Raw genomic sequence first — 115,343 nt, 5'->3', positions numbered from 1 at the left:
CTTGATAGACGAATTGAAAGCAAAGGAGCGTACATAGATGAAAAAGAAAATCATGGCAAGTTTATTGATTGGTAGCGCCGTAGTAGGCGCTAGTTTGGCTCCCCTTTCAGCGCAGGCTGTAACGACAGGGAATACGCCTGTGCAGGTGGAATTTGAGGGAGGTGTATTACCAGGTCATAGTAGTAATAATGGCGGGAATGTAGACCCCGACCCGACAAAACCGAATACAGATTTTGACTTATTAGCTATTCCCAAAAGTTTTGACTTTCCATTTGCAAAAATTGATGAAGATTTATCTGCTCTAAAGGCATCGTTATTACTATATAGAGCTGTTATGGTAGGGGATATACGAGGTACGAAAGAGGGCTGGCATGTAACTGGCGAAATTGCGGAAATGAGTAATGGTACAGACAATCTTGATGGTGAGATTAGTTTTTACTTAATACCGTATTATGCAGTATATAATAGCGGGGTAAAATATTATGAATCACTGTCTAACTCAAACGGAAAGAACATTGCTAGTGACCCAACAGCACCGAGCTTTTCTGGCACTGGCATGAAGATTGGTGGTGGTGCTAGCACGTTAATGACCGCATCTGTTGGTGAGGGACAAGGAACTTGGTCAGGTGTATTCAGAGATGTTTCATTAAACGTTACTACACCAATGCAACAACTTAAAAAGGGCGCCTACACAGGTAACATCACTTGGAACCTCGTCGCAGGACCATCTATCTAAGCAAAGCACAAACAAAAAAGTCATCCCCTCAGGATGACTTTTTGCTTATTTCTCTGTGAAGGTGCTGTCTGTTTTGACAGTTTCAGCAGGCGGTGTTTGCGCCGCTAATAAGTCGCGAATTTCTTTTAAGTAATCTTCGCTCGTTGGTACCACTTCTTCTTCTGCCGCTTCTTCTTTTTTGCCGCGGTTTTTCATTTTGTTGGCCGCTTTGACAATCAAGAAGAGGACGAAGGCCGTAATTAAAAATGTAATAAGTGCACTAATCACGCTACCAATATTGAATTCAACGCCTTCGACTTTATAAACAAGGGCACCCAATGCATCGTCGGCGCTCTTTTTCCCAGTCGTCAAGACAAAAATCAGACTAATTAACGGGGTAATCAAGCCTTCCACCACTTGTGTCACAATCGCTGTAAACGCACTACCAATGACAACACCAACGGCTAGGTCTAAGACACTCCCGCGCATGATAAACTCTTTAAATTCTTTAATCATTCTTTTTTCCCTCCTCACTTTAAAAACAGTATACCGAATCTTCTTGAAAATTTGAACTGAAAAACTCTTATCATTCAGAAAGCACCTGAAGCTGTGTTATAATGGAGCTATTGGAAAAAACATTAAAAAATGCTTTAGAATTTACGCGATACATATATTTCACAGCATTCTTTAGGTAAGATGAAGCAAATGAAGGAGCGATGCGGCAATGTCTGTTCAATTAGTTAAAGGCGTGAATTTACACGTCATTCCTACAGAAAAATATAAAACGGTGCGTCTTTTAGTCCGCTTTAATACACGATTAAATCATGAAACCATTACAAAAAGAACGCTGTTGTCCAGTTTGATGGAAACCAACAGCTTGAATTACCCGAATCAAGTCAAGTTAAGTGAGCGTTTGGCGGAACTTTACGGCGCCAGCTTCGGGATTGGCGTTTCCAAAAAAGGCAATCAACATTGGTTTAATATTTCTATGAACATTGTCAATGATCATTATTTACAGGATAGTCAGGTTCTCGCCGAAGCGGTGGACTTTTTGAAGGAAATTATTTTTGCCCCCAATATTCAAGCGGGCCAATTCGAGGCGGAAACCTTCCAACGGGAGAAAGAGAACTTGAAAGCGTACTTGGAAAGTATTGTGGAGGATAAGCAAACCTATGCTTCTTTGGCGCTTCAAAGTGTCTATTTCAATCAATCGGAGGATCAAAAAATCCCTAGTTTCGGGACCGTTGCGGCGTTAGCTGAGGAAACTGCGGCATCATTAGCGGCATATTATCAAAAAATGCTGGCGGAAGATCAAGTGGATATTTTTGTTTTAGGTGATGTTAATGAGGCGGAGCTAGTGCCATTATTCAAGCAATTACCGTTTACGCCTCGTGAAGAAGGCAAAGCCACGATTTTCTACAATCAACCAATTCGCAATGTGATTGAAGAGCGGACCGAGCGTGAGGTGTTAGCCCAATCAAAATTAAACTTGGCTTACAACACGGATATTTATTATGGCGATAGCTATTATTTTGCGTTGCAAGTGTTTAATGGGATTTTTGGCGGTTTCCCGCATTCTAAATTATTTATGAATGTCCGTGAAAAAGAGCATTTAGCGTATTATGCTTCTAGTAGTATCGACACCTTCCGTGGCTTCATGACGGTTCAAACAGGAATCGATGGCAAAAATCGGAATCAGGTCTTGCGTTTGATTTCGACAGAATTGGAAAATATTCGCTTAGGTAAGATTAGCGAATTAGAAATTGAACAAACGAAAGCAATGTTAAAAAATCAGTATATCTTAGCGTTAGATAATGCAGGCGCGTGGCTGGAAAAAGAATACTTGAACCAATTAATGCCGCAGACGATGCTGACGGCGGAGGAATGGATTGCGCGGATCAATGCCGTGACTATTCCAGAAATCCAAGAAGTAGCCAAACGCTTGGAACTTCAAGCGATCTTCTTTTTGGAAGGAGAAACGGAAAATGATTAAAAAAGACTATGCACAAATTAAAGAAACATTGTATACAGAAACACTGGCGAATGGTTTAAAAGTTTACCTATTACCGAAAAATGATTTCCAAAAAACGTATGGCTTGTTTACGACCGATTATGGTTCCATCGACAATACGTTCGTGCCAATTGGTCAAGAGGAAATGATTGAAGTACCTGACGGAATCGCCCACTTTTTAGAACATAAAATGTTTGAAAAAGAAGATGGCGATGTCTTCCAAAAATTTGGGCAACAAGGGGCTTCAGCGAATGCCTTTACCAGTTTTACGAAAACGAGTTATTTGTTTTCAACGACGGATCAAGTGACACAAAATCTAGAAACGTTGCTTGATTTTGTGCAATCGCCGTATTTTACGAAGGAAACGGTTGAAAAAGAAAAAGGCATCATTGGACAAGAAATTCAAATGTATTTAGATGATCCTAACTGGCGCTTGTTCTTTGGCATTTTAGGCAACCTTTATCCGAAACATCCATTGCATATTGATATTGCCGGCACAGTGGCAAGTATTGCGGAGATTACCGCAGAAGATTTGTATACATGCTACAATACGTTTTATCATCCAAGTAATATGACCTTATTCGTGGTAGGGAAAATGGACCCCGAAGCGTTAATGGCCTTCATTCGTGAAAACCAAGCGGCGAAAGAGTTTCCTGCCGCCCAACCTATTCGTCGGCATTTTCCTGAAGAAACAGCTGCTGACATTGTCAAAGAGAGCGCCATTGAAATGGCAGTCACACGGGCAAAAGTGCTTGTTGGCTTGAAAGGCTTAGATGAAGTGCCAACAACGGGTCGTGACTTAATGAAATATCAAGTCACCGTGAATTTGTTGTTACAATTATTGTTTGGTAATACCTCTCAAAACTATTTGGCTCTTTATGATGAAGGCTTGTTAGATGATAGTTTTAGTTATGACTTTAATTTAGATCGCAGTTTCCATTTTGCGGATATTGGCGGCGATAGTGAGCAACCAGAAGTCTTAGCAGAACGAATTGAAGCTATTTTATTATCTGCCACAACAAGTCCAGAATTAACGGAAGAAAATTTGTCCTTATTGAAGAAAAAAATGATTGGTAAATATTTCCAATCCTTAAACTCTTTAGAGTATATCGCCAACCAATTTTCACAATCATTGTTTGGGGAAACCACGCTGTTTGATAAGATTGAAGTCATTGAAAGCATTCAATTAGCCGACGTCCGCCAAGTAGCAGAGACCTTGATTCGTGAAGAAGGATTGAGCCGTTTCTACATGTATCCTAAAGGAGAAACCGAGCAATAAACCAACTGTTTAAGAAAAAGAAAAATCTTTGAAATCTTTCAATTTTGTTATCCTCAGTTGGCTTCTTTTGTGGTATTCTTAAAGGACGGGAATGTTTTCCTTGGCAATTGAAAAAGACTGATGAGACAATCGATAAATTAACAAAATAGACTGGAGAAGATGGACGAGTGGCCAGCGTAAATATTGGAGAAACACTAAAAGAAGCAAGATTGCAGAAGAACATCTCAATTGATGAACTGCAACAAATGACAAAAATTCAAAAAAGATATTTAGAAATTATTGAACAAAACGATTTTGAGTCCTTACCAGGCACCTTTTATGTGCGGGCGTTTATCCGCCAATATGCAAGTGCGGTCGGCTTAGATGGCAATCAATTGGTAGATATCTATGATGGCAAAGAACCAGCAATTGTCGAAGAACCCAAGCCAGTGTATGAAGAGCTTGAAGGATCACGTAAGCAATTGCATGACGAAGAAAAGCAATCCAGTTGGTTACTGCGGAACTTACCAGCCATTGCCTTTTCGTTAATTGGTTTAGCCATTGCGGTCGTGGTGCTGTATATTATGTGGCAAGATCAAAAAGCCGAACCGATTATTCAAACACCGGCAACTAGTGCCAGTGTGGAAAAACCCAAAGAATCAAGTCAAGCCCCAGAAAGTAGCACACAAAGTAGTACACCGCCGTCTTCTTCAAGCGAACCAGAGAAGAAAACAGCTGTGGCTGTGGTGAGTGATGCTAACAATCAAGTGACTGCAACGGTTAAAGATGCGAATAGTCCAATCAACATTACCTTTAAAGGGACTGAAGGCTCTTGCTGGATTGGCGTGATGGTCGATGGCAACTATACGTACCAACACACCCTGCAAGCAGGAGAGACCCAAACAACAGCTTTACCTGCGAACGCCGCCAACGCGACACTGATTCTAGGCGCCTCAAATAACGTCGCCATTCAAGTCGATGGCGCCGATTTAACACTGGAAAAAACGCCAGTTTTAATTCGTAAGGATGTTACATTAGGGATTACGTATCGTTAGAAATGGTGTAAGAAGAATCTGGATAAACTGTCAAACGGCAATTATTCCAGATTCTTTTCTTTTATAATTAACAGCGAATGGTTAAAAAGACGACAATAATAATTCAAGAGAGAAGGGGTTATCAATGCTTAAAATAGTTAATAAAAAATTTAATCTTATCACCATATTTTCAATCGCTCTGTTGGTCATGGGCTTCTTGATTGTTGGCTTACAACTGTATTTCTACTTTATCTATGGTTCTAAATTTTTAGACAGTATCACATTGATTGGAATGATTAATTTAGGTTTAGGCTATTACCAGCTCTTTCTAAAAAAAGGCAAGAATATTTCTGAATAAACGGTCAAACGGCAATTATTCCAGATTCTTTTCTTTTTTTCGTGACACTGCCAGCAAGATAACGTAAAATAGAACAGGAGAAGGAAGGGGCAATTGAAGTGAATTTACCAAATAAATTAACAGTTTTAAGAATATTTATGATTCCGATTTTTATTATTATTGTGTCGGTGCCAATGGACTGGAGAACGATTAGTTTTGGCGACACAACGTTAGCCGTTACCCAATTAGTGGGCGCGATTATTTTTGCAGTTGCTAGTTTTACAGACTGGTTGGATGGCAAAATTGCCCGTGCACAAGGCTTGGTGACGAACTTCGGAAAATTTGCGGACCCATTAGCGGACAAAATGCTAGTGATGACCGCCTTTATCGTCTTAGTTGGTCAAGGCAAAGTACCCGCTTGGATTGTAGCAATTATTGTTTGTCGTGAATTGGCAGTAACTGGTTTACGGTTGTTATTAGTCGAACATGGCGAAGTAATGGCAGCAGCTTGGCCAGGAAAAGTAAAAACAGCTACCCAAATGGTTGCAATTATTTTACTATTCATTAACAACATTCCATTTTCAGCACTTCATCTACCACTAGATCAAATCATGCTATATGCCTGCTTGATTTTCACCATTTACTCTGGTGTTGATTATTTTGCTAAGAATAAAGATGTTTTTAAAGGTTCGATGTAAAGAGAGAATCAAAACGCTTGGCTTGTGCCAAGCGTTTTTTAGTATTCATGATTGAATTGGCAAATAGATTTTTAAGTAGAGGAACAGATGAATCGATAAAACAAATCGGCAGTTTCTGTATGCTATTTTTCATTTTGGTTATATCTACATACAAATAATTAGTTTGTTGTTGACAAAGTAAACTAAATAGATTACTATTTAGTTCGTTAGATTATATATAAACTAAATAAATTTTTTGGAGGAAATTATGAAAAAAACAGATATTTTAAATAAACTATTAAAAATTGCTCAACAACCTTACTTAATCTTTGCTTCTAGCATAGAGGAGAAACCAGATAACACTTTTGAAACGTTAAAATTGCTTGCTTCTGAAGAAAATGTAACAGCTGGAAGAATCGCTGAATATTTAGATATAAAACCTTCTAGTGTGACACAAATCATAAAAAAATTAGAGTCTGTTAAAGCAGTTAAACGAGTCAAAAATGAATCAGATGCTCGGGTCACATTCGTTGTATTGACCGATAAGGGACGAGAAAGTTTAAGTACTCAAGGAAATATTTCCAATGGATTTAATGAAGAAATGTTTAAGGGCTTTTCAGAGGAGGAACTAGAGTCTTTAAATAATTATTTAGAACGTATAGAAAAGAATATTTCTAGTGAAGAATTTTTAGATAAAATTGAAACAATTTTTGGCGACGATAAAAATTGGGAACATTTCAGAAAAATATCAGCTAGATATGGTAGAGCTAGAGAACAGATGATGGGACATGATGGCTTTGGTAGATTTGGTGAATTCAATGGTGAATACGGTGGCTTTGAAGGATGGAAGAGAGGTCGGAGAAGATAATGGCAGTAGGTGGAGGCGGCAAAAATAGTCATGATTCTATCCGAGCAGATAAAACAAAATTTTCGTTTAAAGAATTTTTAGGCTTAATCAAGATGACAGAGCCTAACTATTTACTGCTTGGCATTGGGATGATATTTCTTGTGATTTCTTCTAGTATCCAAGTGTACGTTCCAAAACTTGCTTCAAGTTTAGTCAATAATTTTCAAAAGGGAGTAGATTATAGTTTATTAGGTAAAGTTGTTGGATTATTTATATTTTCAGCACTCGTTTCTGCATTAGGAGGGACAATTTTAGGTATTTTTGGTGAAAATGTCATCCAAAATATGCGTAAACGCTTATGGAATAAATTAACTATTCTAAAAGTTTCTTATTTTGACTCTGTTAAAGCGGGTGAAATATCCAGCCGGGTCGTAAATGATACTAATCAAGTTAAGCAATTGTTAGCCGTTACTTTTCCTCAAACAGTTGCCAGTGTGATTACAGTTATTGGTACGGTATATATGATGATTAAAATGGATTGGCATATGTCGCTTGCTATGGTAATTGCTGTTCCTGTTGTAATCCTTTGTATGATTCCAGTAATGGCATTTGGTTCAAAAGTTAGTCACATTCGCCAAGATGCTATGAGTCAATTTAACGGACTTGCTACTGAAACGTTGAGTGAAATTCGTTTAGTCAAAACTTCTAATGCTGAATCTCAGGCGCAGGTTCGTGCTGCAAATGAAGTGGATCGGTTATTTAATGTAGGGAAAAAAGAAGCAATATTTGATGCATCTATGCAACCAATTATGATGATGGTCTTTATGAGCATGGTATTTGGGCTATTAGCATATGGGATGCATCGAATTGCCATTGGTGTGATGACAATCGGAACATTGATGAGTTTCTTAATGTATCTATTTAATCTTATTGGCGCCATGCCAATCATTGCGACGTTATTTTCTGAAGTAGCTAAAGCAGCAGGATCAACGCGACGAGTGCAAGAATTGTTATCTAGAGAACCTGAAGACTTTGAAAGTGGACAAGATATTGATTTATCGGAAAAGACTTTATCAGTTAAAAATGTAAAATTTTCTTATGAAGATGCACCAGAGGAACCTATCTTAACAGACATTTCTTTTACTGCTCAGCCAAACCAAGTAATTGCTTTTGCTGGCCCATCAGGTGGCGGAAAATCGACGATTTTTAGTTTAATTGAAAGGTTTTATGAACCTACAGAAGGACAAATTAAATTTGGAGATATTGACATAAAAGATATCAAATTATCAGATTATCGTCGTCAAATCGGCTTTGTATCACAGGATTCTGCGATTATGGCAGGGACAATCAGAGATAATCTAACGTATGGCTTAGCAGAAAACTTCTCAGATGAACAACTATGGGATGTCTTGGAACTAGCATATGCGCGAAAATTTGTAGAAGAAATGCCAGATAAATTGAATACGGAAGTCGGTGAACGTGGCGTTAAAATTTCTGGAGGGCAAAGACAGCGTATTGCAATTGCTCGTGCATTCTTGCGGAATCCCAAGATTCTAATGTTAGATGAAGCTACTGCTAGCCTAGATTCAGAATCTGAGATGAAGGTTCAAGAGGCATTGTCCAATTTAATGAAGGGCCGAACAACATTGGTTATTGCCCATAGATTGTCGACAATTGTTGATGCGGATAGCATTTACTTTGTTGAAAAAGGGAAAGTAACTGGTTCAGGAAAACATGATGAGCTAGTAAGTAAACATAAAACTTACGCTAAATATGTGTCCGAACAATTTAAAGTAACGGAATGAACGAAATAAGCAAATTTAAAATGAAGCTAAGACAACACGTGCATTAACTAATTGTCTTAAGATTTAGAAAGAACTTGGACATAACCCCCAAGTTCTTTTTTCTAACTTATTTTTACCCACAAGATAAAAAGCGTGGGACAAAAATCACTTTGGATTTTTGCTCTACGCTCAAAAACTAATAAACGGCGGGAACAGAAGCAACTCCTTCGGAAATAAGCCGAAATTCTCCAAAAATTAAAGAACAATTTTCGGAAATTCCTTCTTATTTCTCGGAGGTAAACACTTCTGTCCCGACCTCTTAAATACCTCCATGGTAGTTCACTTACTTCATAAAATGTAGAGTCACGGTATAAAGCCAATTCGCGAGGACCGATATTACAAAAATAAGCACCATTCAGATCTTTACGACAAATAATGCGGATCTGTCTTAGTCGTGCTAATGTTATCACGGATTTTTTTCAAGGAATCGGCATTTTGATCAAAATTGTGATACATCGTATTTGTATATAAAATATCCATTACCGTTAAGTAACTAATCCGTGAAGCCAAGGATTCCGCACGAAACAAGCCTTCTTCGGTGACGACAATAATTGCTTCGTCGGACAAGCCTGCCAACTCTGAACCGCTGTTACCGGTTAACGTAATCATTTTTGCGTTGGTTTTTTTAACTTGTCGTGCTAGGTTGATTGATTCTTTGGTTTTGCCTGAATGGGAAAAAATAAACACGCAATCTTCACTGGTTAATTTTGTGACAAAACTTAACTGCATGTGGTAATCAAAAATGTAGTTGCACCGATAGTTGGTCCGAATGAATTTATGGAAACTATCAAAAGCCACAATCGAGGAGCCGCCTTGCCCAAAAAAGTGAAGCGTTTTGGCAGAGTACATCAAAGCCAACACGTTATCTAACAGCTCCTTTGTTAAGAACTGTGTGGTGTTACTGAGGGAATAAATATTGGCTTGTAAGACTTTTTTAGCAATCGTAATACTATCATCATCTGGTGAAATATCATCGGCGCCATTCACGCTATTGACGTTTTGAAAAGTCGGCTGATAATTAGAATTTCTGGCGATATCAATTTTAAATTCTTGGAACCCAGAATAGCCAATCTTTTTTACAAATTGATACACGGAAGATTGGGAGACGCCAATTTCGTTGGCCAGACTTTCTAACGTCATTTGTGTCAATAATGATTCAGAATGAACAAAGTAATCGGAAATTTTCTTTTCTGTGAGGCTCAAATTCGGTTTTTTGATCCGAATCCGTTGATCCAAATAGTGGTTTTTCATTAACACGTTCCTCCAATCTTATTTTTTAAAATAGAATGAATGCCTTTTCATTGTTGGTATAGACTGATTATAGTGGAAAAAGAGGACAAATACAATTTCTCTTTTTCTCCACAAAAAAGAAATTCTTTAAAAAAAGCCAAAAAAAAATAAATAATCTTTTTTCTGAAAAATGAAGGGGTCTTGAAAAGACTTCTCTCAACTAAAGAAAGTAGCCAGTAAAAAGAACGTGATACCAAGAGATTTACTTGTGTTTTTTGTATGAAAGCTCCTTAAAAATAAAAACGTTTTACCTTTTGAGTAGGCAAGATTTTTGCTAAAAAATAAAAAATATTTTTTAATTAGTGTAATCGTTTACATTATTTTTTTTATCCTTTATGATTGAAGTATCAAAAGAGGCAGGTGAAAGAAAAATGGACATTGGCTTTATTGGACTTGGGAAAATGGGTTTGAACATGGCGTTAAATGTTCACGAACAAGGCTGGCCCATTATTGGCTTTGATGTGACAAAAGAAGCAAGAGCGACTGCTAGAGAGCAGGGGCTTTCCGTTGTAGATTCGTTGCCGGAACTATTGAAAGCGCTTAACAAAAGGAAGGTGATTTTTTTAAGTACCCCCGCTGGTCAGATTACCAATCAATTAGTGGCAGAATTGGTAGAGCAATTAGCACCAGAGGATATCATTGTGGATAGTGGCAATTCAAATTTTCATGATAGTGTTGCGAATGCTCAGCTTGCTAAGGAAAAAGGAATTTATTTTATTGATTGTGGTACTTCTGGTGGCATCAAAGGAGCGCGGGAAGGAGCGTGTTTAATGGTTGGCGGTGCGCCTGAAGCTGTCAAAGTGTTAACCCCATTTTTTGAAGATTTAGCTTGTGAACAAGGGTATCTTTATGCTGGGAAATCAGGAGCTGGTCACTATTTGAAAATGGTGCATAACGGGATTGAGTACGTCATGATGCAAGCCATGGGCGAAGGATTCAATTTATTAGAAGCTGCCGAATATGATTTTGCGTTGGAGAAAGTAGCCGATGTGTGGAATCACGGCTCGATTATTGAAGCTCGCTTGATGGGCTTAGCGAAAGAGGTTTTTGCGGAAAATCCTACGTTAGCCAATTTAGAAGGGAAAGTTGCAGCAAATGGCGAAGCCAAATGGATGATTGAAGAAGCATTGCGTTTGGAGATGCCCGTCCCAACTACGGCGTTGTCCTTATTTACTCGAAATGAAAGTATGCTAGCAAATCATTTTTCAAACAAAGTGGTCGCTTCTTTGCGACAAGGATTTGGCGGGCATGAAGTCGTAAAAAGTCAGTAAAGGAGTTTAGTCATGTTAAAAAAACAAAAAATTGCCATAGTGAATTCCAGTAGTTTTGGTCAAATTTTTCCTGAACACTTGACGCGCTTAGAAAAAATAGGCACCGTGAAGCATTTTACAGTCGACAGTGAAATTGGTGGCAAAGAGTTAGCGGAACGTTTACAAGGATATACGATTATTATTGCTAGCGTGACGCCATTTTTCACGAAAGAATTTTTTGAACATAAAGATGAATTGTTGCTGATTTCTCGCCACGGCATTGGGTATAACAACATCGATTTAGACGCTGCAAAACAGCATGACACAATTGTTTCCATCATCCCAGCTTTAGTAGAACGAGATGCCGTGGCGGAAAACAATGTCACAAATTTACTAGCTGTTTTACGGCAAACCGTGGCTGCAGATGCCAGCGTTAAAGCAGATCAATGGGAAAAACGAGCGAATTTTGTCGGTCGGACGTTATTTAACAAAATTGTGGGTGTCATTGGTGTTGGGAACACAGGAAGTTGTGTCGTTGAGACGTTACGAAACGGATTTCGCTGTGACGTGTTAGCGTATGATCCCTATAAATCCGCCACTTATCTGCAAAGTTATGGAGCCAAAAAAGTAGACTTAGATACGTTGCTAGCTTCAGCAGACATCATTTGTTTATGTGCCAATTTAACTGAAGAAAGTTATCACATGATTGGCTCGGCGGAAATTGCCAAGATGAAAGACGGCGTCTATCTTTCCAATAGCGCACGAGGCGCCTTGATTGATGAAGAAGCCATGATTGCCGGCTTAGAATCGGGCAAAATTGCTGGGCTTGGGACAGATGTTTTAGAAGAGGAACCAGGTCGGAAAAATCATCCTTATCTTGCGTTTGAAAATGTAGTAATGACGCCGCACACCTCCGCTTATACCATGGAATGCCTGCAAGCGATGGGAGAAAAATGCGTGCAAGATGTGGAAGACGTGGTGCAAGGTATTTTACCTCAACGGGCAGTGCAAGAAGTCAGTCGTTACGTTAGTTAAGAAGGAGGAGGAGCATGTTAACTGATTTAAAAGTGAAAGTTGGACCGCAATTTTATCGTTACCACGAAGGCGCCTTAGCTTCGGTGCCGTCACTTTTCAAGGAATATCACGCCCAACGAATTTTGGTGGTGCATGGCACCGTATCCTTTGAAAAAGCTCAGCCATTTTTGTCCTTCTTGGCAGATTCAGAGTATCAATTCTTCTATCACACTTACACAGGAGAATGTAGTTATTTTGGCGCCGAACAAATTTCACAGCAAATAAAGGAACACCAGATTGACTTTCTTCTGGGAGTCGGCGGCGGTAAGTTAGCCGATTTAGTGGGCTACAGCGCCCATTTAAACAATCTGAATTTTGGCTTGGTCCCTACTTTGGCTAGTAACTGTGCGCCGTGGACACCGTTAGCTGTGATGTATCAAGAAAATGGCGCGGCCGAAGGCAAAACGGAACATTTCTTTCGCCAAGCTGCGTTTTTAATCACTGATCCTAAGTTGCTTCTTGATGCGCCCCGTGATTATTTTGTCGCTGGTTTAGCTGATACGTTAGCGAAATGGTATGAATCAGAGACCATTTTACGCCAAGCCCATTTGCAAGGGGAACCCTTTTTACAATTAGCGGGAGCGACCGCCAAGCTTTCGCAAGAAGCGATTATGCGGGACTCAAAAGCAGCCTTAGCAGCGATGGATGAGGGCAAACTCACGCCTGAATTTGTCCATCTTTCAGAAATTGTTTTCGCTGTTTCTGGATTAGTCGGCGGCTTCGGCGACAAATACGCCCGCAATGCAGCAGCACACGCCATGCATGATGCTATGAGTAAATTTTTACCAAAAAGTCATGACTATTTACATGGCGAAAAAGTAGCTTACGGCATCTTCTATCAATTAGCATTGGAAAAAAGGTGGGCCATCATAGACGCATTAATCACCTTTTATCAAGAGCTAAACTTGCCCATGTCGTTACGACAAATGGGCCTTTACCCAGAAGAAGAAGCAGTACTCGATGCAATGGTTCAATTTATTGATTCAAAAGAAAAGGTTCATTTAATTCCTATTGAGATTTCGGAAGAACGTTTACGTCAAGGGATTGAAGAGCTAGAAAAGTATATCCAAAACCAAGGATAAGAAGGAGGAACTATGGAAACGTTAAGTGTTTTACAAAGTTTGATAATGGCGCTTTGGGTGGCAGCAATTATGTCCAGATGGCTTGGAGGAGGAGCAACGTTAACGTTGCGTTTCTCGCCCTTAATGACAGGGTTAGTAGCAGGTTTAGTGATGGGCGATGTCCCGAAAGCGATGATTGTCACCGCAGCATTACAAATGATTTACATGGGTGTTTTTTCACCAGGTGGCTCTATGCCAGCAGAACCATCAATTGCGGCAGCGATTGCTGTGCCAGTTGCGTTGCTAGGGAATTTGAAGCCGGAAGCGGCTATCGCCGTAGCGGTTCCTGTCGGTCTTTTAGGGAGTTATTTATATCAATTCCGTTTCTTTATTAACACGTTTTTAGGGAAGTATACCGATCGTGCGGTGGCTGAACTAAATTCTAAAAAAATTGCCCGCTCAATTATCTGGTATCCAACGATTGCCTCATTTATTTTATTCGTTCCATTAGTCTTTTTTGCTCTTTATTTAGGGGCACCAGTCATTGCCGATATTATTAAAGCATTAGAAGGAACCGTTGTGATTCACGTGTTAGAAGTAGTCGGTGGTGGTTTAGCCGCAATTGGGATTGCGACAACGGTCTATGTCATTGGTCGAAAAGATTTCTTGGTTTTCTTTTTCCTTGCATACTTCATGAGTATCGTCTTTAAGTCATTGGAAATTACCATGGTAACGTATGCCATCTTTGGCGTAATTATTGCGTTAATTTTTGTGCAAGTCCAAAAAGGCAAACCTGTAGCAGAAAGTGCTGGTTCCGCCAGTGCCACCACTGATTTTGATGATGATGACGATTACGATGACGGGTTTTAAAAGAAAAAGGAGGAACTGAAATGACGGAAACAACAGAAAAAGTCGTGCCGAAAACAACGAATTTAGCACCAGAAGAAATTACCAATAAAGATGTTACAAAAGCCTATCTCCGTTGGCATTTTGCCAATGAAATTCCCCATTCCTTTGAACGTTACTTGGCGCCTTCGTTATTGTACGCAATGATGCCACTTTTAAAGAAATTATATAAAGACGATGAACAATTAAAAGCCGCTTATATGCGTCAACTGCTGTTTTTCAATACGCAATTAAGCTGGGGCGGCGGTGTCATTACTGGGTTGATGGCTTCCATGGAACAAGAGCGGGCCAAAGAAGAACATGAAGGCCGCGAAATCATGATGCAAGATGATTTAATGTATAACACCAAAGCTGGATTGATGGGCGCGTTAGCGGGGATTGGTGATGCGATTGACTCAGGTACGGTTCAATATATTTTTATTGCGATTGCGGTGCCGTGGGCGCAACAAGGTAGCGCATTAGGTGCGATTTTCCCCTTTGTCGCGTTTGCCCTTTATCAAGTACTGTTAGGTGTGTTCTTTGCGAGACAATCCTTTAAAATGGGGCGGAATGCCACAGGCTTAATGCAAAGTGCTGGGATTCAAAAAGCTATTGAAATGTTATCTGTTTTAGGGTTGTTCATGATGGGGATTTTAGCTGGTAATTATGTCAAAGTTTCTTCAACTCTTCAATTTAAACTTTCTGGCCGTGAGTTTGTGGTTCAAGATATCCTTGATCAGATTGTCCCAGGACTCTTACCGCTAGCTGTTGTAATGGGCGTGTATTGGTTCTATACGAAAAAAGGCTTGAAAGTTACGCAAGCATTATTGTGGTTAACAGGTATTTTAATTGTCTTAGCAACAGTCGGTATTTTATAAAAAGAAAAGGACGTGAATCAGATGGGCGTAGTAAATTTAGCAAGAGTAGATGAACGATTAATTCATGGACAAGTGATGGTGACCTTGTCCCAAAAAAATGGCGTTAATTCCATTTTCGTTGTTGATGAAGTGGTGGCAAAGGATAAATTTATGCGTGATTTATACAAAAGTGCAGGCAGTCGGACAGGACAAAAAACCATTGTCATTACGCCGGAAAAAGCTAAATTTTATTGGGATGAATACCAATTCAAAGAGTACAACTGTATTTTAATCGCTAAAACCGTCTCTGTAATTTATGACTTAGTAAAACACGGAGTCCCTATGAAGGAGTTAAACATCGGCGGTATTGCACAGAAGAATCCAGAAAAAGATTTATTAGTAACCAAATCAGTTTATTTAAACAAAGAAGATGCCGAAAAATTAAAAGAACTACATGAGGTGTATGGCGTAGAAGATATTTATTTCCAAGCAACGCCTTCTGCACCAAAAACTAGTTTAAAAGAGGTTTTAGGCAAATTTAATTTATAGAAAAGGACAGTCGCTTGAGTCATTGCATGACTGTTTGAAGTAATGACTCAAGCCACTGAACTGAAGGAGGAACTTTTATGTTAGGGATTGTGATTGCTACACACGGTGCACTAAGTGACGGTGCGAAAGACGCAGCTACCGTGATTATGGGCGCAACCGAAAATATCGAAACCGTTAATCTAAATAGTGGAGACGATGTCCAAGCACTAGGCGGACAAATTAAAACAGCGATTGAGAACGTCCAACAAGGGGATGGCGTGTTGGTCATGGTTGACTTATTAAGTGCGAGTCCTTACAATCAGGCAGTTTTGGTGATTAACGAACTCGAACCAGCTCTACAAAAGAAAATCTTTGTGGTGAGTGGTACCAACCTACCAATGGTCTTAGAAGCGATAAACCATCAATTATTGGGCACACCGATTGCTGAAGCGGCGCAAGCGATTGTTGCGCAAGGCAAAGAAAGTGTGCAAGCATGGGATATTTCTATGACTTCCTTTGAGGACGAAGAGGATGAGGACGATGATTTTTAAGAATGTAGTAAAGGGTGAAAGCAATGAAATGGGGATTTAGATGGTACGGAGCGGCAGGCGATGCCATTCCGTTAAAACATATTCGACAGATTCCAGGAATTACTGGTGTTGTCGGTACCTTGTTAAATAAACTACCAGGTGATGTTTGGACTGTAGCCGAAATTCAGGCACTTAAACAATCGGTAGAACAAGAAGGATTAGCACTTTTAGGAATTGAAAGTGTCGCTATTCATGATGCCATTAAAGCGGGAACGGATCAACGAGACCACTATATTGATAATTATCGCCAAACGTTACGTAACTTGGGGAAATGTGGAATTTCCTTAGTGTGCTACAGTTTCAAACCTATTTTTGGTTGGGCTAAAACGGACTTGGCGTATGAGAATGAAGATGGCAGCTTATCGTTGTTATTTGATCAAGCTGTGGTAGAGAACATGCAGCCAGAAGACATGTATCAATTGATTCACAGTCAATCAAAAGGATTCCGGTTACCAGGTTGGGAAGAGGAGCGTTTGCAACAATTTCAAGAATTGAAAGCCATGTATGCCGGCGTAACAGAAGAAGATTTGGTCGAAAATTTGCGCTACTTTTTAGAACGTGTGATTCCTGTCTGTGAAGAAGAAAATATCAAAATGGGGATTCACCCCGATGATCCACCTTGGGAAATTTTTGGTTTGCCAAGAATCACTAAAAATTTAGCGGATTTAAAACGGATCCTTTCCTTGGTGGACTCACCAGCAAATGGGATTACATTTTGTACAGGTTCCCTCGGTGCGGACCCGACGAATGATTTGCCTACTATGATTCGTGAAATAGGTCACAGAATTAATTTTGTTCATTTCCGCAATGTGAAGTATTTAGGTGAGCATCGTTTTGAAGAAACGGCGCATCCGAGTGTCGCTGGTTCGTTAGATATGGCGGAATTAATGCAAGCACTGGTAGATGTAGGGTATGAAGGTGTTATTCGTCCTGATCATGGGCGGGCAATTTGGGATGAAAAAGCGATGCCTGGTTATGGTTTATATGATCGAGCAATGGGGTTGACCTATATTCAAGGACTGTACGAAGCAACCAAAGCCAAACAAAATAGGAAGTGACAGAATGGAAACAAAAGTTGAAAAAAATCAACTGTATCAACAATTAGCGACATGTAAACTTTTACCACTATATACTGCAACAGATTTACGCTATTTGCCACAAGTAGAATCAGTCTTAGTAGAAAACGAATTACCGTTTATTGAGGTCACTTTTCGGAGTCAGCTGGCCTTGCCTGCCATCAAACAACTTGCTGCTTCAGGGAATTTAATTGTGGGCGCAGGAACTGTTAGAACCTTGAAAGAAGCCCAAGAGGCAGTAGCGAACGGTGCACAGTTCATTGTTTCCCCAGCGATTGTTCCAGAAGTCATTGATTTTTGTCTGGCAAACGAGGTGCCTATTTTTCCAGGAACAGCTACGCCTGGGGAGATTCAGCGAGCGCTGGCGTATGGCTTACGAGTGGTTAAATTTTTCCCAGCCGATATTTACGGCGGGTTAAAAGCCATTAAAAGTTTAAGCGGTCCGTTTTATGATGTTCAATTTTTACCAACTGGTGGGATTGATGAAACAAACTTTATAGAGTATGTGGAAGCAGAAGAAGTATTAGCAGTGGGCGGCTCCTTTATTTTATCGGAAAAGATGCTTCAAGAAGATGAAGCTTCGGCACGCCAGCATGTTCAATCTTTACTCACGAAAATCAAAGAACGACAAGCAAAATAAAAAGATGAGGTCGGGACAGAAGCGTTTAACTCCGAGAAATAAGAAGGAATTTCCGAAAATTGTTCTGTAATTTTTGGAGAATTTCGGCTTATTTCCGAAGGAGTTGCTTCTGTTCCCGCCGTTTATAAGTTTTTGAGCGTGGAGCAAAAATCCAAAGTGATTTTTGTCCCACGCTCTCTTTTTTTTTCTGTCCAAATGTTACTGACATTATTTTAGTTTTCATTTTGTAAAAATAGTATAGGAGAAAAGCAATCAGTTATGTATAATTAGTGAAAGAAGGTTGCGTGAAGTAAAAATAAAAAGGAGAGCAAAGGATGTTAAAAAATGTAGAAGTGTTCTGGCAAAACTTTTTAGATAAACATGAATTAGATATGTTGATGCCCGATGTGTGGATGTTTGGTGATGGCTCTTCTGAGATGGGTAATCGTTTGGGTCAATTGGTTGTTTCTGGTCGTAAGACAGCGACATGTTCTTCTTTAGATATTTATAAGATGGAAGAAGAACAACTCCCTAAAGCTGGTCAATACGACATAATTTTAGATGGTCAGTCTCAACCGCTGGCTATTATTCGAACAACCAAAGTTGAAATTATGCCCATGAACAAGGTCTCAGAATCTTTTGCGCAAGCGGAAGGTGAAGGAGATTTGACGTTGGATTATTGGTATGAAGAGCATGCGCGGTTCTTTAAAGAAGAACTGGCCCCCTATCAGCTACAATTTTATCCCGACATGTTGTTAGTTTGCCAAAGTTTTGAAGTGGTGGATCTTTATACAGAAAAAGAATAAACAGAGAAGCGGTGACTGACACGATTGAAACGAGCAGTTGTCGCTTTTTTTACTGATTTTTTGAAAAAGTTGCGTATGTTTATATAGACAGGGTGATAGAAAAGAGATGTGTATTTTAAGTGTCGAGGAAAAGATGGTACAATAACCTAAGGAGAATACTAACAAGGAGTGAATGTTATGAAAGAAGAATTTTCATATGAAATTTTAGAAGAAGTCGCTGTGTTATCTGAGAATGCTCGTGGCTGGCGTAAAGAATTGAATTTAATTAGTTGGAATGGTCGTCCACCAAAATTTGATTTGCGTGAGTGGGCCCCTGATCACGAAAAAATGGGTAAAGGCATCACCTTAACTAACGAAGAATTTGCTGAATTAAGCAAAACAATTAAATCCATGTAAAAGGAGCACCCTGTCAATGAAAAGTATGACTGGATTTGGAAAAAAGACCATTCAAAATGAAAATTATCAATTGGATATCGAAGTCAAAAGTGTCAACCAGCGGTTTTTAGATATTCAATTGCGTATGCCCAAGGAACTGAATGCCTATGAACTGGTGATTCGGCAAGTAATCAAACGCACGTTAAAACGTGGGCGTGTGGAAGTCTATGTAAATCTCCAAAAAATCGGCAACAATCAAAAAGAAGTGCGCGTGCAGTGGGACTTAATTGATCAATTATTAACTTCGGTAGATCAACATTTAAAGGAAAAATATCCGGAAGCAACGTTTGATGCAGGGGACACGGTCAACCATTTATTAAAGCAAAATGATTTTGTCGAAATAGTGGAAGCAGAAATTGTTGATCAGACATTTGAACCATTTCTTGTTCAAGCATTTGAAGCAGCCATCGCTAGTCTTGACCAAAGCCGTGTGCAAGAAGGAACGCAAATTAAACAAGTCCTGCTTGACTATGTAGCAGTGTTGACCCAATCAATTCAAGAACTGCAAGCGTTTGTGGGCGTTTTTGAACAAGAATACCGTCAACGTTTTGAAGCGAAATTAAACGAATGGTTAGGTAGCCAAGTGGATGAAACACGCTTATTAACAGAAATGGCCATTTTATTGGAAAAAGGCGATATTCATGAAGAATTGGATCGTTTGGATATCCATATTGATAAGTTGCATCAGTTGCTTGACGAAACAGAACCAGTGGGCCGAGAACTAGATTTCTTAATTCAAGAAATGAACCGTGAAGTCAATACGATTGGTTCGAAATCAAGTCCAATTGAAATAAAAAATAGTGTCGTTCAAATGAAAACAACCTTAGAAAAGATTCGTGAACAAATTCAAAATGTCGAATAGAGAAAATGGTTTCGTGTTTTTCCAGAAAACGCTATAATATAGAAGTAACGAATAAATGACAGAGGTGAAAGCAATGACTAAATTTTATGATGTAACCTTTCAAGAATTAAGTGGTCGTTCTGTGGTAAAAACAGAAGTCGCTTCAGACAGAGAACCATTTGACGTCTGGCAAGATGCTTGTGCAAGCTATTCTGAAACAGAATTAAATATCCAAATTAACGAAGACACGTTTGTTACTTTGAATCGTCACTTTGTTGTTCGCATTGACGTGAAAGAAGTTGACGGTCCTGTCGACAAACAAGTTCGTCGTCGCGATGAATTGATGAACGTGGTCAATACGCTTTCTAATATGGGCTTATAAAAAATACCACCAAGCATTTCACGCTTGGTGGTATTTTTTTTAATTAGAATAAAAGAAACAAGCCAACGGCGCATAGGAAAGAAAGAACTGCGGCACTTAAAAAGATTGTCCGCATGGATGCAGTTTTACTGCTTTCTTTGCCGTGTTTTTTCTGACGTTCTAAACGTTTTTGAAGCTGACGGGTAATTACTGAGAAAATCAGCCCGAAAAGGACTAAAACACTTGTGGCAATCGATTTGGGAATAAAATGATTCGGTTCTGCAACGGTGGTATCCCCAGAATGTTCGTTTGATTCTTCCGCAGCTTCAGCTGTTGTTTGTTTTGGCTTAACTTCTTGGTAAGCCACTTTCGGCGCTTGAACAGTACTATTTAACAATGTCAAAGGCGTGTCGACTTGCACCTGCCCTGCTACTAATTTAAAAGTAGGCTGACTGCCTTTGGGAACGACACCGTATAAATCGTTAGCCAAAGTGACTTTTTTGTGATCAATGGTTTGTGGTCCTTTGTCTAAAAGTTTTTTGCGTTCGTATGTCGTATAGGCATAGTCCAGCAAAGCATTCCCAGCCACATGCCGTTCGTATTCACCATCTTGGTTTTGCCAATTACCAACGCCTAAAATGACTTCAATTAAACGGAAATCTCCTTGTTTGACAGTCGCAATATAGTTAAAACCGCCTGTTGGACTAGAGCCTGTTTTTAAACCATCCACGCCTTGATAACCATACTTAGCGCCTGGTAAAGAATAATTGTACGCTTCAAACGTTTCCTCGTAAGGCGTGCCGACCATTGTTTTCACCACTGGTTTATTGGTGATTTCTAAAATTTCTGGATAATTTTTCAGAAAGTGATAGGTTAGTGAAGCTAAATCTCTAGCTGTAGAGACGTTATCGCCATTTGGGTCAATTCCTTGCATTTGATACAGGCCGTTAAAGGCACTTGCTTGCGCTCCACTGCAGTTGTAATAGGTAGTATTTGTCATCCCTAATTCAGCCGCTTTTTGATTCATTAAATGAACAAAGTCAGTAGGCTGGTTCCCTGAAATTAAGTTTGCCAACATGAGAGTCGCCACATTAGAAGAGGGGACAGCAATCATTTTTAACAGTTCACGGACTGGATAAGCAACACCTAACGTAATTTTGTTATTACTAATGGCATATATTTTAGAAATATCGACATCTTTTTGCGTAGCAGTCACAGTCGTATCCATTGTAAATTTTCCTTGCTCCATTGCTTCAAAGGCCAAGTACATGGTCATCACTTTGGCAATACTGGCAGGATTCCACGCTAAATCTGGTTGCTGCGACCAGAGAATTTCTCCAGAATCAGCATCAACAACGATGGCTGCTTTGGGAATGCCATCCGCTTTCAGGGTTGTCCCCATTTTTTTAGCAATTGCGGTAATATCTTCTTCTGCGTGAGTCACAGTAGGTTGGGCAAAAAAGGCCCCACAACTGACAACTAAGCCTAGCAGAAACAATGTAAATGGTTTAATTCGTGCGATGTTTCTCAGTCCTTTCTTATTCACGTTTTTTCATCCTAAAGGAGTCATCACTTCATTTTACTTAAAAAATGGCTGCCTGTATAGGAATTCTAGGTAATTTGTTTAAAAAAAGAACAAGTTATGAAAGCCAAATTAAAGAAGAAATGTTATTTTTTCAGTGAATCTCCAAGAAAGTCTTGAAAATTGCAGAAAAAAAGTGCAAAATAGAACTAATACTGTGAAATTATGTTTTGAAAGGAAGTCGTTATGTCAGAGCGCGGGTTATTAATCGTATTGTCAGGTCCTTCAGGAGTGGGGAAAGGGACTGTAAGAAAGGCTATTTTCGACAGTGAAGAAAATGATTTTCAATATTCAATCTCAATGACCACTCGGAAACAGCGAGAAGGCGAAGTGGATGGAGTAGATTACTATTTCCGTTCAAGAGAAGAATTTGAAGCGATGATTGAAGCTGGAGAAATGTTGGAATATGCGGAATATGTTGGTAACTATTATGGGACACCATTAACGTATGTTAACCAGACGCTAGATGAAGGCAAAGACGTCTTTTTAGAAATCGAAGTCCAAGGGGCTAAACAAGTCAAAGACAAAGTGCCTGATGGCGTATTTATCTTTTTGACACCCCCCGATTTAGCGGAATTAAAATCAAGAATTATTGGCCGCGGAACAGACGAAATGTCTGTGATTGAAGAACGAATGGCTGTGGCCAGAGAAGAAATCGAAATGATGGCGCTGTATGATTATGCGGTAGTGAATGATGAAGTTCCTTTAGCCGTGCAACGAATTAAAGACATTATCGCGAGTGAGCACTTCCGTGTTGACCGTGTAATTGGAAAATATATTAAAATGTTAGAGGAGATGTAGCCTTATGATGTTAAAACCGTCAATTGACTCATTATTAAAAGAAGTCCCTTCAAAATATTCTTTGGTTATTTTAGCAAGCAAACGTGCGCATGAATTAGATGAAGGCGTTCAACCAACCGTTGAATCCTTTGATTCTGTAAAAAGTGTGGGTCGTGCGTTAGAAGAAATCGAAGCAGGAACAGTGATCAGTGATCCAAATCCTGAAGAAAAACGTGAACGTCTACGCATTGAACGTGAAGAACGCAAACGCCAACGTGAACAAGAACAAAAAGAATTAGAAAACCGTTTACGTGACGAAAAAAATTAATTGAATGAAAAACAAGTCTATGATTGAAGCTTTCTTCAAGTAAAGGCTTGTTTTTTTGTGATTGCAAATGTTGTGGGATGACTTTTGTGGTATACTGTTTTTGTAGATAAGTTATGACGGTGGCTACTTCTGGAAGGTGGTGGTGCTTATGAGCATAAGTACTAAAATCTATGAAAGGGGAAAGCCGTATTTGTCCGCATTAGATGTAATCGGACTAATTTTCGACTTTGGTTTATATACCATTGCGTTGATTAGTTTGGTTGTCACTTTGCTAAAAAAGACAAAAAGAAATAACCAGTCATAAACTTTGAACGGTTAACTGGTTATTTCTTTTTAATTAAGTAAAAACTAAGTTACTGTCATGATTCTACAGTTAGAGAGATGGACCAACATCTCTCTTTCAAAATGATTATACCATAAAAAAATGTAGAGTGCTAACACTAGTTAGCAGTGTAAGTTTCAAAGTATTTTAAGAGGATTACTAAAAGCTACTTTCTTAGATCATGTAGTGAGACCCGAAAGTTAGACCGAATACCGACTGGAGAAATCTGGTCGGTATTTTTATGCGACGAACCGTTTACGGAATTGAACGGGACTGCACCCTAGTTTTGTCTTTATTCGTTGATGATTATAATAATCAATCCATTCCTCAATTGCTTGTTCTAGTTCTTCGAAACTAGAATAAATAATGCCATGGTAGGTTTCTTGTTTTAGTAAACCAAAGAAATTCTCCATAGGAGAATTATCAAAACAATTGCCTTTTCGAGACATACTTTGAAAGATCTGGTGACTGGTTAATTGCTTTTTGTACTGCTTCATTTGGTACCCCCAACCTTGGTCAGAATGAAAAGTGCGCCGATATGGACAATCTTGCGTTTTATCAATGGCTTCTTTTTGTGCCTCAAGAATTGCTTTGGCATTCGGCTGTTTAGAAATACGGTAAGACAAGATTTCACCATTAAATAAATCAAGAAAAGGATCTAAATAGAGTTTTTTTATTTGAATCTTTCCACTTTGATCACGTTCATAATACTTAAATTCAGAGGTATCTGTTGTTAGCTTTTGATGGGGTACTGAAGTGTAGAAACGACGATGTAGACGGTTTTTTTCGCCATAGCCAACGGTTCCTTTGTAGGAATTATATTTTCTTGATTTACGAATAAATTTTGTCCCTTTTAGGCCAAGTTTACGCATAAGACGACGAATTTTTTTCTGGTTTACGTTCAATCCTTGTTCTTTTAAAGCTAATTGAATACGGCGATAGCCATAGTTTCCTTTGTTTTCGTCAAAAATTTTCTTAATCAGGGCTTCTAATTTTTGATTGGGATTTTTTCGCTCAAATCGCTTTTGCCAATACATATACGTCGCTTTAGGAAATTTGGTTGCTTCCAGTAAGATTGTTAATCGGAATTTTTTTCGGAGTTCGTGGATGATTCGGGCATCTCGTTCTTGAGTCGTTCCGGGATATTCATTCCTAAAGCGCGGAGCTTTTTTATGAAGGCTAGTTCCGCTCGCAATAGTTCATTTTCATGTTCTAATTCTTGTTCACGTGTTCGTGTTTTTTTCACCTGAACGGGTTTCTTTTTCTTTGACATAGAAGGTCTTCCTTTCTGTTTTGGTGAAAGCCCTTCTATGCCTGTTTCTAGAAATTTCTGGTGCCAAGCCAAGACTAAGGTATCGTTTGGCAGACCATATTTCAATGCGACAGTCAGATAAGAGTCACCACTCGTTAAATAATAGTGTATGACATCCCGCTTGAATTTGGAAGAGTAATGTTGGTAATTTACTCTTCGATGAAGTGCGTTAAATCCAAATTTCTCGACTGTTTTAACCCATTTACGAACAGTCGAAAGTGAAGCAATATCAAATTGATTCGCTAGTATTCGATAACCTCCTGCGCCATTTTGGTAAGCTTCTACTACTTTTTTCTTGAATGCATAATCGTATTTTGCCAATTTAAATACGCCTCCAAAGTTAGATTTTTTGGTCTAACTTTGGGGGCGCACTACATCATTTGTTTAGGAAAGCTAGCTTTTTATATTTTAAGGAGAAATTAACTAAGCTTAACAACAACGAGACACACAAGACAAATCAGTCAATCTTTAGTACAATAGGCAAAGAGAATTTACATAAAAAGGAGGACGCACCATGCAAAAAGTAGCCAAAGTTATTGTGGATGTACCAACGATGCAAACCGATCAACCATTCACTTATTTAGTTCCTGAAAATTTAAATGAGCAATTGGCTGTCGGCATGCGTGTAGAAGTGCCTTTTGGTAACGGTAATCGGCATGTTCAAGGGTTTGTTCTAGCCATTGAACCAGTGGCTGCAACGGTTCTTGACGAAACCAATGTTCAGTTGAAAGAACTAGTGGCGGTGTTGGATTTAAAACCTGTCTTAAATACAGAAATGTTGGCTTTAGCTGATTATATGAAGGAAAAAACGTTTGCCTTTAAAATCACTTGTTTGCAAACCATGTTGCCTAGCGTAATGCGTGCCGATTACCAAAAATATATTTATTTAACGGATGAGCTTTCTGAAGAATTACAAGATCAGTTATTTTATGGTTTAGAGGAAATTTCGTGGGACCAAGCGCAAGAACGTGGGCTTTTGCCTCAACTAATGGCGTTGCGTAAACAGCAAAAAGTCGATATTCGCTACGAAGTTACGACGAGAAATAAAGTCAAAATGGTCCGCTTCATTCAAGCCGCTAAGGAATTTGAACAATTAGAGGAAATTCGTTTGGGTTTACGCAAGGGAGCTAAGAAGAAAGAGCAACTTCTTTACTATTTACAACGCTTAGGCACTGAAAAAGTCACCGCTGTGAAGGAAATGAAAGAATTAGGTTTCAGTACCGCGCTTTTAAATGAAGCGGCCAAAAACGGCTGGTTAACGTTCATTGAAAAAGAAGCGTATCGTGATCCGTTTGCTAATCAGACGTTTGAAAAAACGACTGCGTTATCTTTGAATGCAGAACAACAGGTGGCTGTGGAAACAATCTTACAATCGGTCCAAGAACAGCAAAGCCAAACCTACTTATTGGAAGGTATTACAGGAAGTGGGAAAACAGAAGTTTATCTACAGGTCATTGCAGAAGTTCTTAACCAAGGCAAAACAGCCATTATGCTTGTCCCTGAAATTTCTTTAACTCCGCAAATGGTGCAACGCTTTAAAAGTCGCTTTGGCGAACATGTTGCTGTAATGCACAGTGGCTTATCGCAAGGTGAAAAATACGATGAGTGGCGGAAGATTGAACGAGGAGAAGCGGAAGTGGTGGTTGGCGCGCGTTCAGCCATTTTTGCGCCAATCGAAAACATCGGCGTGATCATTGTTGATGAAGAACACGAGGCAAGTTATAAACAAGAAGAAACCCCCCGCTACCACGCGAGAGATTTAGCGATTTGGCGTTCGGAGTACCATCATTGCCCTGTTGTTTTAGGTAGTGCCACGCCGTCCTTGGAATCACGCGCTCGCGCACAAAAAAATGTTTATCAGCGGTTACGATTAACACAGCGTGCCAATCAAGCGGCAACCTTGCCTACGATTGATGTAGTGGATATGCGGCAAGAAGTAGAAAATGGCAATGTCTCTTCTTTTTCCATGTCGTTGCAAGAAAAACTCCAAGAACGCTTAGAGAAAAACGAACAAAGTGTTCTCCTACTTAATCGCCGTGGCTATTCGTCATTTGTGATGTGTCGCGATTGTGGCTATGTGTTGCCGTGTCCGAATTGTGATATTTCCTTGACTTTGCATATGGATAGTAAAACAATGAAATGTCATTATTGTGGGCATGAAGAACAGATTCCTTATCGCTGTCCTAACTGTGGCCAAGATAAAATTCGCTACTACGGAACAGGCACACAAAAAGTAGAAGAAGAATTACAAACGTTATTACCAGACAGTCGTATTCTCCGAATGGATGTTGATACGACCCGTCGCAAAGGTGCGCATGAAAAAATTTTGCGAACATTTGGTGAAGGACAAGCGGATATCTTATTAGGCACACAAATGATTGCCAAAGGACTGGACTTTCCAAATGTGACGTTAGTCGGTGTCTTAAATGCTGATACCGCCTTGAATTTACCCGATTTTCGTTCCAGTGAACGGACCTTCCAGTTATTGACACAGGTCAGTGGCCGAGCTGGTCGTGCTGAAAAACCGGGAGAAGTCATCATTCAATCTTTTAACCCCGAGCATTATGCGATACAATTGGCAAAAGCCCAAGATTATGAAGATTTTTATACAAAAGAAATGTATATCCGTCATCGTGGGGATTATCCGCCGTACTATTTTACGGTCCAAATTACGGCTAGCCATCCTGAAGAAAATGAAGCAGCGAAACAAATGTTTCAAATTGCGACGAAATTAAAACAAGGCTTATCGCCGCAAGCTATTTTGTTGGGACCAACGCCTAACGCAATTATGCGTGTCAATAATCGATACTTTTATCAAGTGATTATCAAGTATAAACAAGAACCAATGCTTCAACCATTATTGAAAGAAATTTTAACCGATACACAACGAGCAACGGCTCGTGGTTTAAAGCTTTCCATTGATGCAGAACCCATGAATTTTATTTAAAAAATACAGCTTTGAAAGGAGCACTTATGCGCTATCCAGTTGTGATTCACCCGAACGAACACTTAAAAATGAAGGCTCAACCTGTGACGATTATTACCGATGAAATTGTGCAGTTACTAGAGGATATGTATGAAACAATGCTGGCCCATGATGGGATTGGCTTAGCAGCCCCGCAAATTGGTAAAAATTTGCAAATGGCAGTGATTGAAATCGATGAAGAATCTGGTCATTTTGAACTAATTAATCCAGTGATTATTGAAAAAAAGGGAACCAGTATTGATGTGGAAGGCTGTTTAAGTATTCCAGAAACATATGGAACCGTTGAACGAGCAGATGAAGTGACTGTCCGTTATTTTGACCGTGAAGGTGAAGAAATGGAAGTTACGGCTTACGGCTATTTAGCTCGAGCTTTTCAACACGAAATTGATCATTTGAATGGCGAGTTATTTATCGACAAAATGATTGAGAAAATTGCACCAGAAGATTTAGAAGCGTATATGGAGGAACATTTTGATGACTAAAATTGTATTTATGGGCACACCAGCCTTTTCTGTTCCGATTTTAGAAAGTTTAATCGAGGCAGGCTATGACGTTCAAGCGGTTGTCACGCAACCAGATCGACCAGTTGGCCGAAAAAAAGTGATTACCCCAACGCCTGTCAAAGAAGCAGCTTTAAAACATAACTTATTAGTCTTACAACCAGAGAAAATTTCAGGTTCTCCTGAAATGGAAAAAGTGATTGACTTAGCACCAGATTTAATTGTGACAGCAGCCTTTGGACAATTTTTACCAGAGAAAATTTTAAAAGCGCCTAAACTAGGTGCGATTAATGTCCATGCCTCACTTTTACCAAAATATCGTGGCGGCGCACCTGTACATTACTCGATTATTGAAGGAGAAAAAGAAACAGGCGTCACGATTATGGAAATGGTGAAAAAAATGGATGCTGGCGCGATTTTATCGCAACGTGCAATTCCGATTACGAAACAAGACGATGTAGGCACCATGTTTGAAAAATTAAGCATTCTAGGAAAAGAACTTTTATTAGAGACGTTACCTAAGCTAATTGCTGGCGAAATCACGCCTATTCCACAAGTGGAAGAAGAGGCTACTTTTTCACCAAATATTACTCGAGAACAAGAACGAATTGACTGGCAAAAAACCGCTGAGGCAATTGATAACCAAGTGCGTGGTATGCGTCCTTGGCCAACAGCGTTCACAACCTACCAAGGGACCAACTGGAAAATTTGGGCAGTGACACCACTGACTGAAACAACAACCAGCGCCCCAGGAACGATTATCCAACGTAGTAAAAAAGCGCTGTGGATTGCTTGTGGTGAAGGGACAGTCCTTCAAATTGATCGCCTGCAACCAGCAGGTAAAGGTCAATTAACGATTCAAGAATTTTTAAATGGCGTTGGTCAAAATGTCGCAGAAAAAGATAAGGTGGACTAACAAAAATGGCTGAAAAAATCCCCAAGAAATTAAAACGTTCTGTTCGATACGTTGCTTTAGAAACCATCGAACGTGTGGATAAAGGTGGGGCGTACTCCAATCTTTTACTTAATGAAATGATGACAAAATCAGAACTAAGCGAGAAAGATGGCCGCTTGTTTACAGAACTTGTCTACGGCACAATTAGTCGCAAATTATTGTTGGAATACTACTTAACACCATTTGTTAAGAAACCGCAAAAAGTCGATAATTGGGTGAAAAATTTATTGATTTTATCGTTATATCAATTACTTTATTTAGATAAAGTGCCTGATCATGCAGTCATTAATGAAGCGGTTGAAATTGGCAAACGTCGTGGCAATCCTGGGATTGGTAAATTCGTGAATGGCGTGCTGCGGGCGTTCCAACGAAATGGAGCACCTAGTTTGGCCGCAATTAGCGATCCAGTTGATCGTTTAGCAACGGAAATTAGCATGCCACGTTGGTTAACAGAAAAATTACTTGCCCAATTAGGCGAAGAAGAAACACGGCAGTTAGGTTTGTCATTATTTGAAAAAAGCCATGCGAGTGGCCGAGTAAACACACGGTTTATTTCACGAGAAGAAGCGCTGGAAGAATTACAAGAAACAGGGATTGCCGCGAAGGAAAGTCAACTTTCCCCTTATGGTGTTGTCGCTGAAAAAGGCTACTTAGCTGGTAGTGAACTGTTTATTAACGGTTGTTTAACCATTCAAGATGAAAGCTCTATGCTCGTGGCTCCAGCGATGCAAATTGAACCGCATCATCGTGTCTTGGATGCTTGTGCGGCTCCTGGTGGCAAAACGACTCATATCGCAACTTTTTTAGAGGCTGAAGCAGGTGGTCGTGTGACTTCTTTAGATATTCATGCGCACAAAATTAAGCTAATTAATGAAAATGCGCAACGCCTCCATGTGGCGGATGTCGTCCAAGCAGAAAAGCTTGATGCGCGACAAGTGGCCGAAGAATTTCCCGCAGAAACCTTTGATCGGATTTTAGTTGATGCACCATGTTCAGGCTTAGGGCTAATGCGCCGTAAACCAGACATTAAATACCATAAAACGGCCAATGATTTTCAAAATTTACCTAAAATTCAGTTAGAAATCTTAGAAAGTGTTGCCCCAACACTAAAACAATGGGGTATAATGGTCTATAGCACTTGTACTATTACGCCAGAAGAAAATCAGGAAGTAGTGGCAGCCTTTTTAGCCAAACACCCTGAATTTGAAAAAATTGAAATTGTTGCAAATGAAAATGTCCAAGCAGTAGTAAAAGAGCAAGAACTGGTTCTGTATCCCCATCAATACATGACAGATGGCTTCTTTATTTGCTGTATGCGGAAAGTTAGTTCAAATGAGGTGAAATAATTTGGAAATCAACGTTCAATCAGATGTCGGTCGCAAAAGAAATACGAACCAAGATTATGCCAACGTTTTTGAGAACCAACAACACATAACCTTTGCTGTTTTAGCAGATGGCATGGGTGGTCACCAAGCAGGTGATGTCGCTAGCCAAATGGCAGTCAATAATTTAGGTGAGAGTTGGTCCAATGCGTCTGTCGACTCAGCTGAAAAATCTGCACAGTGGTTAATTCAAGCAATTCAAAAGGAAAATGAAAAAATTTATGAACGCGGACAATCGAAACCAGAGTATTTAGGAATGGGGACAACCGTGGTTGGTGCCATCCTTTTACCGGATTCATTTGTCTTAGCAAATGTGGGGGACAGTCGTGCTTATTTAGTTCGTGACCAACACATGTTACAATTAACAGAAGATCATTCTTTAGTGAATGAACTAGTAAAATCAGGGGAGATTACTCGTGAGATGGCTGCAAATCATCCACGAAAAAATGTCCTAACACGTTCTTTGGGAATGCCTGGCACTGTCGAAGTCGATGTAGCCAATCATGAATGGCTGCCTAATGACTATTTACTGTTATGTTCGGACGGTTTAACCAATATGGTTCCTGAGACAAAAATTTTAGAAATTTTAGAGACGTCAGATCCCTTAGAATCCAAATTAAGCCAACTCGTTGCCCAAGCAAATGAAGCGGGTGGTTTAGATAACATTACCGTGTTAGTGATACACTTTGACGAACAGAAGGAGGAAAACCAATGATAGAAATCGGCAAGAAGCTGAATGGTCGATATCACATTATTGGCAGCATCGGAAGCGGCGGCATGGCCAACGTCTATTTAGCACACGATTTAATTTTAGACCGAGACGTTGCAGTAAAAGTCTTGCGCTTTGACTTCCAAAACGATCAAGCCGCCATCCGACGTTTTCAGCGTGAAGCACTAGCCGCAACTGAGCTGGTTCACCCGAATATCGTCAGTGTGTACGATGTAGGCGAAGAAGATGGACTACAATATTTAGTCATGGAATATGTGAAAGGAATGGACTTAAAACGTTACATCCAAACGCATTTCCCAATCCCTTATTCCACAGTTGTGGACATTACGCAACAAATTTTATCTGCTGTCGCAATGGCACATGAACATAGAATTATTCACCGGGATTTAAAACCGCAAAACATTCTGATTGACGAACACGGCACAGTCAAAATTACTGACTTTGGGATTGCGATTGCCTTGTCAGAAACGTCAATTACGCAAACGAACACAATGTTAGGTTCGGTGCATTACTTATCGCCAGAACAAGCGCGCGGAAGCATGGCGACCAACCAATCAGATATTTACGCTGTGGGAATTATTCTCTATGAAATGCTAACAGGGAATGTACCTTTTGATGGTGAATCAGCCGTAACGATTGCCTTAAAACATTTTCAAGAAGAAATTCCCTCTGTTAAAATGTTTGATCCAGGGATTCCTCAATCATTGGAAAATGTGGTTCGTCATGCAACCGCAAAAGACCCAAGCGATCGCTACAAAACAGCGAATGAGATGGCAGAAGACTTATACACGTCCTTGTCAGCCAGTCGTTTAAACGAACCTGCGTGGGAACCAACGGCTTTATTAGGAGAAACGAAAGTATTAACTCCGATTCCCGAAGACATCGCTGAACCGGAAGAGACAACGCCTGTCGAAGTTCCAGAAGATATCGCAGATGACATTTTAGCTGAACAACCACCGAAGAAAAACCGTAAAAAATTGTGGATTGGCTTAGCAATTGCGGCATTAATTGCTTTAGCAATAGGTGGCTTAGCCTTTGCAATGTCGGGTGGTAAAGACGTTGAAGTTCCTGATGTTACAAATGAAACGAAAGCGGCCGCTTCACAAGCGCTACAAAGTGCCGGGCTGAAAGTCGATAGTGAAACCAAAAAAATTCCCGACGATAAGATTGAAGAAGGCAAGGTGGTCAAAACAGACCCCGAAGCAAAATCATCTGTGAAAAAAGGCCGATCTGTTACTTTGTACATCAGCTCTGGAACAGAAAAAATTGAGATGGCCGATTATACAAACGAATCGTATGAATCTGCTGTCGAAGCCTTGAAAAAACTAGGGTTTTCAGAAGACCAAATTACAACGAAAAAAGAATACAGTGATTCTGTGTCTACAGATAACATTATTAAACAAAAACCAGCTGCAGGTAAAAAAGTTGATCCGAAAAAAGACAAAGTCACTTTAACGGTCAGTGAAGGACCAGAAGCGGTTACTTTGCCTAGTTACGCCGGTTATTCTTACACAAATGCAGTAAATGCATTGGCACAATTAGGCATTTCTGAATCTCAAATTACGCGTGTCGACCAAGCAAGCGATACGGTAGAACCAGGTTTAGTCATTACGCAAGACCCCGCACCAGGTGGCACCGTGACACCTAAAAATGGCCAAGTGACGTTATATGTAAGTAAAGGTAGCGACAAAGTGACACTTTCTGATTATAGCGGAATTTCTTACGATAATGCGGTAAGTCGCTTAATTGCTTTAGGTATCCCAGAATCTCAAATTAAACGAGTGGACGAAGAAAGCGACAAAGTTGAAAAAGATACCGTGATTAGTCAAGAACCAGCTTCTGGTACCGCTGTTGATCCGAAAAATGACACGATTACTTTACATGTCAGCAAAGGCAGTGACTCAGTAACTGTTCCTGATATTTCAGGTTATTCGCCAAAAGCTGCAGAAGACAGCATCAATAACGCTGGCCTTAAAATCAATGAACAAGGATTATCTGGCTCTGGCGATGGCCAAGTCGTTGAACGAACTAGCCCATCCGCTGGCAGCAAAGTTAAAAAAGGCGACTCTGTTACGGTTTATTATTCAAAAGCAAATGATTCAAAAAGCACCACTAGTGAAAGTAGTACGAGTAATTAAGACAAGAGGTTGGGACAGGAGTGTTTAGCTTCAAGAACCAAGTAGGTACTGTTTAACATCTATTTGCTTTTCAAATAGTGTTTCTCAGCAATAAGAAGAAGCTGCTCCTGTCCCGCCGTTTATCTTAAGATTTAAGTCTAGGAAGGTAAGTCATTTCGACTTATGTCCTAGGCTCTTTTTAATTAATAGAATCGAGAGGCTCCCTTGATTTCTCTGCCACTATCCTGTATATTCGAAAGTAGTTAGGAGTGGTTTATCTGAAAGGTCAAATCAGAAAAGCGTTAAGCGGTTTTTATTATGTATACGCAGATGGAGAAACATATCAAACAAGAGCGCGAGGGAATTTTCGTAATCGAAAAATTACGCCACTCGTGGGAGATGAAGTACTTTTTGAAAGCGATAATTTAACAGATGGTTATGTGTTGGAAATTTTACCAAGACGAAATGAATTAGTGCGCCCGCCTGTTGCAAATGTGGATCTAGGTGTGGTTGTCATGAGTATGGTTTCGCCAAATTTTTCGTTTAATTTGTTGGATCGTTTCTTAGTCAGCTTAGAGTATAAGGATATAGAACCAGTTATTTATTTAACGAAAGTTGATCTATTAGATGAGCCGCAACGTCAACAAGTCACTGAAATTAAACAGATTTATGAAGCGTTAGGTTATGCGGTGATCGCTTCGGAAGACGTAGAAGCCACCAAAGAATTAGAACGCTTTTTCCCAGAACGGTTGACTGTTTTTATGGGACAATCAGGCGCTGGAAAATCAACATTGTTGAATCAAATTTCACCAGAATTACAACTAGCAACTGCGGAAATTTCCCAATCTTTAGGACGGGGCAAACATACGACCCGTCACGTGGAATTGATTCCGTTATACGACGGTTTGGTCGCTGATACACCAGGATTTAGTGCCATCGATTTCTTGGAGATGGAAGCAGTGGAATTACCAAAGCAATTTCCTGAATTTGTTGCCGCGGCCTCTCACTGTAAGTTTCGTGAATGTATGCACCACAAAGAACCTGGTTGTGAAGTGAAACGTCAAGTGGAAGCGGGAACCATTGCGACGAGTCGTTACGAAAATTATTTACAGTTTTTAATGGAAATCGAGAATCGACGACCTGTTTATAAGAAAAAATCATAGCAAATATAAAGGGAGCGAGCCAAATGAAACTAGCACCATCCATTTTAAGTGCCGATTTTGCCAATTTAGAAAGAGATATCCGTTTAGTAGAAGAATTAGGAGCAGATTATATTCATGTTGATGTTATGGACGGTCAATTTGTGCCCAACATTACCTTAGGACCGAATATCGTTTCAGCGATTCGTCCAGTGACAAAACTACCATTGGATGTTCATTTGATGATTGTACAACCTGAAAACTATATCAATGCCTTTGCGGAAGCCGGTGCGGATATTATTACCGTCCATCAAGAAGCAACACCCCATATTCATCGTGCCTTACAAATGATTAAAAATGCGGGTGTGAAAGCTGGCGTAACCATCAATCCTGGGACACCACTTTCGATGATTGAAAATGTATTAGACTTAGCAGACCAAGTCTTGGTAATGACTGTCAATCCAGGTTTTGGCGGACAATCATTTATTGAAAACTCACTAGAAAAAATTGCTCAATTAAAAGAATGGAAAGAAACAAAAGGATACACCTATGAAATTGAAGTCGATGGCGGGATTGTTCCTGAAACTGCCGCACGTTGTAAAGAAGCCGGTGCGGAAGTGTTTGTTGCAGGCTCCTACATTTATAATGCTGAAAATCCTCAAGAACGAATCGATGCACTGAGAGCAGTGCTAGACAAATGAGTCGTGTCTTACTGGTAGCTGGCGGTAATCCAAGTGATTGGCCAACCTTTGAACCAGCTACGTATGATTATTTCGTAGGTATTGATCGCGGCTGTCTCCATTTATTAGAGGCCGATTTACCGTTACAATTAGCGGTAGGCGATTTTGATTCATTATCACGAGAAGAATACCATTTTGTCCAAGAAACTGCCGAAACACTCATTCAAGCACCTGCTGAAAAAGATGATACAGATACACAATTAGCGCTTCAAGAAGCTTTACAACGATTTCCACAAGCAGAGATGACGATTATCGGTGCGACAGGGGGCAGAATTGACCACCTGTTAGCCAATCTTTGGTTACCCTTTGAACCACGATTTCAAGGCGTACTTCGCCAAATCCGTCTATGCGATCGTCAAAATAGCATCCAGTATTACGCCCCTGGTTCGTATATCGTACCAAAAGAGCCAGATAAAGAATATCTGGCCTACTGCTGTTTGACGCCTGTAGAAAACTTGACGCTACGACGCAGTAAATATTTATTAACCAATCAAGATGTTCCTTACCCAACATCGTATGCAAGTAATGAATTTATCGAAGAAGCCGCTGCTTTTTCCTTCGATGCAGGGATGATTGCGGTTATTCAAAGTAAAGACAAGTAAAAAGAGGTTGGACCTTCATCAATGCGATGAAGGTCCAACCTCTTTTTTTATATGATAAAAAAAGCCGAACAACGAACGTCCAGCTTTGCTTATTTAAGTTTATTAAACACGTTCGATTTTACCAGATTTCAAAGCACGAGTTGACACCCAAACTTTTTTAGGTTTACCATCGATTAATACGCGAACTTTTTGTAAGTTAGGTTTCACAGTGCGTTTTGTTGAGTTCATCGCATGTGAACGGTTATTACCACTTGAAGTCTTACGACCAGTGAAGTAACATACTTTTGCCATTTTAAGTTTCCTCCTTTGCCTTGATCTTGGAGCGATAATATTCAGCTCATACTAACTTAATTTATCATATTAGGCACTGATTTGCAAGAAGATTTTTTTCTATGATTTGACTTTAGCAATCAAAAAGAGTAAATTGAAATCTTGCTAGAATGTTCACTTAGAAGTGGAAGAATGAAAATATCTGACGAACTTCCTTTTAATTAAAGGCTGGATATGATAAAATGTTATGGAAGAAAATAGGGCGAATGTGCTCTTATAAGGAGGCTTTCATCAATGGCTGTAAAAATTCAAACACCCGCAGGTACCATTGAGATTACCAATGATGTGATCGCTACAGTAGTTGGCGGAGCTGCGACAGATATTTACGGAATTGTCGGAATGGCAAGCAAAAATCAAATTAAAGATAACTTAAACGATATTTTACGTCGTGAGAATTACTCACGTGGTGTCGTTGTTCGTCAAGAAGACAACGGAATCGCAGTGGATGTCTACACGATTGTTAGTTATGGTACAAAAATTTCTGAAGTTTCTCGTAACGTCCAAGAAAAAGTAAAATATAATCTTGAAACATTATTAGGTGTCACTGCGAATTCAGTTAACGTTTTTGTTCAAGGAGTTCGTGTATTACCGGATTAGAGGTAGTGTACTGTCAACGATGCAATTGCACAAGGAAGTCGTGTGTTGCCGTTAGCGGTAAATCTGAAGGAGGATTTTTTAGGTGAATGTAACAGAAATCAGCGCAGGTCAGTTCCAGGAAATGGTCCAGGCAGGTGCGACTCGTCTGCACACAAATGCAGAATATGTCAACTCATTAAACGTTTTCCCTGTACCCGATGGTGATACAGGAACAAATATGAACTTATCAATGACCAGTGGTGCAAAGGCTGTGGCCGATTCTCGCTCTGAAAAAGTAGGAGAATTAGCAGGTGCGTTATCCAAAGGGTTATTAATGGGTGCTCGTGGAAACTCTGGGGTTATTTTATCTCAATTATTCCGCGGCTTCTCAAAACAAATTCCTGAGGTTACAACATTAAATGCCAAAGACTTGGCCGCTGCCTTTACACATGGTGTAGAAACAGCGTATAAAGCAGTGATGAAACCCGTTGAAGGAACAATCTTAACTGTTTCTCGTGAAGCGGCGCGTTCTGGTGAACGTAAAGCGAAAGAAACAGATGACTGTATCGAAGTTATGACAGCTGTTGTAGCAGGTGCTAAACGTGCCTTAGCGAAAACACCTGATTTATTACCTGTCCTAAAAGAAGTCGGCGTTGTAGATAGCGGGGGTCAAGGACTACTATTTATCTATGAAGGATTTTTAGAAGCGCTTAGTGGTGAATTTTTACCAACTGAAACGTATGAACCAAGTCCTGCCGAAATGGACGAAATGGTTAATGCTGAACATCACCGTGGTGTTAGTGGCCACGTTGCGACAGAAGACATTAAATTTGGCTATTGTACAGAAATTATGGTTCGTATCGGCGAAGGCCCAACCGTGGACAGCGCTTTTGATTATGAAACATTCAGAAACTACTTAAATGAACTAGGCGATTCTCTATTAGTCGTTAACGATGACGAAATTATCAAAGTTCACGTACACACTGAGCATCCAGGTGAAGTGATGAACTACGGCCAAAAATTTGGTTCGTTAGTAAAAATAAAAGTAGACAATATGCGTTTACAACATGAAACGTTAGTTGAACGCGATGCTCAGCAAGAAGCGTTGACTGAAAAAGTTCGCGTACCGTTTGCTGTGATTGCTATTGCAGCCGGTGAAGGCGTTCAAAAATTATTCCGAAGTTTAGGTGCAAGCTACATTATTAGTGGTGGCCAAACAATGAACCCAAGTACGGAAGATATTTTAAAAGCAGTCAAAGAAGTGAATGCAGAGCAAGTCATTATTTTACCAAACAACAAAAACATCTTTATGGCGGCTGATCAAGCAGCAGAAGTTGCCGATGTACCAGTAGCGGTTGTTCCATCTAAAACCATTTCTCAAGGAATGACAGCAATGTTAGCTTTCAATGATCAACAATCATTAGAAGAAAACAAAGCAAGTATGACGGAAATGTTAGACAGCGTTGTGAGTGGTCAAGTAACCACAGCTGTTCGTGACACAACCATTGATGACGTTGAAATTAAAAAAGATGACTTCTTAGGAATGATTGATGGTAAAATCGTCGTTTCTGAAGCAGATCGTTTTAATGCATCATTAGACACGTTGAACCGCATGATTGATGAAGACACTGAAATCGTGACAATTATTGTCGGCGAAGATGGTTCGGTTGAAGAAGCTGAAAAGCTAATCGCTATTTTAGTTTCTGAAAACGATGAACTAGAAACAGAACTTCATGAAGGTGGACAACCTGTGTATCCATACTTATTCTCAGCAGAATAGGTTTTCGTGATGAAAAAATAAAAACGAATAGGCTGGTTCATTAGTTAGGGCTAATGAACCAGCCTATTTAATGAATGATCCATTTTTTTGCGTATATTAATGAGGAGGGGATTTTATGGACATCACAGATTTAGTCAGCGTATTGCCCGGTGTTGGCCCAAAACGTGCTGAAAATTTACAAGAACTGGGGATTGCTACAATTGAAGACTTATTGACGTATTATCCCTTCCGCTACGATGATATCCAAGAAAAGGATTTAAGCGAGATTCAGGATCAGGAAAAAGTTACGCTAAAAGGGCTAGTGGTTTCGGAAGCAGTCGTTAGTCGGTACGGTTATAAGAAGAGCCGGTTAACGTTTCGAATAATGCAAGAACATGCGGTTATTAATGTTTCCTTCTTCAATCAACCTTTTTTAAAAGACAAAGTAGTTCTTTCCGAAGAAATTGCTGTTTATGGCAAATGGGATGCCAAGAGAAAATCATTAAATGGCATGAAAATCTTAGCTTCTAAAGGAGACAATGAAGATTTCGCCCCCATTTATCATGTGAATAAAAAAGTCCGCCAAAGCACGTTGGTTCAGTTAATCCGCACTGCTTTTGAAGAGTATGGTTCACTGATTGAAGAGATTTTACCGAATGATTTATTAGAAAAGTACCGCTTGATGCCTAGAAAAGAAGCAATGTGGGCGATGCATTTTCCCAGTAATCCAGAAGAAAGCCATCAAGCTAAACGACGAGTAGTCTTTGAAGAGTTTTTCCTTTTCCAACTTAAAATGCAAGGATTGAAGAAACAAGAAAAAGCGGAAAAAAATGGTTTAGCTATTCAATATGACGTGGATCGCTTAAAAACGTTCACCCAAGGACTGCCTTTTGAATTGACAGGCGCCCAAAAAAAAGTGACCAATGAAATTTGTCGAGACTTGCGAAGTCCGAAGCATATGCAACGATTGCTTCAAGGTGACGTGGGGAGTGGGAAAACGGTAGTGGCTGCGATTGCGCTATACGCCACCATGACCGCTGGCTTTCAAGGAGCGTTGATGGTTCCGACTGAAATTTTAGCGCAGCAACACATGGAAAGCTTACAGCAGTTGTTTGATCCATTAGAAGTGCGAACGGCCTTATTAACAGGTTCCACCAAAACGAAAGAACGTCGTCTAATCCTCGAAGAACTGGCCAATGGCGAGATTGACATTGTGGTAGGGACCCATGCTTTGATACAACAAGATGTCAGTTTCCATCAATTAGGTTTGGTAATCACCGATGAGCAACATCGTTTTGGTGTGAATCAGAGAAAAATATTAAGAGAAAAAGGCTTAAAACCAGATGTTCTATTTATGACGGCCACGCCGATTCCTCGAACGCTGGCCATTACAGCCTATGGCGAAATGGATGTATCAATCATCGATGAAATGCCAGCTGGACGGATTCCAATCGAAACACGTTGGATTCGGCCGCCGCAGTTAGATACTGTTTTAGAATGGATGGAAAAAGAGCTAGCTCGAGGACATCAGGCCTATATTATTTGTCCCTTGATTGAAGAATCAGAAGCCTTAGATGTGAAAAACGCAACAGAAATTTTTGAACATATGCAAAGCTTTTATTCCCCAAGATATCAAGTGGGATTGCTACACGGTAAAATGAAAAACCAAGAAAAAGATGACATTATGCAGGAGTTCAAAGACAATCAGCTGCAATTATTGGTTTCTACCACCGTTATTGAAGTTGGCGTGAATGTACCAAATGCCACGGTGATGTTAATTATGGATGCGGACCGGTTTGGGTTAGCACAGTTACATCAGTTACGGGGCCGTGTTGGGCGTGGCTCCAGTGCTTCTTATTGTATTTTAGTGGCCAATCCGAAAAATGAAATGGGCGTTGAGCGTATGAAAATCATGACAGAAACCACCAATGGTTTTGTCTTGAGTGAGCGTGATTTGGAACTTCGCGGACCTGGGGAAGTGTTCGGTGCACGGCAATCAGGGGTGCCTCAATTTGCGGTAGGAGATATCGTGACGGACTTTAACATTTTAGAAGTTGCGCGCCAAGAAGCAAGTGCCCTATGGAAAGTGAAAGAGTGGTGGCAATATCCTGCTTATCAAGGCTTAGCCAATCGAGTGAAACCCCAAGATGAGGCGGCCCAATTTTTCGATTAGAAGGGGTAATTTTTGAAGCCAGAAAGTAAAAGCCAATGCGTATTTCTTTGAAAAAAATATGTTATACTTGTTAGGAAACAAAAAAGTAGGAGGGAATCACTCATGAAAATTGCTGTAGATGCAATGGGTGGAGATAACGCCCCACAAGCAATTGTTGAAGGGGTTATGCTAGCCAAACAAGACTTCCCAGACATTGAATTTCAATTATATGGAAAAGAAGCCGAAATAAAAAAATACATCACCGATGAAAAAAACATTACGATTATTCATACCGATGAAAAAATTGCTAGTGACGATGAGCCAGTTAAAGCAATCCGTCGTAAGAAAACTGCTTCCATGGTTTTAGCAGCGCAAGCAGTTAAAAATGGGGAAGCCGATGCGATTTTTTCTGCAGGCAACACCGGAGCGCTATTAGCAGCGGGTCTGTTCATTGTCGGCCGCATCAAAAATGTGGAACGTCCCGGTTTGATGTCAACTTTACCTGTCATGGGAGAACCAGACAAAGGGTTTGACATGTTAGATTTAGGAGCCAATGCAGACAATAAACCAGAACATTTGGTTCAGTATGCCGTTTTAGGTTCATTCTATGCTGAAAAAGTTCGGAACGTTCAGAATCCTCGTGTCGGTCTATTAAATAACGGAACTGAGGAAACAAAGGGCAGTGAATTAACGAAAAAAGCCTTCGAATTGTTAGCAGCAGATGAAACGATTAATTTTGTCGGAAACGTTGAAGCACGAGAATTATTAAATGGCGTAGCTGACGTGGTGGTGACAGATGGCTTCACAGGAAATGCCGTTTTAAAATCCATCGAAGGCACAGCTATGAACATGATGAGCTTGCTGAAAACAGCGATTCTTTCTGAAGGTGTCAAAGGAAAAATGGGCGCCTTATTATTAAAGAATGCGTTGCGTGGCATGAAAGACGAAATGGACTACTCAAAACATGGGGGAGCGGTTTTATTTGGCTTAAAAGCGCCAGTCATTAAAACGCATGGGGCCACGGGTCCTGATGCCGTCCGCTACACCATTCGTCAAATTCATACAATGTTAGAAACCCAAGTTGTCCCACAATTAGTGGAATATTATGAAGGCAAAGCAGAGTAATTTGCAATTATCTTGACATCAGTTTGTTACTCAAATGAAAAAAAGATGGACAAATACCCAAATTGTGAGTACAATGTATCTTAGCGTTTTAGTAAAAGAAAGAACCTTTTTTCAAAAGCAGTGGAGGTGAATACAGTTGACTCGTGAAGAAGTACTTCAAAAAGTAGCGAAGATTATCTCAAACCACTTTGATATTGAAGCGGATCAAGTAACAGATCAATTAAACATTAAAGATGATTTGAACGCTGACTCAATTAGCGTAATGGAGTTTGTTTTAGAACTTGAAGATGAATTTGGAACAGAGATTTCAGATGAAGATGCAGAAAAAATTGAAACAGTTGGTGCCGCTGTAGATTATATTGTGAGTAATTCATAAAAAATAATAAGACAAAGTCGATTAACATTCCTGTTAATCGACTTTTTTTGCGTACATAATGGTTATTTTATTAAGCAATAAGGCTATTTTTACACATATTTTTGTAAAAAAAATCATACATGTAAAAAAATAACTGCGAAAAAAGTTATTTTATCTTGCTTTTTATGGAATAATTCTATAAAATTATGAAAAAACAATGAGCTGTAAATTAACATTGATAAAAATTAGAAAGTGCTATCATTAAATATTAGTTAATTTATATAATGTTTTTGAAAGGACGTAAGGGGTGCGTATGGATGCAAGGAAATGAACAATTACTAGAGGTTTCAGGATTAGAAACAGCATTTAGAATCAAAGATGATTATTATAATGCCGTCGATGATGTTTCATTTGAATTGAAGAAAAATGAGATTCTGGCAATCGTCGGAGAATCTGGTTGTGGAAAAAGTACCTTAGCAACAACGATTATGGGCTTACATGATCCCAATCATACCAAAATTACTGGGGAAATTTTATACAACAATTTAAACTTAACTACGTTTAATGAAACATTGTACAACAAAGTCAGAGGAAACGATATTGGGATGATTTTCCAAGATCCGTTGTCTGCACTGAATCCGCTCATGCGAATTGAAGACCAAATTAAAGAAAGTCTAACGTATCATACCAAAATGACCGCACAACAAAAACAAGCACGGGCCATTGAACTGTTAGATCAAGTGGGGATTCCCAACCCAGAGCGTGTCGGGAAACAGTATCCTCATGAATTGTCTGGCGGCATGCGCCAACGGGTGATTATTGCCATTGCAATCGCGTGTAAACCACCGATTTTAATTGCAGATGAACCCACAACGGCCTTAGACGTTACCATTCAGGCACAAATTCTCGATTTGTTAAAAGATTTGCAAGAAGAAACAGGGAGCGGCATTATTTTAATTACCCATGACTTAGGTGTAGTTGCGGAAATGGCTGATCGTGTAGCGGTTATGTATGCGGGTCAGTTTGTAGAAGTAGCCACTGCTGAAGAATTGTTTAGTCATCCGAAACATCCATATACACGTTCCTTACTTCAGTCCATTCCCCAAGAGAATTCAGATGAAGAAGAACTTCATGTGATTGAAGGGATTGTTCCTTCGTTAACCAAATTACCTAGAAAAGGTTGTCGGTTTGCCCCACGAATTCCTTGGATTGATGCATCGGAACATGAAGAAAATCCAACATTACATGAAGTTGCACCGAATCATTTTGTTCGTTGTACATGTTATAAACATTTTCATTTTAGAGACGGGGAAGGGGAAGCGTAATGACAGAAATTATTCAAATTAAAGATTTAAAAGTTCATTATCCAATTCGCAGCGGCTTCTTCAATCGAATCACTGATCATGTTTTGGCGGTTGATGGTGTGGATTTCATGATTGAACAAGGTAAAACGTATGGGTTAGTTGGTGAATCGGGTTCTGGAAAATCAACGACAGGAAAAGCAATTATTGGTTTAGAAAAAATTACAAATGGTGAAATTATTTATCAAGGACAAGATGTAACCAAGCCGCGAAGTCGAAAAGCGATCGGATACAACAAAGATGTCCAAATGATTTTCCAAGATTCGATGTCAAGTTTAAACCCTAAAAAACGAGTACTAGATATTATCGCCGAACCAATTCGAAATTTTGAACGGTTAAGTGACCAAGAAGAAAAGAAAAAAGTCAAAAGTTTGTTGGATATTGTGGGGATGCCAGAAGATGCGTTGTGCAAATATCCTCATGAATTTTCTGGTGGACAACGCCAACGTTTAGGCGTCGCCCGAGCGGTGGCTACCAGCCCCAAATTAATTATTGCAGATGAACCTGTTTCAGCACTGGACTTATCTGTGCAAGCACAGGTATTGAATTTTATGAAAAACATTCAACAGGAATATGGGTTAAGTTACTTATTTATTTCCCATGATTTGGGCGTAGTTAAACATATGTGTGACAACATTGCCATTATGTACAAAGGCCGTTTTGTAGAAATCGGTACACGCCAAGATATTTACACTAATCCACAACACATTTATACCAAACGCTTACTTTCAGCAATTCCTAAAATTGACGTAGCGAACCGAGAAGCTCACAAAGAAGAACGAAGAAGAGTTGAGCAAGAGTATCGGGAAAATCATAAAGACTATTATGATGAAAATGGGCGGGTTTATAACTTACATGCGATTAGTCCAACCCACCAAGTAGCGTTAAAAAATGGAGGTGCTGAATAATGTGGAAAACAATTTTACGCCGTTTGTTATTGATGATTCCGCAAGTGATTATTTTAAGTGTCTTGATTTTCCTGTTGGCTAAAATGATGCCAGGTGATCCGTTTACAGGATTGATTAATCCGAACCAAGACCCGAAAGTGATTGAAGCCATGCGTGAAGCTGCCGGGTTAAATGATCCTTGGTACGAACAATATTTCCGTTGGACTGGCAATGCCTTACATGGAGATTTTGGGCATAGTTTTATCTTTAAATTACCTGTGTCCACGCTCATTGCTGGTCGGGTGGGGAATACGATTGCATTGGCCGCTGTATCAGTCATAATCACTTATTTAATCGCCATTCCTTTCGGTTTAATTGCTGGCCGTTACCAAAATTCATGGTTTGACAAAATGGTGGTTATCTACAACTTCTTCAGTTTTGCCGTGCCATTATTCATCTTTGCCTTGATTATGCTCTTTATTTTTGGGTATCGCTTAGACTGGTTCCCAACGAGTGGAACCGTGACTGTTGGTTTGGCTGAGGGAACATGGCCGTATTATTTAGATAAACTGAAGCATTTAATTTTACCAGGGGTCACTCAAGCGTTGCTAGGGACAGCGGTCACTATTCAATATTTGCGGAGTGAAGTGATTGATGTTAAAAACATGGACTTTGTTCGTACTGCTCGTTCAAAAGGAGTGCCAACGAATAAAATTTTTAATCGACACATTTTTAGAAATGCAGCATTACCAATTGCCTCTCAATTAGGTTATGAAATTACTGCTTTGATTGCCGGATCAGTCGTTATTGAAAAGATTTTTGCTTTCCCAGGAATTGGAAAATTATTTATTGATAGTATCATTCAACGTGACTATTCCGTTATTACCGCTCTCGTGTTGATTTTGGGATTGGCAACCCTTATCGGAACCTTAATTTCTGATATTGTAATGAGTATTGTTGATCCAAGAATTCGAATTCAGTAGAAAAAACACGAAGAAAGGGTGATAAAAATGGAATTGACAGAAGAAAAAAGAGAAGAAGTCTTACAAGAAAGTATTCCACCAATGGGCTTTCGGATGATTGCGCGAGAATTCGTCAAAGAAAAAATGGCGATGTTTTCTTTAATCCTTTTGGTCATTATCTTATTAGCCGTTTTTATCGGTTCGTTAGTGTTAGACCAAAGTGCCGTTATGCATGTAAGTATTTTAGATAAATATGCGGAACCAGGTACCGTTACAATGAATGGCACCAAGTTCATTTTAGGTGCCGATGAAGGGGGTCGTGATGTTTTAGGACAATTGATTATCGGGGCTAGGAACTCGATTTTAATCGGTTTTGCCATTACGATTATTACGTCTATTATCGGGGTCGGTTTAGGGATTATTTCCGGTTATTATGGAGGCATGATTGATAATATTTTGATGCGTATCGTGGATTTTATTATGATTTTGCCAATTATGTTAATTATTATTGTGTTCGTTTCCGTGATTCCTAAATATAGTATCTGGTCCTTTATTTGGATTATGTGTGCGTTTTATTGGGTTGGAAAAGCGCGGTTGTTCCGCAGTAAAACGTTATCTGAAGGGCGCCGAGATTACGTTAGTGCCTCTAAGACAATGGGAACAAGCGATTTTAAAATTATGTTTCGAGAAATTATGCCGAATTTAAGTTCATTAATTATTACGAACTTAACGATTAATTTCGCGGCCAATATCGGGATCGAAACAACGTTAACTTTCTTAGGCTTCGGGTTACCACAAAGTGTCCCAAGTTTAGGAACCTTAATTGGCTACGCCAGCAGTGGGGATGTGTTAGTCAATAAACAATGGGTTTGGTTACCTGCATCAATTCTAATTTTAGTCTTGATGTTAAGTATAAACTATGTTGGACAAGCATTTAAGCGCTCAGCAGATGCACGACAACGATTAGGCTAATTAGCCAAAAAATGAGGGAGGAAAAGAGATGAACAAGAAACGGATTTTAGGTGCAATCACGTTAGCTTCTGTGTTAGTATTCGGGTTAGCTGCATGTGGTGGCGGCAATAAAGGCGGGGGCAATAAAGCAACGGAAACAGAAGACATTTCAAAAATGCCAATCGCTGTTAAAAATGATAAAAAAGCAATTGATGGCGGGACATTAGATGTCGCTGTAGTTATGGATACACAATTCCAAGGACTTTTCCAGCAAGAATTTTATCAAGACAACTATGATGCACAATACATGCTTCCAACAGTACAGCCATTATTTAACAATGATGCAGACTTTAAGATTGTCGATGGGGGTCCTGCGGATCTGAAATTAGATGAAGATGCCAATACAGCGACCATTAAATTACGTGACAATTTGAAATGGTCTGACGGTAAAGATGTGACAGCCGATGACGTGATTTTCTCTTATGAAGTCATTGGTCATAAAGACTATACAGGGATTCGTTATGATGATAACTTTACGAATATTGTTGGCATGGAAGACTACCATGCTGGTAAATCGCCAACCATTTCTGGCATAGAAAAAGTCAATGATAAAGAAGTTAAAATCACTTATAAAGAAGTTCACCCAGGAATGCAACAATTAGGTGGCGGTGTTTGGGGTTCAGTTTTACCAAAACATGCCTTTGAAGGAATTGCTGTTAAAGACATGGAATCAAGCGATGCAGTTCGTAAAAACCCTGTGACTATTGGACCATACTACATGAGTAATATTGTGACAGGTGAATCTGTTGAATACCTACCAAATGAGCATTACTACGGTGGCAAACCTAAATTAGATAAATTAGTGTTCAAATCTGTTCCTTCTGCGAGCATTGTAGAAGCGATGAAAGCGAAACAATACGATATTGCATTATCAATGCCAACAGATACGTATCCAACATACAAAGATACTGAAGGGTATCAAATCTTAGGACGTCCCGAACAAGCCTACACGTATATTGGCTTTAAAATGGGTACGTTTGACAAAGAAACCAATACAGTGAAATACAATCCAAAAGCTAAAATGGCAGATAAAAGCTTACGTCAAGCCATGGGCTATGCAATTGACAATGATGCAGTCGGCCAAAAATTCTACAACGGCTTACGAACAGGGGCAACAACGTTAATCCCACCAGTCTTCAAGAGCTTGCATGATAGCGAAGCGAAAGGCTATACGCTTGATTTAGACAAAGCGAAAAAATTATTAGACGATGCTGGTTATAAAGACGTAGACGGCGATGGCATTCGCGAAGACAAAGAAGGCAAACCACTAGAAATCAAGTTTGCTTCAATGTCAGGCGGCGAAACTGCACAACCACTTGCTGATTACTATGTCCAACAATGGAAAGAAATTGGCTTAAACGTAACGTATACAACAGGACGCTTAATTGATTTCCAAGCATTCTATGATAAATTGAAAAATGATGACCCAGAAGTAGATATCTATCAAGGCGCGTGGGGCACAGGTTCAGATCCTTCACCAACCGGCTTATATGGTCCAAACTCAGCCTTTAACTATACACGTTTTGAGTCAGAAGAAAATACTAAATTACTTGATGCGATTGATTCAAAAGCATCATTTGATGAAGAAAAACGTAAAAAAGCCTTCTACGATTGGCAAGAGTATGCCATTGATGAAGCGTTTGTAATCCCAACGCTTTACAGAAATGAAGTCTTGCCTGTCAACGACCGTGTAGTTGACTTTACTTGGGCAGTTGATACGAAAGATAATCCATGGGCAACAGTGGGTGTCACTGCGGAAAAACGTTAAACAACGTTCCGCTGATTTAATAGAGATAGAACGAGGTCGGGACAGAAGTGTTTAACTCCGAGAAATAAGAAGGAGTTGCTTCTGTTCCCGCCGTTTATCAGTTTTTGAGCGTGGCGCAAAAATCCAAAGTGATTTTTGTCCCACGCTCTTTCTATCTCTTACGTAAACAAACGCTTTCATCTCAGCCATAGCTCTATTTATTTATTTTTTTCTAAAAAATAATGAGAACACAGTGAATAACAGGCTTTTTCTGAATAGAACCATTTAAAAAAAGTGAAAAAAAAAGTATAATGAAACAAGGTGTAAATAAATGTAAAGGAATGTGGAGAATGGACAATCAGTTAACAACAGAGTTAAAAGAACGTTACGGCATTGTTTTCCATGATGTCAATCTATTAGAGCAAGCTTTTACTCATTCATCCTATGTGAATGAGCATCGCTATTTAAAATTATCCGATAATGAACGTCTTGAATTTTTAGGAGATGCAGTTTTAGAATTAATTGTTTCACAATATTTGTATTTAAAATTCCCAGAACTTCCAGAAGGAAAATTAACGAAGATGCGCGCAGCCATCGTTCGGGAAGATAGTTTAGCCAAATTTGCGAAAGAATGTCACTTCGACAACTACATTTTATTAGGTAAAGGAGAAGAAGCATCGGGCGGACGAACACGTGCATCATTATTATGTGACTTATTTGAAGCCTTTTTAGGTGCCCTCTACTTAGACCAAAAAGTTGGCGCAGCCAAGAAATTTATTGAAGACGTTATTTTTCCGAAAATTGATGCCGGTGCTTTTTCACATGAGATGGATCACAAAACACAATTACAAGAAGTTTTACAACGTAAAGGCGATGTTTCAATTGAATATCGCTTAATTAAAGAAGAAGGCCCTGCTCATGACCGCACCTTTTTCACTGAAGTTTACATGAATGGTGAACTCATTGGGTTAGGCCAAGGAAAATCGAAGAAGTTAGCTGAACAGGATGCCGCTGAGCGGGCACTGAAAAGTATTCCTCAGTAAGGCTGGAAGGAGCAATATTCGTGTATTTAAAACGAATTGAAATTACAGGATTTAAATCATTTGCAGATAAAACCATTATTGAATTTGAAGATGATGTGACAGCAGTGGTTGGTCCGAATGGAAGTGGGAAAAGTAATATCACGGAAGCCGTTCGCTGGGTATTAGGTGAACAATCTGCGAAAAACCTTCGCGGTGGCAAAATGAACGACATTATCTTTGCCGGTTCGGAAGGTCGTAAGCCGCTAAATATTGCGGAAGTTACCGTGACGTTAGACAACAACGACCATTATTTAGCATTGGATTATAGTGAGATTAGTGTCACCCGTCGTTTAAAACGAACGGGCGAAAGTGACTTTTTTATTAATAAACAAGCGTGCCGTTTAAAAGACATTCAAGATTTATTTATGGATTCAGGGTTAGGCAAAGAATCTTTTTCAATTATTTCACAAGGGAAAGTTGAAGCGATTTTTAATAGTAAACCTGAAGACCGTCGAGGGATTTTTGAAGAAGCAGCGGGCGTTTTAAAATACAAACAACGAAAGAAAAAGGCTGAACAAAAGCTTTTTGAAACCGAGGACAACTTAAGCCGTGTCCAAGATATCATTTACGAGTTGGAAGACCAATTAGTTCCTCTAGCCGCCCAAGCAGATGCGGCTAAAAAGTATTTAGCTTTGAAAGAAGAACTTACCGAAATTGATGTCAATTTAACTGTGACCGAAATTCAAGAAGCAAAAGCTATTTGGGAAACGAAAACGCAAGAATTAACAGCCATTGAAGAAAAGTTAGCTGGCGCAAGTAAGCAAGTCCATGACTTAGAAGGCAAATTGGTACGTTTACGCAGCAAGCGCAATCGTTTAGATGAACAAATTGAAACGGAACAACAACAATTATTACAAGTGACAGAAGCGTTGAAACAAGCAGAAGGACAAAAAAATGTTTTAATTGAACGTTCCAAACACACCTCCCAAACGGCAAGCGAATACGAAGAGACATTGGCAGAAACGGCCGAAAAAATTGTTCGTTATCGAGAAGAATTGCAGACGCTGGAAACAGCAATCGCAGAAAAAACGGCACAACGTCAGACGTTAAAAGAAGCATTGGCTTTGGCAACGAAAGATGTGGAAAAATATAGTAAGTCTTCTAAAGAATTGATGGAGGAATTGCGCAGTCAGTATGTGGAAGTCATGCAAGAACAAGCCAATACAGCCAATGACTTAAAATATTTAGAACGACAATATCAACAAGAAACAGCTAAAAATCAACAATCGCTAGCAAAACACGAAGCGCTAGAAGAACAGATGGTTGAAGCTCTTGCAATGAAAGAGACGCTAGAAAAAGAGCAAAAAGTTGCAAAACAAGGCTTACAAGAACAACTGGAAGAATACACTGCGTTGAAAGCAACGCTTGAAGCTAAGCGTGAACGATTAGCACAGCGTCAAAACGATATGTACCAAGCGATGAATCAAGTGCAACAAGCGAAGGCACGCCAAAAAAGTTTGCAAGAAATTCAAGAAAATTACGCTGGCTTCTATCAAGGCGTGAAAGCTGTATTGCGTCACAAAAACCAATTAACTGGGATTGTTGGCGCAGTGGCTGAGTTAATTGAAGTGCCTAAAGAATATACGTTGGCGATTGAAACGGCCCTAGGTGGTGCGGCGCAACATATTGTTGTGGAAAATGAGAAAGATGGTCGAGCAGGCATTACCTTCTTAAAACAACAACACAGTGGCCGGGCAACCTTTTTACCATTGACTACCATTAAGCCGCGCTCTGTATCGGCGATGGTTCAGAATCGTTTGGCTGGTGCACCGGGCTTCGTGGGGATTGCCAGTGAATTAGTTCGTTATCCAGAACAAGTACAAACCGTTATTCAAAATCTCTTAGGCGTCACGATTTTAGCGGCAGATTTAACGAGTGCCAACCAGTTAGCAAAATTAGTCAATTACCAATATCGCGTTGTCTCATTGGAAGGCGATGTGATGAATCCTGGCGGTTCGATGACTGGGGGAGCCAATAAACGTGGCAACCAAGGAAGCCTATTTTCACAAGCGCAAGAACTTCAAACAATTACTGAACAAATGACTCAATTAGAAACACAACTAAGAAGTGTGGAACAAGAAGTCCAAGCGCTCTCGCAAGAAGTGAAAACAGCCACGGAACGTGCAGAAATGTTGCGCTCTGCTGGTGAACAAAATCGCTTAAAACAACAAGAAATTGACAATAAATTAGCCAATCAAACAGAAACGATTACTCGTTTAACAAAAGAAAAACGCTTGTTTGAATATGAATCACGAGAATTACATCAATTCTTAACCGAATATCAAACGAAAAAAGCCACATTGACAGAGCAACAAGCAAACTTAACGGCAACGAAAGAACGTTTAGATGCTGAAATGAAACAAGTGGAACAAGAAGCTAGCCAAATGGAAACCTTTAAAGCCCAAGCGCAAGAACGCTTGACGACAGTTCAAGCAGAACAAGCAGTAGCGGCGGAACAATGTGCCCATTTTGCTCGTCAAAAGCAAGACAAACAAGAACAATTGGACGAATTGTTGATTCGAGAAACGGCCATCCGTCAACAGCTACAACAATTAAGTAGCCATTCTAGCGATCACCAGTTAACCGAAGAAGGCTTAGCGGCACAAGTCGCTCAATTAGCGGAGAAACAAACAGCGTTGCAAACCTCTTTACAAACGGCACGCAGTCAACGACAAGCGTTGCAAGAAGAAGTAGACGAGTTAGATACAAAATTAGCGGAAGAAAACAAACGCCAACAACAGTATTTAGCAGATAAAACACAAATTGAAGTCCTAAAAAATCGTGCAGAAATGCAATTAGATAGCTCATTAAGTTACTTACAGGAAGAATACAGCTTAACCTTTGAAGCTGCCTATGAAGCGTATTTCCCAATCGATGATTTAGCGCAAGCGCAGCAAACAGTGAAACGCCTAAAACAAGAAATTGAGCGGTTAGGACCTGTTAACTTAAGTGCCATCGAGCAATTTGAACAAGTCGATGAGCGCCATCAATTTTTAGTCAGTCAACGAGATGATTTATTAAATGCGAAAGAACAATTATTTGAAACCATGGATGAAATGGACCAAGAAGTGAAAGAACGGTTTAAAGAAGTCTTTGAAGCAATTCGTGGCCAGTTTAAAGTGGTATTTCCTAATATGTTTGGTGGCGGACGGGCAGAACTGGTGCTAACCAATCCAGAGGATCTCTTGAATACAGGGATTGAGATTGAGGCGCAACCACCAGGGAAAAAATTACAACATTTAAGCTTGTTGTCTGGAGGCGAACGGGCATTAACGGCGATTGCATTACTCTTTTCAATTATTCGTGTTCGACCCGTTCCGTTCTGTATTTTAGATGAAGTAGAAGCAGCTTTAGATGAAGCCAACGTTGCTCGTTTTGGCCATTATTTAAGCGAATTTGAAGATGGTACACAGTTTATCGTGGTGACACATCGTAAAGGGACAATGGAAGCCGCAGATGTTTTATATGGCGTGACTATGCAAGAATCTGGGGTTTCAAAAATCGTTTCAGTTCGCTTGGAAGAGGTCAAAGAAGGTGGCGCAATTGAAAAAAGCAATTAGCCAGAAGCAAGGAGGAGCGAACGTTTGATAAAATTAGTTGCTATTGATTTAGATGGAACATTATTAAATAGCCAAAAAGAGATTTCTTTACGGAATAAACAAGCACTGATGGCTGCGAAACAAGCAGGCGTGAAAGTTGTTATCTGCACAGGTCGACCTTTGGCAGCTATTGGTCCTTACTTAGAAGAATTAGGTTTACAAGATGAAGGCGATTATAGCATTACTTTTAACGGCGGATTGGTTCAAAAAAATGATACAGGGGCCATTATTGAGAAAACATTGATGCCCTTGGAAGCGATTCATGAGCTGTACCAATTAGCAACCACACTCAACATGCCGTTTGATGTCTTATCCGATGAGGTCGTGATGCAACTGCCTTCTGCACCTAATTATCCTTCAATTTATAGTTCTCTAAACAAATTATTAACCTTTGAGTCCTACAAATTAGAAGAGTTAACCCCGAATCGAATTTATAACAAAGTTGTTGTTGCGATTGATGAAGCGTATTTAAATGAACGCATCAAGGAAATTCCGGCCTCCTTTTATGAGCGCTTTGAAATTATTAAAACGCGAAATAACTTATTAGAATTTATGCCAAAAGGGATTACGAAAGCCTATGGTATTTCCTTGTTAGCCAAAGATTTAGGAATCCGTGCAGAAGAAATCATGACCCTAGGGGACGAAGAAAATGATTTACCGATGATCGAATACGCTGGCTTAGGTGTCGCCATGGCAAATGCGATTCCATTAGTTAAAGAAGCCGCAGATGTCGTTACAGACACGAATGACCAAGATGGCGTTGCCAAAGCGGTCGAAAAATATATTTTAACGCCGTTGGAAGGAGGCCAATAAGAATGGGATTTTTTGATAAAATTAAAAAAGCTTTTTCCGCTGAAAAAAAGGAAGAAGAAAAACAAGAGATAATTGAAAAAACAGTAGACGAAACACCTAGTGATGAATCAGCGCCTGCTGAATCAAAAGAAACCGCAGCAGAAGAGGCGCAAACAACGCCAGAAACGACAGCGGAAGAAGTCACAGAAACAGCCGATTTAACAGATAACGCTGAAATGGAAAAATTAGCTGGCGTAGAAGAAGCATTAGAAGAAGAGCCAGAAGAAATCCTGACAGAGGAAACACAAGAAGTTGTTGTGGAAGCGCCTGAGGAAGAAAGTAGTGTCGTAACTCCGTTGGCAGAACCAACAGACACGCAGGTTTCAGAAGAAATTGAAGAGTCGAAAGAAGAGCAAGTCCAAGAAAAATATGAAAAAGGCTTGGAAAAAACGCGTAAAACATTTGGTCAACGGTTGAACGAATTGTTTGCTAATTTCCGAAGCGTCGATGAAGATTTCTTTGAAGAATTAGAAGAAACGTTAATTGGTGCAGACGTAGGCTTTGATACATCCTTAAAAATTACAGAAGCCTTGCGACAAGAAGTGAAACTGCGAAACGTGAAAAAACCAGCTCAAGTTCAAAATACCATCATTGAAAAAATGGTTGATTTGTATGAAGAAGCAGGAATTAATGAAAATAATGCGATTAACTTACAGCCAAATGGCTTAACCGTGATTTTATTTGTCGGTGTTAATGGAGTTGGTAAAACAACCAGCATTGGTAAATTAGCCCATCAATACAAGTTGGAAGGAAAGAAAGTTTTAATGGCCGCTGCCGATACGTTCCGAGCGGGCGCCATCGATCAATTAGTTGTTTGGGGCGAACGGGCTGGCGTTGAAGTTGTACGTGGGAATGCTGGCGGCGACCCAGCAGCGGTCGTTTTCGATGCAGTGGAACGTGCCAAAGCAGAGCAGGCCGATGTTTTGCTAGTGGATACAGCAGGTCGGTTACAAAATAAAGTCAACTTAATGAAGGAATTAGAAAAAATCAAACGAGTCATCCAACGAGAAATTCCAGATGCGCCTCACGAAGTTCTCTTAGTCGTGGACGCAACTACTGGGCAAAATGCGATGACACAAGCCAAACAGTTCAAAGAAACAACCGATGTCACTGGCTTAGTTTTAACCAAACTAGACGGAACAGCCAAAGGTGGTATTGTCATTGCTATTCGGAATGAATTACACTTGCCAGTGAAATTAGTTGGTCTAGGTGAAGGCATTAACGATTTAGAACCATTTAATGCCAACGATTTCGCAATGGGCTTATTTAAAGGCTTATTAAAAGATGTTTAGTTGTAGAAAATAACAGGTTTGGGAAGAACGTGGGACAGGAGCCTGGGACAAAAATCACTTTGGATTTTTGTCCCAGGCTCAAAACCTGATAAACGGCGGGAACAGAACCAACTCTACGCGTTGCTCCGATCTCAACAACTTCTAAGAGCTAAAGCTCTAAGAGTTGAAGGTCCTTCGGAAATAAGCCGAAATTGTTGAGAATCACGAAGAACGTAGTGATTCGATGATGAACAATACCTACTTGGTCTCCAAAAATTAAAGAACACCGGGTAGGTATCATGCAACATCAACTCGTACCTCGTTGTGTTTTATGACAATTTTCGGAAATTTCTTCTTATTGCTGAGAAACACTATTTGCAAAGCAAATAGATGTTAATCAGTACCTACTTGGTTCTCGGAGCTAAACGGTTCTGCCCCGACCTCCTGTCTTGCCGTTTATTTTAGGATTGGGACGGATGTTCTAAGTTCTTCCTAAATCGTTTCTGAAAAAATGAAGGAGTGAGGGAGAAGATGACAGAACAAATGTGGATTGAGAAGTTAGGATTAGAAGCGCATCCTGAGGGCGGTTATTTTAAACAAACCAATAAAAGTGAACAATTGATTCCGACCAAACGAGGCGAACGGGCGTTGCATACAGCGATTTTATTTCTATTAAATACAGAAAGTCCGTCACATTTTCATCGTTTAAAAGCGGATGAATTATGGTTTTTTCACGATGGTCAGCCATTAACCGTTCACTGTATTTTTCCTGATGGAACGTATCAAGCTGTTCAGTTAGGGAAAGACTTAGTTCAAGGACAACAGCTTTCGTTCTCAGTTCCTGCCGGCACAATCTTTGGCTCTACAGTAGCGACAGGATTTGCGTTAGTCAGTTGTGTGGTTACACCAGGCTTTGAGTTTGAAGACTTCGAGTTATTTACTCAAGCGGAATTGTTAAACGATTATCCACAACATAGTGAAATCATTCAGCACTTGGCTTATCGAGAATTACCTTAAGAAAACGTTTTAGTAACATTTCTTTTATGAATATGCTAGTATAAATCAAACAAGCTTGTTGATTTTGTCGCAACGCACACTTAGCTGTCGTAGATGATTAAAAGAAAGGGATGAATCACATGGGCACAATGGTTTTTGTTAACTTCCCAGTAGCGGATGTCCAACGTTCTACAGCCTTTTATGAAAAACTTGGATTCAAAAAGAACGAGGAATTTTCAACAGAGGAAGCTAGTTCGATGATGTGGGATGATCAATTTTGGATTATGTTGTTGAACCATGACTTTTATGGAAAATTTATCCAAGAAAAGCAAATTATTGATGCGCAAACAACCAGTGGAGCATTAATTTCCTTTAGTTTAGAGAGTGCCGAAGCCGTAAAACAGTTTGGCGAAACCGCCAAAGCTAACGGAGGCAACTGTTACCGAGTTGATATGGGAATACCAGAAGAGCAAATGTATGGCTTAGAGGTGCAAGATTTGGATGGCAATAGCTTAGAACCTGTCTGGATGAAGATGTAAAAAGAGCCGCAAAATCTCTACAGATTTTGCGGCTCTTTTCCTACAAAAAACTATTGTAAATTATTGGCATTAGTAGCTTCAACACCATAAGAATCAGCTACTTTTTTCAAGCTAAATCCTTTTCCGTAGACTTCACTCGCACTCATTGAAATCAAAAAAGCTTCTTCATCAATATCAAGAATGGCTTCTTTTAAGCGGGGAAAATCTTTTTCACGAATGACAGTCATTAAGAGCATGCCTTTCGCGCTTCGATAACCGCCTTCGATTGGCACCAAGGTCACACCTTTATCTAGTTCACGTAATAAGCGTTCTTGAATAGCGACATATTTTGGTGAAATAATCATCACATTCTTCGAGCGAACCAGACCAACTTGAATCATGTCAACGACACGACCAATTGTAAATAAACAAATTAAAGAGAATAACACAATATCTGCATTAAAAGCATACATTGCTGATAAAATGACTAAACCATCGACGAATAAAATAGCAATACCTAAGGAAACTTTGAAGTATTTATTGACAATTTGTGAAATGATTGCTGTCCCACCAGTTGAAGCATTGCCACGGAAAACCAAGCCTAGGCCAGCACCTGTAATAATACCGCCAAATAATGCTGCTAGAAAAATATTATGTGTTAAAACAGGCATCCCCGAAGTAATTCCTACAAAAAATGGATAAATAAGACTGCCATAAATGGTTTTGACACCGACCTCTTTCCCAAGAAGTAAGAAACAAAGCACTAAAAGAGGAATATTGATGGCGTAAAGAACAATGGCGGGACTAATCCCGAAAACATAATTAATAACAATACTAATGCCATTGGCTCCGCCTGCGACAAGTTTATTTGGCAATAAGACCGCATTGATTGAAATGGCCAAAATGAATGCACCGACTGTTACATAGGCGGTGTCTTTTAAACGTTGGGCTGTAAAAAATTTGTTCATAAAATACCTCCAATTATTTATTAGTTTAGTGAATGATGACATAAAAAAAACAGAACATGAGAGACAAGCCTAATCGACTTATGTCCCACACTCTAAATCTTCAACTAATCAACTGAACACTTTTTCCTTATACTAACATGAAATACGACAAGAAAACATAGTGAACAAACAATTTTTTGGAAAAGAGGTCGGGACAGAACCGTTTAGCTCCGAGAACCAAGTAGGTACTGATTAACATCTATTTGCTTTGCAAATAGTGTTTCTCAGCAATAAGAAGGAATTTCCGAAAATTGCTCTTTAATTTTTGGAGACCAAGTAGGTATTGTTCATCATCGAATCACTACGTTCTTCGTGATTCTCAACACTTGGAAGGATTAAGATACGCCGAACACTTGTGTGAGAAAGTCAATTTCGGCTTATTGTTTTCTCGCCAAAGGCTCGTCACAGTTTTATCCTTGTAAGTTCCGAAGGACCTTCACCAAGTAGGTACGATGATTTCATCTGTTCATGCTTCACAGTGAAACATCGCAACTCTTAGAGCTTTAGCTCTTAGAAGTTGTTGTGATCGAAGCAACGCGTAGTGTTGCTTCGGTTCCCGCCGTTTATCAGGTTTTGAGCCCGGAACAAAAATCCAAAGTGATTTTTGTCACAGGCTCAAAAAAGTCAAAAAGCGGCCAGCCCAAATAGCTTCATGATGTTGGATAATTTGTGCCGCTGTTAAATGTCCATTATCCAAGGTGGAAGTGGTTTTCGGTGTCATCAAACACGTATAGTCTAAACCATGAGCCATCCGAATTGTAGTGTCCACACAAAACTCGGTTTGGACACCAGCGATTTCTAACGTTTGAATGTCGTGTTCCGTCAGTAAATCATTTAAATTTGTTTGGTAAAAGGCATTCGCATGTGTTTTGCGGATGAAAAAATCTGTAGGTTGTGCATCCAGTTTTTCAAAAAGTTGCCAAGAGTCTGAGCCAAAAGGTAATTCGGTTTCTTCATGTTGAACAAAAATAATGGGCGCATGGTGTTGGCGGTAGACAGCAATACGCTGATTGACCTTTTCCAACACTGCTGGCAGACGGTACAATTGCTGCGACGGACTTTCGATGCCTTTTTGAAAGTCAATTAAAAGTAATGCACGATTTTTCATGAGCAATCCTCACTTTCTATAAACTAGTTGTTTTCAGTATAACGGAAAAAGGCGCTCTCAAAAAGTGTCTCGAAAATTCTCAAGCGAACGTTCAAAAAAACAGCATATTTACTCGTTTTCCTATATAATAGTAAGAGAAACAGATAGTTTGTAGAAAGAAAGGCGACAAGATGAATTATAGAGAATTAATGCAAAAGAAAAATGTTCGTCCTTACGTATTGATGGCTCGTTTTGGTTTAGAAAAAGAAAACCAACGTAGTACACGAGAAGGGCTTTTAGCGACAACTGATCATCCCACGGTTTTTGGTAACCGTTCTTATCATCCATATATTCAAACAGATTTTAGTGAAACACAATTAGAACTAATCACGCCTGTAGCAAATAGCGGCACAGAAATGCTTCGTTTTTTAGATGCCATTCACGATGTGGCTCGTCGTTCGATTCCAGAAGATGAAATGTTGTGGCCATTAAGTATGCCGCCACAATTACCAACAAAAGATGAAGAGATTAAAATTGCTAAATTAGATCAATATGATGCAGTGTTATATCGTCGTTATTTGGCAAAAGAGTATGGCAAACGAAAACAAATGGTCAGCGGAATTCATTTTAATTTTGAATATGACCAAACCCTGATTCAGCAATTATATGATGAACAATCCGAAGTGACAGATTGCAAACAATTTAAAACGAAAGTGTACATGAAAGTTGCCCGTAACTTTTTACGTTATCGTTGGTTAATTACGTATCTTTTTGGGGCTTCGCCAGTTAGTGAAGACGGCTACTTTAGGGTCTATGACGACCAACCGCAAGAACCCATTCGCAGTATTCGGAATAGTACGTATGGCTACAGAAATCATGACAATGTGAAAGTATCGTATGCCTCATTGGAACGCTATTTAGAAGATATTCATCGCATGGTGGAAAATGGTTTACTTTCTGAAGAAAAAGAATTTTATGCGCCTGTGCGCTTACGTGGCGGGAAACAAATGTCTGATCTGCCTAAAACAGGTATTCGCTATATCGAGTTGCGTAATTTAGACTTAAATCCTTTTTCACGTTTAGGCATTGTGGAAGATACCGTGGATTTCTTACATTATTTCATGTTGTATTTATTGTGGACAGATGAAAAAGAAGAAGCGGATGAATGGGTAAAAACTGGCGATATTTTTAATGAACAAGTGGCTCTTGGTCATCCTCATGAAACGATTAAGTTAATTGCAGAAGGCGATCGGATTTTTTCAGAAATGATTGATATGTTAGATGCTCTAGGCATTCGTAAAGGCAAAGAAGTTGTCGGTAAGTATTATCAACAACTGCGGAATCCACAAGACACCGTTTCTGGCAAAATGTGGACGATTATTCAAGAAAACTCCAACAGTGAACTGGGAAATATTTTTGGAAACCAATATCAAAGTATGGCCTTTGAACGCCCTTATCAATTAGCTGGTTTCCGTGAGATGGAATTATCCACACAAATTTTCTTATTTGATGCGATTCAAAAAGGTTTGGAAATCGAAATTTTAGATGAACAAGAGCAATTTTTGAAACTGCAACATGGCGAGCACATTGAATACGTCAAAAATGCCAACATGACTAGCAAAGATAACTACGTGGTACCATTGATTATGGAAAACAAAACCGTGACAAAGAAAATTTTGTCTGCAGCGGGTTTCCATGTGCCTGGCGGGGAAGAATTTTCATCTTTTATTGAGGCACAAGAAGCACATTTGCGCTATGCCAATAAAGCGTTTGTCGTGAAACCAAAATCAACGAATTACGGTTTAGGAATTACGATTTTTAAAGAAGGAGCTTCGTTGGAAGACTTTACGGAAGCGTTACGGATTGCTTTTAAAGAGGACACAGCGGTTTTAATTGAAGAATTTTTACCTGGAACAGAATATCGGTTCTTTGTGTTAGATAATGATGTAAAAGCCATCATGTTGCGCGTGCCAGCCAATGTTACCGGAGATGGCAAACACACTGTAGAAGAATTGGTGGCCGCTAAAAATAGTGATCCATTGCGTGGGACCAATCACCGTGCACCACTAGAATTAATCCAGTTAAATGATTTAGAAAAACTAATGTTGAAAGAACAAGGTTTAACTATCTATTCTGTGCCAGAAAAAGAGCAAATCGTGTACTTGCGAGAAAATTCTAATGTTAGCACGGGCGGGGATTCGATTGATATGACCGATGTCATTGATGATAGTTATAAACAAATCGCCATTGAGGCCGTAGCTGCTTTAGGAGCCAAAATTTGCGGTATTGATTTAATCATTCCTGACAAAGACGTAAAAGGCACACGTGATAGCTTAACGTACGGGATTATCGAAGCGAACTTTAATCCAGCCATGCACATGCATGTGTATCCATACGCTGGACAGGGTAGACGCTTGACAATGGACGTTTTAAAACTTTTATACCCAGAAGTGGTTCAATAAAAAAAGAATACCGCCAAAAAATTCATAATAGATTTTTTGGCGGTATTCTTTATAAAAACGTTTTCTTGGTGAACCCAATAGGTTATACTAAAACTATTACCAATGAAAGTTGTATGACGGTGGCTCTGAGTTAGAGAGGCAGGTGATGCCTATGTGTATCCGATGCACTTTAACGAAAGGAGCATTTTTTTGTCAATCGAAGCGGCATTGGAATTGATGATTAGTTTTGCTCTGAGGCTAAGGCGAAAGCGTTTAGCTCCGAGAACCAAGTAGGTACTGTTTAACATCTATTTGCTTTGCAAATAGTGTTTCTCAGCAATAAGAAGAAATTTCCGAAAATTGATCTTTGATTTTTGGAGACCAAGCAGGTATTGTTCATCATCGAATCACTACGTTCTTCGTGATTCTCAACAATTTCGGCTTATTTCCGAAGGACCTTCAACTCTTAGAGCTTTAGCTCTTAGAAGTTGTTGAGATCGAAGCAACGCGTAGTGTTGCTTTTGTTCAGCTGATTAGCGTTTGTTGCACTACTGATTTTCGGTATCCTTGAAGCAACGAAAAACGATAAAAAATAACCGTTCATAAGCTTAGACGGCTGAACGGTTAAAGAACAACAAAAACTTAACTCAGTAAGCCACCAGTTCTTATAACTGGTGTTGGTATAAAAGGAGAGGTATGTACCCGCATACCTCTCTTTTTCATTTTCATAATAGCATAATTCTATTATAAATGGAAGCGCTCATAACTTTCCTTGAGCTTTTTATGAGTGAAATAGCTTTTGCCAAAAGCCTTTTTTAGCTGTTGGCTCTTCTTTTGGCGTTTCTGTTGCTTGAGGATATTTTTCTGTAACGTCAATCACAGGTTCATCGACTGCATGTTTTTCAGCTAACAGTAAGCCGAGAGAGTCAGGGTTGTTCTCCACAAAATTGTTAACAATCTTAAAGGTTGCGCCATGCTGATTTAATAATTTAATATAGGTACTTTGCAGGTCAGAAGAGATTTCGCCATTTAAAAGTACTGTAACTTCAGGATGCTTCGCTAATTCTTCTAATAAATGTTTTTGGTTCTGTGCATCTTTCATTTCAGCGACGGTCATGGAGAGACGGCAGCGTTCACGAAATGTGCCCATATATTTGTGTTGTTCTTCAGGATTAACGAGGGGCGTACCGTACATTCCTTTATCCAGACGTTGTTGTAAGTCATCATTCGCCATTCAGTAACACTCCTTTCCTAACATTTCCCTCCATTATAGCATATCTTAGATAAGTCGTTGGTCAGTCGGCTTGAGAAGAAGTTTTTAATAAAGGAAAAAAAGTGGTTGCATTTGTGATGGTTTTCTCATACACTGTAACTAAGAATGAGAATCATTCTCAATTAAATAAAAATGGAGTTTTCTCATGAAAAAGATTGGTTTGTTTGTTCTACTATTACTTTTCAGCTTATTGTCATTAGTGATAGGGGTGAAGGACATTGCACTTTCTCAATTGTTTCAATTAGATGCGCAGCAACAATTTGTTTTATTTACCACCCGTGTTCCCCGCACGTTGAGTTTAATCATTGCTGGTAGTACGATGAGTATTTCTGGATTGATTATGCAGCAACTCACACAAAATAAATTTGTCGCTCCTAGTGTCGCTGGAACAACCGATAGTGCAAGGTTGGGTATTTTAGTCGCAATGTTATTTTTCCCAACAGCTCCGTTTCTCTATCGAACGGCAATTGCTTTTATTTTTGCGCTAAGCGGGACCTTATTATTCTTAGCGCTCATTCGATTATTACCAAGTAAGAATCAAGTGATGGTCCCTTTGGTGGGCGTGATGTTTGGTAACATTCTAGGCTCAATTGCCACATTTTTTGCCTATCAATACCAATTGGTTCAAAATATGTCTGCTTGGTTACAAGGAAATTTTTCCACAGTTATGAAAGGGAATTATGAATGGTTATTCTTAATGATTCCTTTGTGGTTTGTTATTTATTTATTTGCTTATCATTTCACTGTCGTTGGTATGGGTGAAGCATTTGCAAATAGTCTTGGCGTCCATTACCAGCGAATTCAGTTTTTAGGTTTGACGCTGGTTGCTTTAGCAAGTGCCATCGTTTTATTGATGGTGGGGAATATTCCGTTTTTAGGGGTTGTGATTCCCAATCTCGTGTCTTTACGTTATGGCGATCATATGAAAAATACCTTGTGGTTAACTGGGATTTGCGGGAGTTTGTTCTTGTTAATCTGTGATATTTTAGCACGAGTATTGATTGCCCCCTATGAAATTCCTGTCAGCGTGGTTGTCGGAACATTAGGGAGCATTTTGTTCATTTTATTATTACTAAGGGGGCGCAAACAATGAAACGGCCTTTAAAAAAATGGCTTTCATTACTTTTGCTTTTAGCTGCCGTAGTAATTGTGAGCCTTTGTTATTTAACTTATAACACGTATGGCAATTGGTCCTTTGCTTTGGCGTTACGAGGCAAAAAGTTATTGGCTTTTATTTTTGTTGGAATCGCTGCGGCTTTTTCAACTATTAGTTTTCAAACAGTCACGCAAAATCATTTCCTAACGCCAAACATTTTAGGGATGGATTCCTTGTATGTCTTTGTGCAGACGGTGTTATTTTTTCTTTTAGGAGGCGCACAAGCGTTAGGCCAAGTAAGTCTTGGGTCGTTTTTGATGAACGTCTTTTTAATGGTGTTTTTAAGTACTAGTTTATCGTATTTTCTATTACGCAAAAATCAATCCGATTTATTTTTATTATTGATGATTGGCATGATTTTAGGTACTTTTTTCAGTAGTATTAGTACGTTTTTACAAGTGATTATGGATCCTAACGAATACGACTTACTCCAAGGAAAGTTGTTTGCCAGTTTCGGTAACGTCAATAGTCAGTATCTCGTTTTCGTTGGTGTGGCGGTACTCATAATTTGTGGGATACTTTGGCGGGAAAGTTACCGTTTAGACGTTTTACATTTAGGGAACCATCAAGCCCAGAATTTGGGGATTGCTGTGAATCAGTTTCAATTAGTGTTGTTGTGTTTGATCAGTAGTCTGGTCGGCTTATCAACAGCATTAGTGGGACCGATTACATTTTTAGGTTTTATCGTGGCCAATATGAGTTATCAATTCATGAAAACCTATCGCCACCGAGAACTGTTTGTGGCAGGGAGTTTAATAGCAGTCTTTTTACTGGTGTTCGGTCAATTGATGGTTGAACAGGTCTTTCATTTGAATACCCCGCTAAGTGTGGTGATTCAATTTGTTGGGGGCGTTTATTTTATATGGAAAATTATTGCAGAAAGGAAGCAACGCACATGATCCAGATGAGTGATGTATCAAAAAAATATGGCGATAAATTTGTCGTTTCAGACATTGATTTACCTATTTCTGAAGGCAAATTAACGGCCTTTATTGGACCAAATGGCGCTGGGAAAAGCACGCTGCTAGCCATGATGAGTCGCTTAATTCCCAAAGATACCGGGGAAATTTATCTGGACAAGCAAGAAGTAAAAACCTGGAAGCAATCGGCTTTTTCACAAAAAATTGCCCTTTTAAAACAAGCCAACGGTGTACAACTTAAATTAACTGTGCGAGAACTGGTCAATTTTGGTCGTTTTCCTTATTCCAAAGGTCGCTTAAAAAGCGCTGACCACGAAAAAGTAACAGAAGCACTGGAACAATTGGGCTTAACTGAAATGGCGGAAGAATACATTGATACCCTTTCTGGGGGCCAATTACAACGGGCGTATATTGCCATGATTTTAGCCCAAGATACCGATTATATTTTATTGGATGAGCCCTTAAATAACCTCGACATGAATTATGCGGTTCAAATGATGCAGATTCTTAAACGCTTAGTGGATGAACTAGGAAAAACGATTCTGATTGTTCTACATGATATTAATTTTGCCGCAAGCTATGCAGATGAAATTGTCGCCATGAAAGGCGGAAAGCTCTATGCGCATGGCGCAACAGAAGAAGTTATTCAAACAAGTATTTTAAATGATCTTTATGAAATGAATATCCGGATTTGTGAAATTGAAGGAAAACGCTTTTGTCTTTATCACTAAATCGGGCAATTTAAAAATAACGTTTTTGGAGGAAAAGAATGAAAAAGAAATTTTTAGCAATGATGGCAGTTTCAATGATGGGACTGTTAATGTTAAGTGCTTGTCAAACAAATAAAAAAACAGCAGATTCTGCAACAACAGAAACAACAGCTAAAACGGAAGTCACAGTCAAAGACACCAATGGTCAATTAACCGTTCCCAAAAATCCTAAGAAAGTCGTTGTTTTTGATAATGGTTCCTTGGATACAATGGATGCACTAGGTGTCGGTGACCGCGTGGTAGGTGCGCCAACTAAAAATATCCCTGCGTATTTGGAAAAATACCAAAAAGTTGAATCAGCAGGCGGCATTAAAGAACCAGATTTAGAAAAAATCAATCAACTAAAACCAGACTTAATTATTATTTCTGGTCGTCAACAAGATTATCAAGAACAATTAAAAGCCATTGCGCCAACCATTTACTTAGCTGTAGATGCCAAAAATCCTTGGGCATCAACGAAACAAAATATCGAAACGTTAGGCACTATTTTTGATAAAGAAGAGGTAGCTAAAGAAAAAATAACTGGCTTAGAAAAAGAAATTGCTGACGTGAAAAAACAAGCAGAAGCTAGCGCGAATAATGCGCTTGTTGTGTTAGTTAACGAAGGACAACTTTCCGCTTACGGAAAAGGCTCTCGTTTCGGTTTAATTCATGATACATTTGGCTTCAAAGCAGCAGACGATAAGATTGAAGCTTCCACTCATGGGCAAAGTGTTTCTTACGAATATGTTTTAGAAAAAAATCCTGGGATTCTCTTTGTGGTAGATCGCACCAAAGCAATTGGTGGCGACGATTCAAAAGATAACGTCGCTGCAAACGAATTGATTCAAAAAACCGATGCTGGTAAAAATGATAAAGTCATTATGCTTCAACCAGATGTTTGGTATCTAAGCGGTGGTGGATTAGAATCAATGCATTTGATGATAGAAGATGTTAAAAAAGGATTAGAGTAAAATTGTTTTAGAAAAGAGGGATTGAAACCTCTTTTCTTTTTTTAATGAAAAACAAAAAAGTTTTAAATTAAAAATGTGGTTGACGGCCTCGAAAATGTTTGCTAAACTATCCGTAAATCAGTATGATTGATGAAACAAATAAAAGAACAAAATGTGATGAGAAGGAAAGTACTTTTTAAAATAGCTTGCAGAGAGCCTCGTTTGGTGAGAAGAGGTAGTGACGTTAAAGGGGAAAATGGCCTTTGAACAGGTTGGTTGAAGCCGTTTGCTTAAACCAATTCAGGTGCGCCTGTTATAGCGCTACAGTATGATTGTACTGGAAACGAGCGGATCTTTTTTAGCGAAGAGATCAACAAAGGTGGTACCGCGATTGCATAAGCATTCGTCCTTTTTAGGACGAATGCTTTTTTTATTTGTTTAAAAAATATGAGGGGGCAACAACATGAAATTGGGGAAAAAAGTAGTAGGTTTGATTGCAACAGGGTTTCTTTTAGCCGCATGTGGCGGAACCAAAGAAGCGGCAGAGAAAGTAGATTCGGGAAATTTAGCAGCTGAACAAAAAATCAGTATTAGTTCACCTGCACCAATCTCAACATTGGATACAACACAAACAACAGATAAAAATACCTTTACAATGGCACAACATTTATTTGAAGGCCTTTATCGGTTTGATGATGATAGTGCCACGGTGCCAGCTCTAGCTAAAGATGTCAAGATTAGTGACGATGGACGCAAGTACCACTTTACCTTGCGGGAGGGGATTAAGTGGAGCAACGGCGAGCCAATCACGGCCCAAGATTTTGTTTATTCTTGGAAAAAACTGGTGACACCAGCGACGATTGGACCGAATGCCTATTTACTAGACAGTGTTAAAAATAGTTTTGAAATACGCAACGGTGAAAAGTCAGTCGATGAATTAGGGATTTCAGCCCCTAATGACAAAGAATTCATTGTTGAATTAAAACAGGCCCAACCTTCCTTCTTAGCAGTCGTTTCGATTGCTTGGTTAGCGCCACAAAGTCAAAAATTTGTCGAAGCGCAAGGCAAAGATTACGCCTTGGATAGTGAACATTTACTTTATAGCGGGCCATTTACGCTAGCCAATTGGGATGCGACTTCAGATACTTGGACATTGAAAAAAAATCCAGAATACTATGATGCGGATCAAGTGAAACTGGAAGAAGTTGCGGTTAGCACAATCAAAGAAGATAATACTGGGATTAATTTATATCAAGCGAATGAACTAGACTTAGTTCGCATTAATGGACAATATGTTCAACAATATCAAGATGATCCAGGCTATGTCAGTCATCCAGATGTGGCCAACTACTTCTTAGATTTCAACAAAAAAGAAGGAACGCCATTAGCGAATGTTCATTTACGAAAAGCGATTGGCCAAGCAATTGATAAAGAAGCCTTAACACAAAGTGTCTTAAACGATGGGTCAAAACCCCTCAACGGATTGATTCCAAGTAAACTTTATGCGAACCCAGAAACAGATGAAGATTTCCGAGCTTACAGTGGCGAATATTTGAAAAATGACGTCAAAAAAGCTCAAGCTGAATGGACGAAAGCCCAAGCGGATGTCGGTAAAAAAGTGAAACTTTCCTTGCTGGCGGCAGATACAGATCAAGGAAAACGAATTGCTGAATATGTTCAAAGTCAGTTGCAAGAAAATCTGCCAGGTTTAGAAATTACCATTTCATCGCAACCAAGTAATAATGTGAATCAATCGCGACGTGAAAAAAATTATGAGTTGTCCCTTTCAGGATGGATTGCCGGCAGTAGTGAATTAGACTCTTACTTTAACTTATATGCGGGAGAATCAAGTTACAATTATGGCAATTATCATAATGCCAAATACGACCAACTGGTAGAAGATGCGCGAACGATTAATGCCAATAATCCAGAGAAACAATTTGCAGAATACAAAGAAGCGGAAGACATCTTGTTGAACCAAGATGCTGCCCAAGTACCGCTGTATCAAAGTGCCTCAAATTATCTAATCAATCCTAAATTGAAAGGCATTAGTTATCACTTGTATGGGGACTATTTCCACTTGCGCAATGCTTATTTAACAGAATGATTCAGGAAGAAGGAGTAAAAAATGGAAAAATTAGTCGAACGATTTTTAACTTACGTGAAAGTTAACACCCGTTCAGATGCCAACAGTCAAACCACACCGACGACGGTCGGTCAAGTGGTTTTAGCCAAAATGATTGAAACAGAACTTCATGAATTAGGCTTGGCCGATGTGCATTATAACGAACAAAACGGCTTTTTAACGGCACGGTTGCCTGGTAACCAACCTGCAGCGAAGAGTATTGGGTTGATTGCACATCTGGATACGGCGGATTTTTCAGCAGAAAATATTCGTCCCCAAGTCATCACTAATTATGATGGCCAAGATGTCCTCTTGAATCAAGAACAAGGCATCGTTTTATCGGTTGCTGAATTTCCCAATTTAAAAGAGTATCAAGGGGAAACGTTGATTACTACAGACGGAACCACACTTTTAGGAGCAGATGACAAAGCGGGAATTGTCGAGATTTTAGCTGCTGTTGAGTATTTTTTGGCACATCCAGAAGTAGCGCGGGGCGATGTTTGGCTCGCCTTCGGTCCAGATGAAGAAATTGGACGCGGGGTCGATCAATTTGATGCGCCGAACTTCCCAGTCGCTTTTGCGTATACAATCGACAGTGGCCGCGTGGGGCATTTCGAGTATGAAACGTTTAACGCTGCTCAAGCTGTGATAACAATTGAGGGAACCAGTGTCCATCCGGGAACGGCCTATGGTTCGTTAGTAAATGCCATTAAATTAGGCGAACAACTTGATCAATCACTACCGCAAAAGGAAGTGCCAGAACAAACACGTGGAAATGAAGGATTTTATTTACTCAATAAATTTACAGGAAGTATTGAAAAAGCAGAACTTGTCTATATCATTCGGGATCATGATCAAGAAAACTTTCAAGCGAGAAAGCAATTTTTGGAAAAACAAGTCCAACGTTTAAATGCGCTGGCGGATAAACCCAGACTAACAATTACTTTCCAAGACCAATACTATAATATGAAGGAAATCATCGAAAAAGATTGGACTCCTGTAGAATTGGCCGTCCAAGCAATGGAAAGTTGTGACATTGAACCAATCATCACACCATTTCGTGGCGGTACAGATGGTTCTAAGATTTCTTTCATGGGCATTCCCACGCCTAATCTATTTACAGGTGGCGAGAATTTTCATGGGCAATATGAATTCATTACCGTTGAATCAATGGCCAAAGCTGTTCAGACGATCATTGCCATCATTCGCTTAAACGCTAATTAAAGAAACACGCAAGGGAAATGCCGATTTTCCTTGCGTGTTTCGCTGTTTTTCGGTAAAGTATGTAGAAAAGTAGGGAGTTTTGCTCATGAATTATCCATTGATTTTTGCAGAAAACCAACGAATCGAAACCGAACGCTTGATTTTAAGGCCCGTCACATTAGCCGATGCAGAAGATATGTACGAATATGCTTCAGATGAGGAAACGGTCCGCTATGTGTTTTTGAAAAATCAAACAATCGCTGAAACAAGACAAAACATTGCTAAATTTTTTATGGGGGAACCTTTAGGAAAATATGGGATTGAAGTGAAAGAAACGGGCAAAATGATTGGCACGATTGATTTGCGGGTCAATGAAACCAATAATATTGGAGAATTAGGCTATGTCTTGAACCGTGCCTTTTGGGGCAATGGCTACATGCCTGAAGCCGCGACGGCGTTAGTTGAACTGGGTTTTGCAAAAATGAAACTCATGAGAATCTTTGCTTTACATGATCAAGACAATCCAGCTTCTGGTCGTGTCATGGAGAAAATTGGTTTTACCTACGAAGGAACACTACCCAATGCTCGAATTAATAAAGGGAAAATTGTCACAGATGTTTATCGTGGGATGACACTGGAAACATGGCAAAATCGACAAAAATAGAAGCGGAAGACAAGTTAAGAGAGGAATTAGAGAAATGTTGATGTTTACAGAAAAAGAATTCGCAGCCTTTGAAGTTGCTGGATTAGATGAACGAATGGCGGTTATCCGTGCGCAAATTCAACCTATTTTTCAAGAATTAGACACGTATTTTGCCGAACAACTAGCGCCTGAACTAGGAACGGAGTTGTTTGTCCATATTGCGCAACATCGCCGTCGCACCGTGTATCCACCAGAAAATACTTGGTCAGCACTTAGTCCGAATAAGCGCGGGTATAAAATGCAGCCGCATTTTCAATTAGGCATTTGGGGCGACTATGTGTTTATGTGGTTGTCATTCATTGATAATCCTAAAAATGAAAAGCAGATTGCGCAAGCCTTTTTAGAGAATCAGCAATTATTCCAAGCATTACCAGAAGATACGTATGTTTCCTTGGATCACACGGTTCCTCAAATTACTCCGCTGATGGAAACGGATTTAGAAAAAGCCTTAACTCGTTTTAGAGATGTAAAAAAAGGTGAGTTTGAAATTGGGCGCATCATTCCCAAAGATAGTGTCTTGTGGCAACCCCCTGAAAAAGCACGCGCTTATATGTTGGCAACCTATCAACAACTCCTGCCATTGTATCAATTAGCTGTTGCCCAATAAGAGAAACAGACAGTTATTTTGTGTTTTAGTGTTATTTTATCGAATTATCCAATCGTCAAAAATGAGAAAAGCTCACAATGTTAGTTTTAATTACTAACATTGTGAGCTTTTCTTTAGTTTTTTTGAAAAAAATTAAGGGATGACTGGCTGATTTCTATGGAAAAGTACGTTTTGATAGCCTTTTTTGCTTAAATAACAAGAGTAGCAACCCTTGCTTAATAAGGGATTTTCGCGAATAGATGTTGTCAAATGAAAAAAAATGATGTTTTGAACAAAGAGTTCTTTGCTATTATAAAGGTATGAAAAAGGTTGTTTACGCATTCTTTATATAGAAGAATGTGAATGAGTTAAAAGGAGGTTTTTAAATGAAAAAAAAGCGTTATTTAATAATTGCGTGTTTACTATTTTCCCCTAGTTTTTTTATAAATGTTGAAGCATCTGAGGGTGGTTCTAGTTCGGTGGGAATTGAATTTTACCAAAATCCGGCAACACCCGCTCCTAAAGATGCCCCACCGAAAACAGATGAGCCAGCTGCGGATCCCAAGGAACCAGCTGGTCCTCTGCAAGGAGATCAACGAAGTGGTGGTTCGACACAGACCACCACAACTGGCTCGCAGCTCCCTCGTACAGGGAGCAAGAGTCAGGCAAATCTTAGCATTCTTGGTCTTGTCCTGATTGGTCTTGTCGGAATGGTCCAGAGAAAGAAGGGACGACATGAAGCAAACTAAGTGGCAACGATTAGCAACCATTGGCTTGTGTAGTTCTTTAGTGATTAACGCCTTTTCTGGCGCGACCGCAGTTGCGGAAACAATCACGATTGAAAGTAGTCCGACAGTAGCAAGTAGCGCTAAGGAAGCAACATCAGCAAGTAGCGCAACGCCAGAAAGTACGGAAAGCAGTCAAGAAACGACTGAAACGAGTCGGGAAGAAGTGACACAGGAAACAGTGGAACAAGAAGATACAACGGAAATAGCTCAAGAAGAAAATCTGCTGGAACCATCTGGTATTCAAGCGAAAATTATGCCTAGAGCATTTGTCTGGGCAGCTACAGGAACCACGAATAGAACCACGGTTCGTCTTAACGATGTAGTTGATTATCGAATGAAACTGGAAAATATTACAACAGATGATACAAATTCAGATATTGTTGGTCCGATTCGAATTGAATCAAAATTGGCAGCTGGAATGACTAGACCAACGTCAGTTATTATCAAAGTTGGCCCCGAGGAACAAAATGTAGTTATAGGAGAAGGCTCTCATAATGCCAATAGTGGTGGCGAATATTTTGTTTGGACAGAGTCGACTAGGACGGTCACTGCATTTATCAATCGTCTACACGGGCGAACTTCTGGAAATACTGGGTATATCAAAACATTGTATTTTCAGACAAGAATTACTTCGGGTACACACAACGAAAAAAAATATATCGATTCCACGATTCGATTTAATGGATTTGGCGCAGTGAATAGACGAAATGAAATGACGTATGTGGATAGATTTTCTGGTAACTTAGGTTTGAAAGGGAATTTAAAATTTTACGATGAGGATGGAGTGGCTAGTAAGGAACAAATGAGTCTTTCCATAAACCCAGTATTATTTAAATCAACCAATTCGAGAGTAGAAGGGACGCTGTTAAGATATCCTTTAACTATGACAAATGCTGGTAGTGGGCTTTATAGGTTTGATACAGGACTAAAAAATATAGGTACTAGTAACGGGGGTTCGTGGTTTTTCTTTAGTAACGATATTGCGATTAATTTTGCTACAGCTACCACCAATAGAATTGATAAAATTGTGTTAGCACCACCTAAAGCAACACTTCCAGACAGCCGAACAGGTGTGATGACTTCCAGAGCGTACACATCAACAACTTATACGAGAAGTAACTATGATATTTCAACATATAACTTTACTAAAGCGACTGGTAAGACATGGCGTATAACGAATCGTAGTTCTAATAGCGGAGTAAGCACCAATATTATGTTTAGTGACAATCTTGTAGGAACAACAGGACAGTTCAATAAAGGGAATTCTGGTGCTACTATTAATTATTATATTTATTACAAAAAGCTTTATGAGAATTTTGTTAATAGTAACGGACAAAAAATTACACCACCATCAGGATTCACACAAGGAAAGCGAACGGTTATTAATAGTGAAGCGTACACTTTTAAACAAAGTGGCACCTTGCCAGATACCTATCAAGCAGACGGCAAAACCTATAAGTTCAAAGGTTGGTACAAAGGCAAAACCAAGCCAAACACCTTGACCACCACCAAAGCACCAAGCTATGCGGTGACTTATAACAATGATGATGATTTGACGGTGGTGTATGAGGAGATTGAAGCTTTTGATTTCCCAGCGCTGACCTATCAATTCGGGTTCGTGGACGAGTCTGGCAAACGAGTAGATGCTTCGACAATTGGGTTGACTTATGACAAATGGCGTGGGGAGTTGTTAACAAATAATGTCAATGACTGGAAAACAGTCAGTCTTGAAAAAGGTCAAGTTGCACCAACTAAAAACAACTTGAAGGAAATTGCTTATCCTGCGCAATCTCTTGAAATAATGAGTGGGCGAAGTTCACAATATAGTGCGGCTAATTTAACCTTTACACCGCCAAGATACTATGAAAAAATGAGTGTTTATAACAAGAGTGGTACTTTTGATGCAGGCTACCCGTTTCCAAATATCCAAAATAATAATAGTTCAGAACCATCTGTTGAAGGCTTAAACAAAAATCTTTCTAGCTGGTTTGAACTAAAGAAAAGAGGGAACCAATCGTTTGTTTTTAACAAACCGATTCCAGCAGCACCAATCGATGTTCAGGTGCCTGCTTACTTGCGAGAGATTGTCTATAATCCCGATCTGATATCAAATACAGCCGTCTATTATGTAATAGATAAACCTGTCTACTACTATTTAACCAACCGCAAAGTCACCGAAAACTTCGTAGACACAAGCGGTGCCAAAATTACACCACCAACAGGTTTCACCCAAGGAAAACAAACAGCGATTACCAGTGACCCATACACCTTCAAACAAGCAGGTACCTTACCTGATACCTACACAACAGGGGGTAAGACCTACAAGTTCAAAGGCTGGTACAAAGGGAAAACCAAAACCGAGCTTTTAACCACGACGAAAGCACCAAGTTATGGGGTAACCTATAATGATAATGATGATTTGAATGTGGTGTATGAAGAAGTAACAGCTATTTATCCAGGGTTCTATGCGCAATTTGTTGATGAACAAGGCAAAGCTTTTACTAATCCGCTAACTCTTTCTGGAAATTATACTGAGTTTCTCAGAAAGACAGGCACTACTGTTTTTGAAACGAAGGGCGCCTTTTACCCAATGGTAGGTAAGCGCGATACAACAGTGACAAATAAGTATAAGATTGAAACAACGAGTAGTCTTGCAGTACCAAATAATTATTGGACAGCCATGCCTGCTGACATTGCTAATAGAGGGTACGCATTAAATAACTTGGATATTACCAATCAAATGAAATATGTTGACAAGATAGAAACTACTGACACGCACACTACAATGTACGATTATACTGGAGTTTCGGACATTGGGGGCAAACCAAACAATACTTCTCAGACAGAATTAAATCCTATTGATAAAACATTTGTTAAGCAAACAGATAACACTTTTGCGATAAAATCAATTTGGGGAAATGGAACGTTTTCGCATATAGTTCCCAAAATGTTATTGTTAGCAGAAAGTGGCAGTTTTTCAAGATTATTCGGGTTTGATGGTACTCCAGACTACAAGCAAACCGTAAACTACAAAGTCACCCGTAAACAAGTCACCGAAAACTTTGTTGATGCCAACGGTGCCAAAATCACCGCACCAACAGGCTTTACACAAGGGAACCAGATTCCCATGACGAGCAACACCTTCAAGTACACAGCCGCAAAAACCTTGCCAGCAACTTATACCGCAGGTGGCAAGACCTATACTTTCCAAGGCTGGTACAAAGGTAAAACGAAGCCTAATACTTTAACAACAAGCACTACGCCAACATACAATACAACCTTTGATGGCAATGACGACATGACGGCGATGTATAAGGAAGAAGTACCGAAAGCAAGTGTCGCTTTAACTCGCACTACCGCTGAAACCGTGACTAGCGGCGGCAATGTCACCTGGCGTGCCACAATTACCAATACAAGCCAAGCGCCACTAACCACGGCGACCATCAAGAAATCAACCGCTTGGACAACTGGCTTAGCAGCACCAACCGCCATGATTGTCACGCCAGCTGGCGGAACCGCGAAAACAGTTCCCGTCACAGCGACTACGTGGACCAATGGTGTTAGCTTAGGCACTGACATTCCCGTAGGAAAATCTGCCACGGTTCAGTTCACTACGAAAGCAACGGGGACAGCGGGGCAAGTCTTGCGCGCTGGGATTACCACCAGTGGGAATTACAGTGGCGTGTCTGCTTCGGCCACCGTACGTGTGAAAGACAATGATCAAGCAATTGTGACACCAACGGCTGAAGGCTTCATCAGTGTTCCAACGTTCAATTTTGGTCAGGTTGGGGTAGCGGGAAGCACGCAACAGCACAGCTTGAAAAAAGCCGCTGATTATTATGGCAACGGCACACGCAATCCCTATCTGCGGATCAAGAAAACCCAACCGAATTGGAGCCTAACGGCGCAGCTGTCACAACCAAAATCAGCGACAGACAGCTTGCCGACAGCGACCCGCTTATTATTAGGGGCGGCTCCTGTTTCGAGTTTCTCAAATTACAACCAACCTACCGAGTTGAAAAATGCGGTCGGTACTACGAGTGCCATTAGCTTGAATGCCAACAACACGGCCACTAGGATTATTGCCAACCAGCAATTCACTGGGAGTAATATTTATCAGTTGGACTTCACCTTCAACAATGTCAAACTTGAAGTGCCAGCCAACCAAGGAGTCAAAGGGCAACAATACCAAGCCGCAGTTACGTGGAACTTAGTTACAGGTCCTTAAAATAGTTAAGTTATCATGAGGAAAGCTCAAAATGTTAGTATCAAACACTAACATTTTGAGCTTTTGTTTATGTAAATTAAGGAATTTGGCTGAAAATCAGTAGCAAAATGGCAGATTCTCTTAATTTTCGAGTGTTTTTCCAGTGAAAAAGTGCTCTTCCGCCTTGGTATAATAGGAATCATCAGAAAAGTAGCTTAGCTGTAGCAAAATTTAAAATTTCAGGGCCACCTTTTTTTTGATAGAATAATGGAGAAAATTAAAAGCTGTACATATACCAATGAACAATAAATCAATACATAAAAAAGGAGAATAGCATGAATCAAAAATGGCAAAAGTTACTTCCAACAAGGAACTCACCTAAGAGGTGGTTCAGCACAAGCTATCACGACTGACCCTTGCGCCCTGTACGAAGGGATAAGGGGCAAGCAAATCTTAGCATTCTCAGCTTAGCCTTCATCGGCTTGGCGGGAATGGTACATAGAAAGAAGGGACGACATGAAGAGAATTAACTGGCAACGCTTAGCAACCATTGGCTTGTGTAGTTCTTTAGTGATTAACGCCTTTTCTGGCGTAACAGCCATTGCGGAAACAGTCATGAGTGAAAGTAGCCCGACAGTGGCAAATAGTATTAAGGAAGCAACACCAGCAAGTAGCGCAAGGCAAGAAAGTACGGAAAGCAGTCAAAAAACGACTGAAACGAGTCAGGAAGAAGTAACACAGGAAACAGCGAAACAAGCAGAGACAAAAGCGCCACTGGAAACACCAGAGATAAAAACAAACACAACAGAACAACCTGCAGAAAATAGTAGTGAAAATGACCGACAAAAGAGTATTTCGCCACGTTGGGTGCCGAATAATCAAGTGATTTATCCGAGAATAACCTTGGCTTTCACTAATGAATCAGGGCAAGCTTTTACTGATGAAAACTTAACGTTATCAGGGACGTATACTAAATTTGGATATGAAAACGCAACTAGTTTATGGCGATCGTATGCGGTTAATTATCCAATTACTTCTTCTAATGCAGAAGGCGGTCAATATCGAGTAGCTGTCAATGCAACGGTTCCTTTACCATACGATTTTTTTACAGATTTACCAGCAAATTATAGGATGAATATATACGCGGTTGAACAATTAAAGATTGATAACACGCTAAAGTATGTCGACAGTATTGTTGCTGTGCCCGATTCTACACTGAGGATGACCAGATATAGTGCACAACAAACAACTGAGTTACCGCAGTTTGGAAATCATATGACTCCTTTTGTATTACGCACAAGAGATAGCGTGTTTTCTAAAAGCAGTGAAAATGTTTTCTCTCTAAACACGGATGGTAATGAATTTTTAAGAATCCTGAGTGTCGCCCCCATTGGCACTCCAGTAGAACCAGTATTATACGGATTTGATGGCACTGCAACGTACCGAGAAACACTTAATTACGTAGTCACTCGGAAACAAGTCACCGAGAAGTTCGTAGATGCTAACGGCGTAGCTATCACGCCGCCAACAGGTTTTACCCAAAACAAGAAAACACCAATGACCAGCAATGACTTCACCTTCAAACAAGCTAGTACTTTGCCGGACACCTATCAAGCAGACGGCAAAACCTACAAATTCAAAGGCTGGTACAAAGGCAAAACCAAGCCAAATACCTTGACCACGACCAAAGCGCCAAGCTATGCGGTGACCTATGATGGGAATGACGATTTGACGGTGGTGTATGAGGCGATTCAAGAAGGAAAAGGAATGTCATCTGTTCAGGTGATGAATAAGGCGATTCAGAATCCAGTGGCTTTGCCTGATCGCATGTATCGTGTCCTATTTATCAATGAAACAGGGGGGCTGACATTTGCTGATCGTTATGGCTTTACTGGAGAATTAGTTGAGGTTGCGGATGGCAAAGTGACGCCAATTGGCCCAGTCCCGACTAACAATAATAGCGCAGTAAAAGAAATCACTATACCAGGTCGGGTTTTCGATACAGAAAGACCTACGCCGTTGCAATATGGAGTTCGCAATGCAACCTTTACGTTGCCCAAAATGTATAAAACCGTAACGTATCAACCTGGCCCAAATTATACAGGTACAGCCTACTCTATTCCAGAAACGTATCGTCTTAGTTTAAGAAGTGGTGTCAAAAGTGACATCGATACAACTGGATGGCGAATTGGTCTTGACCCGACAACAGATCCACAAAAGTTTACGATGAGCGGTATATACTGGTCATCAATGCCTACAAATGTTAGACTTGCAACACTATTAAGTGCGACTATTACTGGTAAAGGAGTAGAACCGAGTGTCTATACACTAGATGAAAATGCACGTATGTATCTTTACCTAGAAAATCGTCGTGTTACGGAAAACTTCGTAGATACCAATGGTACTAAAATCACCGCACCGTCAGGTTTCGCCCAAGGGAAAAAAACAGTAATTACTAGTGATTCGTACACCTTTAAGCAAAGCGGAGATTTGCCAGATACCTATAAAGTCGGCACGAAAACCTATCAGTTCAAAGGCTGGTACAAAGGTAAAAACAAACCAGACACCTTGACGACGACCAAAGCTCCCAGTTATCCAGTCACTTATAATGATGATGATGATTTGACGGTAGTCTATGAAGAAGTCGTGATGAAAACGTATAATTTACCAGCCAAAGATGTTTACTTTGGTTATGTTGATGAGGCAGGTAACCTATTGAATACAGCAGGCTTTTCTGTAGAAGCCGAATTAGGTGAAAGTGACGAAACTGAATCAACAGTATTAGGGAAAATTCAAGGAACTGATGAAGTGATGAGTAAATTAAAAAAATTATCGATTCCTGGCAAGTCATATGATTTCCCGATAGATAAGCTTAAGACATACGGTGCAAGGTATGTTAATCATACAATTCCTAAACAATATAAGACAATGTCGATTACACCGCTAGCTACTTATACGGGAGATAAAACAAAGTATCCTATGACCAAAGAGATCCGGAAAAATATAGAAGCGCCATATACGGTTGTTTCTCAAGCTGACGGAGTAGAAGCCTTCAAATTAACTAACGCTGGAACTTTTTTTAGAACCAGACGAGCTTTTTGGACATGGGACCCGAATAACACGTTGTATGCTATGGGAATTTATTCAGGGACAGTCGGAAAAAACTATAACTTAGCTTCTCCAGAGGGAACAATCTACTATTATTTAGAAAACCGTCGTGTCACTGAAAACTTTGTGGATCCAAGCGGCGCTAAAATTACACCGCCAACAGGCTTCACGCAAGGAAAACAAACGGTGATTGACAGTGATAATTTCACTTACGCTAGTACGAAAGCCTTACCAGACACTTATACAACAGGAGATAAATCCTATAAGTTCAAAGGCTGGTACAAAGGTAAAACCAAACCAGGCACCTTGACAACGACTAAAACACCAAGTTACGCCGTGACTTACGACGATAAAGATGACATGACAGCGGTCTATGAGGAAGTCCAACCAACAGCAGAAATGACGGTTAGTCGGTTACTAGAAGTGATCCCAAATGAAGCTTCTATGATGTGGATAGTTAAACTAAAAAATACCAGTGAAGTTCCATTGACCAACGTTAAACTAGCTCCAACGGCCAAATGGGCGGCAGGTATTTCACCACCAACACAATTAGCTGTTCGCATTGGTAATACACCAAATAAAATTATTCCAGTGACGGCAGAACAATGGCAAGCAGGAGTTAACTTAGATATAGAGATTCCTGTGAACGGCGAAGCCTTAGTGACAGTGAACACAGCGAAAATTACGGGAGAACCAAGACAACTTTTAACCGCAGAAATGACAGCTAGTGGAAACTTTTCTGCAGTGACAGCTAGTAACTTTGTACGTATTCAAGGAGAAGATCAAACGATTACGCCAACACCAGTAGAAGAAGGTTTCATTAGTACACCAACATTTGATTTTGGGAAAATTACGATTAACAGTAGCACTAAGCAGTACGGACTGAAAAAAGCAGCTGATTACTATGGCAACGGCACACGTAATCCATATCTACGAATAAAGACAAGCCAACCTAATTGGCAGTTAACAGCACAATTGTCACAGTTAACAGCATCAGCTGATAGTTTGCCAACTAGTACGCGTTTATTATTAGGAAGTGCGGATGTTATAGCAATCGAAAACTATAATCAAGTCACAGAGTTAACAAATAAAGTTGGGGTTACGAAAGCCTTAACTTTGACGAGTGACGGCACATCTACACCAGTAATTCTTAATAACCAATTTACAGGTAATGATGTCTATCAATTAGATTTTGATTTTGCCAATGTGAAATTAGAAGTCCCTGCCAACCAAGGGAAAATAAATGAGAAATATCAAGGAACGGTAACGTGGAACTTAGTCACTGGACCTTAAAAAAATAGTAAACCGCCCCCAAAAAGTTAGACTTTTTGAGGGCGGTTTACTATTTTATGGAAAGCCAATTTTATCTAATGGATAATAACGAAAAGTCAAAACACCTTCCACACTCGCTTGTTTAACAAAGCCAAAATAACGACTGTCGTCTGAGCGCGGGCGATTATCCCCCAAGACAAAATACATGCCTTCTGGAACGGTCAGGGATTGGGTGGCTTCTAAGGTCTCTAGCGTAAAATCTTGGGTATAATTTTCATTTTTAGAGACATTTCGTTTAGCACTTGCTAAGTAATCTTCACTGAGTGATACACCATTAATATAAAGGGTATCATCGCGATACTCGACTGTTTCGCCAGGTAAACCAATTAAACGTTTGGCTACTCGTTGGCCGTTGCGAGGACTAGGGAAAGCGATAATATCAAAGCGCTGAGGCTTTTTAATCGAGGTCACCCATAAACGGTCGTTGTTATGAAGTGTTGGTTCCATTGAAGAGCCATTCACTGCAGCAGGGGAGAAAACATAGTGTCGAATCAGCAAGACAGCGACGACTAACAAAACCAACTGAACCAATCGTTTTAATAATGAGGACATGGACTTCACTCCTTTGTCCTTTTAGTGTACTACAGACAAGGAAAAGAAAAAAGTTTTCCCCTTAAGAAAGATGTGCTAAAAAACGTTTCATAAAGCGTTGGCGAATTAAAATACCAACATAAGCAGCTGCGACAGCCTTGATGATACCAGGAATAATAAACGGAGCAAACCCGCCAGCGAAAGCGTTTGGCCACGGCAGATTTGCGGAATATTTCAACCAAATCATGCCGAAAACTAAGGTAACTAAGGCACCGGCAATATTTGCGATAATGGCCCAAGTATAGTTAAAGGTTGTTTTTTCTAAAATATAACCAGTTAATAAGCCGTTAAAGATAAATCCGATTAAATAGCCGCCAGTTGGTCCAAAGAGTACACCGAACCCACTAGACATCCCAGCGTAAACGGGTAAACCAATTAATCCTAATAAGAAGTAAATTAAAATAGCGTAGGTCCCCGTTCGCTTGCCCAAAACGGTAGCGGTTAAGCCGATGGCAAATGTTTGTCCGGTTAGTGGGACAATCCCCAATGGAATTGTAAATTGTGAAAGTACAGCAATAATCACAGCGAATTCTGCTGCTAAAATTAAAGAGCGTAACGATGCTTTATTCATAAGAAGCCTCACTTTCTATTGTTAACCAATTATTTTTATTTGGTTAACAATAGTTTAGCGGAAGTGAACCATTTTGTAAAGAGGGCAAAGAAAAAAACCTTGCCAAGAAAGGCAAGGTTTTGAAAAAAGGTAAGAAACGTAGTTCGACCTTTTGAAATCTTAAAGTTTTTGGTTGTAGTATTCAACGACAAGTGCTTCGTCGATTTCTGGGTAAAGTTCATCACGTTCTGGTAAACGAGTGAAGCTACCTTCTAATTTTTCAGTGTCAAAGCTTACGAATGCTGGACGTCCAACAGTTGCTTCAACCGCTTCTTTAATTGTTGAGATGTTTTGAGATTTTTCACGAACACCGATCACTTGACCAACTTCAACGTGGTATGATGGAATATCAACACGTTTGCCGTCTACAGTGATGTGGCCATGGTTAACTAATTGACGTGCTTGACGACGAGTAGTTGCAAGACCTAAACGGTAAACAACGTTATCTAAGCGTTGTTCTAGTAAAACCATGAAGTTAACACCGTGTTTACCTTCTTTGATTTTGCTTGCTTTAATGAACAACGTACGGAATTGACGTTCGTTCATGCCATACATATGACGTAATTTTTGTTTTTCAGTTAATTGCATTCCGTATTCAGAAACTTTACCACGGCTGTTAGGTCCGTGTTGTCCTGGTTTGTAAGGGCGACGAGCTAGTTCTTTACCAGTACCTGATAAAGAGATACCTAGACGACGAGATACTTTCCATGATGGTCCAGTATAACGAGACATTAAAAATTCCTCCAATAAATAAATGTTTTTTTGGAGTAAAATAATTAGATGAAAAATTCATATTCGTTCAGTTCATTCTTCAACCTTCGCCTTTGCAGCCGCGGTTACGCAGTTGAACCAAGTTTGGCAATGAACTGTTGACGAGTTATTATTCTTCTGCTGCAATTATTTTACACAAAATCTAGTATACTTAATAGGATAGGAAACGTCAAGGTTTTAAAGTGAAATATGAAAAAAAGGTAGACAAAAACACTTTTCCTCATTAGAATAAGGGGAGATGTTTTGAAAATATAAGTTGAAAACGGAATGAAAGGGAGTTTACAATGAAGTCTGGTTCACCATTGTTTGAACAAATTGATAAATCCATCGACAAGAAAGTGAATTTATTCTCAAACAGCTTTTCCCGCTACGCTGTTCGTGCAATGCTTGCTTGTCTATTTTTAACGTTGGGAACAGCCGTTGCTTTTGCAATCGCAATTAAAGGAGAAGGAATTTCTCATGGTTTAGGGAAAATGCTTTACGCCTTCATGTTCAGTTGGTCACTTGTGATGATTTTATATATGAATGCCGAACTTGGTACCTCGAATATGTTGTACATGACTGTTGGGGTCTATCGTAAAAAAGTCAACTTTTCCTTAGCTGCAAAAATTTTATTTACCTGTATCTTATTCAATTTAATTGGTGGCGTCTTGTTTGGTTTCTTGGTATCACTTACGGTGCCGTTCCAAGATTTGCCAAAAGATAGTTTCTTCTTTACATCGATTGCTGGAAAATTAGAAAAAACCACCCTACAGATTTTAGTTGAAGCTATGTTCGCCAATATTGTAGTTAATACAGCCGTATTAGTGAGTATGCGAATGAAAGATGACGCCGGCAAAGTCGCGGCCATTATTTTCATTATCTTTATCTTTGCGTTCCTTGGTTTTGAACACGTGATTGCCAACTTCCCAGCCTTCAGTTTAGCTTACTTTGCTTCGAACGGCGCAATTGAAGCTTTCACAGCTGGTAATGTTGTTCATAATCTGTTCTGGGCCTTTATCGGTAACTTTATCGGTGGTGGCTTAATTATGGGTCTCGGCTATGCCTGGTTAGATAAAGACAACAAAAACTTAACGTATTTTGATTAATTGACCAACCAACTATACTAAAACATGGTACACTGTTTTAGTATAGTTTTTTTATTATAAGGAGCGAAGGAATGGACACACTTCAATTTCAGAAGAACCCAGAAACAGCAGCAAAAATGTCTGCTTATATGAAACATCAATTTGTTTTTGCAGGCATCCCCGCCCCAGAACGTCAAGCGTTAAGTAAACAACTTTTAAAAGAAAGTCATACGTGGCCAAAGGAAAAATTATGCCAAGAGATTGAGGCTTATTATCAAAAAACAGAACGAGAATATCAGTATGTCGCTATTGATTTAGCCCTTCAAAATGTTCGGAGATTTTCATTAGAAGAGGTCGTAGCGTTTAAAGCCTATGTTCCACAAAAAGCGTGGTGGGACAGTGTGGATGCTTGGCGAAAATTTTTTGGGTCGTGGGTGGCGTTGCATCTGACTGAATTGCCAACGATTTTTGCCCTTTTTTATGGCGCTGAAAATTTCTGGAATCGGCGTGTTGCGCTGAATTTACAGTTGATGTTGAAAGAAAAGACCAATCAGGACTTGTTGAAAAAGGCGATTATTTATGATAGAACTACAGAGGAGTTCTTCATTCAAAAAGCGATTGGCTGGTCATTACGCCAATATAGTAAAACGAATCCGCAATGGGTCGAGGAATTGATGAAAGAATTAGTGTTGAGTCCTTTAGCACAACGAGAAGGCAGTAAATATTTAGCGAAAGCGAGCGAATAAGGAGAAATGATGGAAAGAAAACTTTTTGCATTTGATATTGATGGGACGTTGTTAAATTCGGAGAAGAAAGCATTGGATAGCACGAGAGAAGCGCTAGCAAAATTGCGGGAGCAAGGACACTTAGTTACGCTGGCAACTGGCAGAAGTCGTTATATGGCGCAAGAGGTGATTTGGGATTTAGATTTTACCAATTACGTATTATGTAATGGCGCCGCGGCTTTTGTGGATCATGAGCAATATTATCAAAATTTATTGCACGCTGAAGCGTTGGAACGTTTGGCACAAGACAGTGATCAACGCGGCTTAGGATTTGCTTGTGTGGGCTTAGATGATATTAAGAAGAGCAACCAGCACCGTGCTGAAAAAATGGAAATTGCGATGAACTCTTTTCATTTTCATTCACCTGCTTATGATGAACACTTTTATCGTCAAAATGATATTTACCAAGCGCTAGCTTTTTATGACGCAGAAGATCAGTGTACGTTTGAAGAAGAATATCCAGAATTTCGCTTTATTCGCTGGCATCAACATAGCGTAGATGTTGTGCCTAAAGATGGCTCAAAATCAGCTACGTTAACGTATTTAGCTAAACGTGTGGGCATTGATGCAAAAAATATCATTGCCTTTGGGGACGGCGAAAATGACCGAGAAATGTTAAGCCATGCAGGGATTGGCGTCGCAATGGGCAACGCGAGTCCTTCCATTCAAAAAGTGGCCACAATGGTCACAGATACAAATGATAATGATGGGATTTGGAAAGCCTTAAAAGAAATGAAGGCCATTTAAAAAAACTGGGCCGTTTGTCTGAAAACAAACGGCCCAGTTTTTTTCTTTATTCGATGACTAAAACGCCCTCTTTTAAAGCAAATGGATTTTCTTTGTTAATATGATCGTAGAACATGATGCCATTAATATGATCAATTTCATGTTGAACCACAATCGCTTCGTAGTTTTTTAAACGAACTTTGTGTTTTTCGCCAGCCATGTCAAAATAACTGACGGTAATTTTGTTATGGCGAACGACATACCCAGGTACATCCCGATCGACAGATAAACAGCCTTCCCCTTCACCTAAACATACATCTTGCACAGAATGGCTCAAAATTTTAGGGTTGTACATTACCGTACTTAATGAAGGCGTTTCGTTTTCTGGGTCGTTACTAGGAACATGGACAGCAATAATTCGTTTAGAAATATCTAATTGTGGTGCAGCTAAACCAACGCCACCACGTAATTGTAATTCTTCGGCTTTGACTGGATCTTGACTATTTTTTAAGAAAGTCAACATGTCTTCGCCTAATTGTCGGTCTTCCTCAGTGATAGGGACAGGCACTTCTTCTGCCACAGCACGAAGTGTGGGATTCCCTTCACGAATAATATCTTTCATTGTAATCATTCAATGGTTCCTCCTTTGAAACATAAAAAAATTCTTCTTTTATTTATTCATGCGCTGAAATAATCAGTTGTTTACCACCATTTAGTGTATCACAAAATCACCAAAAAAGGGGCTAGATTGTTTAAAAAAACTATCGAATAATAGAGATTAAGCTTGCATTTTAGCGGTGTTTCCTGTAAAGTAAGCTTGTGTGGAAACACACCATCTATCACTTGGTTTAGCGAATCACCAACGCTTCACTCAGTGATCAGACGAATAATAGAGAAAGAGGTGGAACAAATGGCAATTTCACAAGAAAGAAAAAACGAAATCATTAAAGAATACGCACGTCATGAAGGAGATACTGGTTCTCCAGAAGTACAAATTGCTGTCTTAACTGAAGACATTAACCAATTGAACGAACATGCGCGTACACACAAAAAAGATCACCATTCTTACCGTGGTTTAATGAAAAAAATCGGTCACCGTCGTAACTTGTTAGCTTACTTACGTAAAACTGACATCCAACGTTACCGCGAATTGATCCAACGTTTAGGATTACGTCGTTAATCATTACGTATAAAGCGAGGTTCAATCAGAATCTCGCTTTTTATCTTATTGTCACTATTGAAGGTCCTCTTTGGAAAGTTTTTAGGAACTACTAACCAAATGAAAGAGCAGCAACGACTTGTTACTTTTTCATTTGTTTAGTAGCCGTCTGACTTTTCCAAAGAGCAAGAGTAAAGGAGAAGAATTATGACAGAAAAACAAGTCTTTAAAACAACTTGGGGCGGCCGCCCACTAGAAGTAGAAATCGGCCAATTAGCCAAACAAGCCAATGGAGCTGTCTTAGTACGTTACGGCGATACGGTCGTTTTAAGTGCTGCTGTTGCCTCTAAAGAAGCAAAAGATGTAGACTTTTTCCCATTAACTGTAAACTATGAAGAAAAAATGTATGCGGTAGGAAAAATTCCTGGCGGCTTCATTAAACGTGAAGGTCGTCCAAGTGAACGTGCGACATTAACCGCTCGTTTAATCGACCGTCCTATTCGTCCAATGTTCTCAGAAGGCTTCCGTAACGAAGTCCAAATCACGAACATCGTTATGAGTGTGGAGCAAGACTGTACACCAGAAATGGCTGCAATGTTTGGGTCTTCCTTAGCGTTAGCAATTTCAGATATTCCGTTTGATGGACCAATTGCTGGTGTTGACGTTGGTCGTATTAATGGCGAATATGTTTTAAATCCAACGGTAGAACAAGCGGAACAAACAGATATTGAATTAACTGTTGCTGGAACAAAAGAAGCCATCAATATGGTTGAAAGTGGTGCCAAAGAAGTATCAGAAGAAGATATGTTAGGTGCCTTACTTTTCGGTTTTGATGCCATTAAAGAACTAGTGGCGTTCCAAGAAGAAATCGTTGCCGCTGTAGGTAAACCAAAAATGGACGTGGACTTATTACAAGTGGACGTTGATCTTAAAAAAGAAATTTTTGATGCGTACTACAATACAATGAAAACAGCCGTAATGACGGAAGAAAAATTAGCACGTGAAGTTGAAATTGACAAAGTAAAAGATACAGTCAAAGAAGTTTACGCTGAAAAATTTGCGGAACACGAAGAAGAAGCGCAATTACTAAAAGAAGTGAAACAAATTGCGGAAGATCTTGAAAAAGATGTCGTACGTGAGTTAATTACGATCGATAAGATTCGCCCGGATGGCCGTAAATTAGACGAAATTCGTCATTTATCATCAGAAGTAAGTATTTTACCACGTGTGCATGGTTCTGGCTTATTTACTCGGGGTCAAACACAAGCTTTATCCGTTTGTACATTAGCGCCTTTAGGGGAACATCAAATTATCGATGGGTTGGGTGTCCAAGATAGCAAACGTTTCATCCATCATTATAACTTCCCGCAATTCTCTGTTGGTTCAACAGGACGCGCGGGCTCACCAGGTCGTCGTGAAATCGGTCACGGTGCGTTAGGTGAACGTGCCTTAGCACAAATTATTCCATCAGAAGAAGACTTCCCTTACACAATCCGCTTAGTAGCAGAAGTGTTAGAATCAAATGGTTCTTCTTCACAAGCAAGTATTTGCGCGGGAACATTAGCATTAATGGATGCGGGTGTGCCAATTAAAGCGCCAGTTGCAGGTATTGCAATGGGTCTTGTTAGTGATGGCGAAAACTATACAATCTTAACAGATATTCAAGGTTTAGAAGACCACCTTGGCGATATGGACTTTAAAGTAGCGGGAACGAAAGACGGAATCACTGCTTTACAAATGGACATCAAAATCCAAGGAATTACAGAACAAATTTTAACGGAAGCATTAGACCAAGCGAAGAAAGCACGGATGGAAATTCTAGAAGAATTAACAACAACGATTGCTGCTCCTCGTGAAGAATTAAGTCAATATGCACCGAAAATTGAAATGATTCAAATTAAACCAGCGAAAATTAAAGATGTCATTGGTAAAGGTGGCGAAACAATCAACAGCATTATTGATGAAACCGGCGTTAAGATTGATATCGATCAAGACGGTAACGTAAGTATTGCTTCATCAGATGCTGAAATGATTAAAAAAGCCATCAAGATTATTGAAGAATTAACCAAAGAAGTCGAAGTCGGCCAAGTTTACTTAGCAAAAGTTGTCCGCATTGAAAAATTTGGTGCGTTTGTTAACCTAATTAAAGGCAAAGATGGCTTGATCCATATTTCTCAATTAGCAAACGAACGTGTGAACAACGTTGAAGATGTCGTGAAATTAGGCGACGAAGTCCTTGTCAAAGTAACTGAAATTGACAAACAAGGCCGTGTCAACGTGTCAAGAAAAGCATTATTAAACGAAGAAAACAAAGAAAAATAATTTCTTTTTAAACCAACGAAAACCAAGGAAGCTTCCTTTCTTTTCGTTGGTTTTTTCGTTGAAAACAAGCCCTAAAAAAGAAATGATAAAAAAAGCTAAAGACGATCGCCAACTCTTTTGTTTATAGTCAATTAGTGGTAAAATTAATACTATCAGTCTGAAGAATATCTGGGGTGTCTTTGTGAAAAAATTTAATCCAAATAAAAATATAATCATTACCTTAATTTTAGTCATTATTTTAGTAACCATTATTAGTTTAACTGCTGCGCAACGTTCTGAAAAAGGCAAAACCAATGTCGTTCAAGGTGGCGTCAACAATAGCGTTAGTATGGTGGATCGTGTAATTTCTTTTCCAGCTCGTGTGGTGGAAAATGGCTTGTCTTCAATGGGCAATTTAATTAACACGTTTAAAGAAAACGAACGTCTAAAAGAAAAAATTGATAGCTATAATGAATTAGCTGTCCAAAACAATAACTATAAACGCGAAATTGATAGTTTAAAACAAGAATTGAATCTGAACGAAACGTTGGCCAACTATGAAAAAGTAACTGCGAATGTCATTACGCGTTCGCCTGATACTTGGCAAGACTTATTAATTATCGATAAAGGAACCAATGACGGCATTGAAGCGGGCATGGCGGTCATGGCGCAAAAAGGGTTAGTGGGGCGTGTTATTGAAGTCAATGCAACGACTGCAAAAGTGGAACTACTAACGTCTAAAAATGTTAACTCGAACCATTTCCCTGTGCGAGTAACTTCCGCAAATGGCGAATCATTTGGTTTACTTAAAAATTACGACAATAAGACGAATGCATTAATTGTGTCACAATTAACTGGCGATGCCACTCTGAAAGAAGGCGATGTCGTTCAGACTTCTGGCTTAGGTGGTAATTCCCCAGCCGATTTAGCGGTAGGGACAGTTATTAAAGTGAAACCAGATAGTTTTGGTTTAGATCGTGAAGTGTATGTGAAACCTTATGCGGATGTCTATGGTATCTCTGTTGTGACGGTCGTGAAAAGATCGGCAGGGGAAAGCGAATGATTCGGAAAGAGTATTTAAAATATGTCACACCTATTCTCTTGTTTTTCTTAATGTTAATTGATGCTCATTTAACAAAGTCTTTTGAAACGTGGACAAGTAATGTTTACTTCGCCAGTTCTCATCTGCTATTACTTGCGTTTATGTTTGCCGTTCCTAATTTTTCTAAACGTTATTTATTAATTACTTCGTTAATTTTAGGCTTTATTTGCGATAGCTACTACATTGGCATTATCGGGATTTATACAGTTGCACTGACGCTTTCGGTTATGTTGATGTATACATTTAAAGAAGTAATTCAAACAAATTTATTAACTGGTTTTTTTGGGATCGTTATTTTTACCACGTTGTATGAACTGATTGCGGTACTGATTCAAGTGGCCTTTCATTTAGCGGATGTCAGCCCGATTTTATTTATTACGCGTGTGTTGGGCCCTACATTGCTATTGAACATGGTGTGGTATGTTATTTTATCTTATCCACTGAAAAAACTGTTTTCCGTAAAATAAAAATTGAAAATTTTGTTCGTTTGCGAAAAATGCTCATTTGTTAGCATTTTTCGCTTTTTTTTATTTTCTTTAAATAACAAAACGATGAGAAGCTTACCCTGGAGACTTGAAGAAAGTTGTGAAAAAAGTGAAGCTTTTTTTTGTCATTTACAAGAAGAAAATTGAAATATTACTGTAACATCCATATTATCTCAGTGACATACAGCTATGCTACAATTGCTCTATCGTTGAAAAAGAGAAATTTATTCAAATTTTAATAAATAATAAAAAAGCTTAACAAAAAAGGATTTTCGGAGGACAACAGATTGAAGAAAAGTGTATTATCGGCTCTAATGGTATGTTCCATTACCTTAACAAGCGTAGCGTTGCCATCCGCAGCATTTGCAGATGAATACGATACAAAGATTCAACAACAAGATCAAAAAATTAATGCGTTAACTAGCCAAATGTCAGATGCAGAAGCAAAAGTTGCCGCGATTGAAAATGATATGGTTGAAACGGCCAAACAAATCGATACATTAACAGCTAAAAAGAACAAGCTATCATCAGAAGTATCTAAATTATATAGTGAAATTTCTGATTTGAATGTCCGTATTCAAAAACGTGAAGTACAAATGACAAAACAAGCACGCGATGTCCAAGTGAATGGTCAAAGTGATTCAATTATTGATGCTGTCTTAGATGCAGATTCAGTAGCAGATGCAATTGGTCGCGTTCAAGCGGTCTCAACAATGATGAGCGCCAACAATGAATTACTAGAACAACAAAAAGAAGACAAAGCGACTGTTGAAAAGAAAACAAAGAATGTAGAAAAACAAATTGCTGAATTAGAAGCCGCAACAAAAGAATTAAATGACAAAACAGAATCATTAAAAACATTGAAGATTCAACAAGAAGTGGCTAAAAATGATTTAGAAGCACAACGTTCTGAAGAACAAGGGAAAAAAGACGGCTTCATTAAACAGAAAAAAGAAGCGGAAAAACGTTTAGCAGAAGAACAAGCACGCCAACGTGCAGCTGCTAAAAAAGCAGAAGAACAAGCGGCAGCGCAAGCACAAGCCGCAGCACAAAAAGCGGCAGCAGAGCAAGCGCAAGCAACAAAAGCAGCAAATGAGGCAGCAGCATCAGCCGCTGAAGAAAAAGCCGCAACACCAGTAGTAGAATCATCAACAACTACTGAAAGTACCACAACGCAAGAAACAACAACTTCAAGTACTGAAACAGAAAGTGTTGTAACAACACCTGTGACAGCAGCACCTGAAAAAGAAAAAGAAGTTCCTGTAACTAACCCAACGACTCCTGAAAAAGGTAATGAAGCAAAACCAGGGAATGGTGGCGTGACTTCAGGAAAACAAGCCGCAATTAATGCAGCTTTAGCAGATGTTGGTAATTCTTATGCAACAGGTTGGAATCAGCCAGGCGAATGTTTAGTATCCGTTCGTCGCTGGTTAGCGGCAGGCGGTATTAACTTCGGTTATGGTGGTCCAAACAGTGGCTATGTTGCTTCTGGTGCAACACAAGTTAGCTGGAGTAACGTGCAACCAGGCGATGTTGTTCAATATGAAAGTGCCTATAGTCCAGATAGCTGGATTGGTGGCGTGCATACTGTCTTAGTTACAGGTGTAAGTGGTGGAAGTGTCCAAATCGTTGAAGCAAACAACCCAGGAGGTTCTGGTTATGTTTCTTCTAACTCTAACTGGTCACCAGCACCACCAGCAGGATTCCGCGCTGTTGTATGGCGTTTTCCAGGCTAAATAGTCATCTATTAATAATTGATAACAAGGAGTGGTAACTAACAAAAATCGTTAGTTGCCGCTTTTTTTATTCATTTAATTTTAAATATATGCATAAAATGTATCTGAAAATATTGTAATCTGGCCGTTTTTTTGCAATTATAGAGGTATATACATATTAGGAGCGGAGGAATCAGCATGAGCGGAACGCACGATACAAAACAAGCAATCGCTTCAGCTTTAATAGAATTATGTGAACAAAAGGATTTTCGTAAAATAAGTGTCCAAGATATTACCAAAAAAGTGGGCTTGAATCGTCAAACATTTTATTATCACTTTACAGATAAATATGATTTATTACGTTGGATTTATCGTCACGATGCATTGATTTACTTAGAAACAGATATTTGTTTGGAAAACTGGGAGGAACAAGCCCTGAAGTTATTAAAAGCGATTAAAGAGAAGAGTCATTTTTACTATACAACGGTGACCTCAGATTCAGAAGTTCTTCTTAATGTTTTTTCCGCTTCGACCAATCGCTTATTTATTTCATTATTTGAACAAGTCGATGTTGAGAACCATTTAACAGATAAAGACAAACAATTTTATGCGAATTTCTTTTCTTATGGATGTAGCGGCGTCTTAACGAAATGGATTCTTGAGGAATATCCTCAGACTCCTTTGGAAATGGCGACGCAATTATTCCGTTTAGCGAAAGATACAGAATTTATGGCTTATCATTTGTATGAACAAGAAGCCAATGAGTAATGTGTGACGGATAAAAAGTCTTATGAAGGAGTGAAACGTTGTGGTAACTGTGTTATTTGTTTGTTTAGGCAATATTTGTCGTTCGCCAATGGCAGAAGCGATTTTTCGTCAGAAAGTCCAACAAGCCGGTTTAGAATCGACTATTCAAGTATTTTCAGCAGCTACTAGCCACTGGGAAGTTGGCAGTCAGCCACATAAGGGAACCAGAAAAATTTTGGAGCAACAAGGAATTTCCTATCAAGGAATGCGGGCGACACAAATCCAGCCAAGTGATTTTAAAAAATATGACTATATCATTGGGATGGATGCGAATAATGTGGCCGATTTAAAAGCATTAGCTCCTCAAGAAGAGCAACGGCGGATTCATTTATTTATGGAAGTTGTGGTTGGTAAAGAAACCATGGACGTACCTGATCCTTATTATACTGGTGATTTTGAGGAAACTTACCGCTTAGTGGAAGCAGGTACCTCAGAATGGTTGAAAAAAATAAAAGCACAGCTGAAAGATTAGGACTATAGTCCGATAGTACTTTCTGTTTCCCCTTGGTACAATAGTGTTAACAAATTGTTCAGGGAAAAAGAGACAGGAGGGAAGTAAGATGAACAGTAGTTATTTATCCTATGTTTTTGAATTGAGTTTGTATTATTTATTGTTGATAATGAGTCTGCCGCTAGTGTATGCTGTCACGTATCATTTATCTTTTAGTAGTATGTATACAAGTGAATGGTTAATGATCTCTGTTTTCTTATCTCCGTTAGTTTTATTATTTGCAGGTATTCGTTATGGTTTTGCTCGTTTGAAACAGCAAGAACGCCAAGTGATGAAATAAAGCAAAAAATCCTTGAAAAGTTTTGACACTTTTCAAGGATTTTTTTATTAAGCCACCCAATCGGCTAAGGTTTTTTGCTCCAATTGGAAAGCCTTCAACATATCGTCGTTGGCGTCTTTAATAGGCGTCGTTGCTGCTAATGTTCCTTGAACAGCAATTCGCGTCGTTGCTTGTAAATCGCCACAGGTAATTAAGGTAATCATATTTTGACCAGGAACGTCATCAATTAACTCAACACGGGTTGGTTCGATTTTTTCTACAGAAGTTATTTTGTATGTATAAACAGTAGATAAATCAGTGATATAAATGAGTTCGTCTTTTTTGGTTCTTTCTAAAGGTGAAAATAAGGAAACGCCATCTTCCGTTCGATGACTAGCCAAGGCATAATTGTTTTTCCCCATGACTTGATCTTCTTTCATGGTCCCGGCACCAGTTAATAAAGCGACATTGGACAATCCTTTAAAAATGGGCAAATTAATTTCGACACTTGGTATCGCAATGGCACCAATCACAGGTAAGTTTTTGTTTTCAAATTGGGCTTTCATCACCGCTTCTGTGCTCAAGGACTCAACTGAATCAAAGTCAAATGTTGTTTCACGAGCCATATTTTTCTTCACATCGGCTGGTTTCAACTTGCTAACGGCGTACGAGCGGCTATTTTGTTGAACCACCCAACTGCGTATCTGATTGTTAAAAATTAAGGCCAAGCCAATGATAAATAGTAAAACTAATAAACTGTTGATTAACCAATTTTTTCCTCTTTTTTTCTCTTTTGGGCGCATATTCTCCCTCCTTTTAATGTATCAAGTTTACCACAATTTATTTGAAAAACCTATTTATTTTCTTCGGGGAATAGGTAAGCAGACCGGACCTTGATTTAATAAAAAACAACTGAATCGATTGATTTTTCAAAAAAATCCTCATTTTGTAATGGAATTTTAAAGTAAAAGAAACAAGCTTTTCTTTTGAAAATATTGTAAAATGGTAAGGAGGCTAGTAGAGGGGAGATGGGAATTTGCTTGATTTAATTTATGTACATATAGATGTAACCAGCAACGCGGTTTTATCTAAAGGAATTACCCATTCCGATTTTGTTCGTTCAATTGTGCATCATCCACAGAACTTACTATTATTAGATCCTTCTGCCGAAGCTGGCGAATACGATATGCATTCAGGCTTGAAAATTATTCGCGGAGAAGAAAGCGTCAATCGCTATTTTCAATCGCTACAACGTCGTTGGATGACTGAAGAAATTAAATGGATTGACTTTTCCGATGTGACGATGCTAAAAGAGCTAACGCCATTAGAAATTTCGGAACTTCTTTATTTTGGACACATGAAGAATAGTTTGCATTCGCCTTTCTTTTATAAGCTACAAAATGATTTTGTCTTTTTTGAATTTGCAGATCAGATGACGCGTGTCTATTATCGTTATATTGATGAATTTTATCGAATCTTTGCTGATAAAATTACACGTGTTGTTTTAGAGAAAGTGAACCAGAAAAAGGCCTTCTTTAAACGAAATACGCCTGTCGAAAAATTAAGTCCTGAATTACTTAAAAATATGAAAGGTATCTTGCAAGAAGGTGTTATTTTTTGCTTCCAACAAACGGAAGTGGATAAAGAAGAATATCGGATTCCTATTTACTTGGTGGAAGATTCACTTAGCAAGATGAAAAATACCTCTTACCAAAAAGAAGAAATTTTGGCAACGCTTGTCTATAATAGTGAAAAACGCATTTGGCACATTGAACAAGAGAATGATTTCGGTGAAATTTTTATGTTGGCCCATGAAGGCTGAGAGAGCTCTAACTTTATCAACTAAAGTAGGGCTTTTTTTTGTAGCTATGATTTGGATGAGAAATCAAGTATAATAAAATGATAAAAAGGAAAGAAGGTTGTTTAATGAAAAAAATACTCTATGGCTCTATGACTGGCTTGGCACTCTTTTTGGTAGCTGGCTGTACATCCAAAACACCCACAGCTGTTTCATCAACAAATGAACAAAAAGAAACAGTAATATCAACTACTGAAACAAGTTCATCCGTACAACAAGAAGCAACGACGACATCAGAGAAGACAAGTGCGGTAGCTGTCTCTTTAGAAAAAGTAACGACAGCATTTGAGAAAAAATATCCAGAAGCTAAAATAACAAGTCTGCAGTTAGATACAGATTTTGGACGTTATTTTTATGAAATAGAAGGCGTGGATCAGCAAAAAGAATATCAAGTTGAAGTGAACGCAGAAACAGGCGAATTCACAAAAGAAAAAGTCGAAACCTTGGATGCTGATGAACAAAATGGCGTTAAAATGCAAGAAGAGGCACTTGATTTAACAAATATCATTTCCAGAGAACAAGCCACAACCTTGGCTGAAAAAGAAGCGAAAGTCGGCCAGGCAACAGATTGGAAGTTAGAGAAAGAATTAGGAATCACCTATTGGGAAGTGAAAGTGAAAGAGGGCCAACAAAAAATAGAGGTAAAAATCGATGCTCATTCTGGTAAAATTTTGACAACTGAGCGGGACGATTAATGGATAAAAAGTAGCTGGCATGCGTTTGAGTAGGAGTTGATTCCCTTAAATGCTGATCAGCTATTTTTTTGCTTGTTCGACAAACGTGTTTTTCTAAAGTCCCTATGGTAAAATAACGATGTATTAGTGGTTGAGAGCGTCAGAACATAGGAGGAAATTTGTTTGGCTAGAAAAATGGATTTACGTATTTGGGTAGAAGGAACAGTCGTCGCAGCAATGGCAATGGCCCTCTCTTTTTTACCGATTGAATTTGCCAATAGTGGCTTGGACCTATCGTTGGGAATGGTCCCATTAGTTCTTTATTCGTTTCGTCGTGGGTTGCTTCCTGGAGTTGCAGCAGGCTTTGTTTGGGGCATGTTAAATATTATTCTCGGTACAGCCATGAAAAATTTCTTGTCCGTTCCGCAGATTATTTTTGAATATCCCTTTGCTTTTGCGTTTGGAGGAATGGGTGGCGTATTCGCTAGAAAAATTCAACTGTATTTTCAAGCGAATCGTTTAAAATCAGCCATTCGTACGATTATTTTAGGAAGTGTTGTCGCAGTCTTCGCCCGCTGGTTTTGGCATTTTTGGGCGGGTGTATTGGTTTGGGGCATGTATGCACCAGAAGGAATGAGCCCATATCTCTATTCCTTTGTTCTAAACGGTACAAGTACCGTCGTCAATTGTTTATATGTAAGTCTAGTTCTAGGCTTATTGGCAAAAGTAGCACCGCAATTATTTGTTCCTAAGAAATAAGTTGAGTCCTAAGTCAGAAGTTTCATGGGATTTTGACTAAAGTCATAAATAAAAGAAACCACCAACCTGCAATCGCCAGGGTTGGTGGTTTCCATTTATTTTATAAAGACTTCAATATTCTAGTGAATTTGACGTTGGTGACGATTGGCTAACGTGCTGACTTTCATGACAGAAGCAACAGGAATCATGCGCAACTGTTGTTCATCCGTTTGTAAACGAACAACGATATTGTCCGAAATATTTTTTGAGACAATCCAGCCGATCACCGTTTCGAATTTATGCGCTGTAGGGACTTCTTTCAATTGTAAGACCACTAAGGATTTTTGGGCGGCAGCGACTTGGAGCTCTTGTAAAAGCGCACTGCGTTCCTTTTCTTTATTCTTTTGATCTTGAGAATCTTCTAAAAATGCCGAAAAGAAATGTTGGGAAGAGAGCGTAATCAGTTTAGAAATGCTCTTGATGGTAGCTTTATGTTGATCCATTCTTCTGCCTCCTTTACGAATAAAATAGAATAAAACTCAAATGACTAATTACCTGTATTTTACCTAATTTTGTGATAAAATTCAAGAAAATATGTTCGCCTTCAATAATTATGAGAATTTACCAACGTTTCTGTTTTTCGAAAAAGAAAGTAGTATAATGTGTGAGCATATAAGAAATACATAAGATTATCGGATGTAGTCAATAGATAGAAAAGGATGAATAGTATGTCAAAAAAACCATCAGGTTACCAAAAAAAAGTTCTCACGGTGTTGTTGGTATCGTTTGGCTTTGGCGGGTTGTTAGCGCAGTTTTCGCCGATGAAATCAGGTGGGTTTTCAAGTTGGTTTGATGATTCATATGTCAAAGCTAGTGCTGAATCAAGTAAAACAAAAGAACCAGCACCAGTTAAAATTGAGAAAAAAGTCAAACCTTTAAGCTATGGACAACAGGTCAATCAAGAAATTGAAAAGAAGCAATATAATGGACATCTGGATTTGCCGTTAGAATTGCAGACAGATGCTAAATGGAAAGACACCGCATACGGATTTGGCAATGTGGATAAGCCGAATACAATCGAAATTAATGGCTGTGCGATTGTGTCGCTTGCAATGGTTGGTTCATACATGGATCACCAAGAAGTTACCCCTCTGGATGTGTTAGCTTGGGCAAAAAATGACTTCTTTATGGAAGGACAAGGGACGGCGTGGTCTATTTTTAGTGCATATGCTGAAATGAAAGGCTATAACTGTCAAGAAATTGGGGATATTGAAACAGTGGCAGCTTTCTTGAAGGAGGGTCATCCAGTCATTATTTCTGTAAAACCGGGCTATTTCACTACAACTGGTCACATTATGGTGATGAGTGGTGTGGATGAAAAAGGCGATTTCTGGATTAATGATCCAAACGATTCAGAAGAAAAGGGCCATTCAAAACGGACATTTACAGCCGAAGAAGTGATGAATGAAGCGTTAAACTTCTGGGCATTTTATTAGGAATAAGAAAAGGTGTGGAACAACAGGCAGTACCCTTTGTTCGCATCTTTTTTAGCAAATAAAAGGAGGCAGGACAATGGAGCGATGTACTTGGGCAACGAATACAACTGAAGAGATGCAAGCCTATCATGATGATGAATGGGGACGTCCAGTTCATGAAGAGCAACAGTTATTTGAGTTATTGACCTTGGAAAGTATGCAAGCAGGCTTAAGCTGGGCGATTATTTTGAATAAACGAGAAACGCTTAGAGCAGCTTATGATGCGTTTGATTATCGGAAAATTGCGCGATATGATGAGGAAAAAATTTTAGCTTTACTAGCAAATCCTGGTGTGATTCGTCATCGTTTAAAAATTCAAGCGACCATTACGAATGCGCAAGTTTTTCAAGAAATTCAGGCAGAATTTGGCTCCTTTGATCGCTACCTCTGGAACTTTATCGATCAGCAACCAATCGTTAATCACTGGCAGCACCCAGAAGAGGTTCCAGCCTCCACGGAATTATCGCAACAGATTAGTCGAGCGTTAAAAAAACGAGGATTTAAATTTTTAGGTGCCACGACAGTCTATTCCTTTTTACAGGCGGCGGGATTGGTGAATGATCATTTAGAAACGTGTCAGTATAAATAAGTATAGAAGAATTAAAAAGGAAGGAACTAGCAAAACGAATGGCTAGTTCCTTCCTTTTTTTGCAGTGATTATGGACACTCATTTAACATCGTTGAAACAGTTTTCGCCAACTTTTCTATTAAGAATAGTGCAGGTAGTTGGGACGTTACGTCTGCAATGGAACTTTTCTCGGTTGTTATATAGTAGGGGATGGTGACTGTTGAAAGTTGAGCAATCGTGCTTTTTTCACTATTTGTAATAGCAATTACATCAATCCCCATTTCGATAAAATAATCAATATTTTGCCGAACTTTTTGTGTTTCACCCGAAACTGATAAGGCGATAACGCCCACTTTTTTAGCTGTTTCTTCGGATAATTTGCTAACGGGATGTGAAAAAAGGTGGGATACAGAAGCAGATAAATTATAGATACTGGAAAAATAAATTTCACCAAATTCAGCTAGGACTTTGGACGTTCCTTCGCCAATAAAAAGAACAAATTCTTTTTTTGCCAGTAATTCCGCAGCTTGAACAATCCGTCCTTCTAATAATTCTTCTGATGAGCGTTGCAAAAAATGAATCAGCATTGTTTCATCTAAAGATTTTGGTTGGGCTGTTTTTTTTCGTTCGCTTAGATAATTCTTCAATTTAAATTTAAAATCTGTATAGCCTTCACACTCGAATTTTTGACAAAAACGCCAGATTGCCGTTTTACTGAAATGAATTTCATCTGCTAATTCTCGAATTGTCATATAAGGAACTTTTTCAATATTGTGGCTAATATACTTGTAAATCTCTAATTCTGTTGGATTTAATTGTGGATCGTAGGTTAAAAACAGCATGCTGATCCCTCCTGTCGTTTGTGAACGTAATGTCCTTTTTCAGGGACATGGTCTTATTTGTAGATTATAGCACTCAATCAGAAAACTAGCTATAAAAAAAGGCGCCACTTAGCTACAATCAATAGAGAAACAACTAAAAATTCATGAAACAGAAGAGAGAGTGGGGAAAAATGAGCAATAAAAAATTAATTATCAACGCTGATGATTTTAGTTACACGCCAGCGGTAACGCAAGGAATCATTGAAGCACACAAACGTGGCGTGGTTACTTCAACAACCGCATTACCAACTTCTCCTTATTTTTTAGAAGCCATGGAGAGTGCTCGAATCAGTGCACCGACTTTAGCTATCGGTGTCCATTTAACATTGACATTGAACCAAGCAAAACCTATTTTACCTCGAGAAATGGTTCCTTCCTTAGTAGATGAAGCTGGTTATTTTTGGCATCAATCGATTTTTGAAGAAAAAGTCAATTTAGAAGAGGTTTATAACGAATGGGATGCTCAAATTATTTCATTTATGAAAAGTGGTAGACGCCCTGATCATATTGATTCTCATCATAACGTTCATGGAAAAAATGAAAAGTTATTAGGCGTAGCTTTGGCACTTGCTCGCAAATATCAATTACCTTTACGTAACGCCTCGAGAAGTATTGAAACAAAAGACTATTTAGAGTTATATCAGGATGTTCGCACGCCAGATGAAATGTTGTACCAATTTTATGACAAGGCGATTTCAACTGAAACCATCTTGCAATTGCTTGATATGGTTGTTTGTAGTGAAGGAGAGGTCTTTGAAATCAATTGTCATCCTGCGTTTATCGATACTATTTTACAAAATCAATCAGGGTATTGTATGCCTCGCATTCGTGAAGTGGAAATATTAACGTCCCAAGAAGTCAAAGAAGCGATTGAAGAACGCGGCATCTTGTTAGCCAATTATGAATCGCTAGCAATGTAAATCAAAGAAGCGTAAATAGCGTGTGAGTAAGTTCTTAATCCGAGCGCTTACTTACACGCTAAATTATTGAAAGAAAGAGGACGTACATGAGTAAAGAACAACCAATAAATCTGAATATCAGCGATTTTTTAAAAGTTTTCGCTGTAGCATCAGTTATTTTACAAACGGTTTTATCATATGTGTTGACACATTCTCCGCAAACGGAAGCAATGAATTCAATCGGTAGTTTTTACCGAATGTCTAAATATTCGGCACCCATGTTTATTTTTGCAATTATTTACAACATGGTGTTAAAGAGTCAAGCTGAATCGTATCTTGAATTTTTAAAGGAAAAATTTTATGAATTGGTGCTTCCTTATGTGGTCTGGTCCAGTCTCTATCTATATGCTTTTCCTAGTTTACAACAACGAATGCCCTATGAAACGCCCCTAGGATTTCTAGGAAAAGTTCTCAGTGGTGATGGCGCGGCACATCTATGGTATGCCGTAATGATGTTGCAATTCCAATTATTTATGCCGTATTTTATTTGGTTGGCAACAAGAATTACAAAAAACAAAAAAGTGATTTTACCAATTGTCTTTTTTACAATCGATGCGCATATCCTTTGGTGCTTCTGGTACCAGAAAATGATTTTTCCATATGCAGAAACTTCTCTTTGGTACTTAATAGATCGTTCAGGGCTTAGTTATCTCATTTATGGTATTTTCGGGGTCATCGCAGCGAAGTATCAGGGGGGAATTTTTACTTTCTTGAAAAAGACGAGAGTGGTGCTATTTCTGTTGTTTCTTTTTATTTTTTGGCAGGCAGTCCAAGGGAATTTATTTGATGGAACACAGATGACACCGAACGATCTACCTTATTTGGATCCTCTTCAAAGTGCCTATAGTTTACTGATTATCGGGTTGGTTTTTTATTTGGGAACGCAAGGAATAGCCAAAAAGATTCGTCTTTTACCAATGGTTAAATGGATAGCCACTTATGCGTATCGCAGTTATTTAGCGAATGTTTTTATTTTTCAAGTGGTCTTGAAACTGGTCCACCCGTTTTTAACCAATCAACCAGTCAGCTTGGTTATTCTTGTGTTGTATATGGGTACATTTGTTGGCTCATTTGGGTTAACGGTTGTAATCGAGCATTTTTTCAAAAGCATATTTAAGTTGGGACGCCTTGTATCTGTATAGGGACATGTTCTTAAATAGAAATCATCGTCCAAAATCATGGGAAAGCATACTCAATTGTCACAAGAATTGTTACACTCTTTGAGGAATAAGTTCTGCTTATCCAATTAAATAGTAAGCTCAGTAAATAGTTAGGGGAGAAAGAATAAATGATAGGTCTTATTTTAACGGGACATGGAGTATTTTCAACTGGAATGCATCAATCAGTTAGTATGATTGCAGGAGAACAACCAAATATTCAGGCGGTCCCTTTTTTCAATGATACAGGGCTTGATGTATTAGAGTCAAACATCCGTAAAGCCGTTGACTCTATGCTGGAGACGTGTCCAGCAGTGGTCATTTTAACTGACCTTTTAGGTGGCACACCGTTTAGAATTTCAATGACTGTCGCAAGTAATTATCCAAATGTTGAAGTGTTAGCAGGAACAAATTTACCAATGGTTCTTGAAGGGCTTGCATTACGCACAATCAGCACGAACGTAGAAGATTTTGTTTCAATGGTTACAGATTCAGCCAGAGACGGGATTGTTCATAAAAAACTAGAACAACCACAAGCAAATACTCAAGAAGAAGCAGACGGAATCTAACCAATTAGAAAAGAGGAGGAAGCACTATGCCGAATATTTTATTAACAAGAATTGATAATCGCTTGATTCATGGTCAAGTCGCAACACAATGGAACGGTTCTTTAGGCGCCAACTTAATTTTAGTCGCAAATGATGCAATTTCTGAGGATACAATGCGCCAACAATTGTTAAACATGGCAGCCCCTGCAGAAGTACAAACCCGTTTTTTCTCCATTAAGAAAACGATTGAGGTCATTCATAAAGCCTCAGAAAGACAAAAGATTTTTCTGTTAGTTGATAATCCTGTTGATGCATTGCGCTTGGTAGAAGGTGGTGTGCCAATCGGAAAATTAAACATTGGTAATATGCATATGGAAGAAGGCAAAAAACAAGTAGCTACCGCTGTTGCCGTTAATAAAACAGATGTAGACGCCTTTAAAAAGCTACAAGAATTAGGTGTTAAACTTTCGATTCAACGTGTACCGTCAACGCCAGAAGAAAGTTTAGATGCATTATTTTCATAAAAAAGTAATGTTGGACAATAATTTTGAAGAGAAGAAGTGGGAAGAATGATTATTCAAAGTAAAAACGTATGGATTAACGAACAATTTCAACCAGCTCAAGTTGAAGTGTCAGAACAACGAATTGTTGCAATTCTACCGTACAATGAAAAAGCTGTCGACAAAGAATACGGAGAAAAGCGCATTCTTCCAGGATTTATTGATATTCATGATCATGGTTGGCATGGTGGGGATGCCAATCATGCCAATCATGAATTTATCAAAGAGTGGCAAGCTTACCTTCCAGAAGAGGGGATTACAGCTTTTTTACCAACAACGTCAACAACATTTCCAAAAGACTTGGAACATTCATTTGAAGTGATTGGTTCATTTATTGAGGAAGACCAAGGAACCAACGGAGCACAAATCTTAGGGATTCATGCGGAAGGACCAATGATTTCTGAAGAATTTCGTGGCTCTCATAATCCAGAGTTATTAGTAAAACCATCCGTTGAGACATTTAAAAAATGGCAAGAGTTAGCAAAAGGGCACATAAAATTAATGACGTTGGCACCAGAAAATGATGTAGAGAATGCCTTGACTACATATTGTCATGAACATGATGTAGTCATTTCAATTGGCCATACGGCTGCAACCTATGAACAAGCAATGGCAGCTGTCGAAGCAGGTGCAAAAAGTTTTACCCATACGTTTAATGGAATGGAAGATATCAGTCACCGGAAACCAACCGCAGTAGTTGCTGCTTTGGATAGTGAGGAAACGTTTGCTGAAATTATTGCTGATGGGGTACATGTTGATTATTCATTAGTACGTGTGTTAGCCAAACTAAAAGGCAAGGACTATTTAATTGCTGTGACAGATTCTATCTGGGCCAAAGGGTGTCAACCAGGCGTTTATCCAAAACCAGAAAAAGGGATTGAAATGGTTATTGATGAACAAAATGTGGTCCGTTTAGCGAATGGCAAGTTAGCTGGAAGTACGAACCATTTAAATAATATGGTTCGCAACCTTGTTGAAAAAGCATTACTTCCAGAAGTGATTGCTATTAATTCAGTCACGAAAAATCCAGCTCGTTTGTTGAATGTGAACGAATCTATGGGAGAAATCAAACTAGGGCTTTTAGGTAATTTTACAATTATTGATGAGAAATACGAAGTGCTAGAAACCTTAGTAAATGGTGAAACAGTTTATAAAAAGTAGACGAAGTCTAATAGGAGGAAAAAAATGTTAGTACAGGCAATTTTGGTAGGAATTTGGGCTGGGATAGCAGGGGTTGATAAGCTTGTCTTACAGACACATATTCATCGTCCGATTGTTACAGGGCTGATTGTTGGTTTAATATTGGGAGATGTCAACACAGGGTTAATCACTGGAGCAACGCTAGAGTTAGTTTGGATTGGTGCAGTAGCAATCGGCGGTGCGCAACCACCCAACGTAGTAATTGGGGGAGTTATTGGAACAGCGTTAGCAATTATCACAAAATCTGACCCACAAGTGACCGTAGGTTTGGCTGTTCCTTTCGCAGTTGCAGCGCAAGCGTTAATTACCTTGTTATATACAGCGATGTCACCAATTATGCACAAATTTGATGCTTATGCAAAAAAAGCAGATACAAGAGGCATCGAAAGAATGTCTAGTTTTTTACCAATCGTTTTATTCATTTGTTATTTTTTTGTAGTATTTTTATGTATTTTCTTTGGTGCTGATAAAGCATCTAGTTTCATTTCTATTCTACCCGAATGGAGTATTCATGGCTTGAGCGTTGCAGGTGGTATGATGCCAGCAGTAGGTTTCGCCATGTTATTAAAAACGATGTGGGAAACATCCTACGTGCCGTTCTTTATTTTTGGTTTTGTTATGGCTGCCTATTTAGGGTTAGATACATTAGCGGTTGCAGGTTTAGCTGTCGCAATTGCTTTATATGAATTTTACGCACAAAGAAATAATACAGTCACTGCATCAAATAATAATGGAGGGTTTGAAGAAGATGGCATCTGAAGAAACATATAATGATATGATATCCGAAAAAGTAATAACAAAAAAAGAGTTAAAAAAAATAATGTTCCGTTCGTATCTGCTACAATCTTCATTTAATTATGAAAGAATGCAAGCAGGCGGCTGGACCTACTCATTAATTCCAGGATTGAAAAAGATTCATCGTGATAAAGAAGACTTAGCTCTTTCTTTGGAAAATCATTTACAATTTATGAACACGAATCCACAATTAGTGACGTTCATGCATGGTGTGATTATTGCAATGGAAGAGTCAAAAGAATCACCAAAATCCATTCAAGCGATTAAAACAGCGTTGATGGGCCCGTTAGGCGGAATTGGGGATGCGCTATTTTATTTAACCGTTTTGCCGATTGCAGCAGCGATTGGTTCACAACTATCATTAGAAGGCAATATCTTAGGACCAATTGTTTTCTTGTTGTTATTTAATATTCCGTATATGGCTGCCAAAATTGGGTTAATTAATCTAGGTTATAAAATGGGTGTCAAAGCAATTTCAGTTTTAAGCGAAAGTACTAAAAAATTATCTCGTTCAGCAACAATTGTAGGAATTTCCGTGGTGGGTGCGTTGATTCCGAAGAGTGTACAATTAACGACAACTTTTGTTTTTCGCTTGAAAGATACTAAGTTAGACCTTCAAACACAATTGTTTGATACAATCATGCCCAATTTATTACCTTTAGTGTTTACGCTGTTTTGTTTTATTATGTTGAAAAAAGGACGCACGCCGATTGCTTTAATTATTTTTACTGTGATTTTTGGGTTGTTAGGTTCTTTAATCGGGATTATATAAAAAAGATTTGGAACAATAGCCAAAATCGCTATTGTTCCAAATCTTTTTCTAAATTTAATCGAGTGATTATTCTTTATACGCCCACTTGAAGTCGTATTTAGCACCTGTTGGATGATAAATAATTTCTTTCACGTTTGGTGCACGTAAGTGTGATTCTGCTTTTTGGTAAATTGGCACAACACCCATATCAGCAATTACTGTTTTTTCAGCGTTGATTAAATCTTCCCAGCGTTTTTCAGGATCGTTAACATCTGTGGTTTTGGACGCAGCAATGAATTTATCGTATTCAGGATTGCTGTAACGTCCACGGTTATTAGAAGTTGAGCTTTCTAATAAATCTAAGAAGTTAATTGGGTCTGAATAGTCGGCACTCCAACCACGAACAGCGATTTGGAAATCCCCTTTTAAGGTACGATCTAAGCGAACAGCCATAGGGACAGGTGTCACAGTTACTTTTAAGCCTTCCAAAGTATCAGACAGTGATCCTTGAAGATATTCGCCCATTTTTTTAGCGCCTTCAGAGTCGTCTACCATTAAATCAACCGTTAAGTTGGAAACACCAAGTTCTTGTTTCGCTTTGTTCCAGTATTCCACAGCTTTTTTCTTGTCGTATTTGACTAATTTGTCGCTACCAGCTTCTTTAACAAAGTCTTCACCCGTTTTTGGTGATTTCGCGACATCCACAGGGACGAAGCCTTGTGAAGGAAGAGAGCCATTGGCTAAAATGTTTTTAGCTAATGAATCGCGATCGATGGCATAAGACATAGCACGACGTAAGTTTGCGTTGGTCAATGGTGATTTTTCATCTGCTTGATTCATTTCTAAATAGAAAGAAGAAGCGGCTTTTAATTGGACCAAGTCAGGCGAATTTTGCATTTGTTGGGCCAGTTCGCCAGATAAATACGTATCATCCACTTCGCCAGTTTCATAAAGATTTAAGGCAGTTGGGGCTTCTTTCACCACGTTGATAGCGACTTTATCTAACTTGACAGTCTCTTTGTCCCAATATTCTTCATTTTTAGTTAGAGACCATTTAGTATCTGTTCCGGGACCATCAAACTCAGTTAGCGTAAACGGACCATTGTAGACTGCTTTATCGCTACTCTTTGTATAATCTTTACCAAAACGTTCAACGATATCTTGACGTTGCGGCAAGAAAGAAGGGAAAGCCAATAAATCGTCAAAATATGGTGTTGCTGTTTCTAAAGTGATTTCTAATTCATGATCATTGATTGCTTTAATGCCCAATTCTTCTTTAGGTAGTTCCCCTTTAGAAATTTTTTCAGCATTTTTTACTGGTTCAAACATGTAGGCATATTCTGAAGCAGTAGCAGGATCCACTGTTCGTTGCCAACCGTAAACGTAATCTGCAGCAGTAACTGGTTTGCCATCAGACCATTTTGATTCTTCACGTAATTTAACTTTGTAAACTAAACCGTCTTCTGAAACAGTCGCTTTTTCGGCTGCACCAGCAGGCGCGGGTTTGTTGTCTTTATCTAAACGATAGATTCCTTCGTAGACATTATTTAAAGTGGTAAAACTCACTTCATCTGTCGCAAGGGACGGATCGGCACTAGGCATTTCTTGGGATTCAACCATTGTGTATACTTGGTTGTCGCTGCCGCCGTTGCTAGCTCCTTTATCGTCACTGCCACCGCCGCAGGCCGCTAAAGCTAAGCTTGATAATACAAGTAATGAAGTAAATAAAACAGATTTCTTCATTTGACACGCTCCTTTTCATTTTTAGCAATACTCTCAGTATAATGTAAAAATGAAAAGGAGAAATTAAAAAATCGTTAGAAATGATTATTCTTTTATCAATTTTTAAAAAATGTCTAATCTTTTTTATGAAAAAAGTGGACAAACGTTGATAAGTAAAGATTTGAGGTGATTTCCATACAGAAAACATTCGATTTTTGAGTATTTATTCATCATTGATTTGATTTTTTTGACATAAAATAAACATCCCTTTTACAAAAAACAAATGAGAAGAAAAAAAGATTGTTACAAAAGCAAATAAGTGCTTTTGTAACAATCTTTTTAATCTTTTAATCGTTGGATGTCAATGACAGTTCCTGTGTAGGCATCTGCAGTGAATTCGTATTGAACAATGCCGTCGTCTTCAATGCGGCAAATTCCTCCAGTATACGTTTTGGAGTGGATGGCGAATTTCCGCAAGGGCTTTTTCTCAAACTCAATCCACGAACCTTCAATCGGTCCTTCTTTTAAAAAAGCAGCTTTTACATTTTCTAAGACGAGATCAGCGGAGATTGTTTTTTTCTTATGGTAGAACAAGGTTGAGGCAATGCCGCCTACTAAACCAAGACCAACGCCTAGCGCTAAGCCGCCTTTAAAGTATGTCAACTCATTTTCTTCGTTCATTTGTATGACCTCCCTTGGTCGGTTTCTGCTTACTATTACTTTTGTCAGTATCACTCTTATTTTACCATAGAGAAGGGGCCGCTGAGAAATAAAAAAAGTTTTTCAATCATTCTTTTAGGGCATTCTCATTGTCACGTTTAAAAAGAGAAAGCGATGTGCATTTTCTAGTATTTGCGTTATAATAAGAGTGAAATCATATGAAAGGAGTACCTATTTTTATCGACAGGATAAAGTGACTTTTTAGAGAAAAAGTGACGCTTGGTTGGCGTAATTTCCAACAAATCAAAAGCAATAGGACATACATCTATGGAAGAAAAAACATTTCAACGAATCAAGGAATTAACTGAATTACAAGGAACCAGCGGATTTGAAGACGACATTCGCGCGTACATGAAAGAACATATCACCCCGTTAGTGGACGATGTTCAATATGATGGTTTAGGTGGTATTTTTGGGATTAAACGTTCAAAAGTGGAAGCAGCGCCACGCGTAATGGTAGCAGCCCACATGGACGAAGTTGGCTTCATGTTAACTCAAATTAACGATAATGGTTTATTCCAAGTGGTTCCTTTAGGTGGCTGGAATCCCTATGTTGTTTCAGCACAACGTTTTACGTTAAAAACAAGTAAAGGGAACTATCCATGTATTTCTTCATCTATTCCGCCACACTTGTTGCGTGGTACGAGTGGTCAAAAACAATTAGAAGTCTCTGATGTGTTATTTGATGCAGGATTCTCTTCAAAAGAAGAAGCTGAAAGCTTTGGCGTTCGTCCAGGGGATTCCATTGTTCCACAAACAGAAACGATTAAAACAGCTAATGGCAAAAATATTATCAGTAAATCATGGGATAACCGCTATGGTTGTACGTTGGTATTAGATGCATTGGAAACGTTACAAAATGAAGAATTAGGCCACACATTAATTGCTGGAGCAAACGTACAAGAAGAAGTCGGTTTACGTGGTTCTAAACCATCTGTTCATAAATTTAATCCAGATATCTTCTTTGCGGTGGATTGTTCAGCGGCAGATGATATTCACACGAAAAAAGGGACATATGGTCATTTAGGTGAAGGAACGTTATTACGGATTTTCGACCCAGGTTTAATCACATTGCCTCGCTTGCGTGAATATTTATTGGATACAGCAGCGACACACAATATTCCGTATCAATATTTTGTTTCTAAAGGCGGAACGGATGCTGGGGCAGCGCACACAACTAATAATGGTGTACCAAGTACAGTCATCGGCGTTTGTGGTCGTTACATCCATACGCATCAAACAATGTTTAGTATTGCGGATTATGAAGCAGCGCGGGAAATGTTGTTACAAGCATTACGTGGCTTGGATAAATCAACAGTTAATACAATTGTTTACGGAAAGTAGAGGATGTTTAAATGATTTATCCCAATTCATTAGAAGAACTAGCAACTTATGTTGAAAAAGGTAAAAATGTTTTCTTCTTTACTGCTGATTGGTGCGGAGACTGTCGTTTCATTAAACCAGTCATGCCTGAAATTGAAGAAGCATTTCCAGCGTTTCAATTTATCGAAGTCGACCGTGATCAGTTTATTGACGTGGCTGCCGAGTGGAATATTTTTGGTATTCCGAGTTTTGTCGTAATTGAAAACGGTCAAGAGTTAGGACGCTTAGTAAATAAAGATCGAAAAACAAAAGAAGAAATCAGTGCATTTTTAACTAGCTTAGGCTAATTTTCATGAACCAGAGGAACCATTAAATTAAGAGAGAATCAGCTGGACAAAAGGGCGTTCTGCGCAAGGGTCCTAAATTCATTTTTGACTCTAGATTCTTAGTCAAAGAAGCCTTTTAGATCAGCCTCCATCGGGAAGGTGACGAAAATGGAAGAACAAATGTATAAAAATATTCTTGTCGGCGTAGACGGTAGTGATCAAGCTAATTTAGCTTATGAACGTGCAATTGAGGTTGCTCGTCGAAACGGAAGCCGAGTCATTGTTGCAAATATTTTAGAAAATCAAGTGTATACAATGATGGGGTATTCGACGTTAAATGATCAATTAATTGATCAAGAAACAGCCGCTGCGGAAGAATTAATGGCCGATTGTAAAAAGTATGCTGAAAGCGTTGATTTTCATAATGTTGAAACAGTTACCATGTTTGGTTCACCCAAAGAAGTCATGAGTCATGAATTACCTGAAAAATACAATGTTGATTTAATTATGGTGGGACAATCAGGATTAAACGCAGTCGAACGTGTGGTCATGGGAAGCGTCAGTAGCTACATTATTCGTCAAGCTCCTTGCGATGTCTTAATTGTTCACTCTGAAGAAAAATAAGCAAAAAAAGTTATTGATTGAATAGAGAGTTGACCCTACGTTTCTTTTGTTTTTTCAAAGGATCAGCGGCTTGTCACTCAAAATTGAGGACTTGGAGAATAAGTCGTAGCGACATATTTTCCAAGTCTTTTAGTTTTTCGACAAAAAAGTATGCACAAGGGGTCAATTTTTGATAAGATAAGACAGGAAAACGACAGAGGAGGAACAGAAATGATTTTTGCATATAACAAAGAACACGTTGGCGATGTCTTACTTGTTATCGTTGCGGACGATCAAGGTGCGGAAAACCAAGTAAAACGTGTCGGCGATGTGGCACGTGTAAGTTTAGTTGAGGCGCCAGAAACAGTGGTAGCTTGGAATATTTTCAATGCTTCAGCGCTTCTAGGTGACATTAATGGCACCGGCCAAGTGACTTTAACAGACGAACAAATCGAAAAAGTCAATACAGCGATTAAAGATGCGGGATTTTCAGAAATCCTTGAAAAAGACGACACCCCTAAAATTGTGGTCGGCTTTGTCAAATCATGTAAAAAACACCCAGATTCAGATCATTTATCTATCACACAAACAGAAGTAGACAACGGCGAAATCTTACAAATTGTTTGTGGCGCACCGAACATCAAAGCAGGACAAAAAGTAGTTGTGGCCAAACCAGGCGCAATGATGCCTGATGGTTTAATGATTTGGCCAGGGGTTTTACGTGGTGAAGAAAGTTTTGGAATGATTTGTTCAGCAAAAGAATTACGTTTACCAAATGCACCTGCTAAAAAAGGAATCTTAGAATTGCCTTTTGATGCAGAAGTTGGTTCTGCATTTGCGGTAGGAGAATAAAAGAAAGAAACGACCTGTTGTTTGAACAACAGGTCGTTTCTTTCTTTTATTGATTGCTGCGATTATTTTGTTGTGTTAAAGCTGATTTATCAATGGTTAAATCGATGGTTGCTTTCATTTCTTTAGAACCACGATAATAAGTCACTTCCATTTTGTCGCCAACTTTTTTCTTGTAAAGCGCGCTTTGTAAATCTGTAGTAGAGCTTACGTCTTGGCCGTCAACTTTCGTGATAACATCGTATTTTTCCAATCCAGCCTTTTCAGCAGGGGTCGCTGCTTCAACACCACGAACCACTACGCCAGTTTTTACAGAAGCTGGAATTTTTAAAATTTGTTCTTGTTGTTGTGAAGAGATACCTGTTAAATCAGACATCGTAATCCCGAGAGCTGGCCGCGTCACTTTACCATCTTTTTCTAATTGGTTGATAATGTTGACTACGTCATTACTTGGAATGGCAAAGCCCATCCCTTCAACGCTCACTTGACTAGTTGATTGCACAATTTTTACTGAGTTAATTCCAATGACTTGTCCTTCAATATTGATTAGTGGACCACCAGAGTTTCCTGGATTGATGGCAGCATCGGTTTGAATGGCATTAATATTGATGGTTTCACCAGACTCGTTTTTATTGGTAATATTTCTATTCACAGAAGAGATGATTCCTTGTGTGACAGAGTTAGCATAATCAGAGCCTAGAGGGGAACCAATTGCAATAGCAGGCTCACCGACTGTGATTTTACTAGAATTTCCAAACTCAGCGACTTGATCAACTTTGTCGGAAGAAATTTTAATCACGGCTAAATCCGTGTAAGCATCGGTTCCGACTAATTCGCCTTTCACTTTGGTACCATCAGATAAAACAACTTCCAATCCTTGCGCTTTATCTACGACGTGGTTATTTGTCACGACATAAGCCGTTTTACCATCTTTCTTATAAATAACCCCACTACCTTCACTGGCTGCTTCTAAATCGTTACCATTGTTGCCGGAAGAGTCTTGAGTACCTTCATTCCCACCGAACAATCCCCCAAAAGGATCATCTGCCGAAGAATTGTTGCTAGCACTTTGCATATTAATGACAGAAACCACAGAATTTTGAACTTTTTTCACGGCTTTTGTGACATCGCTAGACACATTGTAACTTACATTGCTGACTTTTGTGTCGCCGTGATTAGTGGATGTCGTCGTCGCCGCATTATTTCCGCCGTTGGGTGTGGGAATAATCCCAGAATAAGCGCCTCCTAGAATAAGGGCGCCACCAAGTAAGCCGCCAGCTAAACCAATCCCAAATTTTTGCAATAAACTTTTTTTATCTGAATTAGGTGTAACATCTTTTCGTTGCATAAAATAACCTCCCAATAAGTGCATCTGAATTTTCTATATTAAGTATATCTGTTTCCTACTCCTTTAGTCTATCGAATAGCTTTGAATTTTTTATGAACAACTTAGGGAAAAATTACAGAAAAAATACGAATGAAAAAGTTATACACAGAAAAATGTGAACAAATCGGGAATAACTCTGTGTATAGTTTTTAAGAAAGTTATCCACAGAATGTGGATAATGTGGACAAATCAGTGGCGAATATGTGTTTGTATTGAAAAAGCTGTTAAATAAAGTAATTTTTTAGTTTGTTCTGTGGATAACTCTGTGTATATGTGTATAAGTATGTGGAAACGTTGTGGAAAGTAGCCAAACTTCGTGCTAAAATAAGAAAGAAGAGAAAACGAGAAAGTAGTGGAATAGGTGAAAATTAAACTAGTAACAGTCGGAAAACTGAAAGAAAAATACCTGATTCAAGGCATTAATGAATATCTGAAACGTTTAAATAGCTATGCCAAGATGGAAATCATTGAAGTACCAGATGAAAAAGCCCCGGAAAAACTCAGTGACGCTGAAATGCTTCAAGTCAAAGAAAAAGAAGGCCAACGTATTTTGGGGAAAATTAATGACAACGAATACGTCTTTGTTTTAGCCATTAATGGCAAACAATTATCTAGTGAAGAATTTTCAAAAGAAATTGAACAATTAGGGATTAGTGGCAAAAGTAATCTAACCTTTGTCATTGGTGGCTCCTTAGGTCTCAGTGATTCAGTCCTTCAGCGAAGTAACCAACAAATTTCTTTTGGCCGCTTAACTTATCCACATCAGTTAATGCGTTTGGTATTAGTTGAACAAATTTATCGCGGTTTTCGGATTATGAAGGGGGAACCGTATCATAAATAGGAAATAGGCTGGTTGCTCAGTAAGTTCTATGAATCAAGTCATTGCTTGAAAAATATATGAAGTAAAATATCTTTAGTCTGTTTGTTTGATAGAAAATAAAAAAATTCAATCAAACTGGATTGAGAGAAACGTTACCGTTCAAACAATAAATAAAAATGAGAGGAATGGCAAAAAACAATGGTCATTCCTCTCGTTTTTTTTAAAATTGTCCGATTGTTGTGCCTCAGAAACAGGTTCAGCACTCATAATTATTATTTTAAAATGAGAAAAAATTAAGGGATTATCATAAAAATCAATATTTTTAACGTGAAAAGTTGAATAAGCTCTTTAATGAAGAAAACGCTATTGACAGTAACCAAAAATTACCTTAAAGTGAAAGCGTAAACATGTATAATATTTCATGTGACTAGGGAAAACTAGGCATGAAAAGTCTGTCTGAAGTAATTACTTTAGGTTGTCTTTTCATGCCTAATTTTTATATAGAATACTTAGTAGAGGAGGAAGTTGATTAAATTATCAGAAAAAAGTGTTTGGAAAAGTCGGATTGGTTGCTTAAAAATAGAAAGATATGGGGAAAAATATGATTAAAAAAATAATAGTCGTTGTTGCTTTCATGCTTACAGGCTTCTCGCTAACTGCGATGAGTGCCTCTGCAGAAGAAATAACTGATTTATTTTTACAAAAAGAAGTGACATATTCTGGTGTGGAAGGAGGAAAAATTGGAGAGAATTGGAAATACCCTCAATTTGTTGGCGAAAAAGCTGTCGATGGCGATGAAACAACACGCTGGTCCGCTGATAAGCAAGATGAACAATGGTTAATTGTTGATTTGGGTGAAGTAAAAAACATTGGCGAACTCGTTTTACAGTTGCATGCAGAAAGTCCTGTGTATGAAATCTTAGTTTCAACAGATGGTGAAAGCTATCAATCTATCTTTAAAGAAGAGAATGGGCAAGGTGGCCAACCTACTAAAAAATATATTGATGGCAATAATGTACAAGCACGTTTTGTAAAATATCAGCAGATGAAAATGTGGCAACACACAAATAAGCAATTTTACAGTTCAAGTATTATTTCGTTTGAAGCATATGAAAAAAAACGACTGCCAGAAGCGATTAAACTTTTAACAGAGAACCTGACTATTAGTGAAAAAAGAAAGCAACAGCTAGCCTTTGAAGTGTCACCAGATGGAGTAGATATCACAGAGGATCAAATTGAGTGGTCGAGTAGTGATCCTACCATTGTGACGGTTGACCAAACGGGTAATTTAACAGCAGTTAAGAGTGGTGAAGCGAAGGTAACAGTCAAAATTAAAGGAACAGAAATTAGTGATACAATTCCTGTGACTGTTGTAGCAGAAAATAAACAATATGCGGAAATGCGAGCAAAATGGAAAATGCGATTGTTAGGTACAACGCAGTATGATAACGATGCAGATGTGCAACAGTATCGTGCCCAGATTGCTACGGAGAGTTTAGCATTATGGCAAACGCTTAATCAAGCAGCAGATCGTGGGTATCTGTGGGAACGAAAACCATCGGATACAGTGTCTGCTGATTACACGACTCAATTTACCAATATTAAAAAATTAGCGTTAGGCTACTATGAACCATCAAGTGAGCTTTTTGAAAAACCAGAAGTTTATGATGCGATTGTTAAAGACATTGAATTTATGATTGATACAAAAAAATACAATGGAACGTATTACACAGGTAACTGGTGGGATTGGCAAATTGGTTCCGCGCAGCCGCTAACAGATACATTGATTTTATTACATGATGACCTATTGAATACAGATGCAGAAAAATTAAATAAATTTACTGCTCCGCTGATGCTGTATGCAAAAGATCCAAACATACAATGGCCAATTTATCGTGCAACAGGAGCTAACTTAACAGATATTTCAATCACCGTTTTAGGTACTGGACTTTTGTTAGAAGATAATCAACGCCTAGTACAAGTACAAGAAGCTGTTCCGTCCGTTTTAAAAAGTGTTTCCTCTGGTGATGGCTTATATCCTGATGGTTCCTTGATTCAACATGGTTATTTTCCGTACAACGGCAGTTACGGGAATGAGTTGCTAAAGGGGTTTGGACGAATTCAGACTATTTTACAAGGTTCCGACTGGGAGATGAATGACCCTAACATTAGTAATTTATTTAATGTTGTTGATAAAGGTTACTTACAATTGATGGTAAATGGAAAAATGCCATCGATGGTTTCTGGTAGAAGTATTTCCAGAGCGCCAGAAACGAATCCTTTTACTACAGAGTTTGAATCGGGTAAAGAAACAATAGCTAATTTAACCTTAATTGCAAAATTTGCACCAGAAAATTTAAGAAATGACATTTATACATCTATCCAAAC

The 115,343-nt window shown here is 39.1% G+C and carries 108 protein-coding genes and 1 other annotated feature (1 of these 109 cut by a window edge); of the genes, 90 read left to right on the top strand and 18 right to left on the bottom strand.

Going from position 1 to position 115,343, the window contains the following annotated elements; translation table 11 throughout:
* The first annotated feature begins 37 nt into the window (after positions 1 to 37).
* Complete coding sequence (locus IGI80_RS02715) at positions 38 to 736, top strand: WxL domain-containing protein (protein ID WP_438722615.1); 699 nt, start codon at positions 38 to 40, stop codon at positions 734 to 736.
* Between the two features lie 45 nt (positions 737 to 781).
* Here IGI80_RS02715 and mscL read toward each other — a convergent pair whose 3' ends face one another.
* Positions 782 to 1,231, bottom strand: coding sequence for a large conductance mechanosensitive channel protein MscL (mscL, locus tag IGI80_RS02710; RefSeq protein WP_002354883.1), 450 nt, complete (start codon positions 1,229 to 1,231; stop codon positions 782 to 784).
* A 208-nt stretch (positions 1,232 to 1,439) separates the two neighbouring features.
* Between mscL and yfmF the strand changes: the two genes are divergently transcribed.
* The 7 genes from yfmF (at position 1,440) to IGI80_RS02675 (ending at position 8,684) form a co-directional block, all read left to right on the top strand.
* Positions 1,440 to 2,708 (top strand): EF-P 5-aminopentanol modification-associated protein YfmF, encoded by a 1,269-nt coding sequence (gene yfmF, locus IGI80_RS02705; protein ID WP_438722614.1) that lies wholly within the window; start codon positions 1,440 to 1,442, stop codon positions 2,706 to 2,708.
* Entirely contained in the window at positions 2,701 to 4,005 is a 1,305-nt protein-coding gene (gene yfmH / locus IGI80_RS02700) for an EF-P 5-aminopentanol modification-associated protein YfmH (RefSeq protein WP_002354885.1), read from the top strand. The genes yfmF and yfmH overlap by 8 nt, the downstream gene beginning before the upstream one ends.
* 167 nt (positions 4,006 to 4,172) lie before the next feature.
* On the top strand, positions 4,173 to 5,039 hold the full coding sequence (locus IGI80_RS02695) for a RodZ domain-containing protein (RefSeq protein WP_002359020.1): 867 nt from the start codon (positions 4,173 to 4,175) through the stop codon (positions 5,037 to 5,039).
* A gap of 124 nt (positions 5,040 to 5,163) precedes the next feature.
* Positions 5,164 to 5,376 carry a hypothetical protein gene (locus tag IGI80_RS02690; protein ID WP_002359021.1) on the top strand — a complete coding sequence of 71 codons (213 nt, stop codon included), beginning with the start codon at positions 5,164 to 5,166 and terminating at the stop codon, positions 5,374 to 5,376.
* A gap of 98 nt (positions 5,377 to 5,474) precedes the next feature.
* Positions 5,475 to 6,053 carry a CDP-diacylglycerol--glycerol-3-phosphate 3-phosphatidyltransferase gene (pgsA, locus tag IGI80_RS02685; protein WP_438722613.1) on the top strand — a complete coding sequence of 193 codons (579 nt, stop codon included), beginning with the start codon at positions 5,475 to 5,477 and terminating at the stop codon, positions 6,051 to 6,053.
* A 247-nt stretch (positions 6,054 to 6,300) separates the two neighbouring features.
* The gene (locus IGI80_RS02680; RefSeq protein ID WP_002359022.1) at positions 6,301 to 6,900 is read left to right on the top strand and encodes a MarR family winged helix-turn-helix transcriptional regulator; all 600 of its coding nucleotides are present in this window, start codon (positions 6,301 to 6,303) and stop codon (positions 6,898 to 6,900) included.
* Entirely contained in the window at positions 6,900 to 8,684 is a 1,785-nt protein-coding gene (locus tag IGI80_RS02675; RefSeq protein ID WP_002370114.1) for an ABC transporter ATP-binding protein, read from the top strand. Before IGI80_RS02680 ends, IGI80_RS02675 begins: the two co-directional genes overlap by 1 nt.
* Before the next feature lie 402 nt (positions 8,685 to 9,086).
* Here the strand turns inward: IGI80_RS02675 and IGI80_RS02670 are convergent, their stop codons facing one another.
* Positions 9,087 to 9,974: a MurR/RpiR family transcriptional regulator gene (locus IGI80_RS02670; RefSeq protein WP_438722612.1), complete on the bottom strand. Its 888-nt coding sequence runs from the start codon at positions 9,972 to 9,974 to the stop codon at positions 9,087 to 9,089.
* A gap of 374 nt (positions 9,975 to 10,348) precedes the next feature.
* Here IGI80_RS02670 and gnd point away from each other — a divergent pair, with 374 nt between their 5' ends.
* From gnd to IGI80_RS02605, 13 genes are all read left to right on the top strand, one after another.
* Entirely contained in the window at positions 10,349 to 11,284 is a 936-nt protein-coding gene (gene gnd / locus IGI80_RS02665) for a phosphogluconate dehydrogenase (NAD(+)-dependent, decarboxylating) (RefSeq protein WP_002378979.1), read from the top strand.
* A 12-nt stretch (positions 11,285 to 11,296) separates the two neighbouring features.
* Positions 11,297 to 12,298: a D-isomer specific 2-hydroxyacid dehydrogenase family protein gene (locus IGI80_RS02660; RefSeq protein ID WP_438722610.1), complete on the top strand. Its 1,002-nt coding sequence runs from the start codon at positions 11,297 to 11,299 to the stop codon at positions 12,296 to 12,298.
* A 14-nt stretch (positions 12,299 to 12,312) separates the two neighbouring features.
* Positions 12,313 to 13,419, top strand: a complete 1,107-nt coding sequence (locus IGI80_RS02655) for an iron-containing alcohol dehydrogenase family protein (RefSeq protein WP_438722609.1) — start codon at positions 12,313 to 12,315, stop codon at positions 13,417 to 13,419.
* A 12-nt stretch (positions 13,420 to 13,431) separates the two neighbouring features.
* Positions 13,432 to 14,268: a PTS mannose/fructose/sorbose/N-acetylgalactosamine transporter subunit IIC gene (locus IGI80_RS02650; protein ID WP_002354902.1), complete on the top strand. Its 837-nt coding sequence runs from the start codon at positions 13,432 to 13,434 to the stop codon at positions 14,266 to 14,268.
* 20 nt (positions 14,269 to 14,288) lie between these two features.
* On the top strand, positions 14,289 to 15,161 hold the full coding sequence (locus IGI80_RS02645; protein ID WP_002354903.1) for a PTS system mannose/fructose/sorbose family transporter subunit IID: 873 nt from the start codon (positions 14,289 to 14,291) through the stop codon (positions 15,159 to 15,161).
* A gap of 21 nt (positions 15,162 to 15,182) precedes the next feature.
* On the top strand, positions 15,183 to 15,689 hold the full coding sequence (locus IGI80_RS02640; protein ID WP_438722607.1) for a PTS system mannose/fructose/N-acetylgalactosamine-transporter subunit IIB: 507 nt from the start codon (positions 15,183 to 15,185) through the stop codon (positions 15,687 to 15,689).
* A gap of 77 nt (positions 15,690 to 15,766) precedes the next feature.
* The gene (locus IGI80_RS02635) at positions 15,767 to 16,219 is read left to right on the top strand and encodes a PTS sugar transporter subunit IIA (RefSeq protein ID WP_002354905.1); all 453 of its coding nucleotides are present in this window, start codon (positions 15,767 to 15,769) and stop codon (positions 16,217 to 16,219) included.
* Positions 16,220 to 16,242: 23 nt separating this feature from the next.
* A complete protein-coding gene (gene uxuA, locus IGI80_RS02630; RefSeq protein ID WP_002388613.1) occupies positions 16,243 to 17,316 on the top strand; it encodes a mannonate dehydratase in 1,074 nt (357 codons plus the stop codon).
* A 4-nt stretch (positions 17,317 to 17,320) separates the two neighbouring features.
* Entirely contained in the window at positions 17,321 to 17,974 is a 654-nt protein-coding gene (locus IGI80_RS02625) for a bifunctional 4-hydroxy-2-oxoglutarate aldolase/2-dehydro-3-deoxy-phosphogluconate aldolase (RefSeq protein WP_002359031.1), read from the top strand.
* Between the two features lie 314 nt (positions 17,975 to 18,288).
* Positions 18,289 to 18,759 carry an ASCH domain-containing protein gene (locus IGI80_RS02620; RefSeq protein WP_002354908.1) on the top strand — a complete coding sequence of 157 codons (471 nt, stop codon included), beginning with the start codon at positions 18,289 to 18,291 and terminating at the stop codon, positions 18,757 to 18,759.
* Positions 18,760 to 18,936: 177 nt separating this feature from the next.
* Positions 18,937 to 19,155 (top strand): YdbC family protein, encoded by a 219-nt coding sequence (locus tag IGI80_RS02615; protein WP_002381076.1) that lies wholly within the window; start codon positions 18,937 to 18,939, stop codon positions 19,153 to 19,155.
* 16 nt (positions 19,156 to 19,171) lie between these two features.
* Positions 19,172 to 20,056, top strand: a complete 885-nt coding sequence (locus IGI80_RS02610; protein WP_002387384.1) for a YicC/YloC family endoribonuclease — start codon at positions 19,172 to 19,174, stop codon at positions 20,054 to 20,056.
* A 55-nt stretch (positions 20,057 to 20,111) separates the two neighbouring features.
* Positions 20,112 to 20,417, top strand: coding sequence for a hypothetical protein (locus tag IGI80_RS02605; RefSeq protein ID WP_002383233.1), 306 nt, complete (start codon positions 20,112 to 20,114; stop codon positions 20,415 to 20,417).
* 43 nt (positions 20,418 to 20,460) lie between these two features.
* Here IGI80_RS02605 and IGI80_RS02600 read toward each other — a convergent pair whose 3' ends face one another.
* The gene (locus IGI80_RS02600) at positions 20,461 to 21,942 is read right to left on the bottom strand and encodes a DUF1958 domain-containing protein (RefSeq protein ID WP_002386255.1); all 1,482 of its coding nucleotides are present in this window, start codon (positions 21,940 to 21,942) and stop codon (positions 20,461 to 20,463) included.
* 222 nt (positions 21,943 to 22,164) lie between these two features.
* Here IGI80_RS02600 and gmk point away from each other — a divergent pair, with 222 nt between their 5' ends.
* The 3 genes from gmk (at position 22,165) to IGI80_RS02585 (ending at position 23,390) form a co-directional block, all read left to right on the top strand.
* A complete protein-coding gene (gmk, locus tag IGI80_RS02595) occupies positions 22,165 to 22,779 on the top strand; it encodes a guanylate kinase (RefSeq protein WP_002354915.1) in 615 nt (204 codons plus the stop codon).
* 4 nt (positions 22,780 to 22,783) lie between these two features.
* On the top strand, positions 22,784 to 23,086 hold the full coding sequence (gene rpoZ / locus IGI80_RS02590; protein WP_002354916.1) for a DNA-directed RNA polymerase subunit omega: 303 nt from the start codon (positions 22,784 to 22,786) through the stop codon (positions 23,084 to 23,086).
* A 148-nt stretch (positions 23,087 to 23,234) separates the two neighbouring features.
* Complete coding sequence (locus IGI80_RS02585) at positions 23,235 to 23,390, top strand: putative holin-like toxin (RefSeq protein WP_074653361.1); 156 nt, start codon at positions 23,235 to 23,237, stop codon at positions 23,388 to 23,390.
* Positions 23,391 to 23,647: 257 nt separating this feature from the next.
* Here IGI80_RS02585 and IGI80_RS02580 read toward each other — a convergent pair.
* A protein-coding gene (locus IGI80_RS02580) for an IS3 family transposase (RefSeq protein ID WP_251846742.1) occupies positions 23,648 to 25,041 on the bottom strand; the annotation gives its coding sequence in 2 pieces (ribosomal slippage) (positions 23,648 to 24,501 and positions 24,501 to 25,041; 1,395 coding nt in all).
* Positions 25,042 to 25,234: 193 nt separating this feature from the next.
* Between IGI80_RS02580 and priA the strand changes: the two genes are divergently transcribed.
* From priA to IGI80_RS02535, 9 genes are all read left to right on the top strand, one after another.
* Positions 25,235 to 27,667 (top strand): primosomal protein N', encoded by a 2,433-nt coding sequence (gene priA / locus IGI80_RS02575; protein ID WP_438722605.1) that lies wholly within the window; start codon positions 25,235 to 25,237, stop codon positions 27,665 to 27,667.
* A 26-nt stretch (positions 27,668 to 27,693) separates the two neighbouring features.
* Positions 27,694 to 28,188, top strand: coding sequence for a peptide deformylase (def, locus tag IGI80_RS02570; protein WP_002389420.1), 495 nt, complete (start codon positions 27,694 to 27,696; stop codon positions 28,186 to 28,188).
* Positions 28,181 to 29,122, top strand: coding sequence for a methionyl-tRNA formyltransferase (gene fmt, locus IGI80_RS02565; protein ID WP_002365369.1), 942 nt, complete (start codon positions 28,181 to 28,183; stop codon positions 29,120 to 29,122). The genes def (IGI80_RS02570) and fmt overlap by 8 nt, the downstream gene beginning before the upstream one ends.
* 5 nt (positions 29,123 to 29,127) lie before the next feature.
* Entirely contained in the window at positions 29,128 to 30,507 is a 1,380-nt protein-coding gene (gene rsmB, locus IGI80_RS02560) for a 16S rRNA (cytosine(967)-C(5))-methyltransferase RsmB (RefSeq protein WP_002354921.1), read from the top strand.
* A gap of 1 nt (position 30,508) precedes the next feature.
* Complete coding sequence (locus IGI80_RS02555) at positions 30,509 to 31,258, top strand: Stp1/IreP family PP2C-type Ser/Thr phosphatase (protein WP_438722603.1); 750 nt, start codon at positions 30,509 to 30,511, stop codon at positions 31,256 to 31,258.
* Entirely contained in the window at positions 31,255 to 33,411 is a 2,157-nt protein-coding gene (ireK, locus tag IGI80_RS02550; RefSeq protein ID WP_002404016.1) for a serine/threonine protein kinase IreK, read from the top strand. The genes IGI80_RS02555 and ireK overlap by 4 nt, the downstream gene beginning before the upstream one ends.
* 248 nt (positions 33,412 to 33,659) lie before the next feature.
* A complete protein-coding gene (rsgA, locus tag IGI80_RS02545; RefSeq protein WP_002378814.1) occupies positions 33,660 to 34,553 on the top strand; it encodes a ribosome small subunit-dependent GTPase A in 894 nt (297 codons plus the stop codon).
* 23 nt (positions 34,554 to 34,576) lie between these two features.
* Positions 34,577 to 35,230, top strand: a complete 654-nt coding sequence (gene rpe, locus IGI80_RS02540; RefSeq protein ID WP_002354925.1) for a ribulose-phosphate 3-epimerase — start codon at positions 34,577 to 34,579, stop codon at positions 35,228 to 35,230.
* On the top strand, positions 35,227 to 35,871 hold the full coding sequence (locus IGI80_RS02535; protein WP_002354926.1) for a thiamine diphosphokinase: 645 nt from the start codon (positions 35,227 to 35,229) through the stop codon (positions 35,869 to 35,871). The genes rpe and IGI80_RS02535 overlap by 4 nt, the downstream gene beginning before the upstream one ends.
* 102 nt (positions 35,872 to 35,973) lie before the next feature.
* On the opposite strand, the gene rpmB is transcribed toward IGI80_RS02535, so the two are convergent.
* Positions 35,974 to 36,162 carry a 50S ribosomal protein L28 gene (gene rpmB / locus IGI80_RS02530; RefSeq protein WP_002354928.1) on the bottom strand — a complete coding sequence of 63 codons (189 nt, stop codon included), beginning with the start codon at positions 36,160 to 36,162 and terminating at the stop codon, positions 35,974 to 35,976.
* Between the two features lie 273 nt (positions 36,163 to 36,435).
* On the opposite strand from rpmB, the gene IGI80_RS02525 reads away from it, so the two are divergent.
* The 16 genes from IGI80_RS02525 (at position 36,436) to IGI80_RS02450 (ending at position 56,475) form a co-directional block, all read left to right on the top strand.
* The gene (locus tag IGI80_RS02525) at positions 36,436 to 36,798 is read left to right on the top strand and encodes an Asp23/Gls24 family envelope stress response protein (RefSeq protein ID WP_002354933.1); all 363 of its coding nucleotides are present in this window, start codon (positions 36,436 to 36,438) and stop codon (positions 36,796 to 36,798) included.
* A gap of 82 nt (positions 36,799 to 36,880) precedes the next feature.
* Positions 36,881 to 38,557 carry a DAK2 domain-containing protein gene (locus IGI80_RS02520; protein WP_002359050.1) on the top strand — a complete coding sequence of 559 codons (1,677 nt, stop codon included), beginning with the start codon at positions 36,881 to 36,883 and terminating at the stop codon, positions 38,555 to 38,557.
* Between the two features lie 115 nt (positions 38,558 to 38,672).
* Positions 38,673 to 40,709: an ATP-dependent DNA helicase RecG gene (recG, locus tag IGI80_RS02515; protein ID WP_438722601.1), complete on the top strand. Its 2,037-nt coding sequence runs from the start codon at positions 38,673 to 38,675 to the stop codon at positions 40,707 to 40,709.
* Between the two features lie 102 nt (positions 40,710 to 40,811).
* A complete protein-coding gene (gene plsX / locus IGI80_RS02510; RefSeq protein ID WP_002354938.1) occupies positions 40,812 to 41,813 on the top strand; it encodes a phosphate acyltransferase PlsX in 1,002 nt (333 codons plus the stop codon).
* Positions 41,814 to 41,949: 136 nt separating this feature from the next.
* The gene (gene acpP, locus IGI80_RS02505) at positions 41,950 to 42,189 is read left to right on the top strand and encodes an acyl carrier protein (RefSeq protein WP_002354939.1); all 240 of its coding nucleotides are present in this window, start codon (positions 41,950 to 41,952) and stop codon (positions 42,187 to 42,189) included.
* Positions 42,190 to 42,452: 263 nt separating this feature from the next.
* On the top strand, positions 42,453 to 43,493 hold the full coding sequence (opp2D, locus tag IGI80_RS02500) for an oligopeptide ABC transporter ATP-binding protein Opp2D (protein ID WP_002365359.1): 1,041 nt from the start codon (positions 42,453 to 42,455) through the stop codon (positions 43,491 to 43,493).
* Positions 43,493 to 44,437, top strand: coding sequence for an oligopeptide ABC transporter ATP-binding protein Opp2F (opp2F, locus tag IGI80_RS02495; protein ID WP_438722600.1), 945 nt, complete (start codon positions 43,493 to 43,495; stop codon positions 44,435 to 44,437). The genes opp2D and opp2F overlap by 1 nt, the downstream gene beginning before the upstream one ends.
* Positions 44,437 to 45,399, top strand: coding sequence for an oligopeptide ABC transporter permease Opp2B (gene opp2B / locus IGI80_RS02490; protein ID WP_438722598.1), 963 nt, complete (start codon positions 44,437 to 44,439; stop codon positions 45,397 to 45,399). Before opp2F ends, opp2B begins: the two co-directional genes overlap by 1 nt.
* Before the next feature lie 27 nt (positions 45,400 to 45,426).
* Positions 45,427 to 46,350, top strand: a complete 924-nt coding sequence (gene opp2C, locus IGI80_RS02485; protein WP_002365358.1) for an oligopeptide ABC transporter permease Opp2C — start codon at positions 45,427 to 45,429, stop codon at positions 46,348 to 46,350.
* Between the two features lie 28 nt (positions 46,351 to 46,378).
* Complete coding sequence (gene opp2A, locus IGI80_RS02480; protein WP_002365357.1) at positions 46,379 to 48,157, top strand: oligopeptide ABC transporter substrate-binding protein Opp2A; 1,779 nt, start codon at positions 46,379 to 46,381, stop codon at positions 48,155 to 48,157.
* A 329-nt stretch (positions 48,158 to 48,486) separates the two neighbouring features.
* The gene (rnc, locus tag IGI80_RS02475; RefSeq protein WP_002354946.1) at positions 48,487 to 49,179 is read left to right on the top strand and encodes a ribonuclease III; all 693 of its coding nucleotides are present in this window, start codon (positions 48,487 to 48,489) and stop codon (positions 49,177 to 49,179) included.
* Positions 49,180 to 49,199: 20 nt separating this feature from the next.
* Positions 49,200 to 52,778, top strand: a complete 3,579-nt coding sequence (gene smc / locus IGI80_RS02470) for a chromosome segregation protein SMC (RefSeq protein ID WP_002365356.1) — start codon at positions 49,200 to 49,202, stop codon at positions 52,776 to 52,778.
* A gap of 24 nt (positions 52,779 to 52,802) precedes the next feature.
* The gene (locus IGI80_RS02465) at positions 52,803 to 53,630 is read left to right on the top strand and encodes a Cof-type HAD-IIB family hydrolase (RefSeq protein ID WP_002359053.1); all 828 of its coding nucleotides are present in this window, start codon (positions 52,803 to 52,805) and stop codon (positions 53,628 to 53,630) included.
* Positions 53,631 to 53,632: 2 nt separating this feature from the next.
* Positions 53,633 to 54,961, top strand: a complete 1,329-nt coding sequence (gene ftsY, locus IGI80_RS02460; protein ID WP_002386263.1) for a signal recognition particle-docking protein FtsY — start codon at positions 53,633 to 53,635, stop codon at positions 54,959 to 54,961.
* Positions 54,962 to 55,471: 510 nt separating this feature from the next.
* Complete coding sequence (locus IGI80_RS02455) at positions 55,472 to 55,957, top strand: cupin domain-containing protein (protein WP_002381091.1); 486 nt, start codon at positions 55,472 to 55,474, stop codon at positions 55,955 to 55,957.
* Positions 55,958 to 56,076: 119 nt separating this feature from the next.
* Positions 56,077 to 56,475, top strand: coding sequence for a VOC family protein (locus IGI80_RS02450; protein WP_002354951.1), 399 nt, complete (start codon positions 56,077 to 56,079; stop codon positions 56,473 to 56,475).
* A 50-nt stretch (positions 56,476 to 56,525) separates the two neighbouring features.
* Here the strand turns inward: IGI80_RS02450 and IGI80_RS02445 are convergent, their stop codons facing one another.
* Complete coding sequence (locus IGI80_RS02445; protein ID WP_002368434.1) at positions 56,526 to 57,422, bottom strand: YitT family protein; 897 nt, start codon at positions 57,420 to 57,422, stop codon at positions 56,526 to 56,528.
* A 646-nt stretch (positions 57,423 to 58,068) separates the two neighbouring features.
* Entirely contained in the window at positions 58,069 to 58,569 is a 501-nt protein-coding gene (locus IGI80_RS02440; RefSeq protein ID WP_438722595.1) for a cysteine hydrolase family protein, read from the bottom strand.
* A gap of 170 nt (positions 58,570 to 58,739) precedes the next feature.
* Between IGI80_RS02440 and gshAB the strand changes: the two genes are divergently transcribed.
* Positions 58,740 to 61,010: a bifunctional glutamate--cysteine ligase/glutathione synthetase gene (gshAB, locus tag IGI80_RS02435; protein ID WP_202229284.1), complete on the top strand. Its 2,271-nt coding sequence runs from the start codon at positions 58,740 to 58,742 to the stop codon at positions 61,008 to 61,010.
* A gap of 760 nt (positions 61,011 to 61,770) precedes the next feature.
* Here gshAB and IGI80_RS02430 read toward each other — a convergent pair.
* On the bottom strand, positions 61,771 to 62,223 hold the full coding sequence (locus IGI80_RS02430; protein WP_002359057.1) for a YueI family protein: 453 nt from the start codon (positions 62,221 to 62,223) through the stop codon (positions 61,771 to 61,773).
* 184 nt (positions 62,224 to 62,407) lie between these two features.
* Between IGI80_RS02430 and IGI80_RS02425 the strand changes: the two genes are divergently transcribed.
* From IGI80_RS02425 to IGI80_RS02375, 11 genes are all read left to right on the top strand, one after another.
* Positions 62,408 to 63,355 (top strand): ABC transporter permease, encoded by a 948-nt coding sequence (locus tag IGI80_RS02425; RefSeq protein WP_002354960.1) that lies wholly within the window; start codon positions 62,408 to 62,410, stop codon positions 63,353 to 63,355.
* Entirely contained in the window at positions 63,352 to 64,317 is a 966-nt protein-coding gene (locus IGI80_RS02420; RefSeq protein WP_002367415.1) for an iron chelate uptake ABC transporter family permease subunit, read from the top strand. Before IGI80_RS02425 ends, IGI80_RS02420 begins: the two co-directional genes overlap by 4 nt.
* On the top strand, positions 64,314 to 65,069 hold the full coding sequence (locus tag IGI80_RS02415; protein WP_002354962.1) for an iron ABC transporter ATP-binding protein: 756 nt from the start codon (positions 64,314 to 64,316) through the stop codon (positions 65,067 to 65,069). The genes IGI80_RS02420 and IGI80_RS02415 overlap by 4 nt, the downstream gene beginning before the upstream one ends.
* A gap of 38 nt (positions 65,070 to 65,107) precedes the next feature.
* Positions 65,108 to 66,061 carry a siderophore ABC transporter substrate-binding protein gene (locus IGI80_RS02410; protein ID WP_002375576.1) on the top strand — a complete coding sequence of 318 codons (954 nt, stop codon included), beginning with the start codon at positions 65,108 to 65,110 and terminating at the stop codon, positions 66,059 to 66,061.
* Between the two features lie 147 nt (positions 66,062 to 66,208).
* Positions 66,209 to 66,454: a binding site (T-box leader), on the top strand.
* Positions 66,455 to 66,503: 49 nt separating this feature from the next.
* Positions 66,504 to 68,147, top strand: coding sequence for a peptide ABC transporter substrate-binding protein (locus tag IGI80_RS02405; RefSeq protein ID WP_002370085.1), 1,644 nt, complete (start codon positions 66,504 to 66,506; stop codon positions 68,145 to 68,147).
* A 21-nt stretch (positions 68,148 to 68,168) separates the two neighbouring features.
* Entirely contained in the window at positions 68,169 to 69,389 is a 1,221-nt protein-coding gene (gene pepT, locus IGI80_RS02400) for a peptidase T (protein WP_438722593.1), read from the top strand.
* Between the two features lie 85 nt (positions 69,390 to 69,474).
* Positions 69,475 to 70,032: a GNAT family N-acetyltransferase gene (locus IGI80_RS02395; protein ID WP_438722592.1), complete on the top strand. Its 558-nt coding sequence runs from the start codon at positions 69,475 to 69,477 to the stop codon at positions 70,030 to 70,032.
* Between the two features lie 34 nt (positions 70,033 to 70,066).
* The gene (locus tag IGI80_RS02390; RefSeq protein WP_438722591.1) at positions 70,067 to 70,678 is read left to right on the top strand and encodes a YktB family protein; all 612 of its coding nucleotides are present in this window, start codon (positions 70,067 to 70,069) and stop codon (positions 70,676 to 70,678) included.
* Positions 70,679 to 71,043: 365 nt separating this feature from the next.
* On the top strand, positions 71,044 to 71,406 hold the full coding sequence (locus IGI80_RS02385) for an LPXTG cell wall anchor domain-containing protein (RefSeq protein WP_002396851.1): 363 nt from the start codon (positions 71,044 to 71,046) through the stop codon (positions 71,404 to 71,406).
* A complete protein-coding gene (locus tag IGI80_RS02380) occupies positions 71,393 to 75,673 on the top strand; it encodes a WxL domain-containing protein (protein WP_438722590.1) in 4,281 nt (1,426 codons plus the stop codon). Before IGI80_RS02385 ends, IGI80_RS02380 begins: the two co-directional genes overlap by 14 nt.
* Positions 75,674 to 76,168: 495 nt before the next feature.
* Positions 76,169 to 80,053 (top strand): WxL domain-containing protein, encoded by a 3,885-nt coding sequence (locus IGI80_RS02375; RefSeq protein WP_438722589.1) that lies wholly within the window; start codon positions 76,169 to 76,171, stop codon positions 80,051 to 80,053.
* A 54-nt stretch (positions 80,054 to 80,107) separates the two neighbouring features.
* On the opposite strand, the gene lepB is transcribed toward IGI80_RS02375, so the two are convergent.
* From lepB to rpsD, 3 genes are all read right to left on the bottom strand, one after another.
* Positions 80,108 to 80,644 carry a signal peptidase I gene (gene lepB / locus IGI80_RS02370; RefSeq protein WP_002385230.1) on the bottom strand — a complete coding sequence of 179 codons (537 nt, stop codon included), beginning with the start codon at positions 80,642 to 80,644 and terminating at the stop codon, positions 80,108 to 80,110.
* Positions 80,645 to 80,705: 61 nt separating this feature from the next.
* Entirely contained in the window at positions 80,706 to 81,254 is a 549-nt protein-coding gene (locus tag IGI80_RS02365; RefSeq protein WP_002354975.1) for a biotin transporter BioY, read from the bottom strand.
* Positions 81,255 to 81,413: 159 nt separating this feature from the next.
* Positions 81,414 to 82,025 carry a 30S ribosomal protein S4 gene (rpsD, locus tag IGI80_RS02360; RefSeq protein WP_002365342.1) on the bottom strand — a complete coding sequence of 204 codons (612 nt, stop codon included), beginning with the start codon at positions 82,023 to 82,025 and terminating at the stop codon, positions 81,414 to 81,416.
* A 323-nt stretch (positions 82,026 to 82,348) separates the two neighbouring features.
* On the opposite strand from rpsD, the gene IGI80_RS02355 reads away from it, so the two are divergent.
* From IGI80_RS02355 to IGI80_RS02345, 3 genes are all read left to right on the top strand, one after another.
* Positions 82,349 to 83,152, top strand: a complete 804-nt coding sequence (locus tag IGI80_RS02355; protein WP_002365340.1) for a formate/nitrite transporter family protein — start codon at positions 82,349 to 82,351, stop codon at positions 83,150 to 83,152.
* A 71-nt stretch (positions 83,153 to 83,223) separates the two neighbouring features.
* Positions 83,224 to 83,877, top strand: coding sequence for a DNA alkylation repair protein (locus IGI80_RS02350; RefSeq protein WP_002354978.1), 654 nt, complete (start codon positions 83,224 to 83,226; stop codon positions 83,875 to 83,877).
* Positions 83,878 to 83,886: 9 nt separating this feature from the next.
* On the top strand, positions 83,887 to 84,663 hold the full coding sequence (locus IGI80_RS02345; RefSeq protein WP_002361040.1) for an HAD family hydrolase: 777 nt from the start codon (positions 83,887 to 83,889) through the stop codon (positions 84,661 to 84,663).
* A 46-nt stretch (positions 84,664 to 84,709) separates the two neighbouring features.
* Here IGI80_RS02345 and def (IGI80_RS02340) read toward each other — a convergent pair whose 3' ends face one another.
* Positions 84,710 to 85,273 carry a peptide deformylase gene (def, locus tag IGI80_RS02340; RefSeq protein WP_002354981.1) on the bottom strand — a complete coding sequence of 188 codons (564 nt, stop codon included), beginning with the start codon at positions 85,271 to 85,273 and terminating at the stop codon, positions 84,710 to 84,712.
* Between the two features lie 279 nt (positions 85,274 to 85,552).
* On the opposite strand from def (IGI80_RS02340), the gene rpsO reads away from it, so the two are divergent.
* From rpsO to IGI80_RS02300, 8 genes are all read left to right on the top strand, one after another.
* Complete coding sequence (rpsO, locus tag IGI80_RS02335) at positions 85,553 to 85,822, top strand: 30S ribosomal protein S15 (RefSeq protein WP_002354983.1); 270 nt, start codon at positions 85,553 to 85,555, stop codon at positions 85,820 to 85,822.
* A gap of 186 nt (positions 85,823 to 86,008) precedes the next feature.
* The gene (pnp, locus tag IGI80_RS02330) at positions 86,009 to 88,123 is read left to right on the top strand and encodes a polyribonucleotide nucleotidyltransferase (protein WP_016626374.1); all 2,115 of its coding nucleotides are present in this window, start codon (positions 86,009 to 86,011) and stop codon (positions 88,121 to 88,123) included.
* Positions 88,124 to 88,304: 181 nt separating this feature from the next.
* On the top strand, positions 88,305 to 89,165 hold the full coding sequence (mreC, locus tag IGI80_RS02325) for a rod shape-determining protein MreC (RefSeq protein WP_002383273.1): 861 nt from the start codon (positions 88,305 to 88,307) through the stop codon (positions 89,163 to 89,165).
* A complete protein-coding gene (mreD, locus tag IGI80_RS02320; RefSeq protein ID WP_002354987.1) occupies positions 89,162 to 89,671 on the top strand; it encodes a rod shape-determining protein MreD in 510 nt (169 codons plus the stop codon). Before mreC ends, mreD begins: the two co-directional genes overlap by 4 nt.
* Positions 89,672 to 90,003: 332 nt before the next feature.
* Positions 90,004 to 91,425, top strand: a complete 1,422-nt coding sequence (locus IGI80_RS02315; RefSeq protein ID WP_025190114.1) for a CHAP domain-containing protein — start codon at positions 90,004 to 90,006, stop codon at positions 91,423 to 91,425.
* A 177-nt stretch (positions 91,426 to 91,602) separates the two neighbouring features.
* Positions 91,603 to 92,172, top strand: coding sequence for a TetR/AcrR family transcriptional regulator (locus IGI80_RS02310; RefSeq protein ID WP_002354991.1), 570 nt, complete (start codon positions 91,603 to 91,605; stop codon positions 92,170 to 92,172).
* 40 nt (positions 92,173 to 92,212) lie between these two features.
* On the top strand, positions 92,213 to 92,683 hold the full coding sequence (locus IGI80_RS02305; protein ID WP_002365336.1) for a low molecular weight protein-tyrosine-phosphatase: 471 nt from the start codon (positions 92,213 to 92,215) through the stop codon (positions 92,681 to 92,683).
* Positions 92,684 to 92,771: 88 nt separating this feature from the next.
* A complete protein-coding gene (locus IGI80_RS02300) occupies positions 92,772 to 93,002 on the top strand; it encodes a hypothetical protein (RefSeq protein WP_002385239.1) in 231 nt (76 codons plus the stop codon).
* 47 nt (positions 93,003 to 93,049) lie between these two features.
* Here the strand turns inward: IGI80_RS02300 and IGI80_RS02295 are convergent, their stop codons facing one another.
* Positions 93,050 to 93,784, bottom strand: a complete 735-nt coding sequence (locus IGI80_RS02295; RefSeq protein ID WP_002354994.1) for a class A sortase — start codon at positions 93,782 to 93,784, stop codon at positions 93,050 to 93,052.
* 233 nt (positions 93,785 to 94,017) lie between these two features.
* Here IGI80_RS02295 and IGI80_RS02290 point away from each other — a divergent pair, with 233 nt between their 5' ends.
* The 3 genes from IGI80_RS02290 (at position 94,018) to thiT (ending at position 96,272) form a co-directional block, all read left to right on the top strand.
* On the top strand, positions 94,018 to 94,803 hold the full coding sequence (locus IGI80_RS02290; RefSeq protein ID WP_002354996.1) for a hypothetical protein: 786 nt from the start codon (positions 94,018 to 94,020) through the stop codon (positions 94,801 to 94,803).
* Positions 94,804 to 94,880: 77 nt separating this feature from the next.
* Positions 94,881 to 95,534 carry a PepSY domain-containing protein gene (locus IGI80_RS02285; protein WP_002385242.1) on the top strand — a complete coding sequence of 218 codons (654 nt, stop codon included), beginning with the start codon at positions 94,881 to 94,883 and terminating at the stop codon, positions 95,532 to 95,534.
* Positions 95,535 to 95,696: 162 nt separating this feature from the next.
* On the top strand, positions 95,697 to 96,272 hold the full coding sequence (gene thiT, locus IGI80_RS02280; RefSeq protein ID WP_002354998.1) for an energy-coupled thiamine transporter ThiT: 576 nt from the start codon (positions 95,697 to 95,699) through the stop codon (positions 96,270 to 96,272).
* A 119-nt stretch (positions 96,273 to 96,391) separates the two neighbouring features.
* On the opposite strand, the gene IGI80_RS02275 is transcribed toward thiT, so the two are convergent.
* On the bottom strand, positions 96,392 to 96,754 hold the full coding sequence (locus tag IGI80_RS02275; RefSeq protein ID WP_002354999.1) for a hypothetical protein: 363 nt from the start codon (positions 96,752 to 96,754) through the stop codon (positions 96,392 to 96,394).
* 216 nt (positions 96,755 to 96,970) lie between these two features.
* Here IGI80_RS02275 and IGI80_RS02270 point away from each other — a divergent pair, with 216 nt between their 5' ends.
* A complete protein-coding gene (locus tag IGI80_RS02270) occupies positions 96,971 to 97,747 on the top strand; it encodes a peptidase C39 family protein (protein ID WP_002355000.1) in 777 nt (258 codons plus the stop codon).
* Positions 97,748 to 97,823: 76 nt separating this feature from the next.
* Positions 97,824 to 98,375, top strand: a complete 552-nt coding sequence (locus IGI80_RS02265) for a DNA-3-methyladenine glycosylase I (protein WP_033786611.1) — start codon at positions 97,824 to 97,826, stop codon at positions 98,373 to 98,375.
* Between the two features lie 68 nt (positions 98,376 to 98,443).
* On the opposite strand, the gene IGI80_RS02260 is transcribed toward IGI80_RS02265, so the two are convergent.
* Positions 98,444 to 99,196, bottom strand: a complete 753-nt coding sequence (locus tag IGI80_RS02260) for a MurR/RpiR family transcriptional regulator (protein ID WP_002365331.1) — start codon at positions 99,194 to 99,196, stop codon at positions 98,444 to 98,446.
* Between the two features lie 143 nt (positions 99,197 to 99,339).
* Between IGI80_RS02260 and IGI80_RS02255 the strand changes: the two genes are divergently transcribed.
* The 7 genes from IGI80_RS02255 to IGI80_RS02225 all read left to right on the top strand — a co-directional run bounded on the left by IGI80_RS02255 (position 99,340) and on the right by IGI80_RS02225 (position 105,226).
* Complete coding sequence (locus tag IGI80_RS02255; RefSeq protein ID WP_438722585.1) at positions 99,340 to 100,155, top strand: carbohydrate deacetylase; 816 nt, start codon at positions 99,340 to 99,342, stop codon at positions 100,153 to 100,155.
* A gap of 86 nt (positions 100,156 to 100,241) precedes the next feature.
* Positions 100,242 to 101,336 carry an acyltransferase family protein gene (locus tag IGI80_RS02250; protein ID WP_438722584.1) on the top strand — a complete coding sequence of 365 codons (1,095 nt, stop codon included), beginning with the start codon at positions 100,242 to 100,244 and terminating at the stop codon, positions 101,334 to 101,336.
* 146 nt (positions 101,337 to 101,482) lie between these two features.
* A complete protein-coding gene (locus IGI80_RS02245) occupies positions 101,483 to 101,920 on the top strand; it encodes a PTS sugar transporter subunit IIA (RefSeq protein ID WP_002355006.1) in 438 nt (145 codons plus the stop codon).
* 26 nt (positions 101,921 to 101,946) lie between these two features.
* Positions 101,947 to 102,423, top strand: a complete 477-nt coding sequence (gene agaV, locus IGI80_RS02240; RefSeq protein WP_002361049.1) for a PTS N-acetylgalactosamine transporter subunit IIB — start codon at positions 101,947 to 101,949, stop codon at positions 102,421 to 102,423.
* Positions 102,424 to 102,468: 45 nt separating this feature from the next.
* A complete protein-coding gene (gene nagA, locus IGI80_RS02235) occupies positions 102,469 to 103,620 on the top strand; it encodes an N-acetylglucosamine-6-phosphate deacetylase (protein WP_002386286.1) in 1,152 nt (383 codons plus the stop codon).
* A gap of 24 nt (positions 103,621 to 103,644) precedes the next feature.
* Positions 103,645 to 104,418, top strand: coding sequence for a PTS N-acetylgalactosamine transporter subunit IIC (gene agaW, locus IGI80_RS02230; RefSeq protein ID WP_002365326.1), 774 nt, complete (start codon positions 103,645 to 103,647; stop codon positions 104,416 to 104,418).
* The gene (locus IGI80_RS02225) at positions 104,390 to 105,226 is read left to right on the top strand and encodes a PTS system mannose/fructose/sorbose family transporter subunit IID (protein ID WP_002387358.1); all 837 of its coding nucleotides are present in this window, start codon (positions 104,390 to 104,392) and stop codon (positions 105,224 to 105,226) included. Before agaW ends, IGI80_RS02225 begins: the two co-directional genes overlap by 29 nt.
* 66 nt (positions 105,227 to 105,292) lie before the next feature.
* Here IGI80_RS02225 and IGI80_RS02220 read toward each other — a convergent pair whose 3' ends face one another.
* Positions 105,293 to 106,948, bottom strand: a complete 1,656-nt coding sequence (locus IGI80_RS02220) for a peptide ABC transporter substrate-binding protein (RefSeq protein ID WP_002355011.1) — start codon at positions 106,946 to 106,948, stop codon at positions 105,293 to 105,295.
* 318 nt (positions 106,949 to 107,266) lie between these two features.
* Positions 107,267 to 107,608, bottom strand: coding sequence for a PepSY domain-containing protein (locus tag IGI80_RS02215; RefSeq protein WP_002355012.1), 342 nt, complete (start codon positions 107,606 to 107,608; stop codon positions 107,267 to 107,269).
* 306 nt (positions 107,609 to 107,914) lie between these two features.
* On the opposite strand from IGI80_RS02215, the gene pepA reads away from it, so the two are divergent.
* The 4 genes from pepA (at position 107,915) to ytpR (ending at position 110,751) form a co-directional block, all read left to right on the top strand.
* On the top strand, positions 107,915 to 108,991 hold the full coding sequence (gene pepA / locus IGI80_RS02210; RefSeq protein ID WP_002355013.1) for a glutamyl aminopeptidase: 1,077 nt from the start codon (positions 107,915 to 107,917) through the stop codon (positions 108,989 to 108,991).
* 11 nt (positions 108,992 to 109,002) lie between these two features.
* The gene (locus IGI80_RS02205; RefSeq protein WP_002355015.1) at positions 109,003 to 109,317 is read left to right on the top strand and encodes a thioredoxin family protein; all 315 of its coding nucleotides are present in this window, start codon (positions 109,003 to 109,005) and stop codon (positions 109,315 to 109,317) included.
* Between the two features lie 147 nt (positions 109,318 to 109,464).
* Complete coding sequence (locus IGI80_RS02200; protein ID WP_002385249.1) at positions 109,465 to 109,920, top strand: universal stress protein; 456 nt, start codon at positions 109,465 to 109,467, stop codon at positions 109,918 to 109,920.
* 210 nt (positions 109,921 to 110,130) lie between these two features.
* A complete protein-coding gene (gene ytpR / locus IGI80_RS02195) occupies positions 110,131 to 110,751 on the top strand; it encodes a YtpR family tRNA-binding protein (protein ID WP_002355018.1) in 621 nt (206 codons plus the stop codon).
* A 46-nt stretch (positions 110,752 to 110,797) separates the two neighbouring features.
* Here ytpR and IGI80_RS02190 read toward each other — a convergent pair whose 3' ends face one another.
* A complete protein-coding gene (locus IGI80_RS02190; RefSeq protein ID WP_002368406.1) occupies positions 110,798 to 112,096 on the bottom strand; it encodes a S1C family serine protease in 1,299 nt (432 codons plus the stop codon).
* Positions 112,097 to 112,496: 400 nt separating this feature from the next.
* Here IGI80_RS02190 and rlmH point away from each other — a divergent pair, with 400 nt between their 5' ends.
* Both rlmH and IGI80_RS02180 read left to right on the top strand, forming a co-directional pair.
* Positions 112,497 to 112,976, top strand: a complete 480-nt coding sequence (gene rlmH / locus IGI80_RS02185) for a 23S rRNA (pseudouridine(1915)-N(3))-methyltransferase RlmH (RefSeq protein WP_002355021.1) — start codon at positions 112,497 to 112,499, stop codon at positions 112,974 to 112,976.
* A 580-nt stretch (positions 112,977 to 113,556) separates the two neighbouring features.
* Positions 113,557 to 115,343: the 5' portion of a polysaccharide lyase family 8 super-sandwich domain-containing protein gene (locus tag IGI80_RS02180; protein ID WP_438722583.1), read on the top strand. It continues 2,119 nt past the right edge of the window; only the first 1,787 of its 3,906 coding nucleotides appear in the window; the start codon lies at positions 113,557 to 113,559; its stop codon lies beyond the right edge, outside the window.

This window comes from Enterococcus sp. DIV1420a, assembly GCF_051712165.1.
GTDB lineage: Bacteria > Bacillota > Bacilli > Lactobacillales > Enterococcaceae > Enterococcus > Enterococcus faecalis.
This window is presented reverse-complemented; position numbering and strand designations above follow the sequence as displayed.

What these genes read in the sequence shown, in the direction of transcription:
- opp2C (WP_002365358.1), top strand. Translation starts at nt 45,427, where the DNA reads ATGGAATTGACAGAAGAAAAAAGAGAAGAAGTCTTACAAGAAAGTATT.
- agaW (WP_002365326.1), top strand. Translation starts at nt 103,645, where the DNA reads ATGTTAGTACAGGCAATTTTGGTAGGAATTTGGGCTGGGATAGCAGGG.
- IGI80_RS02660 (WP_438722610.1), top strand. Translation starts at nt 11,297, where the DNA reads ATGTTAAAAAAACAAAAAATTGCCATAGTGAATTCCAGTAGTTTTGGT.
- IGI80_RS02225 (WP_002387358.1), top strand. Translation starts at nt 104,390, where the DNA reads ATGGAGGGTTTGAAGAAGATGGCATCTGAAGAAACATATAATGATATG.
- IGI80_RS02670 (WP_438722612.1), bottom strand. Translation starts at nt 9,974, where the DNA reads ATGAAAAACCACTATTTGGATCAACGGATTCGGATCAAAAAACCGAAT.
- yfmF (WP_438722614.1), top strand. Translation starts at nt 1,440, where the DNA reads ATGTCTGTTCAATTAGTTAAAGGCGTGAATTTACACGTCATTCCTACA.
- pepA (WP_002355013.1), top strand. Translation starts at nt 107,915, where the DNA reads ATGGAAGAAAAAACATTTCAACGAATCAAGGAATTAACTGAATTACAA.
- IGI80_RS02610 (WP_002387384.1), top strand. Translation starts at nt 19,172, where the DNA reads ATGAAAAGTATGACTGGATTTGGAAAAAAGACCATTCAAAATGAAAAT.
- ireK (WP_002404016.1), top strand. Translation starts at nt 31,255, where the DNA reads ATGATAGAAATCGGCAAGAAGCTGAATGGTCGATATCACATTATTGGC.
- IGI80_RS02715 (WP_438722615.1), top strand. Translation starts at nt 38, where the DNA reads ATGAAAAAGAAAATCATGGCAAGTTTATTGATTGGTAGCGCCGTAGTA.
- opp2F (WP_438722600.1), top strand. Translation starts at nt 43,493, where the DNA reads ATGACAGAAATTATTCAAATTAAAGATTTAAAAGTTCATTATCCAATT.
- IGI80_RS02295 (WP_002354994.1), bottom strand. Translation starts at nt 93,784, where the DNA reads ATGCGCCCAAAAGAGAAAAAAAGAGGAAAAAATTGGTTAATCAACAGT.
- pnp (WP_016626374.1), top strand. Translation starts at nt 86,009, where the DNA reads ATGACAGAAAAACAAGTCTTTAAAACAACTTGGGGCGGCCGCCCACTA.
- plsX (WP_002354938.1), top strand. Translation starts at nt 40,812, where the DNA reads ATGAAAATTGCTGTAGATGCAATGGGTGGAGATAACGCCCCACAAGCA.
- IGI80_RS02425 (WP_002354960.1), top strand. Translation starts at nt 62,408, where the DNA reads ATGAAAAAGATTGGTTTGTTTGTTCTACTATTACTTTTCAGCTTATTG.
- IGI80_RS02445 (WP_002368434.1), bottom strand. Translation starts at nt 57,422, where the DNA reads ATGAACAAATTTTTTACAGCCCAACGTTTAAAAGACACCGCCTATGTA.
- IGI80_RS02345 (WP_002361040.1), top strand. Translation starts at nt 83,887, where the DNA reads ATGGAAAGAAAACTTTTTGCATTTGATATTGATGGGACGTTGTTAAAT.
- IGI80_RS02285 (WP_002385242.1), top strand. Translation starts at nt 94,881, where the DNA reads ATGATAAAAAGGAAAGAAGGTTGTTTAATGAAAAAAATACTCTATGGC.
- IGI80_RS02585 (WP_074653361.1), top strand. Translation starts at nt 23,235, where the DNA reads ATGAGCATAAGTACTAAAATCTATGAAAGGGGAAAGCCGTATTTGTCC.
- IGI80_RS02420 (WP_002367415.1), top strand. Translation starts at nt 63,352, where the DNA reads ATGAAACGGCCTTTAAAAAAATGGCTTTCATTACTTTTGCTTTTAGCT.
- gmk (WP_002354915.1), top strand. Translation starts at nt 22,165, where the DNA reads ATGTCAGAGCGCGGGTTATTAATCGTATTGTCAGGTCCTTCAGGAGTG.
- IGI80_RS02680 (WP_002359022.1), top strand. Translation starts at nt 6,301, where the DNA reads ATGAAAAAAACAGATATTTTAAATAAACTATTAAAAATTGCTCAACAA.
- pepT (WP_438722593.1), top strand. Translation starts at nt 68,169, where the DNA reads ATGGAAAAATTAGTCGAACGATTTTTAACTTACGTGAAAGTTAACACC.
- IGI80_RS02250 (WP_438722584.1), top strand. Translation starts at nt 100,242, where the DNA reads ATGAGTAAAGAACAACCAATAAATCTGAATATCAGCGATTTTTTAAAA.
- nagA (WP_002386286.1), top strand. Translation starts at nt 102,469, where the DNA reads ATGATTATTCAAAGTAAAAACGTATGGATTAACGAACAATTTCAACCA.
- rsmB (WP_002354921.1), top strand. Translation starts at nt 29,128, where the DNA reads ATGGCTGAAAAAATCCCCAAGAAATTAAAACGTTCTGTTCGATACGTT.
- IGI80_RS02450 (WP_002354951.1), top strand. Translation starts at nt 56,077, where the DNA reads ATGGGCACAATGGTTTTTGTTAACTTCCCAGTAGCGGATGTCCAACGT.
- opp2D (WP_002365359.1), top strand. Translation starts at nt 42,453, where the DNA reads ATGTTTTTGAAAGGACGTAAGGGGTGCGTATGGATGCAAGGAAATGAA.
- IGI80_RS02410 (WP_002375576.1), top strand. Translation starts at nt 65,108, where the DNA reads ATGAAAAAGAAATTTTTAGCAATGATGGCAGTTTCAATGATGGGACTG.
- fmt (WP_002365369.1), top strand. Translation starts at nt 28,181, where the DNA reads ATGACTAAAATTGTATTTATGGGCACACCAGCCTTTTCTGTTCCGATT.
- IGI80_RS02405 (WP_002370085.1), top strand. Translation starts at nt 66,504, where the DNA reads ATGAAATTGGGGAAAAAAGTAGTAGGTTTGATTGCAACAGGGTTTCTT.
- gshAB (WP_202229284.1), top strand. Translation starts at nt 58,740, where the DNA reads ATGAATTATAGAGAATTAATGCAAAAGAAAAATGTTCGTCCTTACGTA.
- yfmH (WP_002354885.1), top strand. Translation starts at nt 2,701, where the DNA reads ATGATTAAAAAAGACTATGCACAAATTAAAGAAACATTGTATACAGAA.
- IGI80_RS02455 (WP_002381091.1), top strand. Translation starts at nt 55,472, where the DNA reads ATGACAGAACAAATGTGGATTGAGAAGTTAGGATTAGAAGCGCATCCT.
- IGI80_RS02625 (WP_002359031.1), top strand. Translation starts at nt 17,321, where the DNA reads ATGGAAACAAAAGTTGAAAAAAATCAACTGTATCAACAATTAGCGACA.
- IGI80_RS02275 (WP_002354999.1), bottom strand. Translation starts at nt 96,754, where the DNA reads ATGGATCAACATAAAGCTACCATCAAGAGCATTTCTAAACTGATTACG.
- IGI80_RS02300 (WP_002385239.1), top strand. Translation starts at nt 92,772, where the DNA reads ATGAACAGTAGTTATTTATCCTATGTTTTTGAATTGAGTTTGTATTAT.
- IGI80_RS02605 (WP_002383233.1), top strand. Translation starts at nt 20,112, where the DNA reads ATGACAGAGGTGAAAGCAATGACTAAATTTTATGATGTAACCTTTCAA.
- rpsO (WP_002354983.1), top strand. Translation starts at nt 85,553, where the DNA reads ATGGCAATTTCACAAGAAAGAAAAAACGAAATCATTAAAGAATACGCA.
- opp2B (WP_438722598.1), top strand. Translation starts at nt 44,437, where the DNA reads ATGTGGAAAACAATTTTACGCCGTTTGTTATTGATGATTCCGCAAGTG.
- recG (WP_438722601.1), top strand. Translation starts at nt 38,673, where the DNA reads ATGGACATCACAGATTTAGTCAGCGTATTGCCCGGTGTTGGCCCAAAA.
- agaV (WP_002361049.1), top strand. Translation starts at nt 101,947, where the DNA reads ATGCCGAATATTTTATTAACAAGAATTGATAATCGCTTGATTCATGGT.
- rpmB (WP_002354928.1), bottom strand. Translation starts at nt 36,162, where the DNA reads ATGGCAAAAGTATGTTACTTCACTGGTCGTAAGACTTCAAGTGGTAAT.
- IGI80_RS02645 (WP_002354903.1), top strand. Translation starts at nt 14,289, where the DNA reads ATGACGGAAACAACAGAAAAAGTCGTGCCGAAAACAACGAATTTAGCA.
- IGI80_RS02615 (WP_002381076.1), top strand. Translation starts at nt 18,937, where the DNA reads ATGAAAGAAGAATTTTCATATGAAATTTTAGAAGAAGTCGCTGTGTTA.
- IGI80_RS02525 (WP_002354933.1), top strand. Translation starts at nt 36,436, where the DNA reads ATGGCTGTAAAAATTCAAACACCCGCAGGTACCATTGAGATTACCAAT.
- IGI80_RS02635 (WP_002354905.1), top strand. Translation starts at nt 15,767, where the DNA reads ATGTTAGGGATTGTGATTGCTACACACGGTGCACTAAGTGACGGTGCG.
- IGI80_RS02620 (WP_002354908.1), top strand. Translation starts at nt 18,289, where the DNA reads ATGTTAAAAAATGTAGAAGTGTTCTGGCAAAACTTTTTAGATAAACAT.
- IGI80_RS02315 (WP_025190114.1), top strand. Translation starts at nt 90,004, where the DNA reads ATGGTATGTTCCATTACCTTAACAAGCGTAGCGTTGCCATCCGCAGCA.
- IGI80_RS02655 (WP_438722609.1), top strand. Translation starts at nt 12,313, where the DNA reads ATGTTAACTGATTTAAAAGTGAAAGTTGGACCGCAATTTTATCGTTAC.
- IGI80_RS02190 (WP_002368406.1), bottom strand. Translation starts at nt 112,096, where the DNA reads ATGCAACGAAAAGATGTTACACCTAATTCAGATAAAAAAAGTTTATTG.
- IGI80_RS02640 (WP_438722607.1), top strand. Translation starts at nt 15,183, where the DNA reads ATGGGCGTAGTAAATTTAGCAAGAGTAGATGAACGATTAATTCATGGA.
- mscL (WP_002354883.1), bottom strand. Translation starts at nt 1,231, where the DNA reads ATGATTAAAGAATTTAAAGAGTTTATCATGCGCGGGAGTGTCTTAGAC.
- def (WP_002389420.1), top strand. Translation starts at nt 27,694, where the DNA reads ATGCGCTATCCAGTTGTGATTCACCCGAACGAACACTTAAAAATGAAG.
- IGI80_RS02255 (WP_438722585.1), top strand. Translation starts at nt 99,340, where the DNA reads ATGAAACAGAAGAGAGAGTGGGGAAAAATGAGCAATAAAAAATTAATT.
- IGI80_RS02260 (WP_002365331.1), bottom strand. Translation starts at nt 99,196, where the DNA reads ATGCTGTTTTTAACCTACGATCCACAATTAAATCCAACAGAATTAGAG.
- IGI80_RS02395 (WP_438722592.1), top strand. Translation starts at nt 69,475, where the DNA reads ATGAATTATCCATTGATTTTTGCAGAAAACCAACGAATCGAAACCGAA.
- IGI80_RS02310 (WP_002354991.1), top strand. Translation starts at nt 91,603, where the DNA reads ATGAGCGGAACGCACGATACAAAACAAGCAATCGCTTCAGCTTTAATA.
- IGI80_RS02385 (WP_002396851.1), top strand. Translation starts at nt 71,044, where the DNA reads ATGAAAAAAAAGCGTTATTTAATAATTGCGTGTTTACTATTTTCCCCT.
- IGI80_RS02430 (WP_002359057.1), bottom strand. Translation starts at nt 62,223, where the DNA reads ATGGCGAATGATGACTTACAACAACGTCTGGATAAAGGAATGTACGGT.
- IGI80_RS02690 (WP_002359021.1), top strand. Translation starts at nt 5,164, where the DNA reads ATGCTTAAAATAGTTAATAAAAAATTTAATCTTATCACCATATTTTCA.
- IGI80_RS02355 (WP_002365340.1), top strand. Translation starts at nt 82,349, where the DNA reads ATGAAGTCTGGTTCACCATTGTTTGAACAAATTGATAAATCCATCGAC.
- gnd (WP_002378979.1), top strand. Translation starts at nt 10,349, where the DNA reads ATGATTGAAGTATCAAAAGAGGCAGGTGAAAGAAAAATGGACATTGGC.
- IGI80_RS02265 (WP_033786611.1), top strand. Translation starts at nt 97,824, where the DNA reads ATGGAGCGATGTACTTGGGCAACGAATACAACTGAAGAGATGCAAGCC.
- IGI80_RS02390 (WP_438722591.1), top strand. Translation starts at nt 70,067, where the DNA reads ATGTTGATGTTTACAGAAAAAGAATTCGCAGCCTTTGAAGTTGCTGGA.
- IGI80_RS02440 (WP_438722595.1), bottom strand. Translation starts at nt 58,569, where the DNA reads ATGAAAAATCGTGCATTACTTTTAATTGACTTTCAAAAAGGCATCGAA.
- rpe (WP_002354925.1), top strand. Translation starts at nt 34,577, where the DNA reads ATGAAACTAGCACCATCCATTTTAAGTGCCGATTTTGCCAATTTAGAA.
- IGI80_RS02675 (WP_002370114.1), top strand. Translation starts at nt 6,900, where the DNA reads ATGGCAGTAGGTGGAGGCGGCAAAAATAGTCATGATTCTATCCGAGCA.
- IGI80_RS02380 (WP_438722590.1), top strand. Translation starts at nt 71,393, where the DNA reads ATGAAGCAAACTAAGTGGCAACGATTAGCAACCATTGGCTTGTGTAGT.
- IGI80_RS02205 (WP_002355015.1), top strand. Translation starts at nt 109,003, where the DNA reads ATGATTTATCCCAATTCATTAGAAGAACTAGCAACTTATGTTGAAAAA.
- IGI80_RS02270 (WP_002355000.1), top strand. Translation starts at nt 96,971, where the DNA reads ATGAATAGTATGTCAAAAAAACCATCAGGTTACCAAAAAAAAGTTCTC.
- rpsD (WP_002365342.1), bottom strand. Translation starts at nt 82,025, where the DNA reads ATGTCTCGTTATACTGGACCATCATGGAAAGTATCTCGTCGTCTAGGT.
- lepB (WP_002385230.1), bottom strand. Translation starts at nt 80,644, where the DNA reads ATGTCCTCATTATTAAAACGATTGGTTCAGTTGGTTTTGTTAGTCGTC.
- IGI80_RS02415 (WP_002354962.1), top strand. Translation starts at nt 64,314, where the DNA reads ATGATCCAGATGAGTGATGTATCAAAAAAATATGGCGATAAATTTGTC.
- rnc (WP_002354946.1), top strand. Translation starts at nt 48,487, where the DNA reads ATGGACAATCAGTTAACAACAGAGTTAAAAGAACGTTACGGCATTGTT.
- IGI80_RS02245 (WP_002355006.1), top strand. Translation starts at nt 101,483, where the DNA reads ATGATAGGTCTTATTTTAACGGGACATGGAGTATTTTCAACTGGAATG.
- IGI80_RS02215 (WP_002355012.1), bottom strand. Translation starts at nt 107,608, where the DNA reads ATGAACGAAGAAAATGAGTTGACATACTTTAAAGGCGGCTTAGCGCTA.
- mreD (WP_002354987.1), top strand. Translation starts at nt 89,162, where the DNA reads ATGATTCGGAAAGAGTATTTAAAATATGTCACACCTATTCTCTTGTTT.
- IGI80_RS02220 (WP_002355011.1), bottom strand. Translation starts at nt 106,948, where the DNA reads ATGAAGAAATCTGTTTTATTTACTTCATTACTTGTATTATCAAGCTTA.
- opp2A (WP_002365357.1), top strand. Translation starts at nt 46,379, where the DNA reads ATGAACAAGAAACGGATTTTAGGTGCAATCACGTTAGCTTCTGTGTTA.
- IGI80_RS02350 (WP_002354978.1), top strand. Translation starts at nt 83,224, where the DNA reads ATGGACACACTTCAATTTCAGAAGAACCCAGAAACAGCAGCAAAAATG.
- uxuA (WP_002388613.1), top strand. Translation starts at nt 16,243, where the DNA reads ATGAAATGGGGATTTAGATGGTACGGAGCGGCAGGCGATGCCATTCCG.
- IGI80_RS02535 (WP_002354926.1), top strand. Translation starts at nt 35,227, where the DNA reads ATGAGTCGTGTCTTACTGGTAGCTGGCGGTAATCCAAGTGATTGGCCA.
- ytpR (WP_002355018.1), top strand. Translation starts at nt 110,131, where the DNA reads ATGATTTTTGCATATAACAAAGAACACGTTGGCGATGTCTTACTTGTT.
- rpoZ (WP_002354916.1), top strand. Translation starts at nt 22,784, where the DNA reads ATGATGTTAAAACCGTCAATTGACTCATTATTAAAAGAAGTCCCTTCA.
- IGI80_RS02200 (WP_002385249.1), top strand. Translation starts at nt 109,465, where the DNA reads ATGGAAGAACAAATGTATAAAAATATTCTTGTCGGCGTAGACGGTAGT.
- IGI80_RS02365 (WP_002354975.1), bottom strand. Translation starts at nt 81,254, where the DNA reads ATGAATAAAGCATCGTTACGCTCTTTAATTTTAGCAGCAGAATTCGCT.
- IGI80_RS02375 (WP_438722589.1), top strand. Translation starts at nt 76,169, where the DNA reads ATGAAGAGAATTAACTGGCAACGCTTAGCAACCATTGGCTTGTGTAGT.
- priA (WP_438722605.1), top strand. Translation starts at nt 25,235, where the DNA reads ATGCAAAAAGTAGCCAAAGTTATTGTGGATGTACCAACGATGCAAACC.
- IGI80_RS02650 (WP_002354902.1), top strand. Translation starts at nt 13,432, where the DNA reads ATGGAAACGTTAAGTGTTTTACAAAGTTTGATAATGGCGCTTTGGGTG.
- def (WP_002354981.1), bottom strand. Translation starts at nt 85,273, where the DNA reads ATGATTACAATGAAAGATATTATTCGTGAAGGGAATCCCACACTTCGT.
- ftsY (WP_002386263.1), top strand. Translation starts at nt 53,633, where the DNA reads ATGGGATTTTTTGATAAAATTAAAAAAGCTTTTTCCGCTGAAAAAAAG.